Origin of the sequence: Gillisella vitis (assembly GCF_001541345.2) — a bacterium.
Lineage (GTDB): Bacteria > Pseudomonadota > Alphaproteobacteria > Rhizobiales > Rhizobiaceae > Allorhizobium > Allorhizobium vitis.
This window is the reverse complement of record NZ_LMVL02000003.1, coordinates 914,470-999,201: the sequence shown is the minus strand read 5'-3', so window position 1 is coordinate 999,201 and position 84,732 is coordinate 914,470. Positions and strand designations below refer to the sequence as shown.

The window sequence follows — 84,732 nt, the reverse complement described above, 5'->3', positions numbered from 1 at the left end:
TGTATTGTGAGCAGAAGGCCAATTCCTTGATTGAGCTTCCAACGATGTCTCTCGGTTTTATCATGGTCGCGCCGTCTGCAATGTTTACTTGAGTTGATATGCGAGTGGGATGCTCAATTCCTAGCAAATACGGTAGGGTGAATTTTTCGCAGGCTGTATCCACAGCAATCTCCATCAAATCTGATGGCATCGTGCCGTTGTAATACATTTCACCTGCTGTCTGATTCGGGTATTGTTTTGATTCAGTCCCCACGAATTGACTCGTAATCTAGGACGCAGAAAAAATACACTGAATTACTAGGGGTAGATTGACCAATATTGGGTTGATTTGTGCTCAATGCAATTGCACTGCGGTAAGCTTCATGTCTCCATGCGCAACGCCATCCGGGCTTGAACGGCTCAGATCCAGGTTGGAAAATGCAAGAGCCTTGCGGGTCTTACTCCATTGCAGGCAGAGATTTTAGAGCCTCTTGCCCGACATGGCTTGAAAGCTGCGTTGCCGCCGATTAAACACACTATAGCAAATGGTGTGATCCCTGTGGGGATGGCGCCCTTGGCAGTAGCAGCTCTCAGGTTCTACGGCGTTGTTTTCCGTCATCGGAGACGCGGCGAGCGGTGATATGGAGCCGCTTCGGAACATGTCGGGGCGGCGGCTTTGGATTGTTTGCCGGCGGTGTCCCGCAGCAAACGCAACCGGTGTAAAATGGGCAACGATATGATCGATTTTGAAGCAGCGCGGGCGAAAATGGTGGACGGCCAAATTCGAACGACGGATGTAACCTCTCATTCCGTGCTTTCGGCTTTTCTGTCCGTACCGCGGGAAGCCTTTGTACCGGACAATCTGAAAGCCCTGGCTTATATCGATGAAGATATTCAGGTCGCTCCGGGTCGCTATCTGATGGATCCGTCGCCCCTTGCCAAGCTTTTGCAACTGGCGGAAATCGGTCGCAGTGAACTGGTTTTGGAAATCGGAGCGGGCACCGGTTATGTCTCGGCTTTGCTCGGCAAACTGGCTGGGGCGGTTTTTGCCGTTGAAAGCGATGAGCAACTGGCCAGCGCTGCCAAGTCTAATCTTGAAAAGCTGGGTGCCGCGAATGTCACGGTCGTTCAATGTCCGCTTGAGGCTGGTTATGCCAAGGAAGCTCCTTACGATCTGATTTTCCTGAGTGGGTCGGTCGAGGAAGTGCCACCGGCACTGTTCGATCAATTGCGTGACGGTGGTCGTTTGATTGGCGTGGTCGGTAGCGGCCGTGCCGTCCGTGCGCATGTTTTCGTCAAGGCCGGTGGGTCGGTTTCGACAAGTTCGCTTTTCAATGCTTCGATCAAGCCGCTTCCCGGCTTTGAAAAAGCACGCGAATTTGTATTCTGATCATTGCTGCACGAGGTTTACGAACGGTCATTGTGAATGATCGTTCGTATTGCGTTTTTGAATATCTCAACTCCTCGGTGCATTTGAGATGTTCAAAATGCCTTTGGGCGAGGATCTGGTTCAGACCTTCAAGCACTGACATTGCCCCGGACTGCTCGATTATCCATATCCGCAGAGTGGTTGCATTTTTTTATTTTTTTGCTGTTTTGGTTGTGGACAACCGGGTGGTTGTTTCTTGTTTTAAAGCTGTTTTCGCTGAATTGTTTATATCATTGATTTTTAGGCGGCTTGAAAATGTGAGCTGTCAGTCGCTTGTCAAATTCCTGTAAGTCTGTGGGCTTAGCCTATGAATTCTCCCAGGATGATTTGTGGTCAGCTTCACGCAATCTAGGGCCTTAGAATAAGGGCTGTCGCAGTTTGATGATGAGTCTATCGCCATCTTGTCAGCAACGCCGGGGAGGGGTGAGAGCCGTTTCCAATGTTGGTGACAAGTTGGAGAGAATCGGCTTCACATGAGAATGCTAGTAAAACATTCAGGCGGTCCTGCGGGGCCGGCCCTTCCATGATGGATGGGGCCTTGGCTTAATTAAAGTTGGGAGATGTATCCTTGTCGAGCCTTCGTAACGTGGCCTATGCCGCAGCATTTCTTCCGCTGTTTTTTCAACCTGCCGTGCTGCATGCCGAAACCATCTTCGGTGCCATGGAAAAGGCTTATAAGAACAATCCCGATCTGAACTCGGTGCGTGCCGCCTTGAGGGCAACGGATGAAAGCGTGACGATTGCTAAGGCTGGCTACAGGCCGCAGCTGGGCTTTTCCGTCTCCGGCACTCAGTCTTCCTTCGGTAATTTCAACGGCACTGCCATCGGCAATTTGCCGGCGGATAAATATTCTGCGGATTATTATAAATCCGACGTGCAACTGACATTGACCCAGCAGATTTTCGACGGCTTCCAGACGCTGAACAATGTGCGCTCCTCAGAAGCGGGCGTGCTTTCCAATCGGGAAAGCATGAAGGCGGATGAGATCCAGATCCTGCTCGGCGCAGCCCAGGCCTATGCCGATGTGGCGCGGGACCAGCAGATTGTCAGTATCCGCCGCCAGAACCTGAGCTTCCTTCAAGAACAGCTCAAGGCTGCCAATGCGCGGCTTGAGGTGGGCGAAGGCACTAAAACCGATGTTAGCCAGGCAGAGGCGCAACTGGCGGGTGCCGACAGTCTGCTGGCCTCTGCTATCGCCCAACTGAGACAGAGCGAAGCATCCTATATGCAGGTCGTTGGCGAGATGCCGAAGGATGTGCGCCAGCCGGTGCGGGCCACCAAGGCGATGCCGACCAATCTCGATAAGGCCGTTGCTTTGGGAATCAGGGAGCATCCCAGCGTGCTTGCCGCGCTGCATGCGGTAACGTCGGCGCAATATCAGGTGAAATCGGCGGAAGGCAGCCTGCTTCCAGGCGTCAGCCTTCAAGGCAGCCTCGATCGGCACAATACGGATAATCCAAGCGAGTCGACCGATCGCGATTATTCTGCGGCCTCGATTACAGCGCAGGTGAAAATTCCGCTCTATCAGGGCGGTTCGGAATATGGTCAGATCCGCAAAGCCAAGGAAACCGTTGGTGCGCAGGAACTGAAAGTCGATTACGCCCGATTGAGCGTGCGCAAGCAGATCATGACCGCGTTTGCCCAGATGCAAGCCGCAACGGCGGCCATCACCTCGGGCCGCAAGCAGGTTGCTGCCGCTAAGCTCGCCTTGCAGGGCGTTATCGAGGAGCGCAATGTCGGCCAGAAGATCACCCTTGACGTTTTGAACTCGCAGCAGACCGCACTCGACGCTCAGGAAAGCCTGGTGAATGCACAGCGCAATGAAGTGGTGGCCAGCTACTCGTTGCTCGCGGCGACCGGCACCTTGACGGTCAGGAGCCAGGGATTGCAAGTGGCGGAATATAAGGCAGAAGAGCATTACGATGCCGTCAAGGACAAGTGGTTCGGATTGCGGGCTGCCAACGGCAAGTAAACCCAAGGGGTCATTGATAAGGGCAGTTGGTATTCCCTTTGCAAATATTTCAAGCGCCGGATGCATTTGAGATATTTGCAATGCGTTCAAGGCGAGGATTTGTGAGCATGTCCTCGCCTTGGTATCATGCCCTTCATTGCGGATAATTCGGCTCGGCTGGCGAAACAATCCTCGATTGAACTCATAAAGCTGTGTATTTTGGGCCTTAAGCTTTTGAAGGCGATTTCCTCGAGCAAAGGGGTATCCTAAGGTCAAGCGAATCACATGGCAAAAGCCGATGGGGTTTGAAGCCAAATGGGGAATGTAATGGCCCAGCCGAATGTATCGCGTGAACCGTCCATGGAAGAGATCCTGGCCTCCATTCGCCGGATTATCGAAAGCAATGAACCGGCACCCGCCCGGTCTTTCGATGATGCCTATGGTTATGACAGTGAAGTGGACGAGCTGGATATTGCCGGTAACGCATTTTCTGTCGAGGCTGTGCCGATGGATCTGCCGGTTGCGGCCAACCAGCCCGGTCCGGCTCAGACGACGGCATCTGCTGCAAACCGTTTCTCCGAGGTGACGGGCGATCAAGGTCGTGAGCCTACCCGTGATATGGGCGTTGGCGGACAGCAGATTGCAGATGGCGCAAGGCATGCCGCAAAGCCGGTGTCGCTTGCCGATCTGGCAGCGCGGGTGCGCGCCACGTCCGAGCGGCGCGAAGAGCCTGGTGTTGCCGAGTTTCCTTCTGAATTTCCCCCCGCTTTTTCCAAGCAAGAGCCGCAATCGCGCGATGGTCGTGGGGTCTCTTCCTACATGTCTGACACCATCGGTGGTTTTCGCGAGATTGCTACGGAGCAAGCAGGGCCTATGGGGCACGTGCGGCCCCTGGCACAGGCGCGAATCGCCGAACCGGAAGCCATGAGCGCCAGCCAGCGCCATATCGAAGCGTTGTTGCAGTCGGAACCTGTGGCTCAGGCTTCGGTCGCGCCTCAGGAGCAGGCCGAAGAGGCAGATATGCAGGACGATAACAGGGCCGATAATCGGCAAGGCGCGCTTTTGTCCATGCAGGCCGGTGCGCAGGTGGCCAAGTCCTTTGAGGAACTGGCAGCTGTCGTCGATGGCCAGCAGCGCAGGTCGCTGGATGAAATCGCCCAGGATATGTTGCGGCCGATGTTGCAGGACTGGCTTGACGACAATCTGCCGACGCTGGTTGAGCGTCTGGTGCGCGAAGAAATCGAACGTATTGCGCGTGGTCCGCGCCGCTAAGAGAGCGTTACCGCAGGCTGCTCCCGGCAAGCGTGCGTATGAAAACGTCGAACTGGAACAATCGGAAGCCGCCTTGTGAATGGGCGGCTTTTTGCTTTCCTTTCTTGACACTGCGCGACCTGTCCGCTTTACCACGTGATTGACGAAAACAATGAAATCCAACGTCCACCCGCGTTCCCGTGAACCGGTAGGGCCTTAATGTCTGGTCAGAACATGCTCGATAAGACCTATGATTCCGCAAGCGTAGAACCGAAAATCGCCAAGGCCTGGGATGAGGCGGAGGCATTCCGCGCCGGTGTCAATGCCAAACCGGGTGCGGAAAGCTTCACCATCGTTATCCCGCCGCCGAATGTGACCGGGTCGCTGCATATGGGCCACGCGCTCAACAATACCTTGCAGGACATCATGATCCGCTTCGAGCGGATGCGCGGCAAGGATGTGCTGTGGCAGCCGGGCATGGACCATGCCGGCATTGCAACGCAGATGGTTGTCGAGCGGCAATTGATGGAAAAGCAGTTGCCGGGGCGTCGCGAGATGGGCCGTGATGCGTTTATCGACAAGGTCTGGGAGTGGAAGGACGAATCGGGCGGGTTGATCTTCAACCAGTTGAAGCGGCTTGGCGCATCCTGCGATTGGTCGCGTGAGCGTTTCACCATGGACGAAGGCCTGTCCGAGGCGGTTCTGGAAGTCTTTGTCACCCTCTACAAGCAGGGGCTGATCTACAAGGATAAGCGCCTCGTCAATTGGGACCCCAAGCTGTTGACGGCGATTTCCGATCTGGAAGTCGAACAGCATGAGGTCAACGGCAACCTCTGGCACCTGCGCTATCCGCTGGAAGAAGGTGTGACCTACCAGCATCCTGTTGCCTTCGATGAAGACGGCAAGGCGACGGAATGGGAGACCCGCGACTATCTCGTGGTCGCCACCACCCGTCCGGAAACCATGCTGGGCGATACCGGCATTGCCGTTCATCCAGATGATGAGCGCTATCAGTCGATCATTGGCAAGCATGTGATCCTGCCGATCGTTGGCCGTAGAATCCCTATTGTCGGTGACGAATATCCCGATCCGACGGCTGGCACCGGCGCTGTAAAAATGACGCCCGCCCATGATTTCAACGACTTTGATGTTGGCAAGCGTGCGGGCCTGAGGATGATCAACATCCTCAATATCGATGCGACTGTGACCATTGTCGAGAATGACGATTTCCTGGAAGGACTGACACCGAGCCGCGAACAGCAGATGGTCTGGGCCGAGCTGGAAGGCCAGGACCGGTTCTTCGTCCGCAAGAAGATCGTCGAGATCTTCGAGGCGGAAGGGCTGCTCGACAAGATCGAGCCGCATAAACACACGGTGCCGCATGGCGACCGCGGCGGCGTGCCGATCGAGCCGCGCCTGACCGAGCAATGGTATGTGGACGCCAAAACGCTGGCCAAGCCCGCCATCGACAGCGTGCGCGAGGGCCGCACCAAATTTGTGCCGAAGAATTGGGACAAGACCTATTACGAATGGATGGAGAATATCCAGCCATGGTGCGTGTCACGTCAGCTTTGGTGGGGACACCAGATTCCGGCCTGGTATGGTCCGGATGGTCAGGTCTTCGTCGAAAAGGACGAGGAAACGGCGCTTCACGCTGCCATTCAACATTATCTGTCGCATGAAGGGCCGATGAAGGCTTTCGTGGAAGACAAGATCGAGAACTTCAAGCCGGGCGAGATCCTCACCCGTGACGAAGACGTGCTCGATACCTGGTTTTCCTCGGCGCTCTGGCCGTTCTCCACGCTCGGCTGGCCGGAAAAAACACCGGAAGTGGCGCGCTACTATCCGACCAATGTCCTCGTGACCGGTTTTGACATCATCTTCTTCTGGGTTGCCCGGATGATGATGATGAGCCTGCATTTCATGAAGGATGAAGCGGGCAATCCGGTTGAGCCATTTGAAACCGTTTATGTCCATGCGCTGGTGCGCGACAAGAACGGTCAAAAAATGTCGAAATCCAAGGGTAATGTCATCAATCCGCTGGAGCTGATCGATGAATATGGCGCTGATGCGTTGCGCTTCACGCTGACCATCATGGCTGCCCAGGGCCGCGACGTGAAGCTGGATACAGCGCGTGTTGCGGGCTATCGCAATTTCGGGACCAAGCTGTGGAACGCCACCCGTTTTGCTGAGATGAACGGTGTGAAGTCCGATCCGTCCTTCTTGCCCGAGGCAACAACACTGGCTATCAACCGGTGGATTCTGACCGAACTGACGCGGGCTGAACGCGAGGTCACGGAGGCCATCGTACATTTCCGTTTCAATGACGCGGCCAGTGCGCTTTATCGCTTCGTCTGGAACCAGTTCTGCGACTGGTACCTGGAATTGCTGAAGCCGGTCTTTGCCGGTGAAGACGAAGTTGCCAAGACTGAAGCCCAGGCTTGCGCTGCCTATGTGCTGGAGCAGACCTACAAGCTGCTGCATCCCTTCATGCCGTTCATGACGGAAGAATTGTGGGCGCATACGGCAGGCGAGGGTGTCGAGCGCGAAACCTTGTTGTGCCATGCCGACTGGCCGGTTCTGACCTTCAGCGATGAGCAGGCGGCTGCCGATATCAACTGGTTGGTGGATCTGGTCAGCGGCATTCGCTCGGCCCGCGCGGAAATGAACGTGCCGCCTTCCGCCGTCGCACCGCTCACCGTCGTTGGTGCCAACGGCGTGACCCGCTCCAGGCTGGAGCATCACGAAGCCGCCATCAAGCGGCTGGCGCGGGTGGGTGACATCAGCCATGGGCCGGAAGCCCCAAAGGGCTCGGCCCAAGTGATCGTCGGTGAGGCCACGGCCTGCCTGCCGCTCGGCAGCCTGATCGATCTTGGTGCTGAACGCGCCCGTCTGGAGAAGTCCATCGGCAAGGTCGATCAGGATATCGAGAAGGGCCGCAAGAAGCTCGGCAACGAGAAATTTGTCGCCAATGCCGATCCAGACGTCGTCGCCGCTGAGCGTCAGCGGCTTGCCGAACTGGAGGAGCAGCGCGGCGTGCTGGCTGTGGCCCTGCAACGGGTCAACGAGGCGGGTTGACCTCCTGGAGGTTGTCCGGAGCATTTCCAGGCAAAGCGGAAACCGGGTTCCCGGCAAAGCAAACGATCATTCGAAAAATGAAAACCTGTCTGGTTCAATCTGAACGAGACAGGTTTCACATGGCCGTCTTTGTTTTAAAACGCACGAGGGATGCCGTAGCCACCCGAAATGACTTCTATTGTGAAGGCATCCGATGGTGGAAACATCCTCGGTTTTTTAAGCTTGAAACGGCTTACTCCTGCGGATCTGGTTTTCCAGCGGGAATGCCGTTTTTGCACTGCAAAAAATTCTATCGAAATCTCAGGAATAATGAATTGAGGCCGCGTTGCTGTTTCGCAACGGTTGTGAAGAAATGTAAAATATTATTCCGCAAACTCGGGGATAATACCAGTTTGACGCAAAACGTTCCTTTTAATTTGTCAATTTTACGGCGTTAATAAGACCTTACGTAAAACGATCCATTCCTATGGTGCGCCGCAATCGTGTTTCGTGAAGTTGTCATTTAATTTTAATAGGTTAGGCTTCATTCAACAAAATTCCAATGTTTGGAGGGGACATGTCAAAAAAACAAATTACGCGTGGCGTTCTGGCTTTGGTCGCGGCGGCGCTTTCCAGCACGGCGGCAATGGCGGGCGGCTTTTCCCGAGGCGAGGCCGATACCGACATTCTTTACGAGGATGGTAAAGTCAAGGCTCGCGCTGGCGCTGTCTTCGTCTCGCCGGAGCGTAAATACGACACGGTGGGCGGATCGAAATCATCTGACGGTAGTTTTAGTGACAGTTACTGGATTCCCAGTGTTGCCGCCAAGGTCCAGATTTTCGATGCGTTGGGCTGCGCCTTTACCTATACCCAGCCGTTCGGCGCATCCTCCACCTATGGAACGGACGCACGTCGTGCCGACCAGTTGGCCGGGGCGGCTTCAGGCAATTTCAACTATTACACCAAGAAGCATTTCACCACCAATGAATATGGCGGCACGTGCGCCGTGCGGTTCGATGTTGGTCCTGGCAAGCTCTATGTGTTGGGTGGCGGTTTCTTCCAGGATTTCGATTACACGGCCGATTCTTATTATGGAACGCTGCACCTGAAGGATAATTCGTCTGTCGGATATCGCCTGGGCGTGGGCTATGACATTCCCGAATATGCGATGCGTGCCCAGTTGATGTATCGTTCGCAGATCAAGGAAGAGGCCGATGGTGACTTTACGCCGCGTGCCCTGTCGGCGCTGCTGGGCACTGGTGCCGTTTCTGCCTATGGTTATGGCACCTTGCCGCAATCACTCAAGTTGAGCCTGCAAAGCGGTATTGCGCCCGGTTGGCTTGCCTATGGCTCTGTCAAGTGGACGGACTGGAGCGTTTTGCAAACGCTCAACTACAATATTACCGGCCTTGGCGATCAGCGGGACGATTTTTTCTGGAAGGATGGCTGGACCATCCAGGCGGGCATTGGCCACAAGTTTAACGATCGCGTTTCCGGTACCGTCAATATCACCTGGGACAAGGGTGTAGGCAATGGCGCCGATATCATGACCGACACCTGGACGTTGGGTGTGGGAACCGAGATCAAGCTTGGCCCAGGCGATCTGCGTGTTGGCGCGGGGGTCAGTTATCTCACCGCCGGGAGCCAAAGCTATTCCAAGGGTGCATCCTATGATGCAACCGCTAATGGAGATTGGGCCTATGCCATCGGTAGCTCTTATCAGATCAAGTTCTGATATCTGTTCATGACTCCATGAAATGGCACGGTTGCTCTCAAATGAGCGACCGTGCCATTTCTTTAATGGAGTCTCGACGGAGCCGACCCAGGCTTTTCAGCGTGCTTACCCCTCGTCCCCTCGTCATGCCTGATGTCGCCCTTGAGAGCTGCGGAGCGATAGTGAACCTGTGTCCGCTAAATATGGCGCACGGCCCTGTAGAGAGGTCTCGACAGGTGGATGCGTCGCCCGGCCTATGGCTGATTTTCTGTGCTTGGGCTGTCCATTCTGTGCTTTCTTTGCAACATATTTTATATCCTCTCGGTCGTAATCTTCTCAGTGCTAAAATGTCTATTTCCCGCCACAAAGAGAGCGCAGCACAAGATCGTTGCGAAGTTCCGGGTGTGCAATCCCTGCGCTTGCTTGGTCGAAAGAAGATGGGTTCGGAGGAAAAACCTCGGTTTTTCAGGAGGCTCCGACTTATTCGACACAGCAAAAGGCGTGGAGCAGTATACCGGCCGCAGTTTCAGGTCTCAGGCCGCTTTCTCGCCCGAAAGGCACTTTATGTTGGGGAAAATAGAGGGGACGCGAAGAATAATTTACCGGATTTCAATCTGGTTGCGTTCTTTATGGGATTTGGATCTGTACCCGGCTGCGGACGTTGTTGGCTCTGGCGCTGTCGTAAATCCTTCGCTTGTGCGTAGAAGGGCCTTTGGTCGTGGAAATGTTTAAGGTTTACGGTAATCAGGGGCGGACAATCGGACAGTCTTCAGCCTTTCTGCTGCTGTCTTTGGCGCTCGGCAATCTGTTTTATACGGGCTGTGCCCATGCATTCGACTTCAAGGCTGGTGTCTCCAGGGAGTCCGGTCCCTTCGATTTGTTCAAGTTCGGCTTCAACGCTCAAAAGAGCGGCAAGACGCAGGATGCCGTTGAAGCCTATCGTTATGCGGCTGAAAAAGGTCACACCGGATCGCGCTGGGCATTGGCCAATATGTATGCCGATGGCGATGGCGTCGTTAAAAACGACTATGAGGCCTTCAAGATTTATTCAGAAATCGCCAATCAGGGCGTGGAGCCGGGGTCAGAAGACACGGTCTATTTCGTCAATGCGCTGATCTCGCTTGCCAGCTATTACCAGCAGGGCATTGCCGGCAGCCCGGTCAAATCGGATCTGGTCCAGGCCCGGCAACTTTATTTTCAAGCGGCGTCCGCCTTTGGTTTCCCGGAAGCCCAGTTCGAGCTGGCGAAAATGCTCCTGGCGGGCGAGGGCGGCAAACGCAACGTCCAGCAGGCCAAGAAATGGCTTAACCTTGCTCGCAAGAACGGCCATGCTGGCGCCATGGCGCTGTTTGGCGATGTGATTTTCGAAGAAGGACAGGCGGCCCGTGGGCTCGCTTTCCTGACGGCAGCGCTTGATAAATGCGCGCCGAAGGATTGTCCGTGGATCGAGGATCTCCAGGAGCGCGCCTTTTCGCTTGCCGATGAAAAGGATCGCCGCGTTGCCGTGGCGCTCGTGCCGCAGGTGCAGGAGCAGCCCTGAGCGGCTACCCTGCTACATCCTCTTATGCTGCGACGAAATTGAAATGCCCGATAACCGGCACATGGTCGGAGGGCTTTTCCCAGCTGCGCACATGCTTTTCTATCTCGGTTGAGACAAGCCGGTCGGTGGCTTCTGCCGAGAGCAGAAGGTGATCGATGCGAATGCCGTTGTTCTTCTGCCAGGCACCAGCCTGATAATCCCAGAACGAGTAAAGCCTCGTCGCATCCGTCGTGGCACGGACAGCATCGGTCAGTCCCAGATTTTCGAGGGACTGGAAGGCGGCGCGGGTTTGCGGCAGGAACAGAGCGTCATTGGCCCAGACCGCCGGGTCGAAGCAATCATGCGGATGCGGAATGACATTATAGTCACCTGCCAAGATAAGCGGTTCTTCCAAGGCAAGCCGATCTGCTGCAAAGCGTTGCAGCCGGGCCATCCAGGCCAGCTTGTAGGGGTATTTCACCGGATCGTCGGAGGGATTGCCGTTGGGCAGGTAAAGCGAGCAGACCCGCAACACACCATCGGTTACCGAAAATACACCCTCGATAAAGCGCGCCTGTTCATCAGCCTCATCGCCGGGCAGGCCGCGATTGACCTCGTCCGGCCTGATTTTTGAAAGAAGCGCGACGCCGTTGAACCCCTTCTGGCCATGGGTTTCGACATGATAACCCAAGGCCTCGATCTCGGCGCGTGGAAAGCCTTCATCGACGGATTTGATTTCTTGGAGGCAGACGATGTCTGGCGATGAGCTTTCAAGCCATTGACAGAGATTGGCAAGGCGGGCTTTCACGCCATTGATGTTCCAGGTGGCAATTTTCATCGGCACGTTTCCCTTGGTTCAGGGCCCGGTTCTAACGGAAAGCCTGCCGTTTGCCACGGAGAATTATACCGAACCCACAAAAGCCTCACATGGCAAAGCTGGTGCCACAACCACAGCTGGCCACGGCATTGGGATTGGTGATCTGGAAGGACTGGCCCATCAGGTTATCCACAAAATCGATTTCAGACCCGGCCATGTAGACCAGTGATATCGGATCAATTAGCAGCGTGGCGCCGTCGCGCTCAATCACCAGATCGCCATCCTGCGGGCCTTGGTCCAGGTCGAATTTATAGGAGAAGCCAGAACAGCCGCCGCCTTCGACAGAGACGCGCAGAGCATGCTTGTCCTGTTCGGCGGAGACGATTTTGGCGATACGCTTGGCCGCGTTTTCCGAAACTGTCACTGTCTGCGTGGTCATTTTTGCCTCCTGACGGGTTCAAGGCCCGTAGAAACCTGGGGTTTGTCTATTTTTTCCTGTCAACTTCGCGGCGAAGCAGCAAAAATTGGCAGGAAGTTAGGTCATTATAAAGAGGAAGCCGGTGCCTTGCACGGGATTTTCCTATAGGTATGAACCATAGGCGAAAGCGTCAATGGGCAGGATGAAGAGCAGGCATGACAATCGATAGAAATGCATTGGGATTCGGTGTTGGAGAACGGGCGATTTTTGCTGCAGATCCCTGGAATTCGCGTGGGCGCCTCTATCCGGAAGGCGGCAGCCTGACCCGGTCCGATTTCCAGCGCGACCGCGACCGTATCGTTCATACCACGGCTTTTCGCCGCCTCAAGCACAAAACCCAGGTCTTCATTGGCCCCGACAGTGACCATTACCGCACCCGGCTGACCCACACGATTGAGGTGGCGCAAATTGCCCGGGCGCTGGCCCGCGCCTTCCGCATTGACGAGGATCTGGCTGAGGGCGTGGCTCTGGTGCATGATTTCGGCCACACACCGTTTGGCCATACCGGCGAGGATGCGCTGCACGAATTGCTGGAACCCTATGGTGGCTTCGATCACAATGCCCAATCGCTGCGGATCGTCACCAAATTGGAACGTCGCTACGCCGAATTCGACGGTCTTAACCTGACCTGGGAAGCGCTGGAGGGCCTCGTCAAGCACAATGGGCCGCTGATGAATGCGGACGGCGAGGGGACGCGCGGACCGGTGCCTTTGCCGATAACAGAATATTGCCAGATGCAGGATCTCGATATTGCCAGCCATGCCAGCCTTGAAGCCCAGGCCGCTGCAGTCGCCGACGACATTGCCTATAACACCCATGACATCGACGATGGCCTGCGCTCCGGCTATCTGACGTTTGATATGCTGGAGGATGTGCCGTTCCTGGCCGGTCTGATGCGCGATGTGCGTGACCGTTATCCCAATCTGGAGGCCGACCGTTTTACCCATGAAATCATGCGGCGCCAGATTACCCGGATGGTCGAGGATGTGATTGCGGTGGCGCAGGAGCGGCTGGCGCGGATTCGCCCAATGTCGGCAGACGATATTCGTCAGGCAGGCGAAACGGTGATCACCTTTTCGGAAGGAATGGCCGAGACCGACCGGCAGATCAAGAAGCTGCTGTTTTCGAAAATCTACCGCCATCCCGATATCATGCGTATTCGCGCTGGCGCGGCCCAGATCGTCACGGATCTGTTCAAGGCCTATATGGCCGATCCGACCCTGATGCGCAGCGACTATTGGGTGGAACACACGGCAGGACTGGAAACGCCTGCCAAGGCCCGTCATGTCGGCGATTTTCTGGCTGGGATGACCGATACTTATGCGGTGCGTGTTCACCGGCAGCTGTTTGACCATACACCCGATTTGCGCTAGGCAGCGGGCGAAACGCCGCCTGTTGGGCTGGCCTCGACCTGCATCTGTCTGGATTGATCCTCATGAACCTGTTCGCCGATTTCGAAAATCGAATCAAAACTGCGCTGGAAACCCTTGATCTTGTGAAGGAAAAGCGAAGCGAACTGTCGTTCGATCGGATTGTTGTGGAGCCCCCGCGCGATGCAAGCCACGGCGATGCCGCAACCAATGCGGCGATGGTTCTGGCCAAGCCGCTGGGTGTCAGCCCAAGGGTGCTCGCGGACTTGATCGGCGAAAAGCTCAAGGAAGATGCGGATATTGCCGAGGTTTCCGTGGCCGGTCCCGGCTTCCTGAATATCCGCTTGTCCGTTGCCTACTGGCAGCGGCTGCTGGCCAATGTGATTGCTGAAGGCACGGATTTCGGCCGCTCGCAAACCGGCGCTGGCCGCAAGGTCAATGTCGAATATGTCTCAGCCAATCCGACGGGGCCGATGCATGTCGGCCATTGCCGGGGTGCGGTGGTGGGCGATGCGCTGGCCAATCTGTTGGCCTTTGCGGGTTATGGCGTCACCAAGGAATATTACATCAACGATGCCGGATCGCAGATTGACGTGCTGGCCCGTTCCGTTTTTCTGCGCTACCGCGAAGCGTTGGGCGAAACTGTCGGCGAGATCCCGGCTGGCCTTTATCCTGGCGATTATCTGATCCCGGTCGGTGAGGCGCTGGCCAAGGAATATGGCGTGCGTCTGCACAACATGCCGGAAGAGCAATGGATGGATATCGTCAAGGATCGCGCCATCGATGCGATGATGGTGATGATCCGTGAGGATCTCGCAGCCCTTAATGTGCATCACGACCTGTTTTACTCGGAGCGGCAATTGCATGCCAATGGGGCCGCCGCGATCCGCACCGCGATCAATGACCTGACCTTCAAGGGTCATGTCTATCGCGGTACGCTGCCGCCGCCGAAGGGACAACTGCCTGAAGATTGGGAAGATCGTGAGCAGACGCTGTTCCGTTCAACCGAAGTTGGTGACGATATAGACCGCCCACTGATCAAGTCCGATGGCAGCTACACCTATTTTGCCGCCGACGTCGCCTATTTCAAGGATAAGTATGATCGCGGTTTCGACCGGATGATCTATGTTCTGGGCGCTGACCATGGCGGCTATGTCAAGCGTCTGGAGGCGGTGGCCAAGGCTGTGTCCGAGGGCAAGGCCAAGTTGACGGTGTTGCTCTGCCAGCTCGTTAAGCTTTATCGGGATGGCGAGCCTGTCAAGATGTCGAAGCGGTCGGGCGATTTCGTGACCTTGCGCGACGTGGTCGAGGAAGTCGGCCGTGATTCGGTGCGCTTCATGATGCTTTACCGCAAGAGCAGCGAAACATTGGACTTCGACTTTGCCAAAGTGACGGAGCAGTCCAAGGACAATCCGGTCTTCTACGTGCAATATGCCCATGCCCGTTGCATGTCGATCTTCCGGCAGGCGCGTGAAGCCTTCGGCGATATTGATCTTTCGCCTGATGTTCTGGGGGCAGCCGTGGCCGGTATTACCGAGCCGAGCGAAGTACAATTGATTGCCAAGCTTGCGGAATACCCACGAATCATTGAAGCTTCGGCCCAGTCAATGGAACCGCATCGCATCGCATTTTATCTTTACGATCTGGCTAGTTCGTTCCATGCTCACTGGAATAAGGGCAAGGATCAGCCGGAATTACGATTTGTTAACGATAAAAACCGACAATCAAGTCTTGCCAGACTTGGGCTGGTGCATGCTGTCGCTTCTGTGTTGCAGTCCGGACTGGCCATTACCGGCACGGATGCTCCGCAAGAGATGCGATAGTATCGTCACCAATTACCCACATTGCGCTGGCAAACCGATGGTCGCGTAGCGAGTGGAAGTGTAGGGTTATGGTGCAAAAACAGGCTGCATATAGCAGGGATCCAGCAAGCAATGCGTTTGCGGACGACGATCCGTTGGCAGAGCTGGCCCGTCTCGTCGGCTACGATGCGCCAGTGGCGCGTCGTGACCCGCCCATGAACCAGCCTGTGGCACCAGAGCCGCACCGGCATTCGCCAGCGCAGGATCAGGTCAATTTGCAGGACGAGCTGCTTCAGGATCTCGATGGTTATGTCGATGCGCCTGCCTATGCCAGCGCGCCTCAGCCTTCAGCGGGATATTCCCAACCGATATCGGTGCGAGAGCCAGTGTCCTTCGGTGGCAACGAGGCTCCTGCTTCGGACATATCCCTTGCAGATGAACTTGAGTGGTCGGTCGGCGATGTGGCGGTAGAACCGCCTTCGGCGCGTTCCGGCGGAGCTGATCCAACCGAAGGCTATGGGCGTCATCGTCTTCCGCTTGCCAATTTCAATCCGGTGAGCGCTGGCGCCTCGCGCTCCAGTGCGGCTCGGCACGAAGAGTATACCCGTCAACGGCATGAGCCGGTGATGGAGCCTGCACCGGTTGATCTAGCCCCTCCTGTTGTTCACCCGGAGCCGGATGCTCCAGAAATGGAACAGGATTTCGATTTTGGGTTCAGCCCTGAAGCATCGCGATCACCAGCATCGGCAACGCCCACGCAGGAGCGCCTCGAACCGCCGCTTTTCCAGCCTGTTGCCCATTCGGTTTTCGCAGGTGCGCCGCTTGCCCCGCCATCGCGGGAGGTTCCGAGCTTTTTCGAAGCCCTGGCCCACAATGAAGAGGTAGAAGCTCGGCCCGTCGCGGCTTCCACCTATTCGGTGCAAGAGCCTCAATTCGAACCGCAGGCAGCGTCCCCACGCCCTGACCATCAGCGTCATGACCATCAGTCCGAAATCCAAGACGAAGCATCGCTAGCCCAGCAGGAGGCCGATCCTTTTGGCGGCGATTTTGATTTCGATCTGGAAGATATCGAACTCGATCTTTCCGAGCTGGAGGCCGAGTCCGCGCCACCGGTGACAGAGCAGAGGCAGCCGCAGCCGGTGGCCTCCGTCGTTTCCGCTCCCGCCACGCATCAGCCGTCCCGGCCAGCAGAAGCCGCACCTGTTCAGGCGACAGCGCCCATTTCTGAACCGGAGCCGCAGCATGTGAGTGAACCCGTTCCGCTGCCGTTTGATGCCGCAGAAATTTCCGATCAGGACGAACACCTGGAAGCTGTCGCACATCTGGATGTTCCTGATTTGCCGCCGGTGGAAGATACCGCGCCTCCCACCTATCGGCAGGATTACGATTTCGATATCGATTCCGAACTGGCAACATTGCTCGACCAGACGGTCGAGCCCCGCTCGGCATCTGCGCCACCAAAGCCCGTGCAGGCCGTGGCCGCAGCGGCTGTTGCTGCGCCTGTCGCGCCCATGCCGCCCTTGGCCGAACAGGTCAAGAATATGCCCAGTGATGATTTCGACGTGTTCGAAAAGGCACTGGAGGAAGATTTCCGCAAGAGCCTTGATGGTCCCCATAGTTTCGGAGCCAAGCCCGGCGGGCCTGTACCGATGCCCTTGGAAGCGGAGGATTATGACGATTACGAAGAGCCGCGCGGTTCGCGCCGTTGGGTGGCGATGGCTGCCGCAGCGGTGGTCGTGCTGGTTGGCGGTGGCGGGGTCTATGCCTGGATGAAGACCAGTGGGGGCGAAACGTTCAGCTCCAGCGAACCGAAAGTGGTGATGGCTGACAAGGGGCCGGTCAAGGTTGTGCCTGCCGATCCCGGTGGCAAGTCCGTTCCGAACCAGAACAAGGCGGTCTATGACCGCGTGTCTGGTTCCACTCCTGACCAGCCTCAGCAAAAGAGCCTGATCTCTTCGCAGGAAGAGCCGGTGGATGTTGCCCAGCGCACGCTGGAGCCTGACAATCTGCCGTTGGAACAGGAATCAGAAGCTGACAATGCTGGGATGAGCGGCGATGCGCCACAGACGGGCCAGAATGGCCAGTCGGGCGATCCCGCCAAGCAGGGCGACCAGCAGAGCCTTTCCCCCCGCAAGGTGAAAACCATGATCGTGCGGCCAGACGGCTCGCTGGTGGCGCAGGAAACCACTGCCCAACAGCCTGCGGCTTCCCAGCCATCGGCCGCACAAGGTGGCGCTCCTCAGCCAGCGGCGGCTCAGCCTGGCTCGACGGCTCCGCAGAGCGTGGAACAGGCGATGGCAACGGCGGATACGGCGACGGCTGCACCGGATGCGGCGCAGGATAATGCCGGTGTTCCAGCTCCCAATATGCCGGTTCCACGCAACAGACCGGCAGCGGCACCCGTGCAGACGGCTGCGGCAGCTCCCAAGAGCCCAACGCCTGCTGCCACGCCTGTTTCGGCATCTCCTGCGTCAGCCAGCACGGCTGTCAGCTCCGGCGGTTATCTGGTTCAGATCTCTTCGCTGCCAAGCGAAGCCGATGCGCAGAAAAGCTACAAGAACCTGTCGGCTAAATTCGGCAGTGTGATCGGTGGCCGGGGCGTCGACATCAAGGCCGCCGATATTCCGGGCAAGGGCACCTACTACCGTGTTCGTATCCCGGCTGGCAGCAAGGATGAAGCTGTGTCGCTTTGCGAACGTTATCGCGGCGCTGGCGGAAATTGCATGGTGGTGCGCTAAAGGTGTAGGGGAGCCTGTTAGGGTTCCCTTTGATTGAATGTGACCTCGTTTCAGGGCGCTATTCTCCAGGGAATAGCGCCCTTTCTGCTGCTTTTTTCGTGGATTCCTGTGCATGATCGGCGCTTTGCCCTCGGCTTTTCGCAAAGCTGGACTATTGTTCAGCCCATGACCCACGCAAAAGCTATGATTTTGGGCTGTTCCGGCCCGGTTCTGACCCCCGATGAGCAGGCGTTCTTTAGAGAGCACCAGCCCTGGGGCTTCATTCTGTTCGGGCGCAATTGCCTTGATGGTGCGCAGATCAGTGATCTGGTTGCGCAGATGCGCGATACGGTTGGCGGACGCAATGCGCCTGTGCTGATCGATCAGGAGGGCGGGCGCGTTCAGCGTATCCGCGAGCCGATGTGTCCGCGCTATCCATCGGGTGCGGAGATCGGCACGCTTTACCGTCAGGACAAGGAGAAGGGGATTCGTGCCGCCTGGCTGATGTCGCGGCTGCATGCCTTTGACCTTTTGCGCTACGGCATCAATGTCGATTGCCTGCCGGTGGTGGATGTGCCGGTCGAAGGGGCCAGTAATGTGATTGGCAACCGCGCCTATGGTTTCGATCCGGAAACGGTTGGAGCGCTGGGCGAGGCGGCGGCGGCGGGGTTGAAGGCAGGCGGTGTGCTGCCGACGGTCAAGCATATTCCCGGTCATGGCCGGGGCATGGCCGATTCTCATCATGAATTGCCGGTGGTCACGGCCTCTCGGGCCGAGCTGGAAGCGCATGATTTTCCGCCTTTCCGGCGTCTCAACGGTGAATTGATGGCGATGACCGCGCATGTGGTCTATTCTGCCTATGACCCAGATTATACGGCCTCGACCTCATCCATTGTCGTGGAGGAGGTGATCCGGGGACTGATCGGGTTCCAGGGGCTGCTGATGAATGACGATCTGTCGATGAATGCCCTGAAGGGGACAATTTCCGAGCGGGCCGCGGCTGTGGTTGCCGCTGGCAACGATGTTCTGCTGCATTGCCATGGCATTATGGAGGAAATGGTGCAGGTTGCGGAGCGCGCTCCTTGGCTTTCCGGGGCAGCGCTTGCGCGGGTAAAGGCCGTTGAGGCGGCTTTCGGCGGTAACGACGGCGCCGACGAACAGGCTATCCGTGAGGAATTTGCCTCTCTGATGGCGGTGGCGTGATGGCAGAGCCTGCCGCACACACTCCAGCCTCCGGCGTGAAGGGCGGCACCGCCACGCCGATGGAGAAGCTGTGGCAGGGTGATGCGGCGATTGAGCGGGCCAGTGATGATCCGTCTCTGGTCATCGACGTCGCTGGCTTTGAAGGCCCTCTGGATCTGTTGCTGTTTCTGGCCCGCAATCAGAAGGTCGATCTGTCGCGGATTTCGGTTCTGGCGCTGGCTGAACAATATCTGCTGTTCGTCGAAGAGGCCCGCAGCATCCGCATCGAGCTTGCCGCCGATTACCTTGTCATGGCAGCCTGGCTTGCCTATCTGAAATCGCGGTTGCTGATCCCGCAGCAAGCCAAGGACGATGAGCCATCCGGTGAGGAAATGGCCGCTGCACTGGCCTTCCGGTTGAAAAGGCTGGAAGCGATGCGCGATGCGGCTGGAAAGCTCGTCAACCGCAACCGGTTGGGCCGCGATATCTTCCAGCGCGGCGCACCCGAACATGTACCGGATCGGGTGAACTCGGCCTTTGAGGCTAGTCTCTACGACCTGCTATCGGCCTACGCCAATCTGCGCCAGCGCCAGGCCTATACGCAGGTCACCATCGAACGGCGCACGGTCTGGTCGCTGGTCGATGCGCGCACGCTGTTGAACCGGATGATTGGAGAAATTAGCGATTGGACGGCGCTGGACGCCTATCTGCTGCAATATCTGGCCGATCCCACGGAGCGGATCACGGCAATTGCCAGTGCCTTTGCTGCTTCGCTGGAACTGGTGCGGGAAGGCAAGCTGGAAATTCGCCAGGCTGGCGCTTTCGAGCCGATCTATATGCGGGGTGGCAAGGGCCGGGATGCGGCGGGCATGTTGGTGCCGCATGCCGATGGTGGCCTCTGATGGCGATGACGGACGGCAATAATCCAGATGAGGCTGACGCCAAGGATGGGGCAGGCGGGCTTGCGACCATACGGGAGCGCGAGGCCTTGCGCATCGTTGAGGCATTGGTGTTTGCCTCGGCAGAACCGGTATCGGAAGGTTTTCTGGCTGAACGCCTGCCACGCGGCACCGATATTGGCGGGCTGATGAAGGCGCTCCAGGTCGATTATGCGCCACGCGGCGTCAATCTGGTGCGGGTTGATGGGCATTGGGCATTTCGCACCGCTGCCGATCTGGCCTTTGCCATTCGCCGTGAAGACAACGAGGTGCGCAAACTATCGCGGGCGGCGCTGGAAGTGCTGGCGATCATTGCCTATCACCAGCCGGTCACGCGGGCCGAAATCGAGGATATCAGAGGCGTGCAGACCTCCAAAGGCACGATCGACGTGTTGCTGGAGGCTGGATGGGTGCGGTTTCGCGGTCGCCGCCGCACGCCGGGCCGGCCCGTGACCTTCGGCACCACGCGCGATTTTCTCGATCATTTCGGGCTGGAGGAATTGCGCGATCTACCGGGCATGGAGGAATTGAAAGGGGCGGGACTGCTGACGGGCCGAATCCCTGCGAATTTCCATGTGCCGATGCCGATGGATGGCGATGCGCTTGGTGAGGATGAGGACCCTATTACTCAGCTTGATCTTGAGGAACTGGGCCTGCTGGCGCCCGCCGATGCCCGTGATGCGTAATCTGTTGCTGAACTTGGGCAGTAGAAATGCCCACGAAAATCTGCGGGACTGTTGATGGGGCGGCGGCGGTGTCTTGCCTCCAGTCATTTCCCATGCCAAGCAGGTAAAAGATTTTGTAATTTGAAAAAGATGCACAAACATCTTACATCGGTATGACCGATCAATAAGGAGTGGGGACCATGGGTTCTTTCAGTATGTGGCATTGGCTGATCGTTCTGGCGATTGTGCTGTTGTTGTTTGGCCGTGGCAAGATCCCCGAACTGATGGGTGACGTTGCCAAGGGTATCAAGAGCTTCAAGAAGGGCATGTCGGATGACGATACGGCCCCTGACGGGACGCCTAAGCCTGCCGATCAGTCGAAGACCGTGGACCATCGGGGCGACGATCACAAATAACGATGTGTGAAACTGAATGAGGCCGGTGCCAATGGCGCCGGTCTGTTTCTGGAATGGGTCGCCGCTTGGCCGACGGCTTCAGGAGACTGAAGAATGCTTGACATTGGCTGGAGCGAATTGCTGGTCATCGCGGTCGTGCTGATCGTTGTGGTCGGTCCGAAAGACTTGCCGCCCATGCTGCGGGCCTTCGGCAAGATGACAACGCGACTGCGCAAGACAGCGGGCGAGTTTCGCGCCCAGTTTGACGAAGCGCTGCGCGAAGCCGACATGGACGATGTGCGCCGCACGATCGATGATGCCCAACGGCTGAACCCGGCCAACGCGCTCCGCGAGGCAATCAACCCGCTGCGGCAGATGGGTGCCGATATCAGATCCGATCTCCAGCGCTCGACACAGGTGGATCATTTCCCTGAAGATGACAGTAGCCGCCTGCCACTGGCGGATGAACCGGCCCGGCCGATGACGGCGGAAGATCTTCCGCCGCTGGCACCGCTGGGTGATACCCTGGCAAAGCCACAATTGCCGGGTTCGGCTGCTGCCGCACCCGTGGCGGCACCGGTTGTCAAAGCCGCCGAAACTGCTACCCCAGTGGAAAAAGCACCGGTAAAACGGGTGCGTAAGCCGAAGTCGGACGTCGCAGCGCCTGACGTGCTGACGTCTGAAGTGTCGTCGCCTAAGGTGGCAAAAGCCGTAAAAGCCAAGGCTGTTTCCAAGCCAGTCAAAAATCTGAAGCCAGCAGCCGTCACCGCGCCTGTCACGCAAGCCTCTGTTGATGCTGACATTGCTGTATCGGATAAGGGTGCGCCGTCGAAGACGACGCGCACCAAACGGCCAGTAGCGGCAAAGGGTCTGCCGGAGACGGCTGCTGTGCCAGAATTGAAAAAGAAAACCGCATCCAGGAAGAAGACAGTCCCTGGTGAAACGATGGCCAGCCAGCCTGAGCCCCGAGCGGAAGACATCACCAAGGGTGAAGCATGAGCGACGACATCGAGGACAAGCCGCAGCCGCTGATCGAGCATTTGATAGAGCTGAGGACGCGGCTGATCTGGTCGCTGGGTGCGTTTTTCCTGGCCTTCATTGTCTGCTTTTTCTTCGCCAAGCATTTGTTCAATCTTCTGGTCATCCCCTATAAATGGGCGGTGATCTGGGCGCATCTGGATGTCAGCAAGGCGGAGCTGATCTATACGGCGCCGCAGGAGTTTTTCTTCACCCAGGTCAAGGTGGCGATGTTTTCTGCCATGGTCATCGCCTTTCCGGTGATTGCCGCGCAGATCTATAAATTCGTCGCGCCGGGCCTTTATAAAAACGAGCGTCAGGCCTTCCTGCCCTTCCTGGTCGCCTCTCCGGTCCTGTTCCTGATGGGGGCGGCGCTGGTCTATTTCTTCTTTACCCCGATGGTGATGTGGTTCTTCCTGGCCATGCAGCAGGCGCCAGGGGAGGGAGATGTGGCGATTTCGCTGATGCCGAAAGTCTCGGAATATCTCAGCCTGATCATGTCGCTGGTCTTTGCCTTCGGACTTGTGTTTCAATTGCCTGTGGTGACCACGCTTCTGGCCCGGGTCGGGATCATCGATAGCAAGTGGCTGGCCGAAAAGCGGAAGTATTTCATCGTTATCGCCTTCATCGTTGCGGCAGTGCTAACCCCGCCCGATCCGATGTCCCAGATCGGTCTTGCACTGCCCACCATCCTTCTCTACGAAGTCTCGATCTATGCCGCAAAGCTGGTGGAACGGGAACGGTTGAAGAAGGCCGCGACCGAAGCCAGCACCTCCACCGAGGTGAAATAGCCTGCGTCAAAATCTGGCCGGTTACATATTTGGCCCGCTTTAAAGACTTGGCCCGCTTACATATTTGGAACGACGATGCTTGATATAAAATGGATTCGTGAAAACCCTGAGCTTCTCGATCAGGCTCTGGCAAAGCGCGGGGCAGAGCCGCTGTCGCAGAGTCTGATCACGCTTGATGAACAGCGCCGGGCCGTTGTCCAGTCCATGCAGGACATGCAGTCGCGTCGTAATTCCGCGTCCAAGGAAATTGGCGCGGCTATGGCGCAGAAGGATATGGCGCTGGCCGAAGAGCTGAAGGCCGAAGTTGCCTCGCTGAAAGACACCCTGCCTGCTGCCGAAGAAGACGAGCGCCGCCTGAGCGCGGAACTGACCGATGCCCTGTCGCGCATTCCCAATATTCCGCTGGATGACGTGCCTGTCGGTGCGGATGAACACGATAATGTCGTGGCACGTGTTGTTGGCCAGAAGCCGGGCTGGAACCACAAGGCCATCGAGCATCCAGAAATCGGCGAAGCGCTGGGCTATATGGATTTCGACCGGGCTGCCAAGCTTTCTGGCGCACGGTTTACCGTCCTGACCGGGCCTTTGGCACGGCTGGAGCGGGCGCTCGGTCAGTTCATGATCGATCTTCACACCAGCGAACATGGCTATACGGAAGTCTCCTCGCCGTTGATGGTGCGCGATGAAGCGATGTATGGCACCGGCCAATTGCCGAAATTTTCTGAGGAACTGTTCAAGACCACCGATGGCCGCTGGCTGATCCCGACGGCTGAGGTGACGCTGACCAATCTGGTTTCGGGCGAAATTCTCGACCAGGAAAAACTGCCGCTGCGCTTTACTGCCTTGACGCCGTCCTTCCGCTCGGAAGCAGGGTCGGCTGGACGTGACACGCGCGGCATGCTGCGCCAGCATCAGTTCTGGAAATGCGAACTGGTGTCGATCACCGATGCGCAGAGCTCCTTGGCGGAACATGAGCGGATGACGGCCTGCGCTGAAGAAGTGCTGAAGCGCCTCGACCTGCATTTCCGCACCATGACGCTTTGCACCGGGGATATGGGGTTCGGTGCCGCCAAGACCTACGATCTGGAAGTTTGGCTGCCGGGACAGAACACGTTCCGTGAAATCTCCTCATGCTCGGTCTGTGGTGATTTCCAGGGGCGGCGGATGAATGCCCGCTACCGCAACAAGGATGGCAAAGGCACCACATTCGTCCACACGCTTAACGGTTCTGGCACCGCAGTTGGCCGATGCCTGATCGCAGTCATGGAGAACTATCTCAACGAAGATGGCTCGATCACTGTGCCTGATGTCTTGTTGCCCTATATGGGCGGTCTGACGAGAATTGAAAAAGCCAGCTAATTCCGGCTTCGGAAACGTCTTGACGAGGACCAATGCGGATTCTGCTGACCAATGACGACGGCATTCATGCAGACGGCATGGCCGTTCTGGAACGAATCGCCCGGACGCTCTCCGACGATGTGTGGATTGTTGCGCCGGAAACTGACCAGAGCGGGCTCGCCCATTCGCTGACCCTGTCGGAGCCGTTGCGGCTGCGGCAGCTTGGCGAGAAACGCTTTGCGCTGCGGGGAACGCCGACCGATTGCGTCATCATGGCCATCCGCAAAGTGCTGCCCGGCAAGCCGGATCTCGTATTGTCAGGTGTCAATGCCGGGGCGAACCTTGCTGACGATGTCACCTATTCCGGCACGGTGGCTGGGGCAATCGAAGGTACGGTGCATGGGGTGCGATCGTTTGCGCTTAGCCAGGCCTATAGCTACGTGGCTGGTCATTCCATTCCCTGGGATGTGGCTGAAACGCATGCGCCAGCGCTGATTGCTAAACTGATGCATGCCGACCTGCCGCCCGGCACGTTCCTCAATCTTAATTTTCCCAATTGCGAACCGCGCGAGGTTGCGGGCGTCGATGTCACCTCGCAGGGCAAGCTCGACTTTGGGCTCAGCGTCGAAGAGCGGCTGGATGGGCGCGGACTTCCTTATTTCTGGCTGCGATTCGGCGACCGCAAGGGCAATTTCCGCGCCGGGACCGATATCAGCACGCTGCGCGATAACCGTATTTCGGTCACGCCGCTGAAGCTGGACCTGACCGATTACGCGGTTCAGGATGTCATCGCCGCCGCGCTGAACCCGGAGGTAGGGTCTTGAAATCCGCAATGCTTGAAAAAGAGGGCTTTGCCGCCTTGGTGCTACGGCTGCGCTCCGAGGGGATTTCTGACATCAACCTGCTGACGGCAGTGGAACAGACGCCCCGCTCGCGATTCGTCGCCCATCATCTGGCCGAGCACGCCTATTCCCGCCAGACGATCCCGCTTGAATGTGGTGCGTTCATGGAAGGGGCCGATCTTGCCGTACGGCTGATCGAGCGACTGCGCGTCAAGCCCGGCCAGCGGGTGATGGAGGTCGGTACCGGCAGCGGGTTCATGACTGCTGTTCTGGCGCGTCTTAGCGAACGTGTCGTCTCGGTGGAGCGCTATAAGACGCTGGTAACCGATGCGCAGGCGCGTCTGGAGCAATTGTCAGTCCGCAATGCGATTATCCGCCATGGGGATGGTAGCTTGGGCTTGCCGGGTGAGGGCACATTCGACCGAATCATCGCGACAGCTGCGTTTCCGTCAATGCCAAAAGTCTTTACCGAGCAATTGGTCCATAACGGTGTGCTGCTGGCTCCACTCATTTTGGATGAAAATCGTTGCGTCATGGTGCGGCTGACCCGCACCGGTAGCCGGTTTGAGCGGGAAGACCTGTTCGAGGTTCCCTATCTTCCTTTGACTCCAAATGTCGCTGCCTTCCTTTAATTGGAAGCTTTGCATCCCCTAAAATTACCAGAATTGGACGGTTTGGCGGTGCTTGGCTCAGCGCCCTTAATTTTTATGGTTAATGGCTTTTTTGTAAAACCCCGGCACAGAAGGGTTTCCAGCCACGCAGGCCCCGGTTTTCCTGCGATTTTTTGCGGAATGTTGATAAGGATTCCACGCGGTTAACCGCCCGGTAACACTAACGCGCTTTAATAAACTCACAAATGGTTGCGTCGTCAGTGGGTTGTATCATGCGTCAGAGTCAGTCTTATAAATCCGGCATGCCTGTTGCCCAGATTCTCTGGGTTGGCCTGATGGCGAGCGTCGCGACTGGTTGCAGTTCCGATTCAAGCCGCTTTTCCGGCCTGTTTTCCAAAACCGATACGATGACGACCGCCTCGACCGGCGGCCAGATCACCGGATTGGACAATGCGCCGGTGCCGCAAGCCGATGTCGATAATGGCGGTTCCTATGCGCCGTCCGGCCCCAGCGCGTCGACGGGTGGCGGTTATGGCAATCGCCAGCAGGCGATGACGCAGCCCTATCCGGCCCAGCAGACCTATTCGCCAGCGCGGCGGGCTTCGTCGGCTGTGTCCGTTCAGAAGGCCGAGCTTGCGCCGCCATCCGGTTCCACCGCATCGACAGGCCCGATTTCTTCGCGCCGCCAGACAGCCTCGGCCCAGCCATTCCCGGCTGCCACTCACCAGTCGGCAGCCTTGGAGGACGGCGATGGCTTGTCCACCAACACCCTGCCGCAGCCGGCAAAGCCCGGCCCGGCGGCTGGCGCTGGCGCCAGTGGCCAGGGTGCCAATGGATGGAGCACGGTCAATGCACCCCGCGTCGTTCTGAAGCCGGGCGAAAGCCTTGCCACCCTGTCGCAGCGTTACGGGGTGCCGGAAAAGGAAATCGTCAAGGCCAATGGTCTTTCGACGGCAGGGGCTGCACGTCCAGGTCAGTCTATCCTCATTCCGACCTTCGGTTCGCGCAATACGCCGACCAGGGCTGCGGCTGCCGAAGGCACGCTGTTGCCTCCAGGTCAGTCTCCCGGGCCAACGCCGCGCCAGGAAGAAAAGGTCGCGGTATTGCCGACCAATCCGAAGCTGCGCGATAAGGTCAAGACTGATATTGCCGCAAACAACACCACCAATGCCGCGGGCACCGGCAAGACGCCGCCAGCCGCTGGCACCTATGTGGTCAAGTCGGGCGATTCGATTGCCAAGATTGCCCGCGAAAACGGTGTTTCCGTTGCGGCCCTGAAGCAGGCAAACCATCTCGGCACCCAGGGTGTCCGTGTCGGTCAGACGCTTGAACTGCCCCAGGCCGATCAAAAGCTGGCCGCGACACCTGTCAGCACGGCACCTGCCAATACCAAGCCTGAAGCGCCCAAGGTGACGGCTGCGGCTCCGCCGCCAGCTGCGCCGACCAAGTCGGTCACCGATGTTGCCTCCGCCGATCCAGGCGACAAGGCTCCGGATGCAACTGGCATCGGCAAATATCGTTGGCCGGTGCGTGGCGCGGTGGTGGCTCCGTTTGGTGCCAATGTCGCTGGCAAGCGCAATGACGGTATCGATATTTCCGTGCCAACCGGTACGCCGATCAAGGCCGCTGAAAACGGCGTGGTCATCTACGCTGGCAATGGCCTGAAAGAACTCGGCAACACCGTGCTTGTTCGCCATGACGACGGCACTGTGACTGTTTACGGCCACGCCGATGCCATTTCCGTTCAGCGCGGCCAGAAGGTGCAGCGTGGCCAGCAGGTAGCGACATCGGGCATGAGCGGTAATGCCAGCCAGCCGACCCTGCATTTCGAAGTGCGCAAGGATGCGACCCCGGTCAACCCGATGGGCTTCCTGGAATAGGTGTCGCTTCGCGAGAGTTTTTCTTGAATAAGGTAGTGCGTTTCAGGAAAGTTGAGAAAGGCTCGGAGCAATCCGGGCCTTTCTTCATAATGGGCTTGCGATATGGCGGGAAGGCCTACCGTCCGATCTCGACCCGCAACCGCCCGGCCAGATCCTGGATATACTGCCAGGCGACTCGCCCGGAGCGTGCGCCACGTGTTGTGGCCCATTCCAGAGCTTCGGCATGCAATTGCTCAGGCGGCAGCGGCAGCTTGAAATGCGCGGCATAGCCGTCGATCATCGCCAGATAGTCATCCTGACTGCATTTATGAAAGCCGAGCCAAAGGCCGAACCGGTCGGAGAGCGAGACCTTTTCCTCCACCGCTTCCGACGGGTTGATGGCGGTTGATTGCTCGTTTTCCATCATATGCCGGGGCAGGAGGTGGCGGCGGTTGGAGGTGGCGTAAAACAGCACATTGTCCGGACGACCCTCGATGCCGCCATCCAATGCCGCTTTCAGCGATTTATAGGCTGTATCGTCATGGTCGAAAGAAAGATCGTCGCAAAACAGCAGCACCCGCTCATCGCTGTTTTTCAGCAGGTCCATCAGCAAGGGCAGGGAGGCGATGTCTTCGCGGTGGACTTCCACCAGTTTCAGCCGCACGCCGGTGGCCTTTACGATATCGGCATGCACCGCCTTGACCAGCGAGGATTTGCCCATGCCGCGCGCCCCCCACAGCAGCACATTGTTGGCGGCAAAGCCGAGCGCGAACCGTTCGGTGTTTTCATGCAGGATGTCGCGCACCCGATCGACACCCCTGATCAGGCCGAGTGCGACGCGGTTGGGTCTCGGTACCGGTTGCAGATGCTGGTTTGCCGGATGCCAGACGAAGCAGTCGGCTTCGCTCCAGTCGTTGAGCGCAGGGGCGGGACCGGCCAGCCGTTCCATGGCATTGGCGAGACGGGTCACTTCCCGCAGCAGATCAGCCAGCGTATCGGACATGTTTTGCCTCCGTTCATGCATGAAAAGTGGTTCAAGACCGCCTGTGATCGTTGCGCTACCATGGTCATACAGGGTTCGAAAGTGTATTGACCGGGGATTCGGTACGCAAAGCCGCTGTTTCTGTTGCATTCCCTTGGGGTATTCCTATATTCCGGCGGCAAAACAGGGGGGACAGGATCTTTGCTGCCCCGGTTCCGAAGGAGTTTCTCATGTTCATAACACAGGCATTCGCTCAGGATGCAGCACCTGCCGCTGGCGGGATGGGGTCCGGGTTTGAAATGCTGCTGCTTTTCGCACCCTTGATGGTGATCTGGTATTTCCTGCTGATCCGCCCGCAGCGCAACCAGCTGAAGAAGCGGGAAGCAACGCTGTCGGCCATTCGCCGCGGCGACCAGGTGGTTCTGGGCGGCGGCCTGATCGGCAAAGTGACCAAGGTCACTGACGATAAGGAACTGGAAGTCGAAATCGCCGATGGCGTCAAGGTCAAGGCGCTGCGCAGCCTGATCGCCGAAGTGCGCGTCAAGGGTGAACCGGTCAAGGCCGAGATTGCCAAAGGCGACGGTTCCAAGAGCGACGCTTGACCCAAGTTTGAACACCGGGCCGCCCAACAGGGCGGCCTGACTTTTTTCTGCTGTCTGCTGGAGAAAAGCCGCTTCCGTCGTCTGAAATGGCCGCTTTGTATGTTGAGCGCTGGTTTGCCCTGCGGTAAATCTTGCTCGGCGTATCAAGCCGCCATTTCCGTTTGACGATCCCGGTCTATTTGCCCCAGACCTTACCCTTCGAGATGTCGATGCTGCATTTCTCCCGCTGGAAAACCATTCTCCTCTGGCTTGCCGTCGTGGCGAGCGTCCTGATCGCGCTGCCCGACCTGTTCAGCAAGGATCAACTGGCCCGTCTTCCGTCCTGGTTCCCGAGCAAGCAGATGACGCTCGGCCTCGATTTGCAGGGCGGCTCGCATATCATGCTGAAGATCGAGCGCAACGATATCGTCAAGGAGCGGCTTGAAGCCGTGGTTGGCGATATCCGTAGCAGTCTTCGCGATGCGGGCGTTCGCTATACCGGGCTGAATGGCGTTGGCCAGGCCGTACAAGTGCGCATTACCGATCCTGCTCAGCTCGATGCGGCGCGCAAGGCCTTGCAGACACTGACCGCGCCGGTCAGCACCGGTGGTTTCGGGTCGAGCAGCATCCAGGAAGCGACGCTGGACGATAGCGGTGATGGGTTGTTGAAATTCAACCTCACCGATGCCGGTATTGATTATCGCATGTCCTCGGCACTCACCCAGTCCATCGAAGTCGTGCGTCGCCGCGTCGATGAGCTTGGCAATACCGAGCCGTTGATCCAGCGTCAGGGCTCCGACCGGATCATCGTTCAGGTGCCGGGTCTTGATGATCCGCAGCGTTTGAAGAATCTTCTGAACCAGACTGCGAAGCTGAGCTTCCGCATGGTCGATACCAGCATGTCGGCCACCGAAGCGATCAGCGGCCGCCCACCTGCGACATCCGAAGTGCTCTACAGCCAGGATGAGGCGGCTGTGCCTTATCTGGTCGAAAAGCGAGTTCTGGTGTCCGGCGAGGATCTCGTCGATGCACAGGCCAGCTTCAATCAGCAGAATAACGAGCCGGTCGTCAGCTTCCGCTTCGATAGCCGTGGCGCACAGCGCTTTGCTCAGGCGACCCAGCAGAATGTCGGGCGGCCCTTTGCCATCGTGCTTGATAATCAGGTGATTTCCGCGCCTGTGATCCGTGAACCGATTGTCGGTGGCTCTGGCCAGATTTCCGGCAATTTCACGGTGCAGGGCGCCAATGACCTAGCCGTTCTGCTGCGCGCTGGCGCACTGCCGGCAACCTTGACCGTAGTCGAAGAGCGCACCGTTGGCCCAAGCCTTGGCGCCGATTCGATCCGGGCCGGTGTTTCTGCCGGCTTTATCGGTGCGGGGCTGGTCGTGGTGCTGATGATCGGGCTTTACGGCTTCTTCGGCGTGCTTGCTGTTCTGGCGCTGTTTGCCAATATCGTTATGATTATTGCGATCCTGACGCTGCTTGGGTCGACGTTGACGTTGCCGGGTATCGCCGGTATCGTGCTGACCATCGGTATGGCGGTTGATTCGAACGTGCTGATCTACGAGCGTATCCGCGAGGAATATAAGAGCGGTCGTTCCCTGATCCAGTCGATCGATATCGGCTTTAACAAGGCCTTGGCGACCATTGTCGATGCCAATGTCACGACGCTGATTGCCGCTGGTGTGTTGTTCTTTCTTGGCTCCGGTCCGGTGCGCGGCTTCTCGGTAACGCTGGCCATTGGTATCATCACCACGGTGTTTACCGCCTTTGGTTTGACCCGCTGGATGTTTACCGTCTGGGTCAACACGCGCCGTCCCAAGGCGATGCCCAAGGGTGTGCGGACCGGGATTTTCGACGGCACCAATATCCCGTTCATGGGTGTCCGCCGTTATACATTCCTGCTGTCGGCTGCCTTGTCGATTGCCGCCCTCGTCGGTTTCGGCACAGTCGGCATGAAGCTCGGCATTGATTTTACCGGCGGTTCGATCATCGAGTTGAAAGCCCGTCAGGGCAATGCCGATCCTGCTGCGATCCGTGAACAGTTGAGCAGTCTCAATCTCGGCGATGTTCAGGTCCAAGGCTTTGGCGATCCAAGCAGTGTTCTGGTCCGTTTGCAGGCCCAGGACGAGGGTGAAAACGGCGAGCAGTCCGCTGTTGCCAAGGTGCGCGGCGCGTTGGAACAGGGTTACGAGTTCCGCCGTACCGAAGTCGTCGGTCCGTCCGTATCGGGTGAGCTGACGAAATCGGCGACCATTGGCGTATTGATTTCGCTGATGGCGATCCTGGTCTATATCTGGATCCGGTTCGAATGGCAGTTTGCGGCAGGCGCGATCATCGCAACCCTGCACGACGTCATCCTGACACTTGGCCTCTATGTGATCACCGGGGTGGAGTTCGACCTCAGCAGTATCGCGGCGATCCTGACGATTGTCGGCTATTCGCTGAACGATACCGTGGTCGTTTATGACCGTATGCGCGAGAACCTGCGGCGTTACAAGAAAATGCCGCTGGATGTGTTGATCGACACGTCGATCAACCAGACCCTGTCTCGTACCATCCTGACATCGGTGACGACGCTTCTGGCTCTTCTGGCATTGTTCCTGTTCGGTGGCGAAGTTATCCGCTCCTTCACCTTCGCCATGCTGTTCGGGGTTCTCGTTGGCACATTCTCCTCTATCTATATGGCTGCACCGGTTCTGATCGCCTTCCGTCTTCGCCCCGAAGGTCAGGGCGAGCCGGATAAGGCTGAAAAAGCAAAGCCGGAAAAGAACGGCACAGCGGGCAAGGCGGGAGCATAGGCATTGGCAAAGGGCATTATCATCCGCGAGGCGCATTTTCCGGGCCGGTCCCCCATCGATGCCTATGGCAATGGCGGGTTCCGGTTCGCGGATATGTCGCATCGCGGCTCCCTTTTGCTTTTACCATCCGGCATTTATGGCTGGGATATGCGCGAGGGCGAGGACCTGACGGTTACCGCCCTCCAGCGTCTGCTTGATGAGGCGGATAAGGTCGAGTTCCTGTTGCTCGGCACCGGCACGGAACTGCGCCGTATCCCCAGCGACGTTAAAGCCGCTCTGACCGCCGCTGGCATTGGCTCTGACCCGATGAGCACCGGAGCTGCGGTGCGGACCTATAATGTGATGCTGGCGGAAGAACGGCCTGTGGCCGCCGCATTGATTGCAGTCTGATCTCATGGCGGAAAGCGCTAAATCATCGCCATTGGCCGCCGATGTCTGCCTTACGACACTGCGGGAAATCGACCGCGACCGGTATTTGGCCTGCCTTCTCTCGCCGCCGGAAAAACAGCCTGCCTTGGCCGCGCTCTATGTCTTCAATGCCGAGCTTGCCCGGGTGCGCGATCTGGTGCGCGAGCCCTTGCCGGGCGAAATACGGCTGCAATATTGGCGCGATCTGCTTTCCGGTAAGGGGCATGGCGATACCACGGCCAATCCGCTGGCGGCAGGGCTGCTAAACACGGTAGAGCGCTATCACTTGCCGGTTCAGCCCTTGCTCGACATGATCGATGCGCGAATTGCAGACCTTTACGATGATCCGATCGGGCCAAGAACGGCACTGGAAGGCTATGCGGGAGAGACGGCCTCGGCGCTGATCCAGTTGGCGAGCCTGGTGCTGGATACCGATGCCGCGCTGAATTGCGCAACAATTGCCGGCCATGCCGGTGTGGCCCAGGCCATTGCTGGCCTGCTGGCGCTGATGCCGCAGCATCGGGCGCGGGGACAGCTCTACATTCCCGACGAAATCCTGGCCGCGACTGGCCTCGACCGGGATACCTTCCTGTCGGGTAAGGACGAGATGAGGATCGATGGTGCCATCGAAGCCTTCGCCGGTTTGGGGCTCGATCATCTTGCCAAGGCGCGGGCTGGCGGCAAGCTTCCTGCCTCATTGGTTGCGGCCTATCTGCCCGTGGCGCTGGCCGGTCCGATTCTGAGGGATGCTCGTCGGCGCGGTGCCGATATTCTGCAAACACCGATCCGCCGAGCTCAGTGGCGCCGACAGCTGACACTGCTGCGCGCCAGCATGACGGGTCGATTTTAGGGCTGTCAGGTTCCTCCTGAACCAGCCCCTCGGGAAAACTCGGATTACACTTTTCCTGGCAAACGATGCACAGGTTTGCACTCCGGCTCCAAACTCACGCAAGGCTCATCCGTTAGTTCTTACCGACTGCAAAATCCGCAAGTTGGAATCGTTTCAAAGGATTATGCAGCAGATATAAAGTGTTGCCGCAATTGCGCGATCCTCGATCGGCAGTGCTGCTCTCGCATCATCCGGAGGTTGCCAGTGGGCGTTGGGATCGGTATTTTTGTGTTTTTGGGCATTATCGCCTTCGCGTGGTACGTCTCGCGCATGGCGGAGCGCAATGACGGCGAAACCCTAAGCGATGTCGGACTTGCCATCCTGGAATTCGGGCGCGCCTTTCCCGGCGAAGCCATCCGCAGCCTGCATGCCACAGCCGATGGAAAAGCGGTATTCGTCAGGCTTCATGACAACCGTGCCGGTTTCATGCGCAATCTTCGAAATCATTATGCCTGCCATCTGATCGAGCCGGGGCATGTGCAGGTCCGACCACTGGAGAGCGTTCATGGCTTCCATGTCACCTTCCTTGATGCAGCCCAGCACAACGGCGACTATATTTTCGCCAAACCCGCCGAGGCAGCAGAAGTGTCGCTATGGCTGCTTGGCAACTATATCGCGCCGAACGACTTGGAGCCGGCTGAAGACAGATTTGACAAGACGTCCAATTGAGTAGGATGTGCTATCAGGTCCTTTGAGATCTTCGGGCCTTGGTCTTACAGGCCCGCATCTTCCATTTCCTCAACCGGCTGTGGGATGTGTGGCGGCAGGCCCAACCATTCCCGGCAATGGGCCAGAGCGCGGATGGCGATCAACTGGCGCTTCATGACAGTCTTGTCCTTGCCCCGGAATCGTTTCACGCCTTCGGGCTTGACGATGGAGCCTGGCTCCAGATCCGGAAACAGTCCGAAGTTGATGTTCATCGGCTGGAAAGACTTTTTGCCGGGTTCGTCGTTGGACACGATATGGCCACCGGTAATATGGTTGAGCAGGGCACCAAGCGCCGTTGTCACCGGCGGCGGGCTAAAGGCTTCGCCCTTGCGCTCGGCAGCAGCAAAGCGACCGGCCAGAAGGCCGATAGAAGCGCTCTCGACATAGCCTTCGCAGCCGGTGATCTGCCCGGCAAAACGCAGACCCGGTCTGCTCTTTAGGGAAAGAGACGGATCAAGCAGCACGGGTGAATGGATATAGGTATTGCGGTGCAGGCCACCGAGCCGGGCGAATTCGGCGTTTTCCAGGCCGGGGATCATCCGGAAAATCTCGGCTTGGGCACCGTAGCGCAGCTTGGTCTGGAAGCCGACCATATTATACAGCGTACCCAGCGCATTATCCTGGCGCAGCTGCACGACAGCATAGGCTTTCACGGTTGGATTATGGGCATTGGTCAGCCCCATCGGCTTCATCGGCCCGTGGCGCAGGGTTTCACGTCCGCGTTCCGCCATGACTTCGATGGGCAGGCAGCCGTCGAAATAGGGCGTGCCTTCCCATTCCTTGAAGCCGACCGCATCACCGGCAATCAGCGCATCGACGAAGGCGTTATACTGGGCCTCGTCCAGGGGGCAGTTGATGTAATCCTTGCCCGTGCCGCCCGGTCCTACTTTGTCATAGCGCGATTGATACCAGCAGATATCCATATTGATGCTGTCGCGGTGGACGATGGGGGCGATGGCGTCGAAAAAGGCCAGCGCATCCTCGCCGGTTTCAGCGCGGATGGCCTCGGCCAGTGCAGGTGATGTCAGCGGGCCGCTGGCGATGATGCTAAGATCCCAATCGCGCGGTGGCAGGCCGGTGATTTCCTCGCGCACCACGGTTACGAGCGGGTGGGCTTCCAGCGCCTGCGTCACGGCCTCGGCAAAGCCATCCCTGTCAACGGCAAGCGCGCCACCTGCCGGTACCTGATGGCGGTCGGCGCAAGCCATGATCAATGAGCCTGCGAGCCGCATTTCCGCATGGATAACCCCGACTGCATTGGCGGTGGCATCGTCGGAGCGGAAGGAATTGGAGCAGACAAGCTCGGCCAGGCTGTCGGTCTTATGGGCGTCGGTGCCGCGAAGGCCGCGCATCTCATGAAGAATGACCGGCACGCCTGCCTCGGCGATCTGCCAGGCGGCTTCGGAGCCAGCCAGCCCGCCGCCAATGATGTGAATAGGGGTATAGGTGTTGTTGTCTGTCATGGCGGCTGCTTATCACGCCTTGCCGCCGCTTCCAATCTTGAACCGATCAAATTGCACTTTGGAGATACAAGCTTGGTTTGGAGAGTTAGTAATCATCGTACATGACGTAAATGTTTTGCTCTGCGGCTTGCCCCCCTCTGCCTTGCCAGGCATCTCCCCCTCAAGGGGGGAGATCAGATAGGCGTAGCCTCCTACGTTTACCGATAGGTCTTAATTATCGATAGTTAAGAGCGATGATGTGACGCGAGAGGTTTAATCCGGGTCGATCTCCCTCCTTGAGGGGGAGATGTCCGGCAGGACAGAGGGGGGTAAACGGCATACCAAAACGTTTACGTCGCGTAGAGTGGCCAGAAATAGAAAACGGCGCCAAAAGCGCCGTTCGAACAGTCAATTCAAATTTTAAAACCGGGACCGATTAACGGAACGAGCGGTTGGCAATGTGACGGATGTCGTAACGGGTGATGCCGATGTCGGACAGGGTCTGGTTGGACAGGCCGCCCAGCTCGGACAGAGTGCGGCGATAGCTAATCCAGTTTTTTGCAATGCGGATCGGGTTCATGACATTTCCTCGAGATCTTGTTTGCTGATCCGGCGGTCTCTCCCGCCTCAGCTGTTGGCATGCTTATACATCGGGGAAGGCATGAGCGACAGTGCAATAAATGGGCGACTGCTATGCGTTTGTGCAGATTCATGGCTATTAATTGTGCTTCGGCTAGGATTTGAGCATGATTTTGGGGCGCTCAAAACAGGCCCTTTCCGGGCGAAATTCTCACTGGTGAGAGGGTGTGAAATTGCCGACCGTCAGGCACAAAACGGTCCCATAATGGGTTTGTTTAAGAAAAATCCAGCCCATATTTTCTTTTGCGCAAAATTCCCTGCTTTGTGGTCAGCAAAAGGCGGTTTAATTCGTCGAAACGCCTTCATCAGGTCTATCTCCGTTGCGGACTTATAGCGTAAGCTTGCGGCAAGCTCTGGCTTTGATGGTCCGTGCCATATCTTTGTGCGGAGTTTGACCTTGCTGCGGTATTTGCGCGTTTTTGCCTTTCTATCGATCTGCATGGCGCTTGCCGGGTGCATGGCAGGACTGTTTCAATCAGATCAGAAGAAGTTTTACTATGATATTCGCGCGGTCACCGTGCTGGCGGGTCCGAAAGTGCCGCTGGCCCTGGTTCAGGGTGTGGAGCGGCGTCTGTCAGCAGCCATTGCTGCCACGGTGCGCAGCGAGGTTCTGCCGCGAGTGATTCTGACGGTCAGAGTTGAGACGATGGCAAGTGGGCTTGGTCTGGACAAGCGGCACAACGAAGCCGAGGTCAAGGTCAGTGCTGCCTCAGTTGAAACCGGCGATGTGGTCGCCCAGGGCACGTTCAAGGTGCTGACCATTACCAATGATCTGACGCTCGGCCCTGAAAGTCTGGCGGAAGAAATTTCAGCCCGGATACGCTCGCTGTTTTCGCTGACCGCGCCAAAACTATAGCGAGTACCAAGACAAGAGAGGGTGCTGGTTCATGGCTTGCAGATTGACTTCAAACCTCATTCTGCTAACCCTAGAGTTGGATGGTTTTCGGCCTGAAGAGATTGAGGCTGGAAAGCAAAAGGGAATGCGAAGGCGTGGACCCAGACAGGGCATGCCAAACGCAGCCGACCCCGCGACTGTAGAACAGCGAGGGTTTTCCATCCGGTTTTGAAAATCCCTGCATGGCGGGCCGCGTGGTGTGGCCGGTGCGGTGAGCGGATAGGCCGGAAAAGCCACTGGAGTGGCGAAGCGATCTGCCGAGGTTGGACGCCTCTTTATCTACGAATCGTCCGCCTTTTCGCTTTTGCCGTGGACTCCGGGAAGGTGAGGAAAATCTGCGAACGAGTGCCGTGATGGTACCGGTTTGACGCTGTGAGCCAGGAGACCTGCCGTCCGTGACGGGCTTTACGCCCAATTGGGGGAGAGATCCCCGACGCCAGCACGGAGGTTGTCGTGGCGCAACAGATTGATCGCGGGCCTTTCAGGCTCCGCTTCACGGTCATTTGGCCGTTTTGTATTATGCCGCCTGCGCCCAAGGGAGGCAGGTCATGATGACGCTCGTGTCATCACGCAGCATAGGTGCGGCCTTAGCGCTGCTTGTGCTGGCGGCGCTGGTTTTTGCGCTGCTGCCGTTTTCCCGTCATGCGCCTTCTGAGCGACCTGCTGAACAGCAATTCCACGCGCCATCCGGTTCCAATTCCACTTTTGGCGGTGCGATATCGCAGCCAAGGCCGGATGTGCGGTCTTCCGCGCCATCCGCTGCCGATGCGGCCCCATCCGCATGGCCGGGCTTTGTGCCACGTTCCAGTGGGCTCTACACCCCGCCTGCCGGTGGAAACTGACGCCATGGCCGAGACAGTTTCGAAACGTGTCTTCGTTCTCGGAGGCGCGCGGTCCGGCAAGTCGCATTTTGCCGAACAGCTTTGTGCAGAGACCGGCCTGGAGCGCCATTATCTGGCGACCGGGCGAGCCTGGGACGAGGAAATGCGCGCCCGGATCGACCAGCATCAGCAGGATCGTGGCGGCCTTTGGGTGACGCATGAGGAGCCGCTGGCGCTGGTGGACAAGCTTAGGCAGATCGATGCGCCAGGCCGGGTGGTGCTGGTCGATTGCCTGACGCTCTGGGTGACCAATCTGATGATGGAGGAGGGGCGCGACATGGCTGCTGAGGCCGCGGCCCTTGCGGCTCTGCTGCCCCGGCTTTCCGCCTCCATTGTGCTTGTTTCCAATGAAGTCGGCCTTGGCATCGTGCCAGAAAACCGCATGGCGCGCCATTTCCGCGACCATGCCGGGCGGCTTCATCAATTGATCGCGGCTAGCGCAGACGAGGTTTACTTCGTCGCGGCTGGCCTGCCCCTGAAAATGAAAGGCTGAACAATGTTGCAAAAGAAAATTCCCGTCACTGTTATCACCGGCTTTCTCGGTGCGGGCAAGACGACGATCATCCGCAATATGCTGATGAATGCGGGCGGCAAGAAAATCGCGCTTGTTATCAACGAGTTCGGCGATCTGGGTGTCGATGGCGAAGTGCTGAAAGGCTGCGGCGCCGAGACCTGCACTGAGGACGACATTATCGAACTGACCAATGGTTGCATCTGCTGCACTGTTGCCGATGATTTCGTGCCGACCATGCAAAAGCTTCTGGCACGGGATGTCTTGCCCGACCATATTGTGATCGAAACCTCCGGCCTTGCTTTGCCCCAGCCGCTGGTGGCCGCCTTCAACTGGCCAGATATCCGCACCCGGGTCACCGTGGACGGCGTGGTGACCGTAGTCGATAGCGCCGCTGTCGCCGCTGGCCGGTTTGCTGACGACCACGACCGGATCGATGCCCAGCGCGCCGCCGATGACAGTCTCGACCACGAAAGCCCGATTGAGGAACTGTTCGAGGATCAGCTAACCTGCGCTGACCTGATCGTGCTCAACAAGACTGATCTGCTCGATGCCGATGGACTTGCCAAAGTGCGAGCCGATGTGACGGCCCGGATGAGCCGCAAACCGACCCTGATCGAGGCGAAGAATGGCGATGTGCCGGTTATGGTGCTGCTTGGCATTGGTGCGGGTTCGGAGGCCGATATCGACAATCGCAAGTCCCATCACGAGTTGGAGCATGAGGCGCTGCATGCGAGCGGCGAGGCGCATGACCATCACCACGATCACGATGAATTCGACAGTTTTGTCGTCGATCTGCCGCAGGTGCGCGAGCCGGACCGTTTTGTCGATGGCTTGAAGACCGTGATCGAAGCGCATGACGTGCTGCGGCTGAAAGGTTTTGTTGATGTGCCCGGCAAGCCGATGCGGCTGGTGGTGCAGGCAGTCGGCAGCCGCATTGATCAATATTATGACCGACCCTGGGCGTCGGGCGAGCAGCGGGCGACGCGGCTGGTGGTAATCGGCCTGCATGATCTCGACCAATCGGCGATTGCCGATGCCATCCGGGCGGCAGCGTAAGCCATGCATCTTCTGCTTGCTCAGCAAGGCTCGATCAGCGATGGGGATGACGCGATAGACCTTGGCCAGACGCCGGGGGATATCCTGTTTCTATCCGCCGCCGATACCGAACTGTCCGCCATCGCGGCGGCGCTGGCGCGGCAATCCGAGACCGCGACATGGCGGCTGGCCAGCCTGATGGCGCTGAAACATCCGATGTCGGTCGATACCTATATCGAGCGCACCGCCCGCCATGCAAAACTGATCGTTGTCAGGGCGCTGGGTGGGGCCAGCTATTTTCATTATGCGCTGGAAGCGCTCCACGCCTGCGCCCGCCGCCATGCGATCAAAATTGCCGTCCTGCCCGGCGACGACAAGCCGGATGCCGGGCTGGAAGCCTTTTCGAATCTGGATGCCTCGGATCTGTCGGCGCTTTGGGCCTATCTGATTGAGGGCGGCGATAGCAATGCCAGCCATTTCCTGTCCTATGCGCAGGCGCTGCTGACCAATGCACCCAAACCGCAAGAGGCTTTGCCGCTGCTGAAGGCCGGGCTGTGGTGGCCGGGGCGAGGGGCGATCGATGTCCAGGCATGGCAGGCGCTTGCAGGCGAAGGGCCGATTGCCGCCCTCTGCTTTTATCGCGCCCTCGTCCAAAGCGGAGAGACCGCGCCGGTCGAGGCGATGATTGAGGCGTTGCAAGCAAAAGGCCTGCGGCCCTTGCCGGTCTTTGTCGCCAGCTTGAAAGATGCCGTCTGCGTTGAGACGCTGCGGATGATTTTTAACCAGGCCGCACCAGATGTGGTGGTCAACACGACAGGTTTTGCCGTTTCTGTTCCGGGTGCCGATGCGCCCTCGACCGTGCTAGACGAGCAGGGCGCTGTCGTGTTGCAAGCGCTGTTTTCCTCGTCGCCACGCTCTGTGTGGGACGCATCGATGCAAGGGCTGAGCGCCCGTGATCTCGCCATGAATGTTGCGCTGCCGGAGGTGGACGGGCGGGTGCTGACCCGCGCGGTTTCCTTCAAATCCGCTGCCCGCTACGATGCGCGGGTGGAAACCACCCTGGTCAGTCATGCCCCGGACCCGGGCCGCATGGCGTTCGTCGCCAGCCTGGCCGCCAATTGGGCGCGGCTGAGGCATACACCTGCGCCTGAACGGCAGGTCGCCCTGATCATGGCCAATTATCCCAACCGCGATGGACGCCTGGGCAATGGCGTCGGGCTGGATACCCCTGCCGCCAGCCTTGAGGTGTTGAAGGCCCTGAAGGCCGAAGGCTATGACACCGGCATGCTGCCCGCCGACTCTGATGCGCTGATGACGAGGCTGATGGCCGGTGTCACCAATGCGGCGGTGAAGGGTAGGGTGATCCGCGAGACCCTGCCGCTTGCCGATTATCAGCGGTTTTTCGGGAGCCTGCCTGACAAAATCAGGCAGGAGATCAGTGACAGATGGGGAGAGCCGCAGGCCGATCCGTTTTTTGCTGGAGACAGTTTTGCGCTGCCGCTGCTGCGGTTCGGCAAGGTGATGGTCGGTATCCAGCCAGCGCGGGGCTATAATATCGATCCGAAGGACAGCTATCATTCGCCGGATCTGGTGCCGCCGCACGGCTATTTTGCGTTCTATGCTTTTCTGCGCCAGACATTTGGCGTTCACGCCATCATCCATATGGGCAAGCATGGCAATCTGGAATGGCTGCCGGGCAAGGCGCTGGCGCTGAGTGAGAGCTGTTATCCCGAAGCGGTGCTGGGTCCGGTGCCGCATCTCTATCCCTTTATCGTCAACGATCCCGGCGAAGGCACGCAGGCCAAGCGCCGGGCCAGCGCCGTGATTATCGATCACCTGACCCCGCCGCTGACCAGGGCGGAAAGCTACGGTCCGCTGAAGGATCTGGAAGCGCTGGTCGATGAATATTACCAGGCGATGGGCGGTGATCCGCGCCGGGTTACCCTGTTGAAAACCCAGATCCTCGATCTGGTCGCCGATATCGGTCTGGATGAGGACGCGGGCATTGCCGGGGGCGAGGCGGAAGAGGTCAAGCTGACCAAGCTTGACGCCTATCTCTGCGACCTCAAGGAAATGCAGATCCGCGACGGCCTGCATATTTTCGGGCAGGCACCGGAAGGCCGGTTGCTGACCGATCTGGTTGTGGCCTTGGCGCGGGTGCCGCGTGCACAAGGCAAAGGCCGCGATGCCAGTCTGCACCGCGCGATTGCTGCGGATGCGCTGTCCGGGTGGGCCGATTTTGATCCTCTGGACTGTGTGTTCTCCGATATCTGGGACGGGCCGCAACCCGACCTTCTGAGAAACGTCACACTAGCCCCCTGGCGCACCAAGGGCGATACGGTCGAGCGGATCGAACTGCTGGCGTCAGACATGGTGTCGGGCAGGCTTGCCTGCCCCGAAGACTGGCAAAACACCCGCGCTGTTCTCGATGAGGTTGAAGCCCGGCTGAAGCCGAGCGTGGTTAAATCCGGCCCAGCGGAAATTGCCGGGCTGCTCAAAGGACTGTCTGGCCGCTTCGTCGCTCCCGGCCCGTCCGGTGCGCCGACACGCGGTCGGCCGGATGTGTTGCCGACCGGCCGTAATTTCTACTCCGTCGATAGCCGCGCTGTGCCGACACCCGCCGCTTACCAACTCGGCCAGAAATCCGCCGAACTGCTGGTTGCCCGCTATGTGCAGGACCATGGCGAATGGCCGGTATCGTTTGGCATTACCGCCTGGGGGACCAGCAATATGCGCACGGGCGGCGATGATATTGCCCAGGCGCTGGCGCTGATCGGCGTCAAGCCGCTTTGGGACAACGCCTCGCGCCGGGTGACGGGCTATGAAATCATTCCCCAGGCGATACTGGGTCGCCCGCGTGTCGATGTGACGCTGCGGATCTCAGGGTTTTTCCGCGATGCTTTTCCTGAGCAGATCGCCTTGTTCGACAAGGCGGTGCGGGCGGTTGGCGCCCTGGATGAGGATGCGGCGGATAATCCGATTGCGGCGCGTATCAGGGCCGAAACAGTCTTGTTCCAGCAACAGGGGCTGGACGAAAAGACCGCCAGCCGCCGGGCGGGTTACCGGGTATTCGGGTCGAAACCCGGCGCTTACGGAGCGGGCCTGCAAGCCTTGATCGATGAAAAGGGCTGGGAGCGCCGGGCCGATCTGGCCGAGGCCTATCTGGTCTGGGGCGCTTACGCTTACGGCGCGGGCGAAGAAGGCAAGGCCGAGCGCGGCCTGTTCGAAGAGCGCTTGCAGGGCGTGCAGGCCGTGGTGCAAAACCAGGACAATCGCGAACATGATCTGCTGGATAGCGACGATTACTATCAGTTCGAGGGCGGCATGACGGCAGCGGTCGAGCAGCTTTCGGGACGCAGGCCAACCGTCTACCACAACGACCATTCCCGACCGGAAAAGCCTGTCATCCGCACGCTGGAGGAAGAGATTGGCCGGGTGGTGCGCGCCCGCGTCGTCAATCCGAAATGGATCGAAGGCGTGATGCGGCATGGCTATAAGGGCGCGTTCGAAATCGCCGCGACGGTGGATTATCTGTTTGCCTTTGCCGCCACCACCGGTGCCGTGCGCCAGCCGCATTTCGAAGCCGTCTACCGGGCTTTTATTGGCGATGACCGGGTGCGGGCCTTCATGGCGGATAAAAACCCGGCAGCGCTGAAGGACATGTCGCAGCGGCTGTTGGAAGCCATCGAGCGTGGCCTCTGGACGCCGCGCAGCAATTCGGCGAGATATCATCTGTCCCAGATTTCTGATGCCCAGATTTTACAGACGATCCAATTGGAGAATGCCCTATGACCGAAACCGTCGATAGCGGAGCCGTTGCAGCAGCATCGGACGATCTTGCCCGCCACGCTGAGAAAATGGCGAAGAAAAAGGCGGCGCGCGACAAGATCATGGCGACCAAGACCGGCGAAAAGGGCCTGGTCATCGTCCATACCGGCAAGGGCAAGGGTAAGTCCTCGGCAGCCTTCGGGATGATTTTCCGCCATATTGCCCATGGCAAGAAATGCGCGGTGGTGCAATTCATCAAGGGGGCGATGTCAACCGGCGAACGCGATCTGATCCTGCGGCATTTTTCCGACCTCTGCGCCTTCCACACCATGGGCGAAGGCTTTACCTGGGAAACCCAGGACAAGGCGCGCGACATGGCCATGGCCAGAGCCGCCTGGGACAAGGCCAAAGAACTGATCCGCGATCCCGCCAACAGCATGGTGCTGCTCGATGAAATCAATATCGCTATCCGCTACGATTATATTGACCTCAGCGAAGTCGTCGCCTTCCTGTCGGAAGAAAAGCCACCCATGACCCATGTCGTTTTGACGGGCCGCAATGCCAAGGATGAGCTGATCGAGATTGCCGATCTGGTGACGGAAATGGAGCTGGTCAAACACCCGTTCCGCTCCGGCATCAAGGCGCAGCTGGGTGTGGAATTCTGAACATCGTGCAATGTAATTCGCCTTGATGTCTTAAATCCCCATCCAGACCCGCACCGGATTGGTCGGGTCCAGCAGCAGCTTTATCGCCAGCCCGATGCAGGTGACGATCAGCAGCGGCTTGATGATTTTGGCACCGCTTTTCATTGCCAGTTTTGAGCCGGTCTGGGCGCCGAGAAACTGACCGATGCCCATGACAATGCCGATTTTCCACAAAACCACGCCGTTGAACACGAAGACCAGGAAAGCGCCGACATTGGAGCCGAAATTCAAGAGTTTGGTGTGGGCGGTGGCCTTCAACATGCCGAAACCGGCGAGCGAAACGAAAGCCAGCATCAGGAAGGAGCCGGTGCCGGGGCCGAACACGCCGTCATAAATGGCGATTAGCGGGGCGAGTGTCAGGCCGAACAGGAAAGGCGTCATCCGCTGGTGGCTATCGACGTCTGAGATGTTCGGCTTCAGGGCGAAATAGGCGGCAATCGCCACCAGCAGAAACGGCATCAGCGCTTTCAGCACATCGCCCGGCACATAGGTCGCGATGACAGCGCCAATCGCGCCACCCAGCACCGACATGGCGGCCATCGGCAATTGTTTCTTCAGGTTGACATGGCCCTTGCGGCTATAGGCGATAGTGGCCGAGGCCGAGCCGAACATGCCCTGCAATTTATTGGTTCCCAGCGTTTCCAGCGGCGGAATACCGGCAATCAGCATGGCTGGAATGGTAATGAGGCCACCACCACCGGCAATCGCATCGACAAAACCTGCAATAAAGGCGGCAAAAAACAGGAAGATCAGGGCTTGTAAGGCAATATCGGTCATGGGAAATCCGGAGAAGAGTTGAATATCAAGCCTCTTACTGCATTCCCTGCCAAACGGTAATCAGGTTGAGAGGAAAATTTTCAGTGAGAATGATTTTGGCCGTGGGCGGATCGTCTTCGGCTGAAATTGCGGTTTGACCCGGAACCGGGCCTTCGCTATTCCTGCCCGCCAAGATGTGCGACGGCGCCTGTTCGACAGGCTGGAATCGTCCGGTGCGGCTGACCCAATCAGGGGGCCAATTCCGGAGCTGTCCCAAAGGCCATAGGAGATGCCGGAAAAACCGGCAGCTCCGGCGCTTCGTACATAAAACGAAACGAAGCAGGGAGCCTTTTGTCATGGCAGAAAAACTCGGAATCATGGTCTGTGGACATGGCAGCCGCAACCAGAATGCGGCGCGGGAATTCGCTGTCATCGCCGAAGGGCTGAAGGCGCGCAATCCCGACCTTCCCGTCGAATACGGCTACCTGGAATTCTGCAATCCGGTGATCTCGGCGGGCCTCGACACCTTGCGGGAAAAGGGCGTCACCCGGGTTCTGGCCGTGCCGGGCATGTTGTTTGCCGCAGGCCATGCCAAGAACGATATTCCCTCGGTGCTGAATACCTATCAGGCGCAAAACCCCGGCATGGTGATCAACTATGGGCGTGAGCTTGGCATCGACCTGAAGATGATCCGCGCTGCCGGTGACCGCATCCAGGCTGCCGTGGACGAGGCGAATGGGCAACTGGGATTTGTCGATAAGCATGACACGCTGTTGATGGTGGTCGGGCGCGGCTCTTCCGATCCCGATGCCAATTCCAACGCCACGAAGGTGATGCGGATGCTGTGGGAAGGCATGGGCTTCGGCTGGGGCGAAACCTGTTATTCCGGCGTGACCTTTCCGTTGGTGGAACCGGGCCTGACCCATGCCGCCAAGCTGGGCTATAAGCGCATCATCGTCTTCCCCTATTTCCTGTTTACCGGCGTGCTGGTGAAGAGGATCTACAGCTATACCGATGAGGTGGCGGCCCGTTATCCGGACATCCAGTTCGTCAAGGCCAGCTATCTCAATGATCATCCGCTGGTGCTGGATGCCTTTCAGGATCGGGTGCGCGAAATCCTCGAAGGGGCGGCGGTGATGAACTGCCAGATGTGCAAATACCGCGAACAGGTTTTAGGCTTTGAGGCCGATATCGGCCAGCCGCAGGAAAGCCACCACCACCATGTCGAGGGCATTGGCGGCGGGCTGGAAGACTGTCCGTGCAAGGGCGATTGCGACGCCTCCTGCCGCGATCAGGCGTTCTGTCTCAAGCATGGTCTGCCGTGGACGCCGGTGCATAGCCATGCCGATCCAGCTCCGCTGCAACCGGCTTTCGACTATGGTGCTTCCACGACGCTTGGCGGCAAATACGGACATTTGCTGAATGCCAGCCCCGATGCCGGGCTGGAAGCGGTGATGAATGCGCCGTCCAGCGGCAAGGCGCATGTCCACGAACACGGGCCGGATTGCGGCTGTGGTCATGATCATAGCCACGACCATCATGGGCATGGCCACGCGCATGGAAAGCATGATCACACACACGACCACGGGCATGACCACCATCACGATCATGGACACGCCCACAGCCACACCCATGCGCCTTATCCCCATGCGGATCATCCGCTCGGGCCGAAATCCATGAAGAAGACCTGATGGCCTTGTTCGACCGCATCTTGATCGTGGACTGGTCCGGCGCAGCCAAACCGGTGACGGGCAAGAACTCCATCTGGGCCTGCCTTGTCGATTGCGGCGAGGTGGGAGCAGAGATCGTTTGGCTGGAAAACTTCCCCACCCGTGCCGCCTTCATGGCACGGTTTGAGGATGTGGTCAGCGATGCGCTGGCGGCGGGCAAGCGCCTGCTGGCCGGTTTCGATTTCGCCTTCGGTTATCCCACGGGTACGGCGGCGCGGGTGACGGGTGAGCCGGGTTGGCAAGGCCTGTGGCGCGCCATTGCCCGTGAGATTGAAGACGGCGCTGATAATGCCAATAACCGTTTCACACTGGCTGCGCGCTGGAACCGGGACTATTTTGCGCAGGAGCCGCGCTTCTGGGGCAGGCCACAGACGCTGGATCTTGACGGTCTGCCAGCAACAAAACCCGCGGCACCCACCAGCGCGCCTTTTACCATGCGGCTTGCGGAGCGCCATGCGCGCGGCGCAAAATCCGTCTGGCAATTGGCCTATGCCGGGTCGGTCGGCAGCCAGAGCCTGCTGGGTATTGCCCGATTGAGTACCTTTCTCGACGGGCATCCGAACCGTGACAAGATTGCGGTCTGGCCGTTTGAGACTGGCTTTACGGCTGGAGATGCGGAAAAACCAGGCGGTGCCTTTTATCGACTCGATGCCCAGCCGGTTTTTTCCAGCGGCGGCCATCATGTCGTTTTGGCGGAAATTTACCCCTCGCTGTTTTCGCTGGGGGATCATGAGAATGAAGTGAAGGATGCAGCCCAGGTACGCCGGGTGGCTTTAGCCTTTGCCGGTTTCGATGCGGCTGGGATGTTGGGGAGGCTGTTTGAACGGCCCCGCATGCTCTCGGATGAGGAGATTGACGTGACGACGCAGGAAGAGGGCTGGGTGCTGGGCATTGGCCATGAAGATCTGGCCGCAACAGTTGCGGAGCTTCCGTTAGGTGAGCCGGATGACGCAACGGAAGACGTCAAGCAGAGTCCGACCCTCGACTATATCCGCCAACCTGCCGAGATTTACCGTCAGTCCTTCGAGATCATCCGGCGCGAGGCTAATCTTGACCGGTTTCCTGTCGCCATGCAGCCGCTGGTGATCCGCTTGATCCATGCCTGCGGCATGATCGATCTGGCTGACGATATCGTGTTTTCGCAGGGTGCCTTCGAGGCAGGGGCTGCGGCACTTGCCGCCGGTGCGCCAATTCTCTGCGACGCCGAAATGGTTCGGTACGGCATTATCCGCAGTCTTCTGCCAGCGGAAAACGAAGTGGTCTGCATGATCAATGATGTCAGGGTGCGGCCACTGGCCGCCTGGGCAGGCAATACCCGCTCGGCAGCGCAGGTCAATCTTTGGGCTGGCCAGCTGGAAGGCGCTGTCGTTGCCATCGGCAATGCACCAACGGCGCTGTTTCGCCTCCTGGAACTGCTGGATCAAGGTGCACCGAAGCCGGCATTGATCCTCGGTCTGCCGGTTGGCTTTGTCGGGGCCGCGGAAAGCAAGGCGGAACTTGCCGCCAACAGCCGGGGCGTGCCGTTCATTGCCGTTCAAGGCCGGCGAGGTGGTTCCGCCATGGCATCGGCTGCGGTCAATGCGCTGGCGGGAGGGCTGGGTGCCAATGACTGAGGCAACCAGCGATCCGTGGCTGACCATTATCGGCATCGGCGATGGCGGTCTCGCCAGCCTGACGCCGCAGCAGCTTGCCCATCTCAGCGAAGCGCAGGTGCTGGTGCTGGGTGAGCGGTTGGAACATGCGGTGGCCGATGCCATTCCCCATGTGCGGCGCATCCTCACCTGGGGTGCTGGTTTTCGGGAAACACTGGATCAGCTCCTGGCATTGCGCGGCAAGCCGGTCGTGGTGGTAGCAACCGGCGATCCCATGCATTTCGGCATAGGTGCTACGCTTCGGCGCTATGTGCAGCCAGAGGAAATGCGGGTCCTGCCCAGCCCCTCGGCCTTTTCGCTTGCCGCCGCCCGGCTTGGCTGGCCCTTACAAAACGTCGCGCAGATTTCCCTGCATGGCCGCCCATTGTCCTACCTCAACCGGCATGTGCTGCCGGGTGCGCGTATCCTCGCCCTGACCTCCAATGCCGAAACGGTTTTTGAGGCCGCCGACCTGCTGGTGCGGCGCGGCTTTGGGGCCTCCATGCTGCATGTGCTGGAACATATGGGCGGCGCGCTGGAACGCATCCTGCATGTCACCGCGCGAGACTTACTGGCGCAGCCGCCGGGAATTGCCGATTTCAACACGCTGGCCGTGGATTGCGCCGGTGCCGGAGTGCTGTTGTCGCCGGTGCCGGGCCTGCCGGACGATGCCTTCCGCCACGATGGGCAATTGACCAAGCGTGAGGTAAGGGCGGCAACGCTTGCCCATCTGGCACCGTTTCCCAACGCTTTGCTCTGGGATGTCGGTGCCGGTTGCGGCTCCATCGCCATCGAATGGCTGCGCGCCGGCATGGGCACCCGTGCTATCGCCATCGAGCCTAAGCCCGAGCGGCTGGCGATGATGCGCGATAATGCCGAGGTGCTTGGCGTGCCGGATCTGGAGATCGTCGAGGCCGAAGCACCGGCGGGATTGTTGAAGCTTGATCCGCCGGATGTGATTTTCATCGGCGGAGGCATCACCACCGAAGGTCTGTTCGAGGCCTGCTGGCAGGCGCTGAGGCCCGGCGGGCGGCTGGTCGCCAATGCCGTGACGCTGGAAGGTGAGGCACAGCTTGTAACGTTGCGCGGCCTGCATGGCGGTGAGATGAGCCGGATTTCCGTGTCGCGCGCAGCACCCGTCGGTCGGTTCTGTGGTTGGAAATCGCTGATGCCGGTGACAACATGGAGTGTTTCCAAATGACGGGTAAACTCTATGGTCTGGGCCTTGGCCCCGGCGACCCGGAACTGATGACCTTGAAGGCGCATCGCATTCTGACCTCCGTTTCAGTGATCGCCTATCCGGCACCCGATACCGGCCCAAGCTTTGCCCGCCAGATTGCCGCGCCCTATCTGCGGGCCGACCAGCTGGAAGTGCCAATGATCGTGCCGATGCGGGTGGAGCGCTATCCGGCTCAGGAAATTTATGACGCTGCCGCTGTGACCCTGTCGCACTATCTGGATGCCGGTTCGGATGTGGCGGTGCTGTGTGAGGGAGATCCGTTTTTCTACGGCTCGTTCATGTATCTGTTCGAGCGGCTGGCGCATCGCTATCCGACCGAAGTCATTCCCGGTGTCTCGTCGATGATGGCCGCCGCCGCTGCCTATGGCCGACCGTTGGCGGCCCGCAACGATGTGCTGACCGTGCTTCCAGGCCCGCTGGAGGATGATGTCCTGCGCAGCCGGATCGAAAGCGCCTCTGCCGTCGCCATCATCAAATTGGGGCGGCATTTCCCCCGCATCCGGGCGCTGATCCACGCCATGGCCCTGACCGCCAATGCCGGTTATGTCGAGCGGGTGTCGCTGCAAAGCGAGCGCCTGCTGCCGCTGGGCGATGTCGCCGAGGACGTTGCCCCGTATTTCTCGATGATCCTGATTTACAAGGGAGCTGAGGGCTGGGCGCTTGGCGCGGCTCCGCAAACGGAAAGACTTTGATGACGACGCCTCAAAAAAACGGCCCTGAAAAAACTGGCTCTGAAAAAAACGACAATACAAAACCCGCTATTGTCATTCTGATGCCAACGGCGCTGGCCTTGGCGCGGCGCATTGCCGAGGCTGTTGGTGGCGACGTTCATGCCGCGGCCTCCCGTGTGGAAGGGGCAGATCAGACCTTTGACGATGTCAAAAGCCATGTCCGGGCGTTGTTTTCTGCTGGCCGCCCGATCCTTGCCATCATGGCGTCGGGTGCCTTGATCCGGCTGCTGGCGCCATTGCTCACCGATAAGCAGTCCGAACCGCCGGTGCTGTGCGTGTCCGAGGATGGCGCCTCCATCGTGCCGCTGCTGGGCGGCCACCACGGCGCCAATGACATGGCGAGGTCGCTAGCTGAGGCTCTGGATGCCCATGCTGCGATTACCACGACGGGCGATCTGCGGTTCGGTGTGGCGCTGGATGCACCGCCTGAGGGCTATGTGCTGGCCAATCCCGAACAGGCCAAGACGGTCATGGCCGAACTGGTGGCCGGGGCAAGCGTCCGGCTGGTTGGCAATGCCGATTGGCTGACGGCTTCACGCCTTGCTTTTCACGACGAGGGCAAGGTGACCTTGACCGTTACCGACCAGCGCCGGACGGCGGGGCCGCTGGAACTGGTCTATCACCCGAAAACCCTGGTGCTGGGCATGGGCTGCGAGCGCCATGCATCGGTCGAAGAGGCGATTGCGCTGGCGCAGCAGGCATTGGATATATCGGGTCTTGCCGCGCAAAGCCTTGCCGCCGTTGCCTCTATCGACGTCAAGGCCGATGAGGCGGCAATCCATGCGGTGGCCAAGCATTTCGGTGTCGCCGCCCGGTTCTTTCCCGCCGAGCGGTTGGAACAGGAACGCCCCCGTCTGCAAAATCCGTCGGATGTGGTGTTTGCCGAAGTCGGTTGCCACGGCGTGGCGGAGGGCGCGGCGCTGGCGGTGGCTGGTTCGGACGGTGCGCTGGTTCTGCCCAAGATCAAATCGAAAGGCGTCACCGCCGCTCTGGGCCGCAGCGCCCAGCCCATCAACATCAAGGAAACAAGCCTTGGCCGCGCCCGCGGAACCTTGTTCGTGGTTGGCATCGGGCCGGGGTCTGACGGTTGGCGCTCGCCGGAAGTCTCGCGCATGGTGGCGGCTTCGAGCGATCTTGTTGGCTACTCGCTTTATCTCGACCTGCTGGGATCGCTTGCCGAGGGCAAGACCCGGCATGATTTCGACCTTGGCAAGGAAGAAGCCCGTGTGGTCCATGCGATGGAACTGGCGGGCGAGGGCAAGACGGTGGCGCTGGTCTGTTCCGGCGATGCCGGTATTTATGCCATGGCAACGCTGGTGTTCGAGCTTTTGGACAAGGGCGGAATTTCCGCGGGCGCGCAGCGGATCGAGGTACAGGTTTCGCCCGGCATTTCCGCGCTTCAGGCTGCCGCTGCCCGGATTGGCGCGCCGCTTGGCCATGATTTCTGCACCATTTCTCTGTCGGACCTGTTGACGCCCTGGGAGCATATCCAGCGCCGGGTCAAGGCGGCGGGCGAGGGCGATTTCGTCATCGCTTTCTACAATCCGGTGTCGATGAAGCGGCGCACGCAGCTGGCCTATGCCCGCGATCAACTCCTCACCTATCGCCCGGCCGATACGCCGGTCATTCTCGCCACCAATCTTGGCCGTCCCGGCGAGACGGTGCGGGTCGTGCCACTGGTTGGCTTGAATGTCGATGATGTCGATATGCTGACAGTGGTCATCGTTGGTTCGTCGGAAAGCCGCACCGTTAAAACCGGCGACGGCAAGACCTGGGTTTATACGCCGCGCGGCTATTCCGGCAAGGCGGGTACGGCGATGCAGAAGGACGCATGACATGACGGTTTATTTCATTGGTGCCGGTCCAGGCGCACCCGACCTGATTACCGTGCGGGGCTTGAGGCTGATTGAGCGCTGCCCGGTCTGCCTTTATGCCGGATCGCTGGTGCCGGAGGAAATCGTCAAGGCCGCACCTGTTGATGCGCTGGTCAAGGATACCGCGCCGATGCATCTGGACGAGATCATCACCGAGATCCAGGCGGCCCATGCACGAGGCCAGGATGTGGCGCGGGTGCATTCCGGCGATCCTGCCATCTATGGGGCGATTGCTGAACAGATGCGCAGGCTGGACGCCCTTGATATTCCCTATGACGTGGTGCCGGGCGTACCCGCCTTTGCGGCGGCTGCTGCAAGGCTGAAGACCGAACTGACCCTGCCGGAAGTGGCACAGACTGTGATCATCACCCGCACGGAAATGAAGGCATCGTCGATGCCGGAATTCGAGACGCTGGAAATCCTCGGAAAATCCCGCGCCACGCTGGCCATTCATCTGTCGATCCGCAATCTCAACCATATCCGTGAGACCCTGACGCCTTATTATGGCGAGGATTGCCCTGTGGTGATCGCCTACCGGGCCACATGGCCGGACGAATTGTTCATCCGCACCACGCTGAAGGACATGGCTGAGGAGGTGCGCAAGGCGAAGATTACCCGAACGGCGCTGGTCATGGTCGGTAAAGTATTCGGCGATGTCGCCTTCCGCGATAGCGATCTCTACAATTCTGATTTTTCCCATGTGCTGCGCAATGTGGGCAAGAAGGGTGTATCCAAGAAAAACCAGGCCGTCTGACGCCAACAGTGGTTGCGGGATGGCGCAAGGCCGCTATTGTCCCGTCAAAGGATATATAAAGGACAGCGCGATGCATAAGGTGATTTTCGATACAGACCCCGGCGTTGACGATGCCATGGCACTGCTGTTTCTGCATCATCATGCGGATATCGATCTGCTTGGCATCACCACCGTATTCGGCAATGCCGCCATTGAGACCACGACCCGCAATGCGCTTTATCTGAAGCAGGAATGGAATATCGACGCGCCGGTTGCCAAGGGTGCTGGCGAAACCTTCATTCCGCATCGTGTTACCCATGAGCCGCCGAAATTCATTCACGGCGATGATGGGCTTGGCAATATCGGTGTGCCGGATGCCGTGGACGTGCCGCTCGATCCACGCCCGGCGCATCGCTTCATTGTTGAGACCATCCGCGCCAATCCGGGCGAGGTGCGGATCGTTGCGGTTGGCAGAATGACCAATCTTGCCAATGCTTTGAAGGAAGATCCTGAGATCGTTTCTCTGGTCAAGGACGTGGTCATCATGGGCGGTGCCTTCTATGTCAACGGCAACGTGACGCCCGCCGCCGAGGCCAATATCCACGGCGACCCGGAAGCGGCCGATATTGTCTTCACCGCCGGATGGCCGGTGGTTGTGGTTGGTCTGGATGTCACGACGAAAACCGTGATGACCCGCCAGGCGCTGTCTGACATCCGCGATGCGGCGGGCATGCGGGCGCAATTGCTGTTCGATCTGTCGCAGTTCTATATCAAATTCTACGAGAGCCGGGTGCCTGATGGCATGGTGGTCCACGATAGTTGCGCCTGCGCCTATGTTGTGGCGCCGGAGCTGTTCACCACCCGCAGCGGTTCGATCCGCGTGGTCTGCGGCGGCATTGCCGATGGCCAGACCATTCAGAAGCCGGACGCGATGGGGTTTGGTCCCAGTGATTGGGATGACCTGCCAAGCCAGACGATCTGCACTGATATCGAGGCCGGTGCCGTGCTGAAGCTGATCCACGACACGATCGTGTCAGTCCAGGAAGCGTGACTTGGTCCGCTGCATTCCTTGACCGATGACGAGTAGACAATAAATCAATATATTCATGGTTTATTAGCCAGGAAGCCAGAATGCCCGATTAATAGCGAAGTCGGCACCACTGAATTGGCTAGTGTCTGCGTTGTGTCCGATGAGTGAGCATGTTGCGATAATGTCTGGTGTAATTTCTTATCCAAAGCCTGAGGCATAATTCCTTAAACCAGTTGCAGTTTAAGGAGAAAATTATGCAGAAAATATAAAGTGTTACAGCGTCCTTTGTGCGGTTTTCCAAAACGCACGGCGCTATGGCGCGGCGTGCGGACAGAAATGAGCAATAGGTTTTTGTTTCAATCTATGCTTTTATTTCTATGTAATTGCAGGGGTCGGATTGAATGTCTTTCGTTTGGAATGCTCAAGTGGCTTCACGAATGGATCTGCCTAAAGGGCGGATAACTATTTCGCAGGGAGAATTTGCCGTCAACGACGATCCCGATACTGTGCTGACGACGGTTCTCGGTTCCTGTGTTGCAGCCTGTATTCGCGATCCCGTGCTGGGTCTCGGTGGCATGAATCATTTTGTATTGCCAGGCCCCGTTACCAAGGGCATGAGCAAGAGTGAGGCGGCGCGATATGGCTGTCAGCTGATGGAGCTTCTTGTGGCCGGACTGTTGGCGCGTGGCGCAAATGTCTGGCGTTTGGAGGCAAAGATTTTTGGTGGAGCCAGTCCCGGCAACTCCTTCTATAATGTGGGAGTGCGTAATTTCGATTTCGCGCGGCAATTTCTGGCCACGAACGGTATTGCAGTCGTTGAAGAAAATGTCGGCGGCCCCTATGGCTGCAAGCTCGACTATTGGCCCTATTCGGGCAAGACCAATTGTGTGCCGCTCACCGGACGCATGGGTGCGAAGCCCAAGGTCACGGCAATTCGGTCGTCAGCGCAGAAGGTCTGAGGATATCGCAGTCGGTCATCTAGCGATCGGACGGGCGATCACCACCACGGGCAATTCCAATTTTCGCGCCGCGATAATCTTGCCATAGCTTGCCTTGCCGCCTGAATTGCGGGTGACGAGATGGGTGATGGCATGGCCTTCCAGCAGGGCTTTTTCCGCTTCCCAATCCGCCGCCGCTTTGCCGACAACGATGTCGGCATGGGTAAAGGGTAGCGGCGTTGAAGGCGCATCCACCATGCGGATCACGAAGTGGCAATCCGTTCGCTGTGCGAATAGGTCGATATATTGCCGCCCCAGCGCCAGGAAGACCCTGGCTCCTTCCGGCAACGTATGGGCCGCCGCTTCCAGCGTCTCGACCATGGTCCAGCGGTCGCCGGGTTGTTGCAGCCATGGCGGTCGCAGATGCACGGTCAGCGGTACGCCTGCTTTCCGGCAGGCTTCGACGGTATTGGCGGATATTTGCCGGGCAAAGGGATGGGTGGCGTCGATCACCCTGGTAATGCCTTGGCTCCTCAGGTAGGCCGCCAGCCCATCGACACCGCCGAAGCCACCAATGCGGACCTCTCCAGCCAGACTGGCCGGATATTCGGTGCGTCCGGCAAGCGCGGTAATGACGAAAGCCTCGCCTTGTCCCACCAGCTCTGCGGCAAGCTTTGCCGCTTCCGCCGTGCCGCCGAGAATGAGGATGCGTTCAGGAAGCGATGGCAAGGATCGCTCCCGTCCGGTCGGTGACGATGACATCGACCGCGATATCGGCACCGCGCAGGACTGAAAGGGCCGTCTGCCTTGCCCTTTGTGCAATCGGTGTTGCCATGTCCAGATTGTTTTGCCGGGTGATGTCGAGGATTTCCAGGGCGGTGTTGGCAGACCTGATCCTCTCTTTGATGTCTTGCGAGAGATGATGATCGGAAATCAATGTTTCCATGAAGGAATTGTCGATCTGGCTGCGGGCGGAATGCAGATCCAGCGCGCCTTGAGCCAGCTTGCTCAACTTGGCAAATCCGCCTGCAATCGTCAGCCGGGGTACGGGGTGCTGGCGCAGATATTTGAGCAGACCACCGGCAAAATCACCCATGTCCAGCAGCGCTTCCTGCGGCAGACCGTAAAGCTGCTGTGCGGCGCGTTCGGAGGTCGAGCCGGTTGCACCCAGCACATGCGGAAGGCCCATGGCGCGCGCCACATCGATGCCGCGATGGATGGAGTGAATCCAGGCGGCACAGGAAAATGGATTGACGATGCCAGTGGTTCCGAGCACCGAAAGCCCGCCGATAATGCCCAGGCGCGGGTTCCATGTCTTTTCCGCCAGCGCCTGACCGCCGGGAATGGAAATGGTGATTTCCACATCGGGCGCCACTCCATGCTGTCTGGCCAGCGCTTCCACCTCGGCCGCCATCATTGCGCGCGGCACGGGGTTGATGGCTGGCTCGCCAATGGCCAGCGGCAGGCCGGGCCGGGTGACGGTGCCGACGCCATCGCCTGCCACGAACCGGATGCCAGAACCGGCGGTGAGAAGCCGCACTGTGGCAATCACGGTTGCGCCATGGGTCACATCGGGGTCATCGCCCGCGTCCTTGATGATGCCCGCCGAGGCCTGGCCATCCGCAATCTGTTCATAGGCAAGTGCAAAGGCTGGTTCCTGGCCGCCCGGCAGGCGGATCGACACCGGATCGGGAAATTCACCGGTCAAAAGCGCCGTCAGTGCTGCCTTGGTCGCGGCTGTCGCGCAGGCGCCCGTGGTCCAGCCCTTGCGCAGCGGTCCATTCGGCTTGCGCGAAGCTGCGGCATCGGGTGTTTCGGTGGGCTGCGCGGCTTCGGTCATGGTTCTTTATAGGCAAGGCTTGCGGCGGGGGGAAGATGGGTGTGACCCTTGCCGCTCATTCGGACAAATCATCGTCATGGCGGTATAATTTTCCCCGCCAACCGATTTCGGTTTGGGAAATTATGCAGTAGATCTTCTGCCCATGATGCATGATGTTTTCAAGCCTTTGCCACTGTTGCAGCCGGGCCATGTCTGGCTGGCAGGGGCCGGGCCGGGTGATCCAGGTCTGTTGACGCTGTTGGCGGTGCGTGGCCTGTCCATGGCGGATGTGATTGTTCATGACGCGCCGGTGGATGAGACTTGCCTTGCTTACGCCAATCCGGGTGCGGTGCTGGAATATGCGGGCAAGCGTGGCGGCAAGCCCTCGGCCCGGCAGCGCGATATTTCCCTGCGGCTGGTGGAACTGGCGAAATCCGGCAAGCGGGTGCTGCGGCTGAAAGGCGGTGACCCCTTCGTCTTCGGACGCGGCGGTGAGGAAGCGTTGACCCTTGTCGAGCATGGCGTGCCGTTTCGTATCGTGCCGGGCATTACGGCAGGCATTGGCGGGCTGGCCTATGCGGGCATTCCCGTCACCCATCGTGAGGTCAATCATGCCGTCACCTTCCTGACCGGTCACGATTCGTCCGGCGCGATGCCTGATGGCATAGACTGGCAGGCGGTCGCCAAGGGCTCTCGGGTGATTGTCATGTATATGGCGATGAAGCATATGGGCCATATCGCCGCGCAATTGATGGCGGCAGGACGCCACCCCGAAGAACCGCTGGCCTTTGTCTGCGACGCGGCAACGGACCGGCAACGGGTGCTGGAAACCACGCTGGGTGAGGCAGAAGACGCAATGCAGGCCGCTTGTATTCAGCCACCCGCCATCGTGGTGCTGGGCGAGGTGGTGCGGCTTCGCCCCTCGCTGGATTGGCTCGGTGCCTTGTCGGGCCGGGCCTTGCAACAGGACCCCTTTGCCAATCGAAGCCTAAAGGATACGGCATGAGTGGCCTTCTGATTGCCGCGCCTGCCTCCGGGTCAGGCAAGACCACCGTCACGCTCGGCCTGCTGCGCGCCTTGAGCGAGGCCGGTCATAAGCTGGCGCCGGGCAAGGCCGGGCCGGATTATATCGATCCGGCCTTTCATGCGGCGGCAAGTGGTGAGACCTGCCTGAATTTCGACCCCTGGGCGATGCGACCGGAATTGATCGCCGCCAATGCCGCCTTGCACCGCCAGGGTGGCCGGACCCTGATGGTCGAAGCGATGATGGGGCTTTACGACGGGGCAGCGGATGGTACCGGTTCGGCGGCGGATCTTGCCCTGATGCTCGGCCTGTCGGTGGTGCTGGTGGTCGATTGCGCCCGCACCTCGCATTCCGTCGCCGCCTTGGTGAAAGGCTTTGCCGATTTCAGGCCTGGTCTGCTGATGGTCGGCGTTATCATCAACCGGGTCGCCAGCGACCGGCATGAGGCGATGCTGCGCCAGGCGCTGGAGACAATCCGCATGCCGGTGCTGGGTGTGATCCGTACCGATACGGGGCTTGCCCTGCCAGAGCGGCATCTGGGATTGGTGCAGGCGGCGGAACAGACTGATCTCGAAGGCTTCATCAGCCATGCCGCGCAGGTGGTGGCAAAAGGCTGTGATCTCGACGCCATCATGCGCGCTGCGGTTCGCAGCCCTGATCCGGTCTCGGAGGCCAATATTATCAGGCTTGCGCCGCTAGGCCGCCATATCGCCGTGGCGCGGGATGAGGCGTTTGCCTTTTGCTATGAGCATATGCTGCTGGGTTGGCGACGACGCGGCGCCCATATCAGCTTTTTTTCACCCTTGCAGGATGAAGCTCCGGCAGACGATGCCGATGCGATCTATCTGCCCGGCGGCTATCCCGAGCTTCATGCCGGGCGGATCGCCAATGCCCACCGGTTCCGCGCGGGCATGCTGGCGGCGGCGGCAAGGCCGGTGAAAATTTACGGGGAATGCGGTGGCTATATGGTGCTGGGTGAAAGGTTGACCGATGCGGACGGAACCGACCATACGATGCTGGGGCTTCTGCCGTTGAAAACCAGCTTTGCCACACGAAAGCGGCAACTGGGCTATCGGTTGCTGCGACCATTGGCGGGAGATTTCTTTGCCCATGTCATGACCGGCCACGAGTTTCATTATTCGACTGTTATCGAGGAAGGCGAAGGAGACCGGCTGTTTGCTGCGGAAGATGCCCTGGGCGTATCCCTGGGGCAGGTCGGGCTGCGACGTGCCAATGTGGCTGGCTCCTATATGCATCTGATCGACCGTGCGGGCGAGAACCGGTCATGACAGTACAGCCCGGCCAGATCATTGCCCATGGCGGCGGCCTTGCGGCGGCAGCGCGTCTTTATGGGGGGGAGGTTGAAGACTGGCTGGACCTGTCCACCGGGATCAATCCCTGTCCACCGGATCTGCCCGCCATCGATGCCCGCGCCTGGCACCGCCTGCCGGACCGCGAACGCGAGGATGCAGCCCGGCTGGCAGCACGGGATTTTTATCGCAGCGGCGCCGTTCTGCCGCTGCCGGTTCCTGGCACGCAATCGGTCATCCAGCTTTTGCCGAAGTTGATGGACGCGGGCAGGCGCGCCGCCATTTTGAGCCCCACCTATGCGGAATATGCTCGTAGCCTCACGCTGGCCGGTATCGCTATCGATGCGGTGGACAATCTTGAGGCAATGACATCCGCCCATGGATTGGCAGTGGTGGTTAACCCCAACAATCCCACCGGGCGTCAGATCGGGCGAGCGGAACTGGTTTCCTTAGCGCAGCGCATGGCGGTCCATGGCGGTCTTTTGCTGGTGGACGAAGCCTTTGCAGATACGCAGCCGGAGCAGTCTCTGGCGCCGCTTGTGGCGGATCATCCCAATCTCGTGCTGTTTCGTTCTTTCGGCAAATTCTTCGGCATGGCGGGTTTGAGGCTTGGCTTTGTGATTGCCGAGCAGATGGTGTCGGACCGGTTTGCCTGTTGGCTTGGTCCCTGGGCGGTGTCCGGCCCAGCTTTGTCGGTGGCAACCCAACTGTTCAGTGCCGATCATCATGCGCTTCGCACTCGGATTTTTGCCCGCAAGGCGGGGCTTGATGCGGTTTTGGTGCAGGCCGGTCTGACGGTGATCGGTGGCACGCCGCTGTTTTCACTGGTGGAGCAGGCGGATGCAGCAAAGATCCATGCGCATCTGGCACGCGCGCATATCCTGACGCGGATTTTTGATTATGCGCCGGCTTGGCTGCGGATCGGTCTGACGCCCGACGAAGAGGCCGATGCGCGGCTTCTGGCTGCCTTGCAGGCATTCCGGTCATGATGGAGGCGCATCTGCTTATCCTAGTTCTGGCACTGGCGCTTGACCGTGTGGTTGGCGACCCGCCCTGGTTATGGTCGCGCCTGCCGCATCCGGTCGTGGTGTTTGGCACATGTATTTCGGCCTTCGACCGGCTGTTGAACCGGCCTGTTCTGGCAGACCCGCTGCGCAAGGCGGGCGGGGTGCTGACGATTGTGCTTCTGCTGATCGCAAGCCTTGGCGTTGGATATGGTCTGCATCGTCTGTTTGCGGCGCTCGGATTTCTCGGGGTGCTGCTGGAAATTGCCGTCACGGCGGTGTTTCTGGCGCAGAAAAGTCTGCTGGACCATGTGAAAGCCGTCGCCGACGGCTTGCTGCATGGGGGCCTTGCCGGTGGTCGCCGGGCCGTGTCGATGATTGTCGGGCGCGATCCCGATGTGCTTGACGAGGCCGGTGTGGCGCGGGCTGCGCTGGAAAGCCTGTCAGAAAACTTTGCCGATGGCGTGGTGGCTCCTGCCCTCTGGTATGGCCTGCTCGGCCTGCCGGGTCTGCTTGCCTATAAAATGCTGAACACTGCCGATTCGATGATCGGCCATAAATCCGAACGCTATTTGCAGTTCGGTTGGGCCTCGGCGCGGTTGGATGATCTGGCCAATTGGCCTGCTGCCCGGCTGGCGGGATTGTTGACTGTGTGTTCGGTCTGGTTGGACAATGGCGCTCTGGCAGCCTGGCGATGCTTCTCTGTCATGATGGCTGACCATGGCCTGCATCGTTCGCCAAACTCCGGCTGGCCGGAGGCGGCTGCGGCAGGTGCGCTGGATGTAGCGCTGGCGGGACCGCGAATTTATGCAGGAGAAACAGTGCGCGAGCCGATGATGAACGCGGCTGGTCGGCGCGCCATCGGCGGTGCCGATATCAGGCTTGGCCTGCGGTTGATCGATGGCGCCTGGCGTCTAGGTCTGGGTCTCCTGGTGGTTTTGATCGTCCTTTGATCGGGTAGCAGTTACTTTTTTCACCCTATCAGCACGGAATCTGCCTTCTTTTCGGGCCGGTGACGGATCGCTATCTGTTCGGCGCCGGGCGAATTGCCCGGAATGAGGTTCAGATAGGCCGAAACCGCAGAGCTGTTTCGGCTTCCAGCATGCATAAAGGGGCAGTTGATGACGAAGGTTGCTGTTGTTTTTCACTCGGGCTATGGCCACACCAAACGGGTTGCGGAATATGTTGCCAAGGGTGCTAGCGCCGAACTGATCGAAATCGATAGTGAGGGCAATGTTTCGGAAGCCGGCTGGGACAGCCTGTCTGCCGCTGACGCCATCATTTTCGGGTCGCCGACCTACATGGGCAATGTAAGCTGGCAGTTCAAGAAATTTGCCGAGGCGTCGTCGAAGATCTGGTTCACACGCGGCTGGCACGACAAGGTTTTCGGTGGATTCGTCAACAGCGCCAGCTTGAACGGCGACAAGGCGGTCGCGTTGATTTCCTTGCAGACTTTGGCATCTCAACACGGCGGCATCTGGGTTAGCCTCGGTCTTTTGCCGAGCAATAGCAAGGCTGCGCAACGCACCGACATCAACAATCTCGGTGGTTCGGTCGGGCTTCTGGTCCAGTCGCCTTCCGATGCCAGCGTCGATGAGATTCCCCAGGGCGACCTCGATACCGCGCTTGCCTATGGCAAACGTGTTGCAGATATCGCTGGTCGGTTGAAGTAATCGGCTCTTCCCAAGCGCCGTGTACCATTGATCTGCACGGCGCTTGTCCTGTGATTACGCACATCATCCTGCATGCGCCTGCCGTTTTTTGTGGCATGTATCGCTTCTGTCATGCAGTTATGGTGAAGCTCTTCATTGGCGGTGAGGGATTCGTCTCTTCGCCGCCACGAAAGCGACAGGAACGGGAGCGCGAGCATGAGTGACATCGAAGAGCAAGTGCGCGCGCGCCATTCCCGTGACGAGGAAAAGGCCGATATCTACGACGAGGACGGCTCGATCCGCAGTGATTTCCGCGCGCTTGTTGGCGCCGCTATTGCCGATCGTGATGTGCTGTTCCTGCGCAAGGAAGTCGCGCATCTGCACGAATCGGAAATGGGCGACCTGATCGAGGCAATCCAGCCGGATCAGAGACTGGCGCTGATTACCCTTCTGGGTGACGATTTCGACATGACGGCGCTGACCGAGGTGGATGACGCCATCCGCCTGCAGATCGTTGATCAGATGCCGAACGAGCAGATTGCTGCTGCCATCGGCGATCTCGATTCCGACGATGCCGTCTACATTCTCGAAGACCTCGACCAGGAAGACCGCGACGAAATCCTCGCCCAATTGCCGTTTACCGAGCGGGTGCGGCTGCGCCGCGCCCTGGATTACCCGGAAAGCTCTGCCGGACGGCGTATGCAGTCGGAATTCGTGGCCGTACCGCCGTTCTGGGCGGTGGGTCAGACCATAGACTATATGCGCGAGGAAGAAGGTCTTCCCGAAAGCTTTACCCAGATCTTCGTCATCGATCCCACCTTCAAGCTGCTGGGCGTGGTTGATCTCGACCGTATCCTGCGCACCAAGCGGCAGGTGAAGATCGAAACCATCATGCGCGAAACCAACCACCCTATCCCGGCCGAAATGGACCAGGAAGAGGCGGCGCAACTCTTCGAGCAATACGATCTTCTCTCCGCCGCCGTGGTCGATGAAGGCGGGCGCCTGGTGGGCGTGCTGACCATCGATGACGTGGTTGACGTGATCCAGGAAGAGGCCGAGGAAGACTTGATGCGCCTGGGCGGTGTCGGCGATGAAGAATTGTCGGACAGCATTCCAGAGACGTCCCGCTCGCGCGTGCCGTGGTTGCTGGTCAACCTGCTGACCGCATTTTTGGCGGCCTCTGTCATCTCGCTGTTTGAGGCAACCATTGAGCAGATCGTCGCGCTGGCGGTGCTGATGCCGATCGTGGCGGGCATGGGCGGCAATGCCGGATCGCAGACCATGACGGTGACGGTCAGGGCGCTCGCCACCCGCAATCTCGACATTCACAATGCCTGGCGGGTGGTGCGGCGTGAAGCCGGTGTCGGATTGTTGAACGGAGTGATTTTCGGCGTGTTGATCGGGGTCATTGCCGGCTTCTGGTTTCATGACCCCAATATTGGTGGCATCATTGCCTCGGCCATGCTGATCAACATGATGGCTGCGGCCATTGCCGGTATTCTCATTCCGCTGCTGCTGGACAAGATTGGTGCCGACCCGGCGGTTTCCTCGGCGGTTTTCGTGACCACCGTTACAGATATTACCGGGTTCTTCTCGTTTCTGGGGCTTGCCACCTGGTGGTTTGCGATCTAGGCGCTTTGAGCGCTCCATCTGCAATTGGCAAAATCTTTAAAAGCAATGAGATGTTTCCCGCTTGAGGCAGCGAGGTGAACAAAAATTGACTTTTACGTCAAAGTTAATATGATTATCGTCTTGAGCGATACGGAACACCATGGCCTTGAAAAAATCTTACAGCATCACCGAGTTGACCCGCGAATTCGGCGTTTCGACCCGCACTCTTCGTTTCTACGAGGATGAGGGATTGATTCAGCCGGAGCGTAAGGGCCGTACCCGTGTCTACCGAGGTGCCGACCGTCATCTTCTCAAAGAAATTCTGCGCGCCCGTCGCATCGGCTTCACCGTAGCAGATATTCGCGAAATCATCCATGTCTATAAGCAGCCGCCGGGTGAGGTGGGCCAATTGAAGCTGATGATGAAGCGTATCGATGAAAAGCGTGACGATTTGCGCCAGAAGCGCAAGGATATTGAGGAAACGCTGGCCGAACTGGATCAGGCCGAGGAGGCTTGCCTGACCCGTCTGGTGGAAATTGGTGTCGGTTCATAGTCTGAGCCGACACCCTCATCGTTTGACCTCATCGCGTCCGGTATTCCGTCAAAGCCAGCGCCGTGTATGTTGGCAATAACGTTCGAAATCGACACCGAACCGCACCAGTAGATGCATTTCCTCACAGCGGATGGCGACCATGGTCGTCAACATGGCGGTGAGGGGCGCTGCCAGGACCAGCCAGACATTGCCGAGAATCATTCCTGCCGCAACCATCAGCAGCGTGTAGCCGAGATAGATCGGGTTGCGGGAATAGCGGTAAGGCCCCTCTGTCACCAGCCGCCGGGCGCGCTGGTGCTGGCTAAGGGGTGTATAGTTAGACATCAGGGTCTTGATGGCCCAGAAATCGATGGCGATTGCACCGGTGGCGATCATTGCGCCGGTCATCCACATAACGGGCTCCTGGTCCTGGAAAGGACTGACAGGAGCAACATAGGCATCTAGAAAAAAAGCAATGACACAGGCGCCGACATAAAGAAGCGGCGGCCATGGGTATTTCAGCGGCTTCATGCGATAGGCGTTCATGTAAGGACCCTTTATTGGCTGGCGATCGTGCATTCCCGCGCCAGTTTCAGGACCCTTTCATCTTGCGCTGCTATGATTGCCCCAGACTGGAGCGGTTCGAGTATATTTCCGGTCTGCAACTTCTCCAGTGTGCAGCTACAGAACCGTTGGCAAAAGCCAGCATCGTTATTGCCTGCCGTGCAGGATTGCTGGCAACTGCGGTCATAGGCCGCCGCTCTGTCGGGCGGCGGCGGGGTGACGACCAGCGTCGCCAGGTAGACGAGAGCGATCAGCACCGGTTGATGCACCAGGTAGAAGATCAGGCTATGGCGGCCCGCAAGCGAGAGCAATTTGGGGCCGGACGGCCAGGCCGCCAGCTTTTGCCACAGGCCGAACCGCAGGGCGAGGCGGGCGCTGGCAATGCCAAGCAACACCGCGGCAAACCATGGAAAAACCGGCACATAGTCATTTGAGCGCGGAATGGTTTCGGACAGGCCAAGCCACCAGAAATAGGGTGCGTCGAACACAGCCGAGCGCGCGTAAAACGGCAGGATCAGCGTGGCAATTGCCGCGCCCAGCGTGACGACCACCGGAAGTCGAATGAACGCCAGGCCGAGCAGGCTCATCAGCGCGATGGCATGCAGAATGCCGAAAAAGATCCAGCCTGCCCCCATGGCCAGATAGGTGGCAACCGATATGGCAAAGGCGCTTGCGGCGATCTGCGCCAATCGCTTGCCGAACGGTTTCCAACGGATGCCATTTCGATGCGCCAGCACCAGGCCTATGCCGACCAGGAACAGAAAGGTCGAGGCGATACAGCGGGCATAGATCTTCAGAACCCCGGTTTCTGCCGTGCCCACAGGCAGATAGCCGAAGAATTCCAGATCCCAGCTGAAATGATAGGAGGCCATCGCCAGCAGCGCGACCCCGCGCAGCGAATCGAGCAGGCCGATGCGGGGGGTGGATTTGGCGGGAAGGGGAGATTCGGTTGGAAAAGCCACGCGATGTCCTGAAACAGCTATTTACAGCGACCGGACATGCTGGGATGGCAAGTGGTCACCGGGGCAGATCATACCCTTGGTTCGAGTTAGACCAAGGTCACTTTAAATGACACCTGGCATCACGGTCCTTTACGACATTCCAGATGACCTGTCGCTATCGGTTGCGTGATGGGGGCTGGTTTGTAGGCTTGCTGTCATCTGTCCTGGCACGGAGAGCGGATTTTTCAGCATGGCGGCCAGCCGGGCATTGGAGAAGAACTGGCGATGCATCAGTACGAAGAAAATCAGCACCGTGGTTGCCATGAACATATAGGCGTTCAGGAACCAGCCGAGATAGCCCATCGACATGAAGATTGCCCGCAGGCCCGAATTGAAATTCTGCGCGGCGATGACATTCATGGCAATCACGGTTTCGGCCGCGTCTTCGGCGGCGGCGGGGTCCTGGCGAACCTCCGCATGCATGGGCAGGCCGCCAAACAGGATGGTGCAATAGTTGAACAGGCGATAGGACCAGCCGAACTTGAAGAAAGAATAGCCGAAAATCGCGATCAGTCCGCAGACTTTGAATTCAAATGCGGCCCGCCCTCCAGCCCCGAACAACGGCAGGTCCCGAAGCACCAGGTCGACCTTTTCAGTGGCGCCCAGCATGGCGAAACAGCCGCCGATGGCGATGATCGAGGTCGAGGCAAAGAAGGCGGTGCCGTTTTGCAGACCGGCGAGGATCTGCGTGTCGATCATCCGCAGGTCGCGCTTCAGGGCATTGAAGATCCAGGCGCGGCGGCGCTCAGCCATGATCCGGCTGAGGCTGAGGCGGGATTTGATCAGGCGACCATTGGTTAAAAACGCCAGGCCGAACCAGCAGCAGAAAAACAGCAGCAGAGCGAGCCAATCCAGAAGGGTCATATCCGACATTGTCTTTCAAATCTTGGGGTAACAGGCAGGTTTAGGATAGCGACAGGTGGATTGCGAATCTGCGCTTTTCATCCTGTTTTATCATGATGGGGGAAGGTCAATTCGCAAAGTGCCAATATCATCTGCCATTGGCAATTATGAAAGTGAAACACTTATGCCAACGAACTGGCAGAATCGTTTAAGAAATATGCGGCTCTGAGCGCTGTCAGCGATTGAGCAAGGCGGCCAAATCGTCTATCCATGCTGTGCTCGGGGGCTTTCGGGGGATTGGCCTCGTGCCTGCCGCTTTGGTGCGGTAGAAATCCGCTTTACGGCGGGGGACGACAGCGCGGCTGGAGACGAGCCGCGCTGTTTTTGTTTTGCGGTTTTTGTCGCTGCGGTTTCACTGAATGTCGATCCTTCATCACGAATTTGCCGAGGATAAGGCTAGAGTTTAGGCTATTGGCTGCGGCTTCACGGGTAGGGTCCTTGCATGTTTCTTTCCGTCTTCGACGTTTTCAAGATCGGCATCGGGCCATCCAGCTCGCACACGATGGGGCCGATGTCGGCAGCAGGCCGGTTTCTTGACCTGATCCTGTCCAATGACTGGCCGCGCCCGGCTGGCGCCGAGGTTGCGGCATTGAAGGTCAGCCTGCACGGTTCTCTGGCCTATACCGGGGTCGGCCATGGCACCGACCGCGCGGTTATCATCGGCCTGACCGGCGAGATGCCCGACAGGGTCGATCCGGATCGGATGGCGGAGCTTGTCGCCGAGGTACAGCGCAGCGGCAAGGTCTGTCCCGCCGGACATCCGGCCTATCAGTTCAATCCGGCCACCGATCTAGTGCTGGACAAGAAGACGCCACTGTCGGGTCACGCCAATGGCATGCGATTTTCCGCCTTTGACAAGCAGGGTCGCCTGCTGCTGACAACAGTCTATTATTCCATCGGTGGTGGTTTCGTGGTGACCGATATCGAGCTTGCCTCCATGCAGAAGACGAAGAAGACAGAAACCCACGCCGTCAAAGTTCCCTATCCTTTCGCCTCCGCCCGGCAGATGCTGGCCATGGCGGCATCATCCGGGCTGACGATTGCCCAGATGAAGCGCGCCAATGAGGAAGTGTCCCTGAGCCGTCAGGCGCTGGACGAAGGCCTCGACCGGCTTTGGACGGCGATGAGCGGCTGTATCGATCGCGGTTTGCGGGGTGAGGGCGAACTGCCTGGTGGGTTGAAAGTCAAGCGCCGCGCCCGTTACATCCATGACAAGCTCCAGGAAGAATGGCGCTCCAACCGCCAGAACCCGCTGCTCGCCAATGACTGGCTGTCCGTTTATGCCATGGCCGTCAACGAGGAAAATGCCGCTGGCGGCAGGGTGGTGACGGCGCCGACCAATGGGGCAGCAGGCGTCGTGCCTGCGACGATCCGCTATTACCTGCATTTTCACCCTGATGCCGATCAGGAAGGCATCCGTGACTATCTGCTGACGGCAGCGGCCATTGGCGGAATCATCAAGCATAATGCCTCGATTTCCGGTGCCGAAGTGGGGTGCCAGGGGGAGGTGGGTTCGGCAGCGGCCATGGCGGCGGCCGGATTGGCGGCGGTGATGGGCGGCAGCCCGGAGCAGATCGAAAATGCTGCCGAAATCGCGCTGGAACATCATCTCGGCATGACCTGCGATCCCGTGGCGGGTCTGGTGCAGGTGCCCTGCATCGAGCGCAATGCGCTGGGCGCGGTCAAGGCGGTGACGGCGGCATCGTTGGCCATCAAGGGTGATGGCAGCCATTTCGTGCCGCTCGACGCTTGTATCGAGACCATGCGCCAGACCGGCAACGACATGAGTGAGAAATATAAAGAAACTTCGCTCGGTGGCCTGGCCGTCAATGTGGTTGAATGTTAGCCGAGCCGCTTGACCTGCTGCCTGAAAGGTCTATCTGCAAAACCCATGGCGCTCAATCTCATCAAACTCTGTGTCGGGGCTGATAGCATCGACGATCTTAAGCACTGGGTCGCGGAACGCGCCCTGGTGGCAATGTCGGCTGGACTGCCGCCGCAAAGTTCGCATGTCACCCGGATGATGCCAAAACGGGTTGAGGAATTGCTGGATGGCGGTTCGCTCTACTGGATTATCAAGGGCCAGGTGGCGGCACGCCAGCCTCTGCTGGACATTGTCAGCGTCACCGGTGCGGACGGAATCAACCGCTGCGAACTGGTGCTTGGCCCCGAAGTCATCGAAACCACCCCAGCGCCACGCCGCCCGTTTCAGGGATGGCGCTATCTGGACCCCAAAGATGCCCCGCGCGATCTTTCGGCTGGCGGTGCGGGCCTGGATGATATGCCCGACGACTTGAAGCGTGAACTGGCCGAGCTCGGATTGCTATAGGCCTTGTCCGAACAGCCAATGAAAATGATTCGTCGTATTCCATCGCCGAATATCCCAAGTCTTTGATCTATTTGAGATTTATTCAAGGCGATGATGTGGTTCACACTTCTGAGCCTTGGCATTATCCAGCGCGATGCTTGGATATGGAAATCGGTTTTTAAAATCGATATTTTGGCCCAAAAGCAATTTTATTGAAATAATTTATATAATTCAAATGCTTGTCGGGTATTTCGGTGCGGCGGTTGTGGTGTGCTGTGCTTTCCTCCCAGAATTTATATTTGAATTCACTAACGGTTAAGACGCATCAACTATGTTTCTGATCAAGGAATCCAAAGTGGCCACGTGTGGCTGGCAGAGGCACAATCGAAGGCTGGCAGGATTACGGCATAGATTGCAAGTCGGGCGGTTCACGGTGCAGAGGCTTGCATTGCACGTGTGTGTCTGGATCGGCAGCGATTTAAGGACGTATATGCTAAAATACTGTCCCAAACCTATGAAAGCTGGGAGAAAATTTGATGACCACATCGCATCTGGTGCAAGCGGGCTCTCTGGAGATCATTGCTTTCCGGCTTCATGCGCAGGAATTTTGCGTTAAAACCACGTCCATTCGTGAAATTCGCGGTTGGGCCACGGTTACCCCGCTCCCCCATGCGCCTTACGAAGTGCTGGGCGTGATGAATCTGCGCGGCACGGTCATTCCGATCGTGGATCTGGCCGTCAAGCTTGGTATGGCTAATTCCGAGGTCAACCAGCGCAGCGCCGTGGTCGTTGCTGATGTCAATGGCGTGACCGTCGGTCTACTGGTGGACGGCGTTTCCGACATCTTGACCATCCCCGCCGATCGCTTGCAGCCCTTGCCTCAGGCAGCAGGGCCAAGCGCGGCCTTTTCCGACGGCATCATTGCCCAGGGCGAAAGCATGATTTGCTTCCTCAACCTTGAGCGCATGTTCGGCGTCGATGACGCAGACGACTGGGGCATGGCGGTTTAATATCGAACGTTCTTGATAACGTTGATATTCGTCTTCCAACCTTGATGCACTTCAACAATCACCCTGGGCCGGCTTCGGTCTGGGGTTTTTTGTGTGACCGGGCGGACACGAACATTCTGCTAGAGTCTGTCAGGTTCGGATTGAACCAGACAGACTCTAGGGAATATCTGAAACGCCCTCTTGCAATTCCGCCTCAGGTCGTTGAAAACGCTGCTTACGCGGACGTGGCGAAACTGGTAGACGCAAGGGACTTAAAATCCCTCGGAGCAATCTGTACGGGTTCGACCCCCGTCGTCCGCACCACCAACAACGGACTGTGTCCTTTATTCCCGGTGCTCTTTTTGTCGCTGTTTTCCGCGGCTCGCTGCTTGTGTCCCACTGCGGTCTTAATTTTAAGCATAAGAAAATTAGACTTCACTAAAAATTAGATTTTACCGGCTAGTTTCTACGGGTACCGCCGGAGCAGCTGGCCGTTGCAGACCGATCATTCTGTGCGGTTTGGCGAGGACTGGAGCCGGTTCGGCGCGCCAAAAATTTACCCCCACATGTACTCGAAGGTCGAGCCACCTTGAGTTACGAGGCAATGAAATGAAAAACCTACCAATCATCGGGAAATTTCTGTCGATCATGGCGTTGTTCGGGTTATTTACTCTCGGCATTGCCGCCTATTCTGGAGCGAAGCTGAAATCGATCGACGCTGCCTATAGCGGTTTGTTGGAGCAGGAATCTGCTGCTTCGCTTTATCTGGCGCGCGCCAATCGTTCGATGCAAAGCGTCCGGGCCTCGCTTAGTGATGTCGTTCTTTCCCGCACACCTGAGCTTAGCCAGTCGGCTGCAAAGGAGTTTGAGACTGGGCGTAATTCTTTCGTGACCTTCATGGACACGGCATTAAAGGCGCTGCCGGACAATAGTGAAATTTCTTCCCTGAAAACGGATGGTTTGAGAATTTTCGACCAAGCCTGCGCCAATGCATTGCAAGCGGGCAAAACCGCCATCAGTGATGAACAGGTTGCCAATTCCCAGGCGATTTTTCTGAGGGAATGCCAGCCTGAATTTGCAAAACTTTCTCCCCGCTTTACCGCAGCGGTAACGGCGATCGGCAAGGCTGCGGACGCAGAAAGTAACGACCTTACCGATATGACCAATAGCACGGTGACGATGACTGTGGTTGGTGTGCTGGGAGGTTTGGTTCTCGTTTTGGCAATTGGCTTTTTCGCCATCCGCGCCTGGATGGTTGTGCCGATCCGCGTTCTGGCCACCAAGATGGATATCCTGTCCGGTGGCGATCTTTCGGCAGTGGTTGATGGTGTCGATCGTCGCGATGAAATCGGTGTCATGGCGCGCGCCGTGCAGATCTTCAAGGATAACGGCCTTGCCGCTCGTGAGCTGGAAAAACAGGCTGCGGCTGCCCGTGACATGAGCGAAGAGGAACGCCAGCGGGTGGCTGAGGCCGATGCCAAGCGGGCCGCCGAAATGGCTCAGGCAACGTCTGGACTTGCGGAAGGCTTGAAGCGGCTTTCGGCTGGGGATTTGACGTTCCAGCTTACCCAGAAATTTGCCACGGAATTCGAAGGTTTGCGTACCGACTTCAACAGCACGGTTGAGCAATTGCGGGACACGATGTCGTCCGTTGCCATCTCGACCAGTTCGATTGACAGCGGTTCGCGAGAAGTGAGCCAGAGCGCCAACGACCTGTCGAAACGTACCGAACAACAGGCAGCCTCGCTGGAAGAAACCGCCGCCGCATTGGATCAGATCACCACCAATGTCTCCAATTCCTCCAAGCGTGCGGAAGAGGCCCGGGCGATGGCCATCCAGGCCAATCAGTCGGCCCGGCAATCCGGCGAAGTGGTCTCGAATGCCGTCAACGCCATGCAGCGGATCGAGCAGTCGTCCAGCCAGATCTCCAACATTATCGGCGTGATCGATGAAATCGCCTTCCAGACCAATCTTCTGGCGCTGAATGCCGGTGTGGAAGCGGCGCGGGCAGGTGAGGCTGGTAAGGGCTTTGCCGTGGTCGCCCAGGAAGTGCGCGAACTTGCCCAGCGCTCCGCCCAGGCTGCCAAGGAAATCAAGGACCTGATCCGAAATTCCGCCAGCGAAGTTGAAAACGGCGTCAAGTTGGTGACCGCAACAGGTGATGTCCTCAAGATTATCGAAGGCCATGTCGTTGCCATCAATGGTCAACTCGACGCCATCGCCATTTCGGCGCGCGAACAGTCCGTCGGACTTTCCGAGGTCAATATCGCCGTCAACCAGATGGACCAGGTGACCCAGCAGAATGCCGCCATGGTGGAAGAAGCCACTGCCGCTAGCTCGTCGCTGGCCAATGAAGCGGAAAAGCTGCGCCATCTGGTCGGTCAGTTCCAAATCGGTTCCGGTTCTTCAGGCTTGGTGGCCAATGCCGCCCCTTCTGGAGGCAGATCCGCTGGTCCTGTTCCAGCCAGCGCCGGGCAAAGGCCTGTCGCGTCACCCGCCCGCCGCATGGTCGGTCAGGTCGCCAAGGCACTCGGCATGAATACCGTAGCCAAGCAGGACAGCTGGGAAGAGTTTTAAGACCATGTGACAGCATCGGATTTTTCGAAAACCGGTGCTTATTTCTCGGCTCTATCGTCTCCTTGCTCAAGCCGCCCTGCGTTTTCCCTCACGCAGGGCGGCTTGCTGTTTGGCGGATGGGGGGACAAGACCTCGGACGAGGGGCAATGACAAAAAAAGGTCGTAACCAATAATTTCGTCTCTCTGTTTGGTCCAGTCTCGCAAAAGTGACGTTACATCGATATGCATCGAAAAAATGCACGAAAGCCGCCGCAAGATTTCCGATCCGTTGCCTGGCCGTCACCTTAAATCGGACCCGATTGAGGGAATTATGCGGTTAGCCAAAGATAGTTCCAGTTCGTCCCAGTTCGTCAAAGTCCGTTAGAAGGCCCTGCCATGTCCGATTCCACCTCCGTTTCCCCGTCTCAAGTTGTCACCGCCGCCATGCTTGCCATTGGCGATGAATTGCTGTCTGGCCGCACCAAGGATAAGAATATCGGCCATCTGGCCGATGTACTGACTTTGGCCGGTATCGACCTCAAGGAAGTGCGGATTGTCGCTGATGAGGAAGAGGCAATCGTCGAGGCGCTGAATGCCTTGCGCAGCCGCTATCACCATGTGTTCACCTCGGGTGGCATTGGCCCGACCCATGACGATATTACCGCCGATGCCATCTCAAAGGCTTTCGGTCTGCCTTGCCTGCATGACGAAAAGGCCATGGCGCTGATGGCGGAAATGTATGCTCGCCGCGGCCTGGAATTTACCGAGGCGCGCCAACGGATGGCCCGCATGCCGCAAGGCGCGCAACATATCGCCAATCCGGTTTCGACGGCACCGGGATTTCAGGTGGAGAATGTCTATGTCATGGCCGGTGTCCCGCAGGTTTTTCAGGCCATGCTCGAAAATGTCGTCAAGACATTGCCCGGTGGCGTCCGTGTTCTGTCGCGGGCAATTGCCTGCCCCTATGGCGAAGGCGAGATCGGCACGGCGCTGGCCGCTGTTCAGAAGGCGCATCCGCAAACCAGTATCGGTTCTTATCCACGCTATGACGGAGCCAAGGGGTTCCATACGGAACTCGTGGTGCGGGCGAGGGCCGAAGATGTTCTGAATGCCGCTGTTCTTGATGTCGAGGATATGATTGCGGCAATTACCGGCGGTAAAACCGTGCTGGAGGCCTGAGAATGTCCCGCGTGGCTGAGACTTGAGGGGAATCCAGATCAGCCTTGAGCGAAATCCCAATTCAGCCTTGAGCGAAATCAAGGAACCGGCGTGGTTTCGGCGCATTATATTTTTCGGTGGTTGGGCGGGATGACGCAAGCGTGTCTTCCTGTCGCCCAGACCACGATGCACTATGCTTTTGCTCGGACGATGTTCGGTCGGAGCAATTTGCGGGGAGATGACAATGGCTTACAAGACAATTCTGAGCGTTCTCGACAACCGCCGTACGGCAGCGCAGGTTTCTGATTTTTCCATTGCGCTGGCCGAACAGTTCGGGTCCCATGTCATCGGCGTTCATTGCGAAGCGGTCGCTGGCATGCCCCTGATCGCGCCGATGGAAATACCCGATCCGGTCGCGGTACAGGCCATGCAGGACCTGGCCCATAAGGAAACCGGGGCCATTGAGGCGATCTTTGCCGAGGTGGCGCGGCGCGAAGGCGTGTCGACCGAATGGCGCAATTTCGTGACCTCCGTCGGCTCGACGGGTTCGTTTGTCGACAGCGCTCGCTGCGCCGATTTGGTCGTGGCGGCTCAGGGAGAAAGCGGTTCGCTTTCGGAAAACCGCAGCGAATTGGAAACGGCGTTGTTTGACAGCGGCAGGCCCGTGCTGCTCGTGCCCTACATTCTGAAAACGCCGCGGCCGATTAAGCGGGTGCTGATTGCATGGAATGGGTCGCGCGAAGTGGCACGGGCCACCTTTGATGCCCTCCCTTTCCTGAAACAGGCTGAAAGCGTTGAAATCTTCTCGGTGGTCGATAGCGGCGGTGACGATCTTTCACGCAGCCTGCCGGGCGCCGAAATCGCCGCGACGCTGAGCCGCCACGATATCAAGGTCACCGTGACCCAGCAGGATCAGGAGCAGTTGAAGGCGGCAGCGCATATCGAAAACCGCTTGTCCGACCAGAGCATCGATCTCTTGGTGATGGGCGCTTATTCTCACAAGCGCTGGTGGGAGGTGCTGTTCGGTGGCGTCACCCGCACCGTGCTTGATTCCATGACGGCGCTGACTTTGCTGTCACGTTGATAAGCGCTGAACTGAAAAATGTGTTGACGTAAGGCATTCGGTTTCTAACCGGATGCCTTACTGTTTCCGGCATCCTCTTTCCCATCTCTTGCCTTTAAGGGCAGATTGCCGCTATAGCACCGAGAAAGACAAGGAGCCGAAAGGGCTTTTGCGCAAGGTCTGCTGCGCCCATGGCTCTCCCAGCCGCGGTTTTCGGGCCGATGCGCAAGCTGAATGGCGTCACTGTCTTCGTTTTTGCTGCGATGACGCGGCGGGCAGTTGAAACGCAAAGCGCTTCGATTGCCTTTCCTTCTGTCTTTTCTTGATGCGCGGAGCCCTTGCATGTCTCTTCCCGATAAAGCCTTTCCCGTTGCCTGGGACCAATTCCATCGTGATGCCAGGGCGCTTGCCTGGCGCCTGGCCGGGCTTGGACAGGAGTTTCGCGCCATTGTCTGCATCACCCGGGGCGGGCTGGTGCCAGCGGCAATCATTTCGCGTGAGCTGAATATCCGCCTGATCGAGACGGTTTGCGTCGCCTCCTATCACGACTATGTCAATCAGGGCGAATTCAACCTGCTGAAGGGCATCACGCCTGAGTTGTTAACCAATGGCGGCGAAGGCGTGCTTGTTATCGACGACCTCACCGATACCGGCAAGACCGCCACGGAAGTGCGCTCAATCATCCCGAAGGCGCATTTTGCCTGCGTCTATGCCAAGCCGAAAGGCGTGCCGACGGTCGATACATTCGTGACCGAGGTCAGCCAGGATACCTGGATCTATTTCCCCTGGGATATGGGCTTTACCTATCAGGAACCCATTGCCAAGGGTCATAAGGGCTAAAAAATCTCGGACTCGATGGGCTGGCGCATTTGATCGCTATCAAGGCGCTGGCCGTGGTTCCCCTGCAAAAGGCAATCTGTTGTTGATAATGGATTGACCAATGCTGATTGCCACCTTTCTCCCCGCTGTCCTGGCGCTGCTTCTGGCGCCCGGGCCAACCAATACCTTGATGGGTGTTGCAGGTGCCCAAGCTGGCCTACGGCGTGTGCTGCGTCTCCTGCCAGCGGAACTGGCAGGCTACCTGACGACCGTTCTGCCGCTGGTTTATCTGGGAGATCAGCTGATGGCGCGCTGGCCTGCCGCCGCCGTCCTGCTTAAAATCGCCGCGGCAATCTGGGTTTTGGTCATCGCCTTCAAGCTTTGGCAAGCGCCAGGGCAGGGCAAAGTTCTCAATCAGATCACAGCGGGCCGGATCTATCTGACAACCGCGCTCAATCCCAAGGCATTGGTGTTCGGTCTCGTTCTTCTGCCTGCTCCTGATGATCTGAATTTCCTGCCGTATCTCGGCCTGTTCTGCCTGCTGGTCAGCGCCGTCGCCTTGCTTTGGGGTTCCGCCGGACGATTGACCCAGGCAGGGAATGGCGGTCAAGGCAGATTGCATGTCCTACAGCGCGTCGCCGCCGTCTGGCTCACCTGCGTCTCGCTCTCTCTTATCCTTGGTGTTGTGACGACGGTTTAGTCAGACGGGCAGGCCCTTCCATTGCATCCCTCAATAAAAAGCCCCTGCGATTTTTAAACCGCAGAGGCTTTGGATGTCGTAGCTTTTGGAAGAGGAACACCCTCTTCAGTCTGATCACGCCACCGCGCGATACTCACCTCGTCTGTTGTCCTCCAGCCGGAACCGTTCAATCTGCACCAGCAGCTGTCGGGATTCACTGGCCAGGACCTGGCTGGCAGCCGTGGTTTCTTCGACCATGGCGGCGTTCTGCTGGGTCATCTGGTCCATGTGGTTGACGGATGTGTTGATTTCAGCAAGCGCCGCCGACTGTTCCTGAGCGGCGCGGGCGATGCTCGCGACATGGCCGTTGACATGATCAACCAGGCCGACGATCTCGTTGAGAGCTTCGCCGGTGGACAGAACCAATGAGACGCCACCCTTGACTTCATCGGCGGAGGTGTTGATCAGCGCCTTGATTTCGCGGGCCGCATTGGCCGAGCGCTGGGCCAGTTCACGGACTTCCTGGGCAACGACGGCAAAGCCACGTCCGGCTTCGCCGGCGCGAGCGGCTTCGACACCGGCATTCAGCGCCAGCAGGTTGGTCTGGAAGGCGATTTCGTCGATCACCGAAATGATCTGGCTGATCTTCTGCGAGGATTGCTCGATCCGGCCCATCGCATCGATGGCGCTGCGGACGATCTCGCCGGATTTTCCAGCGCTGTTGCGGGTCTGCTCCACCATCTGGTTGGCTTCATGGGCGCGCTCGGTGGAGGTGCGGACCGTCGTGGTGATTTCTTCGAGCGCTGCTGCGGTCTCTTCCAGGGCCGCTGCCTGCTGTTCGGTCCGGCGGGCCAATTGGTTGGCGGCTGAACTCAGTTCGCCGGAATTGTCGGTAATCGTACCCGAAGCGCCGCGAATGCTTTGCATGGCTTCGCGAAGCGTTGCCATCGCCTGGTTGACGTTGCTCTGCAATTCGGCAAAGGCACCCTGGAAATTGCCGCGCATATCCTGGGTCAGGTCGGAAGAGGAGAGGGCGGCAATGACGCGCCGAACCTCGGTGACGCCAAGATCGACATTGGCCACCAACTCGTTGACGCTGGAGGCGAAACGTTGCAGGTCGGCATCGTCGTAGGTCTTGGTGATGCGTTGCGAAAAATTGCCTGCGGCAGCTGAGGCGACAATGCTGCTGATGCTGGATTGCAGATCCTTGCTCTGGCTGTTGAGTGCGGCTTCCTGCGCTTCCATTTCCTGCATTTGCAAGCGGTTGGCACGGAAGATTTCCAAGGCGCGCGCCATCTCCCCGATTTCATCGCCACGCTCTGTGCCCGGAATGGCATCGCTGAGCGAGCCTTTGGCAATCCGGTTCATGTTGTCGGTCAAAAGGCGGATCGGATTGACGATGCCGCGACGGGCAATCAGCGTGCTGACCGCAACGCCAAGGATGATGCTGATCGCAGCGGTCGACAGGAGCGCGATCATCGTCAGCTGAGAGTCGGCAATGGCATTGCTACGGGCCGCAGACAGCGTCTTGGCGGAATAGGTGCTGTAGATCTTGACCGCCGCCGTCACCGCCTTTTGTCCATCCAGTGCCTTGGAAAGCTCCTTGGCCATCACGCCGGGTTCCTTGGCGGCGTCGGTGCCTGCCACTTTCACCATCTGGCGGATCTGGTCGAAATAAGCACTCAGCGTGGTGCGGACATCCTGCAATTGCTTCTGCTCGTTCTCGTCGGCAGTGGCGGCGATTTTCGGCAGGCGAGCCAGCATTTCGGTGGACCGCGTTTCGGTTTCCTTGGCGAAATCGGCTGCCTTTTCCGGTGCGAAAGCCAGCTGATAGGTCATGCGGCTGATGGCGATGATATCGACGCGCAAATCCATGGCCTCGCGGGCCACTTCTTCACGTTGTCCGGTATTTTGAAGCGATGCGCCAAGCGAAGACAGGCCGAAGGCGCCAGCAGCGGCGATAGCGCCTGCCGCAACGCCCATCAGCACCACAAGAAGACTGACCTTCTTCAGGATAGACAGATTACTGATGGTCATGACCAAACCTTAAGCGCAGCCCGGCGCTCTCATGGCGACTGGCGCGGCATATTTGGATGTGGACGTCATTCCAGACCCTGGTTCCGAGATAGTTGTCCACAAACATTAATATCCCTTTAGTTCGCTGGGAAATTAGCATGACCTGCTCCCCGTGTATTAAAGGGTTTTCTGATGGAAAGGGTAAGATCAGGTCATTCCTGGACACAAAAACCCACCGATTCGGTGAGGGATACAGACCGACACACGGCAGGAGGCTTCTGTCGTCTTGTTTGCGTGCCGTGATGTGACGGTGGATAAAAAAACCCTTCACCCGGCGTTAATCATGAAGCTTTTCCGCCAAGCCTATGAATTCTCTAGGCTAGCCTCTTTCCCCGTTTTCCACAGATGCTGACCACAACATATAGGGTTCATATTTTCGATACAGACCAGCTCTTGCGCTTGCCCGCGGGCAGGGTTAATGAATTGATTGTTGCGGCGGCGGCTGAACCGAGATGTCTACGAGGTCGGTTCAAATCAGCGAACATCATCAGGATTGAAACGGTCACGGCGTCCCCGCTTTGACCGATAGGATTTCTTTTTGAATTTTTCTGGCGCGCTGCGGCCATTTGCTCTGGCATGAAAACGCTGTTGATACTATATTTAGTGTCTAGCGGACAAGGCTGGCGCAAGATACAGAGCGGACCATCATTATGATCGGCCTCGCTCCGAAGAGAGCGAACCAACGGCAAGCCGCTTCAACGTGGTGCCGTAAAACCTATTTTGCGCCCTTTTCCGGGTGCTTGGACCAACGAGGACTAGCCAGATGCGCATCGAACGCCGTTTCACCAAGCCCGGCCAGTCGCCCTATGCGGAGATTGAATTCCGCAAGGCGGTAAGCGAAATCAAGAACCCGGATGGCTCTGTCGTCTTCCGGCTGGCCGATATCGATGTGCCCGCGCAGTTCAGTCAGGTGGCGGCCGATATTCTGGCCCAGAAATATTTCCGCAAGGCCGGCGTGCCGAAAATCCTGAAAAAGGTCGAGGAAAACGATGTTCCGTCGTTCCTCTGGCGGTCGGTTGCCGATGAAAAGGCCATGAAGGATCTGCCAGAAGACGAGCGCTACGGTTCGGAAACCGATGCGCGCCAGGTTTTCTCGCGTCTGGCTGGCACCTGGGCCTATTGGGGCTGGAAGGGCAAATATTTCACGTCAGAAGAAGACGTTCTCGCCTTCCGCGACGAGCTGGCCTATATGCTCGCCACCCAGCGCGTCGCGCCGAATTCCCCGCAATGGTTCAATACCGGCCTGCATTGGGCCTATGGCATTGATGGTCCCGGCCAGGGCCATTTCTACATCGATCCCTTCACCGGCAAGCTCACCAAGTCCAAGTCGGCCTATGAGCATCCTCAGCCGCATGCCTGCTTCATCCAGTCCGTCGAAGACGATCTCGTCAATGAAGGCGGCATCATGGATCTGTGGGTGCGCGAAGCGCGCCTGTTCAAATACGGCTCCGGCACCGGCTCGAACTTCTCCCATCTGCGCGGCGAAGGCGAAAAGCTGTCGGGTGGCGGTAAGTCGTCCGGCCTGATGAGCTTCCTGAAGATCGGCGACCGTGCTGCCGGCGCCATCAAGTCCGGCGGCACGACGCGCCGCGCCGCCAAGATGGTGGTTGTGGACATCGACCATCCTGATATCGAGAACTACATCGACTGGAAGGTGAAGGAAGAGCAGAAGGTTGCCGCTCTCGTTACCGGCTCCAAGATCGTCGCCAAGCATCTGAAGGCGATCATGAAGGCCTGCGTCAATTGCTCAGCCGATAACGACGCCTGCTTCGACCCCAATGAAAACCCGGCCCTGAAGCGCGAAATCCGCGCTGCCAAGAAGGATATGGTGCCGGAAAACTACGTCAAGCGTGTCATCCAGTTTGCCCAGCAGGGCTATAAGGATCTCGAATTCAAGACCTATGACACGGATTGGGATTCGGAAGCCTATCTGACCGTCTCGGGCCAGAATTCCAACAATTCCGTTTCGCTGCGGGATGACTTCCTGCGCGCTGTCGAAGACGATGGCAACTGGAACCTGACTGCCCGCCGCGATGGTCGGGTGATGAAGACCCTGAAGGCCCGCGACCTCTGGGAAAAGATTTCCTATGCCGCCTGGGCGTCCGCTGATCCGGGCCTGCATTTCAACACCACCATGAACGACTGGCACACCTGCCCGGCGGCTGGCCCGATCCGTGCCTCCAATCCGTGCTCGGAATATATGTTCCTGGACGACACCGCCTGTAATCTGGCTTCGTTGAACCTGTTGCAGTTCAAGGATGCCGACACCAAAAAGATCGACATTGCCGATTACGAACATGCCGTTCGTCTCTGGACCGTCGTACTCGAAGTGTCGGTGATGATGGCGCAGTTCCCGTCGCGCCAGATTGCCGAACTGTCCTACGAATACCGCACGCTCGGCCTTGGCTATGCCAACATTGGCGGCCTGCTGATGTCGACTGGCATTCCCTATGACTCGGCTGAAGGCCGCGCCATCTGCGGTGCGCTGAGCGCCATCATGACCGGCGTTTCCTATGCCACGTCAGCCGAAATCGCCTCCGAGCTTGGCCCGTTCCCCGGCTATGCGCCAAACCGCGACAACATGCTGCGCGTCATCCGCAACCATCGCCGCGCTGCCCATGGCCTGTCTGAAGGTTATGAGGGGCTTGCCGTCGATCCCGTGCCGCTGGTTCATGCCGAATGCTCCGATCCGGCCCTGATTGCCCATGCCAAGGCGGCCTGGGACAAGGCGCTGGAACTGGGCGAACAGCATGGCTACCGCAATGCCCAGGTCTCCGTCGTTGCCCCGACCGGCACGATCGGCCTGGTCATGGATTGCGACACGACAGGCATCGAGCCGGATTTCGCCCTGGTGAAGTTCAAGAAGCTGGCCGGTGGCGGCTATTTCAAGATCATCAACCGCGCCGTTCCGGAAGCCCTGCGCACGCTTGGCTATACGGAAAGCCAGCTTGCCGAGATCGAAGCCTATGCTGTCGGCCACGGCAATCTCAATCAGGCGCCGGGCATCAACCCCGGTTCGCTAAAGGCCAAGGGCTTTACCGACGAGAAGATCGAGGCTGTCAACGCGGCCCTGGGCGCTGCCTTCGACATCAAGTTCGTCTTTAACCAATGGACCTTGGGCGCTGATTTCCTGAAGGAAACGCTTGGCGTCAGCGCTGAACAGCTGACCGATATGAGCTTCAACTTGCTGGAGCATCTGGGCTTTGCCAAGAAGGACATCGAGGCTGCCAATATCCATGTCTGCGGGGCGATGACGCTGGAAGGTGCGCCGTTCCTGAAGAAGGAGCATCTGGCGGTATTCGATTGCGCCAACCCCTGCGGCAAGATCGGTAAGCGGTATCTGTCTGTCGAAAGCCATATCCGCATGATGGCAGCGGCCCAGCCGTTCATCTCGGGTGCGATCTCCAAGACCATCAACATGCCGAATGAGGCGACGGTGGAAGATTGCGGTGCTGCTTACATGCTGTCCTGGAAGCTGGCGCTGAAGGCCAATGCGCTTTACCGCGATGGCTCCAAGCTCAGCCAGCCACTGAATTCCTCACTGATCGAAGATGAGGATGATGAGGATGCGGTTGAGGAACTGCTGGCCCAGCCGCAGGCTGCCCAGGCCGTGACCATCACCGAGCGGATCGTTGAGCGCATCGTCGAGCGGATCGTCCGCGAACAGGAAAAGCTGCCGACCCGCCGCAAGGGGTATACCCAGAAGGCCAAGATCGGCGGTCACACCATCTTCCTGCGTACCGGCGAATATGACGATGGCCGTCTCGGCGAAATCTTCCTTGACATGAACAAGGAAGGTTCGGCTCTGCGCGCCTTCATCAACAACTTCGCGATTTCGGTATCGCTCGGCCTGCAATATGGCGTGCCGCTGGAAGAATATGTTGATGCCTTCACCTTCACCAAGTTCGAACCGGCGGGCATGGTGACTGGCAATGACGCCATCAAGAACGCTACGTCGATCCTTGACTACGTGTTCCGCGAACTGGCGATCTCCTACCTTGGCCGCAACGATCTGGCCCATGTCGACACGTCCGACTTCTCCACCACGGCACTTGGCCGCGGCGTGAAGGAAGGCAAGGCCGATGTGGTTTCCAAGGGTCTGACCCGTGGCTATAAGCCGACTCTGGTCTCCAGCAGCCCGGCCGGAACCGCCGAACCTCGTGGTGCTGCAAGTGCCGCTCCAACCAAGGCCTCGGGTAATGTTGCTGCCTTTTCTGGCAATGCAGCCCGCAAGCTGGAAGTGACGACAGCCATTTCCACCTCCGAAGTCGTGTCCTTCAAGCGCGATTATGAGGAACGGGCAGCTGAATTGGTCGAGGACGTCGCAACCGAAGCCCTGTTCTCCGACGCCGCCACCGACGAAGCCGAAGCCGCCAAGGCCGAAGCCAAGAAAGTAGAAGCCGCCCGCCGCATGCGCTCCATCGCCCAAGGCTATACCGGCAACATGTGCTCCGAGTGCCAGAACTTTACGATGGTACGGAATGGGACATGTGAGAAGTGCGATACGTGCGGAAGCACGAGTGGGTGCAGCTGATTTAGACCTATAAAGAGATAAAGAGACGATTGTTCTTTCATCTCTCTGTCTTTCCAAAAGAAAGCTGTGATGATTAATTTCATCACAGCTTTCTTGACTCATATTCAGTCTTTTTCAAAGGAGCTGCCGTTGAAATTTGTTTCTGCCTTTCGTAAGCGGAATCCGATATGGGCTGCCTGTTTGGCTCTTGCTCTTTCTCCAGCTATTGGCTTTTTTTATCTTGGCAGAGGGCGGTTAGGTCTTCTGTATATGCTCGCCGATGTTTTTATCGGGTATGTATTTCCATTTATATTGAAATACCAAGGGGTCCAGCAGCACGAGCTTATATTTATTATTGTTGTTATTATTTATCGCTTGGGAGGCAGCCTCCACGTTTACATTGCGGCTTCACGCCAGCCGCCTCTGGACCGCTATCCGTGGTTTGCGCGGTTTCATAATTTGGCAATTGTCTTGATTATTGTGCCACTTCTCATCGCCTTGGCGATAAGAAACCTTCTCATTCAACCGTTTTCCATTGTCTCTGGATCGATGCTGCCGACGCTTGAAGTTGGGGATTATGTATTTTCCGAAAAGTTAACTTACGGAATGAGCCGATATTCAATCATGGAAGGATTAGGGCCATCGTCCCGTATTGGCGGACGCCTGCCGCTGAGAGGCGAAGTCGTCGTTTTCATGCTTCCCTCTTATTCGGGCAACAAATTCGTCAGTCGAGTCATTGGATTACCCGGTGACCGTATTCAAATGCGCAGTGGGCGGCTTTACATCAACGACACTCTCGTTGATCGCCAACGGCTCGGGCCAGACGAAACCCGACCAGGGTCGCCTGGAATTTTGTATTTGGAGCGATTGCCTGGAGGGGCAGAACATCAGATTATCGAAATGACAGATAAGTCAAAAGGAGACAATTCTGCTGAGTTTCAGGTTCGTGATGGGCATTATTTTATGATGGGAGATAACCGGGACAACAGTAACGACAGTCGTTTTGATTTGGACTTCGTTCCGACAGAAAACATAGCGTCTCGCCCTTTCTTAATTCTTTTCAATTCCCATTTGCTAAGCAGATCGTGGCTTCCGATAAAGTGAGAATGCTTGAAAAAATCTATGTCGAGCAGGTCGTTTTTCCCGTGTTTGACTTTTCATAATCGCGTTGATCAAAGCCGCTTTTCTGAAGAATATGACGCGAAGAACTAAGGCCCGTTGACAGACGTCCAGCCTAAATGGTCCTTGAAAGATTTGACGCCGACATCACAAATGACCGAGCGGATCTATCGCTCGTGAAAAATCTTTCCCACGGGCTGGCAGTTTTCAATAGTGGGCGCCAGCACGGTGTGGCCGTCAGCGATCGCACCGTTGACCATGGGGCAGATGAAAAGCACGCCTTTATAGCTCAGGGTCTGGCGGTTGTTGATACTGTGAACGGCTGCACTGAGGAATGTCTGGATGTTTCGGAACATGTATACGCCTGCGGAGGCGTTTTCCGAGATCACCTCTTTCTCCCGCGCTTCAACCACCACGCCGTCAGTCATCTTCAAATAGCTGTAGCAGTTTTCGCTTGAGGCAAAGACCGGCACCACTGCGCCACATCCTTCCGTCGAAAACAGTGTCTCCGGGTCGTCAGGTCCGCTCGTGAACAGGATGTCGGCCAGATCGATGATGACGGGCTCGTCTGGCGCAACGAGCGCCATTGCTGCCAGCACGGAGAACAAAGCGCCTCCGGTCAGGTCGGAGAGTGTCACGATGCGGCAGCCGGGCCATCTCAGGTGCAGATATTCAGCAAGCTCCGCGAGGTTCGCAACCTCGCGGAGGACGAAGATGTAATCCTCTGGCCGAAGCCGGTTCGCCCACGCCCTGTCACCCAAGGCAGCGTCGATCAGCGGTTTTCCGCTGAGATCCACCAACGGTCTAAAGCCATATTTCGGGGTCCACAAATCAGGCCCGGCAAGGGGTACGATGCATTTCATGCTTATCAAATCAGCCTAAGATAGGCCTCCAGATCGGGAGGCGTGCCTATACCGTGCATGGCGTCGGGAGCGACATGATAGATGCCGATCCTGGCTCCCTGCTTGATGAGGTAGTTGTAGACCGGGCAAACGTAGAACTCGTTGTTGGACCGGTCGTTGTGGGCGATCATATCGGTCGCGGCATCGATGAAATCCCGAGCCCGCCTGAAATAATAGATGCCAACGGTCGCGTTGTCGGAGATCGCCACCTTTTCTTTCACCTCATCAACCAGCCCATCGTCGTTGACGTGCGCAAACGACCATTTTGGATCTCGGTCTTTATCCTTGAAGCAGAGAATTGAGCCATCCAGATCGCGCTCAAGTGCATCTTGAATGTAATCCGCGCATTCGAAATCGACGATCTGGTCGCAATTGGCAATCAAGAGCGGGGCATCGGGATCAAGATGTGTCCGCGCCGTCAAGACCGTGCAAGCCGCACCCTCGGTTACGAAGTTGATCGGCGAAAATGCGAGATCGCCGTGGGCCTTCAAGCCACTG

General features: G+C 58.3%; 71 protein-coding genes, 1 tRNA gene, 1 pseudogene and 1 riboswitch (1 of these 74 only partly in view). Of the genes and pseudogenes, 56 read left to right on the top strand and 17 right to left on the bottom strand.

Features of this window, described 5'->3' with window-relative positions; translation table 11 throughout:
• Window positions 1–253, bottom strand: a 253-nt coding sequence (locus tag ASB66_RS26575; RefSeq protein WP_206781796.1) for a hypothetical protein, incomplete at its 3' end; no start/stop codon positions are given.
• 462 nt (window positions 254–715) lie between these two features.
• On the opposite strand from ASB66_RS26575, the gene ASB66_RS14775 reads away from it, so the two are divergent.
• From ASB66_RS14775 to exoR, 6 genes are all read left to right on the top strand, one after another.
• Window positions 716–1,369 (top strand): protein-L-isoaspartate O-methyltransferase family protein, encoded by a 654-nt coding sequence (locus ASB66_RS14775; RefSeq protein WP_060716804.1) that lies wholly within the window; start codon window positions 716–718, stop codon window positions 1,367–1,369.
• Window positions 1,370–1,976: 607 nt separating this feature from the next.
• Window positions 1,977–3,380 (top strand): TolC family outer membrane protein, encoded by a 1,404-nt coding sequence (locus ASB66_RS14770; RefSeq protein WP_060716791.1) that lies wholly within the window; start codon window positions 1,977–1,979, stop codon window positions 3,378–3,380.
• A 306-nt stretch (window positions 3,381–3,686) separates the two neighbouring features.
• Entirely contained in the window at window positions 3,687–4,631 is a 945-nt protein-coding gene (locus ASB66_RS14765) for a PopZ family protein (RefSeq protein ID WP_060716790.1), read from the top strand.
• Between the two features lie 213 nt (window positions 4,632–4,844).
• Complete coding sequence (locus ASB66_RS14760) at window positions 4,845–7,688, top strand: valine--tRNA ligase (RefSeq protein WP_060716789.1); 2,844 nt, start codon at window positions 4,845–4,847, stop codon at window positions 7,686–7,688.
• Between the two features lie 556 nt (window positions 7,689–8,244).
• Window positions 8,245–9,402 (top strand): OmpP1/FadL family transporter, encoded by a 1,158-nt coding sequence (locus ASB66_RS14755; protein ID WP_060716788.1) that lies wholly within the window; start codon window positions 8,245–8,247, stop codon window positions 9,400–9,402.
• A 703-nt stretch (window positions 9,403–10,105) separates the two neighbouring features.
• Window positions 10,106–10,921: an exopolysaccharide production regulator ExoR gene (exoR, locus tag ASB66_RS14750; protein ID WP_060716803.1), complete on the top strand. Its 816-nt coding sequence runs from the start codon at window positions 10,106–10,108 to the stop codon at window positions 10,919–10,921.
• A 22-nt stretch (window positions 10,922–10,943) separates the two neighbouring features.
• Here the strand turns inward: exoR and xth are convergent, their stop codons facing one another.
• Together xth and erpA are read right to left on the bottom strand one after the other, a co-directional pair.
• Window positions 10,944–11,738: an exodeoxyribonuclease III gene (gene xth / locus ASB66_RS14745; protein ID WP_060716787.1), complete on the bottom strand. Its 795-nt coding sequence runs from the start codon at window positions 11,736–11,738 to the stop codon at window positions 10,944–10,946.
• Between the two features lie 85 nt (window positions 11,739–11,823).
• Window positions 11,824–12,156, bottom strand: coding sequence for an iron-sulfur cluster insertion protein ErpA (gene erpA / locus ASB66_RS14740; RefSeq protein ID WP_060716786.1), 333 nt, complete (start codon window positions 12,154–12,156; stop codon window positions 11,824–11,826).
• 194 nt (window positions 12,157–12,350) lie between these two features.
• Here erpA and ASB66_RS14735 point away from each other — a divergent pair, with 194 nt between their 5' ends.
• The 13 genes and pseudogenes from ASB66_RS14735 (at window position 12,351) to ASB66_RS14675 (ending at window position 27,743) form a co-directional block, all read left to right on the top strand.
• Window positions 12,351–13,568, top strand: coding sequence for a deoxyguanosinetriphosphate triphosphohydrolase (locus ASB66_RS14735; RefSeq protein ID WP_060716785.1), 1,218 nt, complete (start codon window positions 12,351–12,353; stop codon window positions 13,566–13,568).
• Window positions 13,569–13,630: 62 nt separating this feature from the next.
• Window positions 13,631–15,388 carry an arginine--tRNA ligase gene (argS, locus tag ASB66_RS14730; protein WP_060716784.1) on the top strand — a complete coding sequence of 586 codons (1,758 nt, stop codon included), beginning with the start codon at window positions 13,631–13,633 and terminating at the stop codon, window positions 15,386–15,388.
• A 134-nt stretch (window positions 15,389–15,522) separates the two neighbouring features.
• Window positions 15,523–18,105, top strand: coding sequence for an SPOR domain-containing protein (locus tag ASB66_RS14725; RefSeq protein WP_158544215.1), 2,583 nt, complete (start codon window positions 15,523–15,525; stop codon window positions 18,103–18,105).
• Between the two features lie 165 nt (window positions 18,106–18,270).
• The gene (gene nagZ, locus ASB66_RS14720) at window positions 18,271–19,287 is read left to right on the top strand and encodes a beta-N-acetylhexosaminidase (protein WP_060716802.1); all 1,017 of its coding nucleotides are present in this window, start codon (window positions 18,271–18,273) and stop codon (window positions 19,285–19,287) included.
• The gene (locus tag ASB66_RS14715; protein WP_060716782.1) at window positions 19,287–20,168 is read left to right on the top strand and encodes a segregation and condensation protein A; all 882 of its coding nucleotides are present in this window, start codon (window positions 19,287–19,289) and stop codon (window positions 20,166–20,168) included. The genes nagZ and ASB66_RS14715 overlap by 1 nt, the downstream gene beginning before the upstream one ends.
• A 5-nt stretch (window positions 20,169–20,173) precedes the next feature.
• Window positions 20,174–20,890, top strand: coding sequence for an SMC-Scp complex subunit ScpB (gene scpB, locus ASB66_RS14710; protein WP_060716801.1), 717 nt, complete (start codon window positions 20,174–20,176; stop codon window positions 20,888–20,890).
• Window positions 20,891–21,069: 179 nt separating this feature from the next.
• On the top strand, window positions 21,070–21,285 hold the full coding sequence (locus tag ASB66_RS14705; protein ID WP_060716781.1) for a twin-arginine translocase TatA/TatE family subunit: 216 nt from the start codon (window positions 21,070–21,072) through the stop codon (window positions 21,283–21,285).
• Window positions 21,286–21,378: 93 nt separating this feature from the next.
• Window positions 21,379–21,912 (top strand): annotated as a pseudogene (tatB, locus tag ASB66_RS27130) (Sec-independent protein translocase protein TatB); the annotation flags it as partial.
• Between the two features lie 347 nt (window positions 21,913–22,259).
• Window positions 22,260–23,072: a twin-arginine translocase subunit TatC gene (gene tatC / locus ASB66_RS14695; RefSeq protein WP_060716780.1), complete on the top strand. Its 813-nt coding sequence runs from the start codon at window positions 22,260–22,262 to the stop codon at window positions 23,070–23,072.
• Window positions 23,073–23,147: 75 nt separating this feature from the next.
• A complete protein-coding gene (gene serS, locus ASB66_RS14690; protein ID WP_060716779.1) occupies window positions 23,148–24,431 on the top strand; it encodes a serine--tRNA ligase in 1,284 nt (427 codons plus the stop codon).
• A 32-nt stretch (window positions 24,432–24,463) separates the two neighbouring features.
• A complete protein-coding gene (surE, locus tag ASB66_RS14685) occupies window positions 24,464–25,234 on the top strand; it encodes a 5'/3'-nucleotidase SurE (RefSeq protein WP_060716778.1) in 771 nt (256 codons plus the stop codon).
• Complete coding sequence (locus ASB66_RS14680) at window positions 25,231–25,884, top strand: protein-L-isoaspartate(D-aspartate) O-methyltransferase (protein ID WP_060716777.1); 654 nt, start codon at window positions 25,231–25,233, stop codon at window positions 25,882–25,884. The genes surE and ASB66_RS14680 overlap by 4 nt, the downstream gene beginning before the upstream one ends.
• A gap of 224 nt (window positions 25,885–26,108) precedes the next feature.
• Window positions 26,109–27,743: a LysM peptidoglycan-binding domain-containing M23 family metallopeptidase gene (locus ASB66_RS14675; protein ID WP_114386627.1), complete on the top strand. Its 1,635-nt coding sequence runs from the start codon at window positions 26,109–26,111 to the stop codon at window positions 27,741–27,743.
• 115 nt (window positions 27,744–27,858) lie between these two features.
• Here ASB66_RS14675 and ASB66_RS14670 read toward each other — a convergent pair whose 3' ends face one another.
• Window positions 27,859–28,725 (bottom strand): ATP-binding protein, encoded by an 867-nt coding sequence (locus tag ASB66_RS14670; protein ID WP_060716775.1) that lies wholly within the window; start codon window positions 28,723–28,725, stop codon window positions 27,859–27,861.
• A gap of 209 nt (window positions 28,726–28,934) precedes the next feature.
• Here ASB66_RS14670 and yajC point away from each other — a divergent pair, with 209 nt between their 5' ends.
• The 5 genes from yajC to ASB66_RS14645 all read left to right on the top strand — a co-directional run bounded on the left by yajC (window position 28,935) and on the right by ASB66_RS14645 (window position 34,052).
• Entirely contained in the window at window positions 28,935–29,306 is a 372-nt protein-coding gene (gene yajC, locus ASB66_RS14665; protein WP_060716774.1) for a preprotein translocase subunit YajC, read from the top strand.
• A 209-nt stretch (window positions 29,307–29,515) separates the two neighbouring features.
• Window positions 29,516–32,086, top strand: coding sequence for a protein translocase subunit SecDF (secDF, locus tag ASB66_RS14660; protein ID WP_060716773.1), 2,571 nt, complete (start codon window positions 29,516–29,518; stop codon window positions 32,084–32,086).
• A 3-nt stretch (window positions 32,087–32,089) separates the two neighbouring features.
• Window positions 32,090–32,476 (top strand): Mth938-like domain-containing protein, encoded by a 387-nt coding sequence (locus tag ASB66_RS14655; protein WP_060716772.1) that lies wholly within the window; start codon window positions 32,090–32,092, stop codon window positions 32,474–32,476.
• A gap of 4 nt (window positions 32,477–32,480) precedes the next feature.
• Window positions 32,481–33,344 carry a phytoene/squalene synthase family protein gene (locus tag ASB66_RS14650; protein WP_060716800.1) on the top strand — a complete coding sequence of 288 codons (864 nt, stop codon included), beginning with the start codon at window positions 32,481–32,483 and terminating at the stop codon, window positions 33,342–33,344.
• 243 nt (window positions 33,345–33,587) lie between these two features.
• Window positions 33,588–34,052, top strand: a complete 465-nt coding sequence (locus ASB66_RS14645) for a hypothetical protein (protein WP_060716771.1) — start codon at window positions 33,588–33,590, stop codon at window positions 34,050–34,052.
• Between the two features lie 44 nt (window positions 34,053–34,096).
• Here the strand turns inward: ASB66_RS14645 and trmFO are convergent, their stop codons facing one another.
• The 3 genes from trmFO to ASB66_RS26725 form a co-directional block, all read right to left on the bottom strand.
• The gene (trmFO, locus tag ASB66_RS14640) at window positions 34,097–35,554 is read right to left on the bottom strand and encodes a methylenetetrahydrofolate--tRNA-(uracil(54)-C(5))-methyltransferase (FADH(2)-oxidizing) TrmFO (protein ID WP_060716770.1); all 1,458 of its coding nucleotides are present in this window, start codon (window positions 35,552–35,554) and stop codon (window positions 34,097–34,099) included.
• A gap of 415 nt (window positions 35,555–35,969) precedes the next feature.
• Window positions 35,970–36,113 (bottom strand): DUF1127 domain-containing protein, encoded by a 144-nt coding sequence (locus ASB66_RS14630; protein WP_015916326.1) that lies wholly within the window; start codon window positions 36,111–36,113, stop codon window positions 35,970–35,972.
• A 242-nt stretch (window positions 36,114–36,355) separates the two neighbouring features.
• Complete coding sequence (locus ASB66_RS26725) at window positions 36,356–36,613, bottom strand: hypothetical protein (RefSeq protein WP_234613527.1); 258 nt, start codon at window positions 36,611–36,613, stop codon at window positions 36,356–36,358.
• A 16-nt stretch (window positions 36,614–36,629) separates the two neighbouring features.
• On the opposite strand from ASB66_RS26725, the gene ASB66_RS14625 reads away from it, so the two are divergent.
• From ASB66_RS14625 to cobO, 6 genes are all read left to right on the top strand, one after another.
• Window positions 36,630–37,028, top strand: coding sequence for a hypothetical protein (locus ASB66_RS14625; RefSeq protein WP_234613524.1), 399 nt, complete (start codon window positions 36,630–36,632; stop codon window positions 37,026–37,028).
• Window positions 37,029–37,092: 64 nt separating this feature from the next.
• Window positions 37,093–37,475: riboswitch (cobalamin riboswitch) on the top strand.
• A gap of 140 nt (window positions 37,476–37,615) precedes the next feature.
• On the top strand, window positions 37,616–37,909 hold the full coding sequence (locus ASB66_RS14620) for a hypothetical protein (RefSeq protein WP_060716768.1): 294 nt from the start codon (window positions 37,616–37,618) through the stop codon (window positions 37,907–37,909).
• A 4-nt stretch (window positions 37,910–37,913) separates the two neighbouring features.
• A complete protein-coding gene (cobU, locus tag ASB66_RS14615; protein ID WP_060716767.1) occupies window positions 37,914–38,441 on the top strand; it encodes a bifunctional adenosylcobinamide kinase/adenosylcobinamide-phosphate guanylyltransferase in 528 nt (175 codons plus the stop codon).
• 3 nt (window positions 38,442–38,444) lie between these two features.
• Complete coding sequence (gene cobW, locus ASB66_RS14610; protein ID WP_060716766.1) at window positions 38,445–39,518, top strand: cobalamin biosynthesis protein CobW; 1,074 nt, start codon at window positions 38,445–38,447, stop codon at window positions 39,516–39,518.
• A 3-nt stretch (window positions 39,519–39,521) separates the two neighbouring features.
• Window positions 39,522–43,289, top strand: coding sequence for a cobaltochelatase subunit CobN (gene cobN / locus ASB66_RS14605; RefSeq protein ID WP_060716765.1), 3,768 nt, complete (start codon window positions 39,522–39,524; stop codon window positions 43,287–43,289).
• Window positions 43,286–43,930, top strand: coding sequence for a cob(I)yrinic acid a,c-diamide adenosyltransferase (gene cobO, locus ASB66_RS14600; protein ID WP_060716764.1), 645 nt, complete (start codon window positions 43,286–43,288; stop codon window positions 43,928–43,930). Before cobN ends, cobO begins: the two co-directional genes overlap by 4 nt.
• Window positions 43,931–43,960: 30 nt before the next feature.
• On the opposite strand, the gene ASB66_RS14595 is transcribed toward cobO, so the two are convergent.
• Window positions 43,961–44,746 (bottom strand): TSUP family transporter, encoded by a 786-nt coding sequence (locus ASB66_RS14595; protein WP_060716763.1) that lies wholly within the window; start codon window positions 44,744–44,746, stop codon window positions 43,961–43,963.
• 335 nt (window positions 44,747–45,081) lie between these two features.
• On the opposite strand from ASB66_RS14595, the gene ASB66_RS14585 reads away from it, so the two are divergent.
• From ASB66_RS14585 to ASB66_RS14550, 8 genes are all read left to right on the top strand, one after another.
• Window positions 45,082–46,416, top strand: a complete 1,335-nt coding sequence (locus ASB66_RS14585; protein WP_060716761.1) for a sirohydrochlorin chelatase — start codon at window positions 45,082–45,084, stop codon at window positions 46,414–46,416.
• Window positions 46,417–47,444: 1,028 nt separating this feature from the next.
• Window positions 47,445–48,068: a precorrin-8X methylmutase gene (locus tag ASB66_RS14580; protein WP_060716799.1), complete on the top strand. Its 624-nt coding sequence runs from the start codon at window positions 47,445–47,447 to the stop codon at window positions 48,066–48,068.
• On the top strand, window positions 48,061–49,287 hold the full coding sequence (gene cbiE, locus ASB66_RS14575) for a precorrin-6y C5,15-methyltransferase (decarboxylating) subunit CbiE (protein ID WP_114386625.1): 1,227 nt from the start codon (window positions 48,061–48,063) through the stop codon (window positions 49,285–49,287). Before ASB66_RS14580 ends, cbiE begins: the two co-directional genes overlap by 8 nt.
• On the top strand, window positions 49,284–50,018 hold the full coding sequence (gene cobI / locus ASB66_RS14570) for a precorrin-2 C(20)-methyltransferase (protein ID WP_060716759.1): 735 nt from the start codon (window positions 49,284–49,286) through the stop codon (window positions 50,016–50,018). The genes cbiE and cobI overlap by 4 nt, the downstream gene beginning before the upstream one ends.
• Before the next feature lie 80 nt (window positions 50,019–50,098).
• Entirely contained in the window at window positions 50,099–51,892 is a 1,794-nt protein-coding gene (gene cobJ, locus ASB66_RS14565; protein WP_060716798.1) for a precorrin-3B C(17)-methyltransferase, read from the top strand.
• Between the two features lies 1 nt (window position 51,893).
• Window positions 51,894–52,685, top strand: a complete 792-nt coding sequence (gene cobM, locus ASB66_RS14560; protein WP_060716758.1) for a precorrin-4 C(11)-methyltransferase — start codon at window positions 51,894–51,896, stop codon at window positions 52,683–52,685.
• A gap of 70 nt (window positions 52,686–52,755) precedes the next feature.
• Window positions 52,756–53,715 (top strand): nucleoside hydrolase, encoded by a 960-nt coding sequence (locus ASB66_RS14555; RefSeq protein ID WP_060716797.1) that lies wholly within the window; start codon window positions 52,756–52,758, stop codon window positions 53,713–53,715.
• Window positions 53,716–54,131: 416 nt separating this feature from the next.
• Window positions 54,132–54,653 carry a chemotaxis protein CheD gene (locus tag ASB66_RS14550; RefSeq protein WP_234613522.1) on the top strand — a complete coding sequence of 174 codons (522 nt, stop codon included), beginning with the start codon at window positions 54,132–54,134 and terminating at the stop codon, window positions 54,651–54,653.
• Between the two features lie 15 nt (window positions 54,654–54,668).
• Here ASB66_RS14550 and ASB66_RS14545 read toward each other — a convergent pair whose 3' ends face one another.
• Complete coding sequence (locus ASB66_RS14545; protein WP_081088939.1) at window positions 54,669–55,361, bottom strand: cobalt-precorrin-6A reductase; 693 nt, start codon at window positions 55,359–55,361, stop codon at window positions 54,669–54,671.
• Window positions 55,345–56,472, bottom strand: a complete 1,128-nt coding sequence (locus tag ASB66_RS14540; RefSeq protein WP_060716755.1) for a cobalt-precorrin-5B (C(1))-methyltransferase — start codon at window positions 56,470–56,472, stop codon at window positions 55,345–55,347. Before ASB66_RS14540 ends, ASB66_RS14545 begins: the two co-directional genes overlap by 17 nt.
• A gap of 142 nt (window positions 56,473–56,614) precedes the next feature.
• Between ASB66_RS14540 and cobA the strand changes: the two genes are divergently transcribed.
• The 7 genes from cobA (at window position 56,615) to ASB66_RS14505 (ending at window position 63,605) form a co-directional block, all read left to right on the top strand.
• Window positions 56,615–57,457, top strand: coding sequence for a uroporphyrinogen-III C-methyltransferase (gene cobA, locus ASB66_RS14535; RefSeq protein WP_060716754.1), 843 nt, complete (start codon window positions 56,615–56,617; stop codon window positions 57,455–57,457).
• Window positions 57,454–58,764: a cobyrinic acid a,c-diamide synthase CobB gene (locus ASB66_RS14530; protein WP_060716753.1), complete on the top strand. Its 1,311-nt coding sequence runs from the start codon at window positions 57,454–57,456 to the stop codon at window positions 58,762–58,764. The genes cobA and ASB66_RS14530 overlap by 4 nt, the downstream gene beginning before the upstream one ends.
• On the top strand, window positions 58,761–59,774 hold the full coding sequence (cobD, locus tag ASB66_RS14525; RefSeq protein ID WP_060716752.1) for a threonine-phosphate decarboxylase CobD: 1,014 nt from the start codon (window positions 58,761–58,763) through the stop codon (window positions 59,772–59,774). Before ASB66_RS14530 ends, cobD begins: the two co-directional genes overlap by 4 nt.
• On the top strand, window positions 59,771–60,742 hold the full coding sequence (gene cbiB / locus ASB66_RS14520) for an adenosylcobinamide-phosphate synthase CbiB (RefSeq protein ID WP_060716751.1): 972 nt from the start codon (window positions 59,771–59,773) through the stop codon (window positions 60,740–60,742). Before cobD ends, cbiB begins: the two co-directional genes overlap by 4 nt.
• Before the next feature lie 168 nt (window positions 60,743–60,910).
• On the top strand, window positions 60,911–61,462 hold the full coding sequence (locus ASB66_RS14515) for a flavodoxin family protein (protein WP_060716750.1): 552 nt from the start codon (window positions 60,911–60,913) through the stop codon (window positions 61,460–61,462).
• A 195-nt stretch (window positions 61,463–61,657) separates the two neighbouring features.
• Complete coding sequence (mgtE, locus tag ASB66_RS14510) at window positions 61,658–63,073, top strand: magnesium transporter (protein WP_060716749.1); 1,416 nt, start codon at window positions 61,658–61,660, stop codon at window positions 63,071–63,073.
• Window positions 63,074–63,218: 145 nt separating this feature from the next.
• Window positions 63,219–63,605: a MerR family transcriptional regulator gene (locus ASB66_RS14505; protein WP_060716796.1), complete on the top strand. Its 387-nt coding sequence runs from the start codon at window positions 63,219–63,221 to the stop codon at window positions 63,603–63,605.
• 48 nt (window positions 63,606–63,653) lie between these two features.
• On the opposite strand, the gene ASB66_RS14500 is transcribed toward ASB66_RS14505, so the two are convergent.
• The 3 genes from ASB66_RS14500 to ASB66_RS14490 all read right to left on the bottom strand — a co-directional run bounded on the left by ASB66_RS14500 (window position 63,654) and on the right by ASB66_RS14490 (window position 66,013).
• On the bottom strand, window positions 63,654–64,130 hold the full coding sequence (locus tag ASB66_RS14500; protein ID WP_060716795.1) for a methyltransferase family protein: 477 nt from the start codon (window positions 64,128–64,130) through the stop codon (window positions 63,654–63,656).
• 11 nt (window positions 64,131–64,141) lie between these two features.
• Window positions 64,142–65,110 (bottom strand): acetyltransferase domain-containing protein, encoded by a 969-nt coding sequence (locus ASB66_RS14495; RefSeq protein ID WP_060716748.1) that lies wholly within the window; start codon window positions 65,108–65,110, stop codon window positions 64,142–64,144.
• Between the two features lie 129 nt (window positions 65,111–65,239).
• Window positions 65,240–66,013, bottom strand: a complete 774-nt coding sequence (locus ASB66_RS14490) for a DUF599 domain-containing protein (protein WP_114386687.1) — start codon at window positions 66,011–66,013, stop codon at window positions 65,240–65,242.
• 481 nt (window positions 66,014–66,494) lie between these two features.
• Here ASB66_RS14490 and ASB66_RS14485 point away from each other — a divergent pair, with 481 nt between their 5' ends.
• From ASB66_RS14485 to ASB66_RS14445, 9 genes are all read left to right on the top strand, one after another.
• Window positions 66,495–67,898: an L-serine ammonia-lyase gene (locus ASB66_RS14485; protein ID WP_060716747.1), complete on the top strand. Its 1,404-nt coding sequence runs from the start codon at window positions 66,495–66,497 to the stop codon at window positions 67,896–67,898.
• A 45-nt stretch (window positions 67,899–67,943) separates the two neighbouring features.
• A complete protein-coding gene (locus tag ASB66_RS14480) occupies window positions 67,944–68,381 on the top strand; it encodes a DUF1489 family protein (protein ID WP_060716746.1) in 438 nt (145 codons plus the stop codon).
• A 515-nt stretch (window positions 68,382–68,896) separates the two neighbouring features.
• Entirely contained in the window at window positions 68,897–69,370 is a 474-nt protein-coding gene (locus ASB66_RS14475; protein ID WP_070150560.1) for a chemotaxis protein CheW, read from the top strand.
• Between the two features lie 218 nt (window positions 69,371–69,588).
• Window positions 69,589–69,673 (top strand) — tRNA-Leu (locus tag ASB66_RS14470).
• A gap of 285 nt (window positions 69,674–69,958) precedes the next feature.
• Complete coding sequence (locus ASB66_RS14465; RefSeq protein WP_060716744.1) at window positions 69,959–71,926, top strand: methyl-accepting chemotaxis protein; 1,968 nt, start codon at window positions 69,959–69,961, stop codon at window positions 71,924–71,926.
• 375 nt (window positions 71,927–72,301) lie between these two features.
• A complete protein-coding gene (locus ASB66_RS14460) occupies window positions 72,302–73,084 on the top strand; it encodes a competence/damage-inducible protein A (protein ID WP_060716743.1) in 783 nt (260 codons plus the stop codon).
• 223 nt (window positions 73,085–73,307) lie between these two features.
• Window positions 73,308–74,147: a universal stress protein gene (locus ASB66_RS14455; RefSeq protein WP_060716742.1), complete on the top strand. Its 840-nt coding sequence runs from the start codon at window positions 73,308–73,310 to the stop codon at window positions 74,145–74,147.
• Window positions 74,148–74,468: 321 nt separating this feature from the next.
• Window positions 74,469–74,966, top strand: coding sequence for a xanthine phosphoribosyltransferase (gpt, locus tag ASB66_RS14450; protein ID WP_015916290.1), 498 nt, complete (start codon window positions 74,469–74,471; stop codon window positions 74,964–74,966).
• Between the two features lie 100 nt (window positions 74,967–75,066).
• Window positions 75,067–75,645, top strand: a complete 579-nt coding sequence (locus tag ASB66_RS14445) for a hypothetical protein (RefSeq protein WP_060716741.1) — start codon at window positions 75,067–75,069, stop codon at window positions 75,643–75,645.
• 114 nt (window positions 75,646–75,759) lie between these two features.
• Here ASB66_RS14445 and ASB66_RS14440 read toward each other — a convergent pair whose 3' ends face one another.
• On the bottom strand, window positions 75,760–77,661 hold the full coding sequence (locus tag ASB66_RS14440; protein WP_060716740.1) for a methyl-accepting chemotaxis protein: 1,902 nt from the start codon (window positions 77,659–77,661) through the stop codon (window positions 75,760–75,762).
• A gap of 407 nt (window positions 77,662–78,068) precedes the next feature.
• On the bottom strand, window positions 78,069–78,278 hold the full coding sequence (locus ASB66_RS26070; protein ID WP_147274041.1) for a hypothetical protein: 210 nt from the start codon (window positions 78,276–78,278) through the stop codon (window positions 78,069–78,071).
• Between the two features lie 185 nt (window positions 78,279–78,463).
• Between ASB66_RS26070 and ASB66_RS14435 the strand changes: the two genes are divergently transcribed.
• Window positions 78,464–82,234 (top strand): vitamin B12-dependent ribonucleotide reductase, encoded by a 3,771-nt coding sequence (locus ASB66_RS14435; protein ID WP_114386623.1) that lies wholly within the window; start codon window positions 78,464–78,466, stop codon window positions 82,232–82,234.
• A 69-nt stretch (window positions 82,235–82,303) separates the two neighbouring features.
• On the top strand, window positions 82,304–83,317 hold the full coding sequence (lepB, locus tag ASB66_RS14430) for a signal peptidase I (protein ID WP_060716738.1): 1,014 nt from the start codon (window positions 82,304–82,306) through the stop codon (window positions 83,315–83,317).
• Window positions 83,318–83,499: 182 nt separating this feature from the next.
• Here the strand turns inward: lepB and ASB66_RS14425 are convergent, their stop codons facing one another.
• The gene (locus tag ASB66_RS14425; RefSeq protein ID WP_060716737.1) at window positions 83,500–84,195 is read right to left on the bottom strand and encodes a glycosyltransferase family protein; all 696 of its coding nucleotides are present in this window, start codon (window positions 84,193–84,195) and stop codon (window positions 83,500–83,502) included.
• Between the two features lie 5 nt (window positions 84,196–84,200).
• Window positions 84,201–84,732, bottom strand: the final stretch of a protein-coding gene (locus ASB66_RS14420; protein ID WP_060716736.1) for a glycosyltransferase family 2 protein. It continues 953 nt past the right edge of the window; the window shows 532 of its 1,485 coding nt (coding positions 954–1,485); its start codon lies off the right edge, out of view; it ends in the stop codon at window positions 84,201–84,203.

Coding starts and splice junctions, on each gene's coding strand:
- gpt (WP_015916290.1), top strand. CDS start 74,469: ATGTCTCTTCCCGATAAAGCCTTTCCCGTTGCCTGGGACCAATTCCAT.
- ASB66_RS14425 (WP_060716737.1), bottom strand. CDS start 84,195: ATGAAATGCATCGTACCCCTTGCCGGGCCTGATTTGTGGACCCCGAAA.
- cbiE (WP_114386625.1), top strand. CDS start 48,061: ATGACTGAGGCAACCAGCGATCCGTGGCTGACCATTATCGGCATCGGC.
- surE (WP_060716778.1), top strand. CDS start 24,464: ATGCGGATTCTGCTGACCAATGACGACGGCATTCATGCAGACGGCATG.
- secDF (WP_060716773.1), top strand. CDS start 29,516: ATGCTGCATTTCTCCCGCTGGAAAACCATTCTCCTCTGGCTTGCCGTC.
- ASB66_RS14480 (WP_060716746.1), top strand. CDS start 67,944: ATGGCGCTCAATCTCATCAAACTCTGTGTCGGGGCTGATAGCATCGAC.
- ASB66_RS14595 (WP_060716763.1), bottom strand. CDS start 44,746: ATGACCGATATTGCCTTACAAGCCCTGATCTTCCTGTTTTTTGCCGCC.
- mgtE (WP_060716749.1), top strand. CDS start 61,658: ATGAGTGACATCGAAGAGCAAGTGCGCGCGCGCCATTCCCGTGACGAG.
- cobD (WP_060716752.1), top strand. CDS start 58,761: ATGACAGTACAGCCCGGCCAGATCATTGCCCATGGCGGCGGCCTTGCG.
- ASB66_RS14585 (WP_060716761.1), top strand. CDS start 45,082: ATGGCAGAAAAACTCGGAATCATGGTCTGTGGACATGGCAGCCGCAAC.
- ASB66_RS14670 (WP_060716775.1), bottom strand. CDS start 28,725: ATGTCCGATACGCTGGCTGATCTGCTGCGGGAAGTGACCCGTCTCGCC.
- ASB66_RS14755 (WP_060716788.1), top strand. CDS start 8,245: ATGTCAAAAAAACAAATTACGCGTGGCGTTCTGGCTTTGGTCGCGGCG.
- exoR (WP_060716803.1), top strand. CDS start 10,106: ATGTTTAAGGTTTACGGTAATCAGGGGCGGACAATCGGACAGTCTTCA.
- ASB66_RS14440 (WP_060716740.1), bottom strand. CDS start 77,661: ATGACCATCAGTAATCTGTCTATCCTGAAGAAGGTCAGTCTTCTTGTG.
- ASB66_RS14775 (WP_060716804.1), top strand. CDS start 716: ATGATCGATTTTGAAGCAGCGCGGGCGAAAATGGTGGACGGCCAAATT.
- cobN (WP_060716765.1), top strand. CDS start 39,522: ATGCATCTTCTGCTTGCTCAGCAAGGCTCGATCAGCGATGGGGATGAC.
- ASB66_RS14620 (WP_060716768.1), top strand. CDS start 37,616: ATGATGACGCTCGTGTCATCACGCAGCATAGGTGCGGCCTTAGCGCTG.
- ASB66_RS14460 (WP_060716743.1), top strand. CDS start 72,302: ATGTCCGATTCCACCTCCGTTTCCCCGTCTCAAGTTGTCACCGCCGCC.
- lepB (WP_060716738.1), top strand. CDS start 82,304: ATGATTAATTTCATCACAGCTTTCTTGACTCATATTCAGTCTTTTTCA.
- xth (WP_060716787.1), bottom strand. CDS start 11,738: ATGAAAATTGCCACCTGGAACATCAATGGCGTGAAAGCCCGCCTTGCC.
- ASB66_RS14500 (WP_060716795.1), bottom strand. CDS start 64,130: ATGAACGCCTATCGCATGAAGCCGCTGAAATACCCATGGCCGCCGCTT.
- tatC (WP_060716780.1), top strand. CDS start 22,260: ATGAGCGACGACATCGAGGACAAGCCGCAGCCGCTGATCGAGCATTTG.
- serS (WP_060716779.1), top strand. CDS start 23,148: ATGCTTGATATAAAATGGATTCGTGAAAACCCTGAGCTTCTCGATCAG.
- ASB66_RS14445 (WP_060716741.1), top strand. CDS start 75,067: ATGCTGATTGCCACCTTTCTCCCCGCTGTCCTGGCGCTGCTTCTGGCG.
- cobI (WP_060716759.1), top strand. CDS start 49,284: ATGACGGGTAAACTCTATGGTCTGGGCCTTGGCCCCGGCGACCCGGAA.
- ASB66_RS14465 (WP_060716744.1), top strand. CDS start 69,959: ATGAAAAACCTACCAATCATCGGGAAATTTCTGTCGATCATGGCGTTG.
- cobJ (WP_060716798.1), top strand. CDS start 50,099: ATGCCAACGGCGCTGGCCTTGGCGCGGCGCATTGCCGAGGCTGTTGGT.
- cobM (WP_060716758.1), top strand. CDS start 51,894: ATGACGGTTTATTTCATTGGTGCCGGTCCAGGCGCACCCGACCTGATT.
- cobW (WP_060716766.1), top strand. CDS start 38,445: ATGTTGCAAAAGAAAATTCCCGTCACTGTTATCACCGGCTTTCTCGGT.
- ASB66_RS14490 (WP_114386687.1), bottom strand. CDS start 66,013: ATGACCCTTCTGGATTGGCTCGCTCTGCTGCTGTTTTTCTGCTGCTGG.
- ASB66_RS14675 (WP_114386627.1), top strand. CDS start 26,109: ATGGTTGCGTCGTCAGTGGGTTGTATCATGCGTCAGAGTCAGTCTTAT.
- ASB66_RS14625 (WP_234613524.1), top strand. CDS start 36,630: ATGGCAGGACTGTTTCAATCAGATCAGAAGAAGTTTTACTATGATATT.
- ASB66_RS14435 (WP_114386623.1), top strand. CDS start 78,464: ATGCGCATCGAACGCCGTTTCACCAAGCCCGGCCAGTCGCCCTATGCG.
- scpB (WP_060716801.1), top strand. CDS start 20,174: ATGACGGACGGCAATAATCCAGATGAGGCTGACGCCAAGGATGGGGCA.
- ASB66_RS14515 (WP_060716750.1), top strand. CDS start 60,911: ATGACGAAGGTTGCTGTTGTTTTTCACTCGGGCTATGGCCACACCAAA.
- erpA (WP_060716786.1), bottom strand. CDS start 12,156: ATGACCACGCAGACAGTGACAGTTTCGGAAAACGCGGCCAAGCGTATC.
- ASB66_RS14485 (WP_060716747.1), top strand. CDS start 66,495: ATGTTTCTTTCCGTCTTCGACGTTTTCAAGATCGGCATCGGGCCATCC.
- cobU (WP_060716767.1), top strand. CDS start 37,914: ATGGCCGAGACAGTTTCGAAACGTGTCTTCGTTCTCGGAGGCGCGCGG.
- cobA (WP_060716754.1), top strand. CDS start 56,615: ATGATGCATGATGTTTTCAAGCCTTTGCCACTGTTGCAGCCGGGCCAT.
- argS (WP_060716784.1), top strand. CDS start 13,631: ATGAACCTGTTCGCCGATTTCGAAAATCGAATCAAAACTGCGCTGGAA.
- cobO (WP_060716764.1), top strand. CDS start 43,286: ATGACCGAAACCGTCGATAGCGGAGCCGTTGCAGCAGCATCGGACGAT.
- yajC (WP_060716774.1), top strand. CDS start 28,935: ATGTTCATAACACAGGCATTCGCTCAGGATGCAGCACCTGCCGCTGGC.
- ASB66_RS26725 (WP_234613527.1), bottom strand. CDS start 36,613: ATGCAGATCGATAGAAAGGCAAAAACGCGCAAATACCGCAGCAAGGTC.
- ASB66_RS14555 (WP_060716797.1), top strand. CDS start 52,756: ATGCATAAGGTGATTTTCGATACAGACCCCGGCGTTGACGATGCCATG.
- ASB66_RS26070 (WP_147274041.1), bottom strand. CDS start 78,278: ATGCCAGAGCAAATGGCCGCAGCGCGCCAGAAAAATTCAAAAAGAAAT.
- ASB66_RS14760 (WP_060716789.1), top strand. CDS start 4,845: ATGCTCGATAAGACCTATGATTCCGCAAGCGTAGAACCGAAAATCGCC.
- ASB66_RS14650 (WP_060716800.1), top strand. CDS start 32,481: ATGGCGGAAAGCGCTAAATCATCGCCATTGGCCGCCGATGTCTGCCTT.
- ASB66_RS14455 (WP_060716742.1), top strand. CDS start 73,308: ATGGCTTACAAGACAATTCTGAGCGTTCTCGACAACCGCCGTACGGCA.
- ASB66_RS14735 (WP_060716785.1), top strand. CDS start 12,351: ATGACAATCGATAGAAATGCATTGGGATTCGGTGTTGGAGAACGGGCG.
- ASB66_RS14705 (WP_060716781.1), top strand. CDS start 21,070: ATGGGTTCTTTCAGTATGTGGCATTGGCTGATCGTTCTGGCGATTGTG.
- ASB66_RS14530 (WP_060716753.1), top strand. CDS start 57,454: ATGAGTGGCCTTCTGATTGCCGCGCCTGCCTCCGGGTCAGGCAAGACC.
- trmFO (WP_060716770.1), bottom strand. CDS start 35,554: ATGACAGACAACAACACCTATACCCCTATTCACATCATTGGCGGCGGG.
- nagZ (WP_060716802.1), top strand. CDS start 18,271: ATGACCCACGCAAAAGCTATGATTTTGGGCTGTTCCGGCCCGGTTCTG.
- ASB66_RS14765 (WP_060716790.1), top strand. CDS start 3,687: ATGGCCCAGCCGAATGTATCGCGTGAACCGTCCATGGAAGAGATCCTG.
- ASB66_RS14550 (WP_234613522.1), top strand. CDS start 54,132: ATGGATCTGCCTAAAGGGCGGATAACTATTTCGCAGGGAGAATTTGCC.
- ASB66_RS14475 (WP_070150560.1), top strand. CDS start 68,897: ATGACCACATCGCATCTGGTGCAAGCGGGCTCTCTGGAGATCATTGCT.
- ASB66_RS14630 (WP_015916326.1), bottom strand. CDS start 36,113: ATGAACCCGATCCGCATTGCAAAAAACTGGATTAGCTATCGCCGCACT.
- cbiB (WP_060716751.1), top strand. CDS start 59,771: ATGATGGAGGCGCATCTGCTTATCCTAGTTCTGGCACTGGCGCTTGAC.
- ASB66_RS14715 (WP_060716782.1), top strand. CDS start 19,287: ATGGCAGAGCCTGCCGCACACACTCCAGCCTCCGGCGTGAAGGGCGGC.
- ASB66_RS14540 (WP_060716755.1), bottom strand. CDS start 56,472: ATGACCGAAGCCGCGCAGCCCACCGAAACACCCGATGCCGCAGCTTCG.